Genomic DNA, 113,201 nt, shown 5'->3' with positions numbered 1-113,201 from the left:
CCTTTCGGGAATTTACGCGAACCTTCTTCAGGTAAAAAACGGGCCGATATGATAATTGTCACAAAATGTCCGGAGGATTTGTCTGAACTTGCACAGCAGAAAATCAGAGAAAAGTTGAAGGTAAAACAGCAGGTTTTCTTTACCACAATTCAATACGATGATTTTATTTTTGGAAACGACAGTCAATTGTTAGTTTCTGAAATTCAATCCGAAAGTAAAGTTTTGGTAGCCGGAATTGCAAAACCTAAATTGTTTTTTGATTTTCTAAAAAATGAGAAAGATGAAACATTTGTGTTTCCAGATCATCATCATTTTTCAAAACAAGATTGTGAGCAAATTTTAGCTCAAGCTAATGGAAGGGAAATAGTTACAACCGAAAAAGATTTTGTTCGTTTAAATGGATTATTGCCTAAATCGCAGTTGTTTTATTTGCCAATAAAGTCTAAATTTTTGAATAGTAAAAACATTGATAAAACGATAATAGATTATGTGGGAAAAAGTGCAAGAAACCGTTAATTACATTAAAAATAAAACCAATTTTACTGCAGAATACGGTGTGATTTTGGGTTCAGGTTTAGGCGGATTTACAGAAGATATTGCCATAGAACATACATTACATTATACAGAAATTCCGAATTTCCCAGTTTCTACCGTTCAAGGACATAAAGGAGCTTTAGTTTTTGGAACAATTGGAACTAAAAAGGTGGTGGCAATGCAAGGACGTTTTCATTTTTACGAAGGTTACGATATGAAACAAGTAACGTTTCCTGTGCGTGTAATGAAATACTTAGGGGTAGAAAAATTAATAGTATCCAATGCTTCGGGAGGAGTTAATCCTTCTTATAAAGTAGGAGATGTTGCAGTAATTACAGATCATATTAATATGATGCCTGAACACCCATTACGAGGAGATAATGATGAACGTTTTGGGTCAAGATTTGTAAATATGAGCGAACCATATTCAAATGCCATGAATCAAAAAGCTTTTGAATTAGCAAAATCTTTGAACATCGATTTGAAGCAAGGAATTTATTTAGCATTACAAGGGCCAACTTTTGAAACATTGGCAGAATATAAAATGGTAAAAGCTGTAGGTGCTGATTGCGTAGGAATGTCAACTGTACCAGAAGTTATTGTTGCACGCCATATGAATATGGAATGTTTTGGAATTTCAGTGATTACAGATTTGGGAGATGAAGACAATATTGAAGAAGTAAATCACGAAGAAGTATTGCAAGCTGCACAAAAAGCGGAACCTCACGTCAGAAATCTAATCAAAAATTTGATTATTCAGTATTAGATAAATATTTGGTTACAACAGTATATAAATGCTCCGGTTCAAAAGGTTTAGTGATTACTTCATTCATGCCATAAGACAGGAGCATTTCTCTATTTTCGTTCAGAGATATCGCTGTTAATGCTATAATAGGAACAGTATTGTTGAATTTTCTAATCTCAGTTGTTGCTTCTGTACCATTAATTCCAGGTAAGTGTACATCCATTAAAATTAAGTCGTAATTATTAGTTTTAACATTTTCTATAGCTTCTTCTCCATTGTCTATAATTACACATGAAATGCCTTTTCTTTCAAGCATTTTTTGAGTAATCATTTGATTTATTTTGTTGTCTTCAACTAATAAAATATTTTTTTCATTTGAAAATTCAATATTTTGATTGATTTCAATGGTAACTGGATCTATTATACCTTTTTCAAATTCAAGGTCAAAACTGAACGTACTTCCTTTTTCAGCTTCACTTATTAGGTAGATTTCACTACCCATTACTTCTAATATCTTTTTGACAATTGATAAGCCTAAGCCCGTTCCGCCATAAGTTCTGTTAATTTCAACCGAACCTTGACTAAAACTATCAAATATTGCTTCTTGTTTTTCTTCAGGGATTCCTATACCGTTATCTCTTATTTCAAAATGTAAAGTAATATTGTTTTCAGTTTCTGATTTCTTACTAATGGTAAACCAAACATCTCCATCTTTACTAAACTTAATGGCGTTGTTTATTAGGTTGATTAAAATTTGCGAAATTTTAGTAGGATCGCCTTTTAAATTATAGTTGAGAGAATTATCAATATTAAGGTGGAAGTTTATATTGTTTTCGTTGATAAACTCTTTGAATGAATTGATAATGTTCTGACTTAACTTTGTGATATTGAGATTTATTTTTTCAATTGTTACTTTGTCAGATTCTAATCGGTTAATTTCTAAAATATCATTAATGAAATTTAATAAATAGTTGCCTGAAAACTCTAATGATTTTAAGTAATCTAATTGACTTTGTTTTGGATTTTCTTGCAATAAAAGATAGGTAATTCCATTGATTGCATTTAAGGGAGTTCTCAATTCATGACTCACTGTAGACAAGAAATCAGCTCTTGCTTTAGAAGCTCTTTCTGCTTTTTCCTTTTCAAGTGTTAATTCTTTATTTTTCTCTTTTAAAAGTTTATTAGTACTAGTTCTAATCTTATTGTTTTTATAAAGTGATAAACTCAATAATGATAAAATCGAGATAAGAGCAATACTTAAAATACTAATTAACTTAGAGAAACGTAATGTTTTTTGCTGACTCTTTCTTTCTTTGTCTAATTGCTCTATTGTTTTAAGTTGTTTATCAAATTGTATTTTATCAACAGTGTTTTCTGTTAAATTGCTATTGTTTAGTTTTCCAATAGAATCGATTAAGTTAACATACTTTTGTAAATAAAAATTGGAACTAGAAATGTTATTATTCTTTTCGTGAGTAGTGCCAAGTAGCTTATAAATTCGTTTGGCTAACTTAAAATCATTATTACTAGTTTCATTAGTGTATTTAGCTTGATTTAAATAATCAAGAGCTTGACTGTATTCTTTTTTGATGACTTCAATTTCACCAAGTTGAATGTAAGCTTCTGTTTTTGTACTTAATAAAGCATCATCACTTATGTTTTCAATTACTCCTTTAAGAATAGTAATTGCCTCTTCGTATTTTCTTTTTTCTTTTTTTATAATGGCTTTTTGAAGATTAATAACTTCAATAGCTTCAAGAAAATTTAATTTTTCATATACGATAGTTGCTTTTTCAAAGTAACTTTCTGCATAAGGAATATTGTTTTTTTTAAGGTAACATTTACCTAGACTATAATAGGCAAGTGCGATGTTTGATTTAGGTTCGCTTTTACTATATATGCTAATGGCTCTAATATAGTAATCAATAGCTAAGTCGTTTTTTTCTAGTTCAAAAAAAATGGTAGCCAATTGTAAATAACAATCAGCTAACTTGTTGCTTAATTTGTTTTTTTTAGCAAATTCAATAGCTTTTTCAGTATATAAAATAGCCTTAGAATAAGATTTTTTTTCTTCTTTGTTAAAAAGTCCAATCTCTAAATAATAATCTGTACTATCATTTATTTTTGTAGCATCTTTATATACAGATTGTGAGTAACAATAGGTAGTTGCTAAAAAAAATAATATTAAAATTTGCTTAGCCAAGTCAAGTTTGGGTTAAAATTAACTCTGCAATTTAAGTTTTTTAACGATAATAAAAAACTTTATTTTTTAGAAATGAATGTAATTAAGTCAATTAATCGCGAAGAATAGCCAATTTCATTGTCATACCAACCTACAATTTTAACCATTTTATCGATAACAGATGTTAATTGTGCATCAAATAAACAAGAGTTTTGATTGCCGATAATATCTACTGAAACAATTGGGTCTTCTGTATAATCAAGAATTCCTTTAAAATTAGTTTCAGCCGCTTTTTTAAACGCTTGATTAATTTCTTCAATAGAAACTTGACGTTTGACATTGAAAGTAATATCCGTCAACGAACCATCTGGAACAGGAACCCGAATACCGCAACCACCTATTTTTCCTTCTAATTCAGGAAATATTTTTGTTAATGCTTTTGCGGCTCCAGTTGTTGTAGGAACAATAGATTGTGCTGCACCACGCGCTCTGCGTAAATCTTTATGGGGTTGATCGTGTAAACTTTGATCAGTAGTGTAGGAGTGAACCGTGGTAATGTAAGCTTGTTCCACTTCACACAATTCCTGAATGATTTTAATCATCGGTGCTGCATTGTTAGTCGTGCAACTTGCATTGGAAATTATCGTTTCGCTTCCGTCTAAAATGTGTTCGTTTACGCCTAAAACTACTGTTTTTATTTCATCCACTTCAGATGGTGCGGAAAGAATTACTTTTTTCGCTCCAGCTAAAATGTGTTGGTTAATCTCTTCAAACGATTTGAATTTTCCAGTCGATTCAATAACAATATCAACATTTATTGATTTCCAATCTAAATTTTTGATTTCTCTTTCGTGAAAAAATAAATAGGATTTATCATCAATACTAATCGAATCCTCAGAAAACGAAACTTTCTGATTCAAGACACCGTGAATGCTATCGTATTTTACCAAATGCGCCATTGTTTTGTTATCTGCAATGTCGTTGATGGCAACTACTTCAATTGTAGGATGATTTAAAAGCAATCGGAACAAATTACGTCCAATTCTTCCAAAACCATTAATAGCAATTTTTATTTTTGTTTCAGGTTTCAATGTTTTTGTTTCAAGTTGAAAAGTTAGTTTTATAAAACGTAATTATTAGAATTCGGGATTTAAAAACTTCCATCACCCATCATCCAGCTTCCAGCTTAATGAATATGTTTCTCCGCATGATAAGAAGAACGTACTAAAGCGCCACTTTCCACATGTCTAAAACCTAATTCTTTTCCTATTTGCTCGTATTTTGCAAATTCTTCGGGTGTGATGTATTCTTTAACCGGTAAATGTTTTTTACTTGGTTGTAAGTATTGTCCAATCGTTACAATATCTACTTTTGCATCAGCTAAATCGTGTAAAACTTGAATCACTTCTTCCTCAGTTTCACCCAAACCTAACATGATTCCCGATTTTGTTCTTTTGATGCCTTGTTCTTTCAAATAGCGAAGTACTTCCAAACTTTTCTCATATTTCGCTTGAATACGAACTTCGCGAGTCAAACGTTTTACAGTTTCCATGTTGTGAGAAACTACTTCTGGAGCTACTTCAATAATTCGGTCTAAATTTCTCGTGTTGCCTTGGAAATCTGGAATTAAGGTTTCTAAAGTCGTATTAGGATTCATTCGGCGAATGGCTTTCACGGTTTCTGCCCAAATAATCGAACCCATATCTTTTAAATCATCACGGTCAACGCTAGTAATTACAGCATGTTTGATATTCATGATTTTGATAGAACGCGCTACTTTTTCAGGTTCGTCCCAATCCACCGTTTCTGGACGGCCGGTTTTTACACCACAAAAACCGCACGAACGCGTACAGATATTTCCTAAAATCATGAAAGTTGCTGTTCCTTCGCCCCAACATTCGCCCATATTAGGACAACTCCCCGAAGTACAAATCGTATTCAGTTTGTATTTGTCTACTAAACCTCTAAGTTCGGTGTAGTTTTTACCGGTTGGTAATTTTACGCGTAACCATTTTGGTTTGGGTTCTCTTGGTGGAAAAACATTGTCAATAGCCGTGTCCATAATCAAAATTTTGAAAGGCAAAGATACAATTAGAAATTTAGAATTTTGAAGTATGAATTTAGAAAATGAGAAAACTTTAGGAAAGTTTTAGGAAATGTAAAGTCGAATTACTTCCCCGAAATAATCTCCGCCAACAATTTCTTAGCTCGAAGCAATTTAATTTTGATGTTGTTGAGCGGTTCATCAATTTGTTCTGCCATTTCTTGGTAGGCCATTTCTTGAAAATAACGCATTTGAATAACTTCCTGATAAGCAGGTTTCAATTGTTTGATGTATTGAAGTAATTGTGCTAAATTTTGCTCGATAATCAATTCATCTTCAGCAGAATTAGAATCATCTGCTACGCTATAAGCTTGATGGTCTTCTTCGTCATTCATTTCAATAAATAAAGACGATTTCTTTTTGCGTAGCATGTCAATATGAACGTTTTTTGCAATCGCAATCAACCAAGTGTTAAAACCATACTCGGGATTGTAAGTCGAGATTTTATCAAATGCTTTTGCGAAAGTTTCAATCACGATGTCTTCGGTGTCGGTTTCGTTTTCGGTGCGTTTTAGCATAAATCCGTAGACTTCATTCCAGAAAAAATCCAATAAAAATGTGAAAGCAACTTGGTCTCCCTTTTTTGCTTTTTCAATGTTTTCTTGAATGATTACCGAATTTACTTCCAATGTACGGGTTTTGAGATGAGGTTTCTAAAAAATACGCTCAGTTGTGTAAAGATAAGTACAATTTCGATAATTGGATACCAATACATCACATCTTTTTCTTTTAGTTTTCCAGCGGCATAACCAAGAGAAATCCAAGTGAATAAATATCTAAAAACGATAATTCCAGTCACAATCATCCATTGGAATTGAAACGCTAATAAAACAATTGCTAAAACTAAAAACCAAAACTGACTAAAGAAAAATAATCCCAACTGAAATTTATCAAATCCTTTATAGAAATTAGACGTGGTAGCGTGTCTTCTTTTTTGGTATATCCAAGATGAAAAAGTAGTTTTTGGTTCCGAAAAAGTAAAACTTTCTGGCGTATATAAAATAGCTGTATTCTTTTTTGTAGCTGCTTGATTAATAAACAAATCATCATCACCAGAACGAATTTTCATATGATCCATAAAACCGCGCGCATTGAAAAACTCTTCTTTTTTGTAGGCTAAATTTCGTCCAACACCCATGTAAGGCTTGCCAATTTTTGCCCAAGAAAAATATTGTGTAGCGGTTAACATGGTTTCAAAACGTATGATTTTGTTTAAGAAGGAATTCTTTACTTTTTCATATGCACCATAACCTAAAACAATGGTTTTTTCTTTGGTAAACTGACTTGAAATCTGCAACAACCAATCTTTTGAAGCGGGATAACAGTCCGCATCAGTAAATACTAAATACTCGTTTTTTGCGGCTTTAATTCCTAAGGTTAAAGCAAATTTTTTATTACCCCAAAAAGCTTCGACATTTTGAACTTTAACTAGTTTTACATTTGCATATTGCTTTTCATACGTTTCAAAAAGCTCTAAAGTTTCATCGCTCGATGCATCGTCAATTAAGACAATTTCGTAGTCAGGATAATTTTGAGTGACTAAAGTTTGAAAATATTTTTTGATATTTTCTTCTTCGTTTTTTGCACAAACAATAACGGAAATTGGCAAACGTTTCGGAGTTCCTTCTGTTTTTTTACCAAATGAGAATTTTCCGAATATAAAAAGGTAATAAATAAATTGAATAAACACGATAACCGCAAAAGCGATTAAGAGTATTGTTAGTATCATAAATGGTTAAAATTATGCGTGCGATTCTTCGTTGCAGTCTTTCATTTGTTCTGGAGTTTTTCCGCAATAGCTGCAGTTTTCTCCATCTTTATTCAAAAACGGACTTTGGCTAGCGCAAGTTCCAGCGAATTTTCCGTCCTTTTTCGCCCAAATTTTTATCGCGATACCTGCAAATGCAAGTCCTAAAAGTCCAATGGTTACTATTACAAGTTTCATCTTTTTCTATTTTTAACTGCAAATTTACAAAAGAAAATTCAAATCAAGTTCAGAATTTAAACTCAAATTTCGCAAAGTTTTTTCGCAATCCCGAACCTTCAGGACGCAAATGATTTTTTAAAGCTTTCTTTTTATAATTCAGATTTTATTCTCATACAAGTGGAACGTCTCTGTGTATCTCAAATCAACACAATCAAAATCAAAAAAAACTCAGTGAATCTCTGTGAAATAATAAAGTAAGTTTTGCACGCAGATAGAACAGATTTGCTAATGCAAAACGCAGATTTAAGCGGATTTCTTATGTTGTCTATGAAAAGTGAAACGCCTAAAATCAACACAAAGCAAATCTAATGTGTCTATGTGTTTAAAAAAGAACACGAAGATTTTAAACCCCCAACTTCCTTCTCCCAACTCCCAACTAAATAATATTTACTTCTGCTTCTATAGCAATTCCAAATTTTTCTAAAATGGTTTGTTGAATGTTTCTCGAAAGGGCTACAATTTCGGCTCCAGTTGCGATTCCGTAATTGACTAAAACCAAGGCTTGATTTTTGTGCACACCCGCATCACCAAAACGTTTTCCTTTAAAGCCTGCTTGCTCAATTAACCAACCTGCAGGAACTTTTACTTCGGTTTCCGAAACTACATAATGTGGTATTTCAGGATGAAGTGCTTTTGCTTGTTCATAGGCTCCTTTTTGAATAATCGGATTTTTAAAGAAACTTCCGCTATTGCCTAATTCTTTTGGGTCAGGTAGTTTACTTTGACGAATGGCAATTACAGCGTTGCTAACATCTTTTAAGGTTGGGTTTTGTATGTTTTGATGCTGTAATTCGGTTTCAATAGCACCATAAGTGGTAGAAACTTTATGATTTTTCTTAGTCAATTTGAAACAAACCGAAGTAATTATGTATTGATTTTTCAATTCGTTTTTGAAAACACTTTCACGGTATTCAAACTTACATTGTGAGTTTGTAAACGTTTCGATTTCTAATGTTTTCAAATTCAAAGCCTCGCAAGAAAACATTGTATCTTTAATTTCCACTCCATAAGCACCAATGTTTTGAATTGGAGTTGTGCCTACATTCCCTGGAATTAATGATAAATTCTCAATTCCTCCAAAATTTTGGTCAATACACCAAAGTACAAATTCGTGCCAGTTCTCACCAGCTTGAGCTTTTACAATGGCAAAATCATCGTTTTCTTCAACAATTTCTCTTCCCTTTAAATTTACGTGAACGACTAATTTTTGAATGTCCTGCGTTAAAAGCATATTGCTTCCGCCGCCTAAAATAAAAACTTCGTCGTTTTCTCTTAACACTTCTTTTAATTCTGCAAGCGAATTTACCGAAATAAATTGTTTGGCTTTTGCTTCAATTCCGAAAGTGTTATAATTTTTTAAAGAGAAATTAGTTTGAATATTCATAGTGGAATAATTTTTTCAAATGTAATGTTTATGTGGTAATTTTCAAATTCAAGAATTGCTTTGTGCAAATTTAAACGCAAAGTTCGCAAAGAAAAATCCCTTAAAATCAGCGCTTCGTAGAATCCGTTTCATCTGCGTTCCGAAATTAAATCGGAAATATTTTATACGATTGATGGGTTTCTTTGATAATCATTTCCGTGCGTTCTGCATGAGTATCAGAGATAAAAATTTGTCCAAAAACGGCATCATTCACCATGGTGATGATTTTTTGCACACGTGTTTCGTCTAATTTATCGAAAATATCATCGAAAAGAAGAATCGGTAATTCGCCACTTTGTTTTTTCATGAATTCGAATTGCGCCAATTTCAAAGCAATCAAAAATGATTTCTGTTGGCCTTGCGAACCGAATTTCTTAATTGGGAAACCATCAATTTCAAAAATTAAATCGTCTTTATGAATTCCTGCGCTAGTATATTGAATAATACGGTCTTTTTGTAGCGATTCTTCTAGAAGCGAAAGTAACTCTTTTTCAAATAATTGACTTTCGTATTTTAAAGCGACTTTCTCATTTCCACCTGAAATATTGATGTGATGTTTTTGAAAAATCGGAATAAAATCATTAAGAAATTGATTTCTTTTTTTGAAAATTAATTGTCCTGTTTCGCTCAGTTGTTCGTTATAAATGGCTAAATTATCTGCATCAAATGTTTGATTTAAAGCAAAATATTTCAATAAAGCATTTCGTTGCGCAAGTGTTTTTTGATATTGAATTAACAATTGAAGGTATTGGTTATCTAGAGTAGCAATTACACTATCGATAAATTTTCTACGTGTTTCGCTTCCATCAATAATCAAATCAGCATCAGAAGGCGAAATAATAACCAATGGAATTAATCCTAGATGTTCGGAAAGCTTTTCATAAACTTTGCCGTTTCGCTTAATGGTTTTTTTTTGCCCCTTTTTTAAACTACAAACTATTTTTTCTTCTTTACTGTTTTTTTTAAGTAAAGCATCAATTACAAAAAATTCTTCGCCATGTCTAATGTTTTGAACAGCTAACGGATTAAAATAACTTTTGCCATAAGCTAAATGGTAAATTGCATCTAAAATATTGGTTTTTCCAACACCATTTTTTCCCACAAAACAATTTATCTTAGCGTCAAAATCAAATTCGATTTGGGCTAAATTTTTGTAATTAAGAAGCGATAATTGTTTTAAAAACACAATAAAAATACTTTGATTTGCGACTAAAAATAGGACTTTATGCAAAAGTAAATCGAATTTATTAAAAATATATACTAAAATGGTTTTTAATTTTAATAAAAATTATATTTTTGCACTTCATTAAATTTAAAATAAATGGCAACATATAACAAAAGAGGATACAAAGCTCCAAAACCAGAAGAAGCTAAAGTTGAAAACGAATTTGACGAAGTAGAAACTATTAATGTTAAAGACAGTACTACGGCTGAAGTTTTTGATACATTAGACAAAAGCGCTTCTAGAACTGAAGAGTGGGTAGCTAATAATCAAAAAGTACTTTTAGGTGTTGTAGGTGCAATTGCGATAGGAACTCTAGGATATTTATTATTCAATAGATTTGTTGTTGAGCCAAAAGAAGAAAAAGCAGCTAATGAAATTTTTCAAGCACAACAATATTTTCAACAAGCAGTTGACGCTACAGAAAAAAATGATTCATTATACAATTTAGCACTTAAAGGTGGTGAAGGTAAATTAGGATTTATTGGAGTTGCAGAACAATATGAAGGAACTGCAGCTGGAAATATTGCTAATTACCACGCAGGAATGGCTTACTTAAACTTAGGTGATTTTAAAAAGGCTATTACTTATTTAGAGAAATTTAAATCGGATGATGCTATTTTAAAACCATTAGCTTTAGGAGCTATTGGAGATGCTTTAGCAGAAACGAATAAAGTAGATGATGCTATTGCTTATTACAAAAAAGCAGCTGAGGCTTCAGAAAATGATTTCACTACGCCAAGATTTTTATTAAAAGCGGCTCAATTACATTTAGCAGCTGGTAAAAAAGCAGAAGCGCACCAATTATTTGTTGAGATTAAGGAGAAATATGAAAATTCTAAAGAAGGAATGAATGTTGATGCTTTTATTGCAATGACTGAATAAGAATGGCAACAGAAAATAAAAATTTATCCAATTACGATAAAAACACAATCCCAAATGCGAAAGATTTTCGGTTTGGGATTGTTGTTTCAGAATGGAACGAGCAAGTAACCGAAGGTTTATATAATGGAGCTTTTGCAGCATTAACGGATTGTGGTGCTTTACCAGAAAATATAATCCGTTGGAATGTACCAGGAAGTTTTGAATTGATTTTCGGAGCACGACAAATGCATGAAAAATTAGAGCTCGATGCTGTAATTGTAATTGGTTGTGTGATTAAAGGCGAAACCATGCATTTCGAGTTTGTTTGCGAAGGCGTTACACAAGGAATGAAAGACTTAAATCTTTTATATGATGTGCCAACCATTTTTTGCGTACTTACCGATAACAATATGCAACAATCGTTAGATAGAAGTGGAGGAAAACACGGAAATAAAGGTGTTGAAGCAGCAATTGCAGCTATTAAAATGGTAGATTTGAATAGAAAATAAAAGGATTTCCTTTAAAATCAATATACTAATCCCGATTTTAATCGGGATTTTTTGTTAACAAAAATTTGGAGATTAAACGCATAAAAATCCTTAAATTTGAAAAAAATAATGCGACATGATTAAGTTTGGAAAAGGTAGAATGCCAAAAAACAAAAGATTTAATTACACGCCTCGTCATTACGAAGGTAAAACAGTAGACAATCCATTTGATTTTGATTCTGCAATAAGACGCGATAGAGAAACAGCAAGTTATAATGATATGAGAGCATTATGGAGTGATGCTAGAGATGCCAGTAGAAATAGAAAAAATCGTTCTTTTAATATGCGTGTTATTATCATTGCCTTAATTTTGGTTTTGATATTTTTCTTTATCATTGATTTTGATTTTTCCATTTTTAGAAGAAAATAATGGCAGCCAGTATTATTAAACTTTTACCCGATCATGTTGCCAATCAAATTGCTGCTGGAGAAGTGGTTCAACGACCTGCTTCTGTAGTTAAAGAATTGTTGGAAAATGCCGTTGATGCAAAAGCTTCTGACATTAAATTAATTGTAAAAGAAGCGGGTAAAACATTGGTTCAGGTTATCGATAATGGTTTAGGTATGAATACTACCGATGCGCGTTTGTGTTTCGAGCGCCATGCTACTTCTAAAATTCGCCAAGCAGAAGATTTATTTGATTTGCATACTAAAGGTTTTCGTGGGGAAGCATTGGCTTCTATTGCTGCAATTGCTCATGTAGAAATGAAAACTAAACAAGACCAAGAAGAGTTGGGTAATCATATTGTAATAGAAGGTAGTAAATTAGTAACTCAAGATGTTGCTGTTTTGCCAAAAGGAACTTCATTTGCGGTTAAAAACTTATTTTTTAATATTCCTGCTAGAAGGAATTTTTTGAAATCGGAAACAGTGGAATTTCGTCACGTTATGGATGAATTCCAACGGGTAGCTATGGCACATCCGTCGATTTCATTTACGTTGATTCATAATGGAAGTGAATTGTATAATTTGCCAAGTTCGAATTATCGTCAACGCATTGTTAATATTTTTGGAGGAAAAACCAATGAAAAATTAGTGCCTGTTTCGGAGGAAACGGAACTAATTAATATTACTGGATTTGTAGGTAAACCTGAATTTGCAAAAAAGAGTAGAGGAGAGCAGTTTTTCTTTGTGAACGATAGGTATATCAAAAGTGCGTATTTGCATCATGCAATCATGAATGCATACGAGGGTTTGTTAAAGGAAGGCAATCAACCGAGTTATTTCTTGTATTTACAAGTGCCACCGCATACTATTGACATCAATATTCATCCCACCAAAACGGAAATCAAATTTGATGACGAACATTCATTATATGCTATTTTGCGTTCAGCGGTAAAACATAGTTTAGGACAATTTAATGTGGCGCCAGTTTTAGATTTTGAGCGCGATTCCAATTTAGATACGCCGTATCAATATAAAGATAAAGAGGCCGATTTCCCAACTATTCAAGTAGATTCTAGTTTTAATCCATTTGCGACTGATAAACCTGCAACTAAATCGCTTTCTTCTTTTGGAAGCTATAAAAGAGAAACAGCATCAGCAAGTTGGGAAAGTTTATATGTAGGATTAAAGCAGGAAACACAAGAATTAGATCAATTCTCGTTTGAAAGTGAAGAAGTAACTGGAAAACTATTTGATGATGAAGTGGAAGAAACAAAAACGTCTTCAACTTACCAAATTCATAAAAAATATATTGTAAGTGCTATAAAATCAGGTATGTTAGTAATTGATCAAGGTAGAGCGCACCAACGTGTGTTGTATGAACAATTTTTAACGAATATTACCGTTCAAAAAGCATCGAGTCAGCAATTGTTGTTTCCTTTGGAGTTGTATTTTTCTTCAGATGAAATGATATTGCTAAAAGAATTACAGTCAACATTAGAAAATACGGGTTTTGTTTTTGATGCGTTTAATACGGATTCTGTTCAGATTTCTGGATTGCCTATTTTGATGGCAGAAAGTGAAGTTTCTATTGTGTTGGAAGAATTAATTAATAATTTACACAATGAAATTCCGGAAAGTAGTTTTTCACAAAGTGATAGCGTTGCCAAATCTATGGCAAAAAGCATGGCAGTAAAAACAGGGACCTTCTTATCAATAAAAGAACAAGAAAATTTAGTAAATTCGTTATTTGCTTGTAAAGACCCTAATTTTTCACCTTTTCAAAAACCCACATTTATTACCTTAACGGTAGAAGATTTAGATAAAAGATTTGCTCTATGATGAATAATATGACCGATACCGTAAAACAGCTTTTAATTATAAATGTTTTATTTTTTATAGGAAGTTATTTTGTGCCACAAGCTAATGAATTATTGTCGTTACATTATTTTGAAAACGATGGTTTTAAGTTTTGGCAACCTATTACGCACATGTTTATGCATGGAAGTTTGATGCATATTTTCTTTAATATGTTTGCGTTAATTTCTTTTGGAAGTGCTTTGGAGCATTTTTGGGGAGCAAAGAAGTTTTTGTTTTTCTATTTTTCTTGTGGAATTGGAGCGGCTTTGGTTCATTCGGGAGTAAATTATTATTATTTCCATGATGCACAAAATATGCTTTTACAGAATGGTGTTTCAATGGCTGATATTCAAACTCTTATAAAAGGGGAGAGTATAAATATTAATGCTCCAGATACTGTTTTGCTTCAGCAATATGTAAATCAAATGGGTGATGCATTTAATACTCAGGCGGTAGGAGCTTCAGGAGCAATTTACGGTTTATTAGTAGCCTTCGCTTTTATGTTTCCAAATGCAGAATTAGGCTTTATGTTTATTCCAGTTCCTGTTAAAGCAAAATATTTTGTTCCTGTAATTGTATTGTTAGATTTGTTTTCAGGTGTAACAGGTTATAGTATTTTTGGCGGAAATATTGCCCATTTTGCCCATGTAGGTGGGGCTTTAATTGGTTTTATTATGATGTGGTATTGGAAGAAAAATCAGTTTAGTAATAACCGTTGGGATAGATAGTTTTTAAAGCAAAGAATCAAGAGTAAAGAAAATAGAGAATGAACATTTTAGACGATTTAAAGCTACAATACAAAACAGGAGGCATGGTTCAAAAGTTAATCTTTTGGAACATTGGTTTCTTCTTGTTTTCGTTAGTGTTTTTTTATAGTTTTTCTGTTGAGCAATTTCAAATTCCAACATGGATTGCTTTGTCATCTGATTTAGGGGTTTTTGTTCGTACGCCATGGACATTAATCACGTTTAATTTTTTTCATAGCGGATTTTTGCATTTGTTTTTTAATTTGATGGTGCTTCATTTCTCAGGAAGATTATTTAATACATATTTCACAGATAAACAGTTACTTGGGGTTTATGTGTTAGGTGGAGTTTTTTCTGGAATTACATTTGTTCTATCTTATCTTTTTATTGGAAAAGCTGGTTTGTTGGTTGGGGCAAGTGGAGCTATTATGGCTATTTTAATTGCAACCGCTACTTATGCGCCTTTTATGTTGTTGCGTATTCCATTAATTGGTATTGTGAAATTGTGGCATGTGGCTTTTGTTATTTTATTGGTCGATTTAATTCAAATGCCTTTAGATAATACAGGAGGTCATTTAGCTCATTTAGGCGGTGCTTTGTTTGGATTTATTTATATAAAATTATTGCAAACAGGAAAAGATATTACCAAACCATTTTCAGCTTTATTAGATACTTTCGCAAATTTATTTAAGCCTAAAAAGAAAACCCCTTTTAAGAAAGTACATCGCAATGCAACAAAAAATGTTGTAAATTCGTCAGTATCCAATAAGGATTTTGCTCAAAAACAAATTGATGATATTTTAGATAAAATCAGTAAATCAGGTTATGATAGTTTAACTAAAGAAGAAAAAGAATTCCTTTTTAAAGCAGGAAAATAAGCCTATGCAGAAACAATCATGGTTGAGTAAAATAATGTTTTTTTTTAATATAGTTCTTGCTGTATTAACTTTTCTTGCGTATTTATTACCGTTTTTAGCGCCAAAAGCTTTTCCTTTTTTAAGCGTCTTGACACTTATAATGCCGCTGTTTTTAATTTTAAACTTTTTCTTTTTTGTGTATTGGGTTTTGCAATTAAAACGCCAAATGTTGCTGTCAGGAATTTTATTGTTGATAGGGATAACTTTTATTAACCGTTTTTATAAATTTTCAGAAACGAATTTACCTAAAGAAACATCAGATTTTAAAGTAATGTCGTACAATGTACGATTGTTTAATATTTATGAATGGTTGCCAAAGAATGATGTGCCTGAGCAAATTTCAAAATTGATAAGAACGGAGTCTCCGGATATATTATGCTTACAAGATTTTACCGATAATGAAAGCGCTGATTTTAATCAATTTCCCTATTCGTATGTTAATTTGAATGGTGAAAAGTTGAAATACGGGCAAGCCATTTATTCCAATTATAAAATCATAAACAAGGGTGAAATTGAATTTCCAGGTTCTTTTAACAATGCAATATTTGCGGATGTATTAAAAGGGAAAGATACAATTAGAGTGTATAGTATTCATTTGCAGTCGGTTAAAATTAGTGCGGATATTAATGAGAAAATCGATGAGGCTAAATCGAAGTTTATTTTGAAAAGATTAAGTTTGGCTTTTGGAAAACAGCAACAACAATCGGAAATTATTAGAGAACATTTTGAAAATTGCCCTTATCCAAAAATCATTTGTAGCGATTTAAACAATAGTGCATTTTCTTATGTTTATAGAACAATCAAAGGTGAAATGAAAGATGCATTTGAAGAAGGGGGAACAGGTTTTGGAAAATCGTATAATTTCAAGTATTATCCAGCCAGAATTGATTTTATCTTAGTTGACAATGTTATTGAAGTAAAACAATTTACAGCAATAGATACCTTTTTTCAAAGTGATCATTTCCCTCAGATTGCTCGCTTAAATTTTTAATCAAAATTTTATATATTTTGATTTTTTAAATAATCTACCGCGTATCTTCCTTCGTTAAAAAGTAAATCTAGAATACTTAAGTTGTTTATAAACCCATGTTTTTCATTAAAAACTTGAGTATATTCCTCTATTTTGGTAGTGTCTTTTTTACCATTAATTAAATGTCTAAAATCATTGAAGTTTGGAACTTCATGAAAAAATTCAATTGTTTTTTCAGCTTTAATATTGATTCCTAAAGAATCATTCACTAATTCAAAAATTTCCAAGTTTAAATCCATTAGGAATTCGTGTTTTTTTTCAAATAATGGCCGAAAATCATCCTCAAAATATTCGAAAAAAGGGGATGTTCTATAGGCAGCTTCTAAAGATTTAAAGTGATTCTTTTGCCAACCAAAATCATTTTCGATTCGAACATCTTTGAATTTTTGATGTTTTTCTGCACTATGCTTTACCGGTACATTTAATAATTGAATGCCGTTTGGACTATAAATGTACATCCTATTCCTATTGGTCTGTTTTTGGAAATTGTCTTCCATTTCAAAAGTTACCGTGTCAGCTTGAGTCAATGCGATATAGTGACTAATTGATGGAAAATAACTCGGATGTATAAGGATGTTCATAAAAATAACAGGAATAGTTTAGTAACGCAAATTCACTAATTACCACAAATTAATTCGTGAATAATAGTGAATTTGAGTTGAGTTTTTTAAACAGAATTATTCTTTGTTTTCTTTCTTTTTCTTTTTGTTTCTGAAATAATCAAAAGCGAAATAAGCCGCTAATGCAAACAAGAAATATTTAAAGTAGGATTGAGGTTGGCCTTCACCGCTAACAGTAGTAAATAATCTATCCCAACGGATGCTCCAGTTTTTAATACCATCATTGATACCATCGATACTCATCCAAATAAATATTGGTTTTCCAACAATATGATCAGCTGGAACAAATCCCCAATAGCGAGAATCTAATGAATTATGACGGTTGTCTCCCATCATCCAATAGTAATTTTGTTTAAAAGTATAAGAAGTTGCAATTTGTCCATTGATACGAATTTCATCACCGTTTACTTTTAAATCGTTTCCTTCGTATTCGCCAATTACTTTTTTATATAATGGTAATGTTTCTTTGTTTAATTCTACTGATTTACCAGCTTCAGGTATATAGATTGGGCCTAAATTGTCTACGTTCCAATTTTTTGTTCCAGGGAAAATAGTTTTATCAGTTTCTTTATGAATGATACGTTCTACTTTAGTAAGTCCAGGAATATTTTTCAATCTTTCTGCATAAGCTTGTGGCAATGCACTAAAAATTAAAGTGTCTTTTGCAATTTGACCAAAAGCATCAGTTATGCTAAATTCTTTCTTAATATAATCTAAATCAACTGGTGTTTTGCCATCCCAAGCTACTTTGTATGAGTATTGCGGTTTTGCTCTTTCAGGAAGAATTGATTCTTTTCCGTTTATAAAAATAATACCATCTTTAATTTCAATTTTATCTCCAGGAATAGCAGTACATCGTTTTACGTAGTTAGTTTTCTTGTCGATAGGTTTATCATATCTCTTGTCAGCTGCTTTGTACATGTGAAACAATGTATCAGCAGGCCAGTTGAAAACTACAATATCATTACGCTCAATTTTTTGCAATGCAGGAAAACGGAAATAAGGTAATGAAGGTTTAGTAGTATATGATTTTACTTTTACTAAAGGTAAAGTATCATGAACCATAGGCGCAGCAATAGGCGTCATAGGTGTTCTTGCTCCATAATGAAATTTACTCACAAATAGAAAATCGCCAACTAACAAAGATTTTTCTAACGATGAAGTTGGAATCGTGTAAGGTTGAATAAAATACGTGTGAACTAAAGTAGCTACAACAATTGCAAAAGAAAGCGAACCCAAGGTGTCCATTGTTTTATTTGGAGCTTTTAAATCGCGATTAGCATGATAAGTAGTTTCTTGTGTGTAATTTACATAAGCGATGTAAAATCCTAATGTAACTACACCTAAAACCATATCAACGGTTGATTTTTTACCAAATGTTCTTAACGTTTCAATCCATATAATTGGAAATAAAAACAAATTGATAACGGGTATAAAAAGGAGTAAAATCCACCATTTTGGACGATTTATGAGTTGCATTAATACAATTCCGTTATACACTGGAATAAATGCTTCCCAAGATTTTCTTCCTGCTTTTACATATAATTTCCAAGTTCCAATTCCATGAATTACTTGAATTAATAAGATAAAAATTAACCAACCTGATATTTCCATAATTTTATTTGCTGTAAGCTTTAAGCAAAATGCTTTTAGCTTTGTTATAATTTATAATTTATTATTTATTGTCTAAAGCCTATAGCTTAGAACCATTAAAAAGTACATCTTTCATAGTAAAAACACCTTTTTTATCAACTAACCATTCTGCTGCGACAACAGCTCCTAATGCAAAACCTTCTCTGCTGTGTGCTGTGTGTTTGATTTCGATTTGGTCAACTTCACTATCGTAAAAAATACTATGCGTTCCTGGAACATTTTCAATGCGTTTTGCTTCTATATGTATTTCGTTACTATTTGGAGTTTCTAATGTCCAATTAGAATAATCAGTATTTTTGATAACTCCTTCTGCTAATGTTATGGCTGTTCCGCTTGGTGCATCTAACTTTTGTATGTGATGAATTTCTTCCATTGAAACGTTGTATTGTTTCAAGTTGGCCATCATTTTGGCTAAATATTCGTTTAATTCAAAAAACACATTTACACCTAAACTAAAATTAGAACCATAGATAAAACTTCCGTTTTTATCTTCACACAAAGCCACCATTTTTGGATAATCGGATAACCAACCTGTTGTTCCAGAAATTACTGGGATTCCATTATTTAAACATTCTGAAATATTGATAACAGCGCTATCGGGTACACTAAAGTCGATGGCAACATCAGCATTTAATAATCCTTCAAAAGTGTTGTCTTGATCTTTTTTTAATACGATTTCATGCCCTCTCTCTAAAGCTATTCTTTCAATAACTTTACCCATTTTTCCGTAACCTAAAAGTGCAATTTTCATACTCATTAGTAGTTATAAAGAATGATTTGTTACCTAAATATTTGTTAAAAATTAAACGTAAGTGTCATTCCGTAATTGAATTTGTAATCGATTTGATTTTGATTCATATCTGGTTTAATAGATAAATTATCATTGACATTAAATTGCATTAAATGCCCATCAATATTAGCATCAACAATATTTAAAATATAAATAACAGCTGTAATTAAAGCAGATAAATCTCTATTTCTTTGGTGAAATTTTTGCGCACGAACTAAACGGTCATTGTCTAAATCTCCATAAATAGGGTGGTTTGGATCATAGGTACCGTCTAATCTTCTTTTATATTCATCTCTAAATTCATGGTATTTTTTTTGATTCCATGTATAGTAATATATTCCAGCACCTAATCCAGCATATACTAATGGAATTTTCCAATACTTTTTATTGTAAGCTTGTCCTAATCCAGGAACTAAAGCTGAATAAAATGCTGCTTTTGCAGGTGTGTTTGGATTAATAATGGCTTTTGTTGTATCGGCTGATTTTAAAGATATTTCTTCTTGTGCTTTTACTTGAAAACTCAAAAAAAGACAAATTGAAAGCGCTATGTATTGCAATACTTTCACTACGCGTTTATAAGTTTTAAGATACGATTAAAGTCTTCTTCAGAATGAAATGGAATTGTTATTTTCCCTTTTCCACCAGCTACTTTTACATCAACTTTAGTTCCGAAATAATTTGCAAATGCTTTTTTCTCTTCTTCTTTGATGTCAAATGAGTTGCTTTTTGCAGGTTTAGTTGTTTTTGGTTTTAAGCTATCTTGGTAATTTTTAACCAAAGCCTCTGTTTCTCTTACAGAAAGATTTTGTGTTACCACTTTGTGATAAATATCGCTTTGAACATCTTGATTTTCAATGTTAATCAACGCTCTTCCATGTCCCATTGAAATAAAACCATCGCGCATTCCTGTTTGAATGATAGGGTCTAATTTCAATAAACGTAAATAATTGGTAATGGTAGAACGCTTTTTGCCTACGCGCTCACTCAATTCTTCTTGTGTTAAATTGATTTCTTCGATTAAACGTTGGTACGAAATAGCTACCTCAATTGGGTCTAAATCATGACGTTGGATGTTTTCCACCAATGCCATAACCAATGATTCATTATCATTTGCCAATCGAATATAAGCCGGAATTGTTTTCAATCCGATTAATTTTGAAGCACGCAAACGACGCTCTCCAGAAATTAATTGGTACTTGTTGAAATCTAATTTTCTAACGGTTATCGGTTGAATTACACCTAATTCTTTAATCGATTTGGCTAATTCTTGTATGGTTTCTTCGTTGAAATTCGTTCTCGGTTGAAACGGATTAATTTCAATCGATTCAAGATCTAATTCAATAATATTTCCTACTACTTTATCAGCATTTTTATCCTCAACTGATTTAATATCATTTTCAGGATCTTTTAATAAAGCCGATAAACCTCTTCCTAAGGCTTGTTTCTTTACCGCTTTTGTCATCTTCTCTATTATTGATTTTTCTTAATAATTTCTTCAGCCAAGTTTAAATAATTTGTTGCGCCTTTACTAGTAGCGTCATAATTAATAATGCTTTCGCCAAAACTTGGAGCTTCACTCAACTTGATATTTCTTTGAATAATTGTTTCAAATACCATATCATTGAAGTGTTTTTGTACTTCTTCAACCACTTGGTTGGATAAGCGCAAACGGGAATCGTACATGGTTAATAACAATCCTTCAATATCTAAACTCGGATTGTGGATTTTTTGAACACTTTTAATGGTGTTTAATAATTTTCCTAACCCTTCTAATGCAAAATATTCGCATTGAATCGGAATTACTACACTATCCGCCGCTGTTAAAGCGTTCAATGTTAATAATCCTAAAGAAGGTGCACAGTCAATTAATATGTAATCGTATTTATCTTTTACACTTTCCAATGCTGTTTTTAGCATGTACTCGCGATTTTCTTTGTCTACTAATTCAATTTCGATAGCCACCAAGTCAATATGAGCTGGAATCACCGAAACATTTGGTGCCGAACACGAAACGGTTGCTTCTTCTGGTGTTGCGCTGTGTTCAAGAACTTGATAGGAACCAATTTCTACACTTTCTACATCAATTCCTAAACCCGAACTAGCATTAGCTTGTGGGTCGGCATCTATTAAAAGCACTTTTTTTTCTAAAACACCAAGAGATGCTGCTAAATTAACAGAAGTAGTTGTTTTTCCTACACCACCTTTTTGATTGGCAATTGCAATGATTTTACCCATTTGATTATTAAAAATTTTAAGTGGTAAAAATACAATTATTTATGGTTTTTTCAAGGCAATTTTGTTAACAATGGGTTAAAGTCTTGTCTAATTGATTTAGAATAAGAAAAATAACCTTATAAAAATAATTTTAAGCTCAATACTTGATATATTTTTAGTCTTTTATTTGCGCCGATTACTTTGAATAAATTAAAAATTGTAGTAAATAAAAAAACACGAATTATATTCGTATTTGTAGTGACTTTTAATCACGTTTTGGTAAATTTTTCTTATTGCGTTTATCTTCTTTCTTCTCTTTTGCCGTTTTTAAAGGTTCCTTTTTTGCTGTTTTCTTCGCATCTTGACTTTTTGCCATAATTTCTATGTTTTAGTAAATGTAGTGATAATAAATTTAACAACATGCACTCATAAAATTGAAGCATTATCGAATTAAACTAAAATGTGATTTAAAGGTTTTGGTAATATTGTTTTCAGTATAGGTTATTGTAAACCAATAATCAGAAGCAGGTAAAGTTTCATTATTATAAATCCCATCCCAAAAAGGATAAATTGTGTTTAATCTATCAAGTAATTTACCGTATCGGTCAAAAATAGAAATACTCCAATTATCTAAATTATTTATTCCCTTTATTTGCCATACATCATTGTGGCCGTCATTATTTGGTGTAAAATAGTTTGGATAATCAATTACCGTAATTTCCTCACTTATTGGTGCCGAACAGCCATTTTTGTCATATACTGTTATGATATGATTTCCAGGACTTACATTTTCAAAGACTGAATTCGCTTGTGGAGTTTCATTGTCTAATTGGTATAAGTAATCTCCATTTGAAAAAGCAGTAATTGTAATAGTTTGCTGTTCTGAAAACGCTTCATGTATAGTGTAGTCTATTGCAGTTAAGGTTGGCTGAAAAACAGTTACTGCAATGGTTTGTGGTACCGCACAAGAATTTGATGTTGGAGTAAAAGTATAGCTTCCAGAAACTAAATTATCAATTACAGAAGGTGTCCATATGCCAGAAATTCCGTTAGGTGATGTAGCAGTAAGTGTAGGTGGCAATTCACCCGCACATAAATTCAAATTGTCTGTAAAATCTGGGTAAAAATTATCTCTAACGGTAATAGTTAGCGAATAAGGGCTAATAATAGTACATGAAATTGGTTGTGCTGTAAAGGTGTAAGTGGTTGTTCCTAATGTTGCTGTGTTAATTGTTGAAGGATTCCAAGTCCCCGTCAATGGTGTACTATTGGTTGAAAAAGTAGGAAGCGGAGGTGCTATTTCATTTAAACAATACAAGTTTTGAATTCCTGAAAAAGTTGGTGTAATACTACTTTGTGGATTTACAGTTACAGTTATTAATTGAGGTGTCCCTATACAACCGTTAAGTATTGTGTTTATAGTATACACAACCGTTCCGCTTGTATTTCCTGAATTCAATAAAGTTTGAGAAATAGAATTGCCTGAACCATTTGAAATACCTATTACATTAGTTGTGCTAGCCGTCCATACAATTGTTGCATTTGGGTCTGAAGCAATTAAATTTAAAGAAGTTGTTTTGTTTGAACATATTGTTGTAGCTCCAGTAAAAGTGATGGTAGCAGTATTTATTCCTATGGTTACATTAATTGTTTGTGAACTCGCACATTGATTTGGGTTGGGCGTAAAAAGATAACTTCCCGAGTTCATGTTGTCAATTGTTGTGGGTGTCCATGTTCCGCTAATTCCGTTTGGTGAGGTTGAATTTAATGTTGGCGGCGTTGTTCCAGAACAAACAAAAATAGCGCTATCAAAATCGGGTGTAATGTTGTTTGCAATTGTAATATCTATAGTAAAAGGCGCATATATTACACAAGGATTAGCTTGAGGCGTAAATGTATAAGTAGTAGTTCCTACAATAGAAGTGTTAATAGTTGAAGGACTCCATATTCCGGTTATAGGTGTGCTATTTGATGATGAAGTAGGCAGTAAAGAAGGGATTGCATTTAAACAATATGAAGTAGTAATAGTAGGAAAAGTGATAGTACTATTGGTTTGTGGATTTACCGTTACCGTTATTGTTTGTGGTGTACCAGCACAACCATTAATCACTGGAGTTACGTTATAAATTACTGTTCCGGTAGCATTTCCAGTATAAGTTAATGTTTGAGAAATTGTAGTGCCAGAACCATTAGAAAATCCAGTTACATCTGTAGAACTTGCTGTCCAATTAAGGGTAGCCGACGTATCGGATGCGTTTAAATTCAATAGGATAGTTTCTGATGAACAGATGTTAGTTACACCAGAAAATGATGTTGATACTACAGGTAAAAGAGTCACAGCAGTTCTTGTATTACTTTTGCAATTTGTAGTTTGATTGAATGATTCCGCATAATAAGTTCCCGGAATTGTTGGTGAAAATGATAAAGAATTTGAAAGTAATAAATTGCCATTTGTAGCACTATCATACCAATTAACGCTTTCGTTTGCAGAAACACTTACGCTCAAACTAGTTGCTTGATTGGAGCAAATTGTTTGATTTCCATTTGAAACAGGCGAATTAGGTGATGGATTAAAATTAACAGTATAAATATCAGAAAATGAGGAACAAAAAGGATTGTTTAAATTTGAAATATCCTGTGCAACTTTAACTCTGTAATAGGTTGTGGCGCTTAAATTAGGAATAGAGTAATTGGATGAATTCGCGCCAACAATATCTGTGTAATTTACATTGTTATTACTTTGTTGCCATTGATATACATGTGCAATACTTCCTGTGGTAGTAACCACTAAATTGGGATTAGTAATAGCGGCATTTTCGCATATGTTCATGCTGTTTCCACTTGTAGTTGAATTTATGATAGCGCTATATTCTCCACACGTTCTAAACATAATATCATCAATAGCTAAGTCGTTTCCACAACCACCACTACCATTATTACGCATTTTAAGTATTACAGAAGTTTGTGTTGCAGGCATGGTAAAAACTAATCCAAATTGGTTCCAGTTTGGAAATGATGTTCCAGATATATTTCCAGTATTTCCTGATTGTAGTAGAACCGTATCTGTTGCATCCCAAATTTCAAAAGTTACATTAATTGGAATACCGCTTCCAGAACAGCCATTTGATGCAGCATTGTAGATATTTAATAGCCATGCAGAAAATTCAAATCGAGTATTGCTACAAAGTCCAGTAACTGTTCTTCTATAAAATTGCCCAGGTGTGTTGCTTGCGTTTACAATTAAGCATTTTCCATTGAAGCCATTAGGAGCATTGTCTGGTGTATGATCTAAAGAATAAAGCCAATTTGATGAATTTGGAATTAAATTTGTTCTATAATATAAAGTATATTGACCATCTTGAGGGAAACCACTGTTTACATAGGCATAGTTTGTAATACCAGCTGGTAATGCGGGGCCATATGTTGTGCCACTTCCGAAGTCTTCAAAAAATATAGGAGCTCCGCTACTTCCTGTGCAAAAACTTAACTGACCTAAAAATAAACTAGGTTTAAGTAAGAATAAAAATAAAAGCAGAAAGATGGACTTGTTTTTATACGAAATCATTGTTTTATAGTTCAATCTTATAAAAGTAATGTTTTCAATCGGTAATAAATTAAAACTCATTTTACAAAAACTATACAAAAACAAAAAGCACCAACGCATTTGTATTGTATTGGTTTATATTAAATTTCTAGAATTTTATTATTTTGTGTATAGGTATTGTAAAGTTGTTTTTATAAATTAAATATAATTGTCAACTATTTTAATAAGAAAAAAGATAGCAATTACTTTGTATTTTAATTACGCTTAAATACTGCATAATTTTTCAGCTGCTGCAATCAAAGTTTCATCCGTTTTAGCAAAACAAAAACGAAGCATGTGTCTGTCTGTAGCATCATTATAAAATACTGAAATCGGAATGGAAGCCACACCATGATTCACAATCAATTCTTTAGCAAAATCCACATCGTTTTTGGATGAAATTTGGTTGTAATTCACCACCTGAAAATACGTTCCATCACAAGGCATCAACTCAAAACGACTGTCTTTTATTAGGTTTTGAAACAAATCGCGTTTGCGTTGGTACATTTTCGAAACTTCAGTAAAATCAACCATTTCCAAATATTCCGAAATCGTATGTTGCGAAAAACTATTCACACTAAACACCAAAAATTGATGTACTTTCTTCATTTCGAACATTAGATGTTCAGGAGCAATTAAATAGCCGACTTTCCAACCCGTAACATGTAATGATTTTCCAAAAGAAGAAGCGATAATCGTTCTTTCCACTAATTTTGGGCGTGTATTAAACGAAATATGAGGTTGCGAAAAAGTAATGTATTCATACACTTCGTCACCCAAAATAAGAATTTGGGGATGTTTTTCTAAAATGGTTTCTAAAGCTTCAAAATCTTGTTCGGTCCAAATTCTTCCCGTAGGATTGTGTGGATTATTGATGACAATCATTTTGGTTTTAGTAGAAATGGCACTTTCAATTCGGTTGAAATTAGGAGTATAATCATCATTTAATGAAACACGAACTGGTTTACCACCCGCTACCAAAACTGAAGGCTCGTAACTGTCATAACTTGGATCTAAAATCAACACTTCGTCACCATGATTTACAAACGTGTTAATCGTTGTAAAAACGCCTTGTGTAGCGCCAGCGGTAATTAATATTTCAGTTGTGGTATTGATTTTTCTACCGTATTGTTTTAATGTTTGATTCGCGATTTTTTCCAATAACGAAGGCAAACCTGCCATTGGTGTATATTGATGAATGTTTTCTCGAATAATACGCTCCGAAATTTGCAACAAACGTTCGTCTTCAGGGAAATTTGGAAATCCTTGCGATAAATTAATAGCTCCATGTTCGTTCGCTAATTGCGACATTACAGAGAAAATACTGGTGGTGATGTTAGGTAGTTTTGACATATGATGATTTAGTGGAAACGAAAATGCAATTTAAATTTAGTTTTAGTTAGCTCGATTTTTTTTCAGTTTTGAAACGATAATTTTACGATTTTCATCTGTCAGAGCAACCATTTTTTTTAATGTTGCGCCAATTTTTCTATCTGCAATTATTGTGATTGCTTGCTTGTTTTTCATACTTAAATACAAATATAGTTTTTAGAAATACCTTACGTCTAATTCTCTTTTAGATGAAAATTGAACCATATAGAAACATAGATAAAAAGATAGTTATAGTCAATTCATTGTTACACATAGCTATGTTTTCTATTGCAAAGTGAAACGACTTTTAGAGTCTAAGACCATCTATGTTTCTATGTGGTTTAAATCTTAAACAGTAAATTCAATTTTTTTATTCTTCAAAAATATAAAAAATATACACGCTCTAATTTCTTCAAATTACTTTATTTTGTAGTTTAATTCTAAGATTTTGAAAGTAATTATCCTAACCCCAATGGAAATTGAGCGAGAAAAAGTTCTAAACGCTTTAGCTCGAATTCCCAATTTGAATCATTCGTACGAAGTAATCGTTTCTGGAATTGGTCGTGAAAGTACGGCTAAAGCGATGATGCAAATGCCACCACACGATATTTGTGTGTTAATGGGTTTTGCTGCTGTAGTTGGAAAAGAAGTCCATTTGCCTGATTATTTGCATTTAGGAAAGCCTATCGAAATTACCAATGCTTCGCTATACGGTTACGAAGGCGGCTTGTTTGAAAACGGAAGACCCATTATCACCGAAAAGCCAAAGCTAAATTTACCTTGTTTGTCATCCTTAACTTCTGATAAGTTTGTACGAACAACCGATTTAGCCGAAAAAACGGTTGTCAATATGGAAGATTACACGTTTAAATATTTGAAGAAACCACAAGATTTTATCGTGCGCATCATCTCTGATTTTTTACCTCATGAAACCGAAATCGACTTTTTTGAAGAAGTGAAAAGTATTGATTTTTTGGAGAGCGTAATGGCTGTGGATAGGGTTTAAACAAAAAAACACCAATATTAATACTGGTGTTTTTGTTATTATATACAATTTAAATTATTCTTCCAATAAAACCTCCAAAATACTAATAGCTGCTTCGCTAATTTTAGTCCCAGGACCAAAAACCGCTACAGCTCCGGCGTCGAATAAGAATTGGTAGTCTTGTGCAGGAATTACACCGCCCACAATTACCATAATATCTTCTCTTCCGTATTTTTTTAGTTCTTCGATAACTTGTGGTACTAAGGTTTTGTGTCCCGCTGCTAACGAAGAAACGCCTAAAATGTGCACGTCGTTTTCAACTGCTTGTTTTGCAGCTTCTTGTGGCGTTTGGAATAACGGACCAATGTCTACGTCAAAACCTACGTCGGCATAACCTGTTGCTACTACTTTGGCGCCACGGTCGTGACCATCTTGTCCCATTTTCGCAATCATAATACGAGGACGACGACCTTCTTTCTTAGCGAAAGCATCGGCTAATTGTTTTGCTTTTTCAAAACTTTCGTCGTTTTTAATTTCTTTACTATACACGCCGCTAAAACTTCTAATTTGTGCTTTATATCTTCCAAATACTACTTCTAAAGCATCACTAATTTCGCCTAGTGTAGCTCTGTTTCGTGCTGATTCTACTGCTAAAGATAGTAAATTTTCACCACCATTTTTAGCGCTTTCGGTTAATTTTGCTAAACATTCGGCAACTTTAGCGCTATCGCGAGTGGCTTTTATTTGTTCTAAACGTTCAATTTGTTGTTTGCGCACCATTTGGTTATCCACATCCAAAATATGTAACGGATCTTCTTTTTCCAAGCGGTATTTGTTCACCCCAACAATAATATCTTGACTGCTGTCGATACGAGCTTGTTTACGCGCAGCAGCTTCTTCTATTCTTAGTTTAGGAATTCCAGCTTCAATGGCTTTTGTCATGCCGCCTAATTCTTCAACTTCTTCAATTAAAGCCCAAGCTTTTTCAGCAATTTCAGCCGTTAAACTTTCTACATAATAACTTCCTGCCCAAGGGTCAACCGTTTTGCAAATTTTGGTTTCTTCTTGTAAAAAGATTTGCGTATTACGAGCAATTCGTGCTGAGAAATCGGTTGGTAAAGCAATCGCTTCGTCTAAAGCATTTGTGTGTAAAGATTGTGTTCCTCCAAAGGCTGCTGCTGCTGCTTCAATTGCAGTTCGAGCCACGTTATTAAAAGGATCTTGCTCCGTTAAACTCCAACCCGAAGTTTGGCAATGCGTTCTTAAAGCCAATGATTTTTCGTCTTTTGGATTGAATTGTTTCAGTAGTTTTGCCCAAAGCATACGACCTGCACGCATTTTAGCAATTTCCATAAAGTGATTCATTCCAATCGCCCAGAAAAAAGAAAGGCGAGGAGCGAACGTATCAATATCCATTCCAGCGGCTAAACCTGTGCGAATGTATTCTAAACCGTCTGCTAAAGTGTACGCTAATTCAATATCAGCAGTAGCTCCCGCTTCTTGCATGTGGTAACCCGAAATTGAAATCGAGTTGAATTTTGGCATGTTTTTACTTGTATATTCAAAAATATCCGCAATAATTTTCATCGAAGGTGTTGGAGGATAAATGTAAGTATTTCGCACCATGAATTCCTTCAAAATATCATTCTGAATCGTTCCCGATAATAGGTTAGGAGTAACGCCTTGTTCTTCCGCTGCCACGATATAAAATGCCATGATAGGTAAAACCGCACCATTCATCGTCATCGAAACCGACATTTCTCCTAGTGGAATTTGGTCGAAAAGTACTTTCATATCTTCCACCGAGTCAATCGCAACTCCAGCTTTTCCAACGTCACCTACCACTCTTTCATGGTCTGAATCGTAACCTCTATGTGTGGCTAAATCGAAGGCAACTGATAAACCTTTTTGTCCAGCCGCTAAGTTTCTTCTGTAAAAGGCATTGCTTTCTTCCGCAGTTGAAAATCCCGCATATTGACGAATCGTCCAAGGTCGGCGAACGTACATGGTTGCGTATGGTCCGCGTAAATTTGGTGCAAAACCAGCTCCAAAACCAAGATGCTCTAAATTAGAAATATCTTCTTTAGTATAAGTTGGTTTTAATTCGATGTTTTCGGCTGTGGTGAAGTGTTGTTTTTCGGAAACTTCTAACTTCTGACTTCTAATTTCTAACTTTAAATGTTGTATATCTTTTCTCATAGTTATAAAACTATTTTGGGTATTTTTTTGTGCTTCTCGATGTGTGAAAGCAACTTAATATTTTTATTTCTTTATTGTATTCGTCAATTTCATAAATCAATGTAAAAGGAAAAACTTTTAATGGAATTGATCTGTAAGATTTATATTTAATTTGGAAATGAGGATTTGTACTTAAAACTTTGTATGCTTCTTCAAGTTCATCTAAAAATCTAACAACAATTTCAATAGTTATAGCTTCATAAAAGTCAGTGATTTTTTCAATATCATTAATTGCTAATGGAGAAACAATAACCTTATATTCCATACTTTTTCTTCAATCTATTTATTGATTCTTCTGCTGAAATAAAATCTTCTTTCGGTTGATTGGCTCTAAAATCTAATAACTTTTTATCTTCGTCAGATAACGTATTATCATCAAATTCAATTCCAATTGAAGGATTCTTTAAATAGTTTTCGGTTCGTTCTCTAACTTCGTCAATTTGCAATTGAGGAATTTGATATTCCTTGGAAGTTGGAAGAATAATCACTTCTACTTCTTCTGCATTGAAATCTTCAGGTAAAGTAATGTTTACTTGATGATTTTTTACTTTTACAAATCTTCTAATTGCTTCCATGGTCTTCTTTTTCTGAAAGTTAATTAACTTTAATGATTAACGTGATTTCTTTATTATTATAATCGACTAACTAAAATATAAAAAAGAACAAAAATAAATGGGCTCAATGCTGTAATTATACCAATTATTACATAAAATTTAGCTTTTTTTTGTGTTGCGTCTTTGTTTAGTAGTGATATTCCATAACCAGCTACTAAAAGCCCAATTATAAATAATAATGTTGAAAATCCTATCATCTTATTCCGAAGCTAAACGTTCTTGTTCTAATTTTTCAGCCAAACGTTTTTCGATAATCGGTGTGATTAGCGTTTTTCTGGCGTTTTGTTTTACGAAAGGATACAATTCCAAGTCGTTTTTCATTTGGTCGTTTTTGTTTGGATACTTATTGGTTCCCAATAAAACTTCTTTCCCTGAATCGAAAAGGTCTTGTTCTTTTAGTGCGCTTTCGTTGATTTTTCTTTGGATAGTTCCATCGATTAATTGCGAAATCAAACCACCATTTTTCTCGATATCTTTGAATAATTCCAACGCTTTTTCAGCTAATTGTTCTGTTAATGTTTCAATGTAATACGCGCCATCAGAAGGATTGTTCACTTTGTCGAAATAACTTTCGTGTTTTAAAACCAACAATTGGTTTCTCGAAATTCTATCGCCAAACTCGTTGTCTTTGTGATAAATCGCATCGTAAGCTAAATTAGCAACTGCATCGGCTCCACCTAAAATGGCCGACATACATTCCGTAGTCGTACGCAACATATTTACGTTATAATCGTATAATGTTTTATTACGTTTTGTTGGTGTTGCTATGATATGGCAATCAAAATTGTGATTGTATTCTGATGCTAATGTATTGAATAAAAGACGTAATGCTCTTAGTTTCGCAATTTCAAAAAAGTAATTTGTTCCAACAGCAACTTCAATCGTAATTGGTTGGTTGATGGTTGGAATTCTATTGAAATATTCGTTTGCTTGTGCTAAAGTGTAAGCTAATTGTTGTACTATATTAGCACCAGCGTTTTGGTAAATTCCGCTTGAAATAGTTAAAAATGAAGCCACCCCGCCCGTTGGGCACCCCTCCAAAGGATGGGAATTTTTAGCGATGATATTTAGCTTTTCAAAATCTTTTTCAAGGTTTTCAAACCAATTACCATCTTTTGCTAATTGTCCGATTGGGTCATTTTGGATAAAAATATTAGCTTTGTTTTTTGAAGCGAAATCATTGATTTTATTCGTGAATTCAACAGAAAGAAAAGGTAAATTGAAATAATAATTCACGTTTTCTAACGGAAGATTTTGCATCAATTCTTCAATCGAAATGGCATCATTTTCTAAAGTAAAACGAACACTTTCAGCACCTCTTTGTAATGTTTCTAGTGCACGAGCGTTTGATTTTTGAACATCATGAACAAAAATATTTTGAACAATTGCAAAAGGTTTTGTGGGAATAATAGCATCAAGATTTACTGTTTCCGAAGCTTCGGAATCATCAGCGTGATAAAATGGTTTTACTTTAATGCCTTCTGGACTTTCCCAAACTAAAGTTTCGTTGTAATCAGCACCTTTCAGTTCGTATTGAATTTGTTGCTTCCATTGTTTAGAAGAAACGGCTTCAAAATCGGAAAATAAATTATGGTTAGCCACGAATTATATATTTAATTGTTACTATTTGTTTTTTTCGGTTGCAGCTTTCTTTTCGTCTTTAAATTCGATGATATAAATATCCTCATTTTCGCGTTTCATGTAGTATTTTTCGCGGGCGTATTTTTCTACACGATCATCGTTTTTTAGGTATTTTATATTTACGCTGTCTTTTTTGATTTCGGATTTGTAATATTGAATATTATCCTCAATTCCTTCAATTTCTTTATCTAAAACACGGTGTTCTAAATAAGAATAATTATCGAAAAATAACATCCAAATAATAAAGGGAATTAACACCAATACATAACGATTCGCTAAAAATTTTAGGAAAGGATAATTGGCAATTAAATTCTTTATTTTTTTCATTTTAAGCGATTCTTTGATTAATTACAGCACGAACTACATCAATAGCAACCGTATTGTATTTATCATTTGGAATAATAATATCTGCAAAAGCTTTTGTTGGTTCAATGAATTGCTCGTGCATTGGTTTTAAAGTAGTTTGATAGCGATTTAAAACTTCTTCCATATCTCTGCCTCGTTCTGCAATGTCACGCTTTAATCTACGGATTAGTCGTTCGTCTGAATCGGCATGAACGTAAACTTTAATATCAAACATATCTCTTAATTCTGGATTGGTTAGAATTAAGATACCTTCTACAATCATTACTTTTCTTGGATGTGTGATGATTTTGTCGTCAGTTCTATCGTGAGTAACAAAAGAATAAACAGGTTGTTCAATTGTTTTTCCAGCCTTTAAATCTTTTAAATGAGCAACTAAAAGTTCAAAATCAATCGCTCTTGGATGATCAAAATTTATTTTGGTACGCTCTTCATAGCTTAAGTGATGCGTTTCTTTATAGTACGAATCCTGAGAAATGATTCCCACTTCTGAAGAAGGTAACTCATTCATAATTTGATGTACTACAGTTGTTTTTCCACTTCCGGTACCGCCGGCAATTCCAATAATAAGCATAAAGATTCTTTGGTTGATTATTTAGCAAAAATAGAAATAATATTCTATGTGTTTTTTGTTTTGATGAGAAAGTTTTGTGAATAAGTGCTAAAAAAATATAGGTTGAAGGTGTGAATTATTTTATTTTAAAAAAAGGGTTGATTTATTTGCTACAATAGAAATTAGTTATATATTTGCACTCACAAATTCGGGGTGTAGCGTAGCCCGGTTATCGCGCCTGCTTTGGGAGCAGGAGGCCGCAGGTTCGAATCCTGCCACCCCGACGAAACCTTCTTGTTTACTCAAGGAGGTTTTTTTTATTGTCAAAAATTATACATTCATAATTAAAACTAATTCAATTTTAAGAAATAATTTTAATTAAAAACTTACATTTGCTATTCTTAAAAGAATAAAGTTATGTCAGATACAATCGAAAAAGTAAAATGTTTAATTATAGGTTCTGGTCCAGCAGGTTATACTGCAGCTATTTATGCAGCTAGAGCGAATATGAATCCAGTTTTATATCAAGGACAACAACCAGGTGGTCAATTAACCACAACCAATGAAGTGGAAAACTTTCCAGGCTATCCTGAAGGAGTAACCGGACCTGAAATGATGGTTCAGTTGCAAGAGCAAGCAAAACGTTTTGGTTCAGATATCCGAGATGGATGGGCAACAAAAGTAGATTTTTCAGGAGATATTCATAAAGTTTGGATTAATGATACCATAGAAATTCATGCAGAAACAGTAATTATTTCTACAGGAGCTTCTGCTAAATATTTAGGATTAGAATCAGAACAACACTATTTAAAATTAGGTGGTGGTGTTTCAGCTTGTGCGGTTTGCGACGGATTTTTCTATAGAAATCAGGAAGTAGTAATCGTTGGAGCAGGAGATAGCGCTTGTGAAGAAGCTCATTACTTATCTAAATTATGTAAAAAAGTAACGATATTGGTTCGTAGTGATAAATTTAGAGCATCTAAAATTATGGCAGAACGTGTTCAAAAAACAGAAAATATCGAAATTTTAATGCACACTGAAACGGAAGAAGTTTTGGGTGACGGACAAGTTGTGACTGGTGTTAAAGCAAAAAATAGAGCTACTGGTGAAATTACTGAAATTCCAGCAACTGGATTTTTCGTAGCGATTGGTCACAAACCAAATACTGATATTTTTGCTGATTTCATTACATTAGATGAAACAGGTTACATTGTAAATATACCAGGAAGTTCTAAAACAAATGTAGCAGGTGTATTTGTAGCAGGTGATGCGGCTGACCATGTCTATCGTCAAGCGATTACGGCTGCGGGAACAGGATGTATGGCGGCATTAGATGCAGAACGTTATATTGCTTCTAAAGAGTAAATCGGATATTTTTAAATATAAAAAAGCTCCTATTGAAAAATAGGAGCTTTTGGTTTTTTATGGCCATCTACTAATAGTAGCTGTATCTTCTTACTTTAGCAATGTATTTCGCTAAACGAACTACTTGGTGGCTATAACCATATTCGTTATCGTACCATACATACATTACAATGTTTTTTCCGTCTCCAGAAACAATCGTAGCGTTACTATCAAAAATAGCAGGAGCAGATGTTCCTACGATATCGGATGATACTAACTCGTTGTTTAAAGAGTATTTAATTTGCTCTACAAGATCACCTTCTAAAGCGTATTTTTTCATGATGTTATTTACTTCTTCAATAGAAGTTTCTTTTCCAACTTCTAAATTCAATACTACTAATGAACCATTTGGTACAGGAACACGAATCGCATTTGAAGTAAGTTTACCAGCTAATGCAGGCAATGCTTTTGCAACGGCACTTCCAGCACCAGTTTCAGTAATAACCATGTTTAAAGCAGCTGCACGACCTCTACGGTACTTTTTGTGCATGTTGTCTACTAAATTTTGGTCATTCGTATAAGCGTGAATGGTTTCTAAGTGGCCTTTAACAACGCCTAAAGTATCTTCAACAGCTTTTAAAACTGGAGTAATTGCGTTTGTTGTACAAGAAGCTGCAGAAAAAATATTCACTTCATCTGGGTTGTAATCTTCATGATTTACTCCGTAAACGATATTAGGAACTCCTTTTCCAGGTGCAGTTAATAAAACTTTATCTGCTCCTTTTGAAGTTAAATGACGTTTTAAAGCTTCTTCTGTAGTGAAAGCTCCTGTATTATCAATAATTAATGCGTCTTCAATGCCATATGCTGTATAATCAATTTCTTCTGGAGAATTTGCGGTAATAATATGAACTGTTGTGCCATTTATTAATAATGCATTATTCTCAGGGTCTGCAATAACAGAGCCAGGGAAATCGCCATGAACAGAATCATAACGTAATAGAGAAGCTCTTTTTTCTAATAAAACAGCATCATTTTTATCTCTAGTTACAATGGCTCTTAAACGTAATTGTTGTCCTTTTCCAATTTTAGACATTATTTCACGTGCTAATAAACGACCAATTCTACCAAAACCATAAAGTACTACATCTTTAGGTGTAATTTCTTGGAAGTTTTTAGCATTTCTCAATTTATCAATTACAAATGCTTTTGCATCATTGTATTTGTTGTCTTCTAAATGATATTCGTAAGTTAATTTACCAATATCAATTCTTGAAGGTGGTAAATCTAAATCAACAATAGCGCTTGCGATTTCAACAGAATCAAAAACGTTAATTGGTTTTTCAACAAAAGCCCCAGCATACTCGTGTAAGTTGATGATTTCGCTTACATTTTTGTCAATTAGCTGATTACGGAATAAAACCAATTCAATTGATTTGTCATACCATAAATCACTGATAATTTTAATAAATTCTACACCAGCTTTTCTTCTGTCTGCCTGAAAAGCTAATTCTTTTTCGTATAAAGAGATATTGCTCATGAAATAATTATGTGTTGTTTTGTGGTGCAAAAGTATATATTTCAAACGTTTTCGTAAAATTTATTTTCATTTTTTTTAGTGAATTGAATCAAATTTTAAATGTGTCTTTTGTTTTGTTTATTTTTCTATTTTTGAAAAAAAAATGAAATGAAATTAAAATTCATCTATATCTTTTGTCTTTTGTTTTTTGTTAATGGATATTCTCAAGATTCAATTCCAAAATATAAATGGTTGCGAACAGGCTTTATAGTTGGTTATGCTTCCCAAAATACATTTATAAGACAAGAGGCTGATTATACTTATGAAAGCAAAATAGTTAAATTTTCCAATCATTTTAATTTCTACAGAAAAAATAAAAATCACTTTGAAATTTTAATTGAACCAAGTTATTACAAATCAAAACATCAAATGATAAATTATTGGTTTATACCGCATACGGTTGAAAATGGAGATGAATTGAGAGAAAAATACATGAAATTAAAATCAATTAATGAATATGTTTTAAATATTGGGATTGTTTACAGACGTATATTAAGCAAAAATTCATCCGTTTTTGCAGTTTTAAATACTGGACCAATGTATATTGATACCGATACTGAACGATTGAAAAAAGGTTTTGCTTTTAGTGATGTTTTTGCCATAGGTTATAATTATAAGTATAAAAAAATATCATTCGATGTAAAATCTATGTTTAGACATGCTTCAAATGCGAACATTAAAATGCCTAATTTTGGTTTAAATTCGGTTGGGTTTGAATTTGGGACCTATTTGGAACTTAAATAAAAAATCGCAATACTTTAAAATATTGCGATTCTACATTCATTTTACGCTATAAAAAGCTTTACATAATTATGCTATACATCTGACCATTTTTAGAGATGATTTGGTATCTAGCTTTTTGATTTTCTTTTTTAGCCAAATAGCTTGAAACGGTCTCCATGTCTTTGACTTGTTTTCCATCAATACTTAAAACAATTGCGCCATCTAAAATGTCACTATATTCAGCGTATTCAGGATTGCTTACTTTTTTGATTTTGATGCCGTCTTTAACGTTGAATTGTTTTTTATCTGCTGCATCAATATCTTCGAATTCAATTCCGTTAAATTCATAATTTAAGATTTCTTTTTTGGTCAACTTTACTGGAAGTGTTTTTTGTTTTCCATCTCGTAAAACACTTACTTGAACTACATCATTTGGTCTTTTGGTATTTATGTAAGCTGATAATTCAGAGAAACTATTAATTTTTTTATCATCTAATTGTATAATGATATCGCCTTTGGTTAATCCTGCTTTTTCTGCGCCAGAATTTTTTGTTACCTTATTAATATAAAATCCTTGTGTTTCTTTAATTCCTAATTCTTTGGCATAGTTAGAATTCAATTCGCCACCTTCAATACCTAAAACACCTCGTTGTACATTTCCAAATTGCATCAAGTCTTCTATGATTTTTCGAGTAAGATTAGAAGGAACTGCAAATGAATAGCCTGTGTAACTTCCTGTAGGAGAAGATATCATGGTGTTGATTCCAACTAACTCACCACGCGTGTTTACCAAAGCACCACCACTGTTCCCAGGATTAACAGCAGCATCGGTTTGAATAAACGACTGAATTCCATTGTTTGATAAATTTCTGGCTTTTGCTGAAACAATTCCAGCAGTAACAGTTGAGTTTAAGTTGTATGGGTTTCCAACCGCTAAAACCCATTCGCCCACTTTAATGGCGTCAGAATCTCCGAAAACTACATAAGGTAATTTTTCATCGGCATCCACTTTTAAAAGTGCAACATCCATTTTGGAATCGGTTCCAACTAATTTAGCTTTGTAGGATTTGTTGTTGTTTAGGGTTACTTCTAATTCTGTAGCATCTTGGATAACGTGATTGTTAGTTACAATATAACCATCTTCTGTAATAATTACTCCAGAACCTGTTCCTATCTGAGTTTGTTCTCTTAATCCTTGATGTCCATAAATAAAATCGTAAATATTACCAGGTACTTTTGAAACACTTACGTTTTTAACGTGAACCACAGCGTGTATTGTGTTTTCTGCAGCTGTCGTAAAATCAATGTTTTCTGCTCCAAAATTTACATTTTTGACATAATTAGGTGAGGCAAGAGTTAATTTTCCGGCCTTATTTGGTTCTAAAAAGAATTTGTAAGCACCTAATGTTAAGGCTCCACTTAAGAGCGATACGAATACTAAACTTCCAAATTTTTTCATAAGTATTAATTTTTGTACACTCAAAATTATAAAAAAAAATATTCCAAAAAATCACTTTAACGCTCGATTAACAATGTTTAACATCTTATTAATATTTGTACTTTTGTCTAAATTAATTTCATGATGGAACTTACATTTTATAAATATCAAGGAACTGGCAACGATTTTGTTATGATTGACAATCGTTCTCAATTTTTCCCTAAAGAGAATAAGCAACTTATTGAAAAATTGTGTGATAGACGTTTTGGGATTGGTGCAGACGGACTTATCTTGCTTGAGAATCATGCCGATTTTGATTTTAAAATGGTCTATTATAATTCGGATGGAAACGAAAGTTCTATGTGTGGTAATGGCGGAAGATGTTTAGTTGCTTTTGCCAAACAAATGGGTGTGGTTAAAAATAAAGCCAAATTTGAAGCATTTGATGGATATCACTTTGCAACTATCGATGATGAAGGAATCGTAGCACTTCAAATGAAAGATGTAGATGCAATAAAAAACGAATCTAATTATACCTTTTTAAATACTGGTTCTCCACATCATGTGCAACTGGTAAATGATTTAAAAAATTTAGATGTAAAAGTGGAAGGGGCTAAAATTCGTTATTCTGATTTGTATGGGAATGCAGGAAGTAATATTAATTTTGTGAACCAATTAGCAAATGATATTTTTGCAGTTCGTACCTATGAACGTGGAGTTGAAGATGAAACTTTGTCTTGTGGAACGGGTGTGACAGCAGTTGCAATCGCTATGCATCAGCTTGGAAAAACAAAGAATAATATTATCGATTTAAATGTTGAAGGGGGAAAACTAAAAGTGCAATTTGATGAAGATAATGGGAGTTATACAAATGTTTTCTTAATTGGCCCTGCGACTTTTGTTTTTGAAGGAAAGATTGAAATATAAATTGGAACACAGATAACACAGATTGCACGGATTTTACAGATTTTTTTGTTGTCTATGATTTCTATATAAAAGTGTAACGCCTAAAATCAACGCAAACTAAATCTATTGTGTCTATTGTTTTAAAATTTTAAATTAGAAATGATTACATTAAAAGGAAATACCATTTATCTAAGAGCACTCGAACCCGAAGATTTAGAGTTTATCTATTCAATAGAGAATAATGAATCGATTTGGAATGTAAGTAATACGCAAACCCCATACAGTCGTTTTTTAATTCGTCAGTATTTAGAAAATGCGCACCAAGATATTTATGAAGCAAAGCAGTTGCGTTTGGCAATTTGTATGAATGATACTTTTGAAGCAGTTGGTTTAATTGATTTATTTGATCTTGATCCAAATAATAACCGAGCAGGTGTAGGGATTGTAATTTCCAACGAAGCCATGCGAAATAGCGGTATTGGTTCAGAAGCTATACAGTTGATAATCAATTATGCATTCAATCAATTGCAATTGCATCAATTATATGCAAATATTGGAAGCAAAAATGAAATTAGTATTTCCCTTTTTACTAAATTTGGCTTTCAAAAAATCGGAATAAAAAAAGATTGGAATAAAATTCAAAATTTATACGAAGACGAAATTTTATACCAACTAATCAATCACACTTAAAACAGCATCTCTTGAACGTAAAAAAACTAATTTCAATAATCGCAGTTGCAGGAATTTTTGTAGCAACAGCTTATGGTGTATATGTATATTTCAAAGCTTTTACACCTAATACCCAATTTTCTCAAAATGAAGTTTATGTTTATATTCCTTCAAATTCAAACTATGAGCAAGTAACAGAAATTGTTAAACCACTTATAAAAGATTTTGAAAAGTTTGATTTTGTAGCAACTTCAAGAAATTATAGTACGAATGTAAAAGCAGGTAAATTTCTTATAAAGAAAGATATGACTAGTTTTGATATCGTGAGAAGTTTGCGTTTGAATGTGCCTGTTCAAGTAGCGTTCAATAACCAAGAAACATTGGATAAACTTTTTCAACGATTGGCAACTCAATTAGAGCCTGATACTTTAGCTTTAAATGAAGCCTTTACAAATGAAGCTTTTTTTCAAGAAAATGGACTAACAAAAGAAACGGCTTTAACGCTTTTTATTCCTAATACCTATGAATTTTATTGGAATACTTCGGCGACTAAAATAGCTGCAAAGATGGCAAAAGAGCATAAAAAGTTTTGGACAAATGAACGTTTGGAAAAGGCAAAAGCATTGAATATGACACCGGCGCAAGTATATACTTTGGCATCTATTGTGCATAAAGAAACTATTAAAGCAGATGAACGCCCAAGAGTAGCGGGTGCCTATTTGAATCGTATTAATCAAGACATGCCTTTGCAAGCTGACCCAACCGTTATTTATGCAATAAAAGAAAAATCTGGTGATTTTGATCAAGTGATTAAAAGAGTTGGAGGAAGTAATTTATTTGTAAGTTCTCCTTATAATACATACATTAATAAAGGATTGCCTCCTGGACCAATAGCAATGCCTGATATCTCAGCAATTGATGCGGTTTTAAATGCAGAAAAACACAATTATATTTATTTCTGTGCGGATCCAAGTAGACCAGGATATCATTCTTTTGAAACAACTTATGAAGCGCATCTAGTAAATGCTAAAAAATATGCCGATTGGGTAAATAAACTTGGTATAAAGTTGTAATTTTTTAATGTATGACTTGGATTAGAGGGCTGTTTTTTGCATTAGTATTTTCTAATTTAGGTCAAGCACAGTCTAATATTAATAACTTTTTAAAACCATCAGATAGCATTAATGTTTTAAGAAAAAAAACAGTTTATGTAGGTGAATCTGTTGTTTTTGGAGCTGCTTTAATAGGTTTAAACCAACTTTGGTACAAAGATTATCCAAAATCCAATTTTCATTTTATCAATGATAACAATCAATGGTTGCAAATGGATAAGGTGGGACATTTTTATTCTACGTATCATTTAGGTAGAGTTGGGGTTGAAATGTTAGCTTGGAGTGGTGCTTCTAAAAAAGAACAACTAATTTATGGTTCTACTCTAGGATTTGGATTTCTTACGATAATTGAGGTTTTTGATGGATTTTCTCAAGAATGGGGAGCATCATCAGGAGATGTTATTGCCAATGCCACAGGAACTGCTTTGTACGTGTCGCAAGAATTACTTTGGAAAGAACAACGAATTACAACCAAATTTTCATTTCATCAAACTCAATTTGCTTCGCAACGACCAGAAACGCTGGGTTCTTCTTTAAATGAGCAAATTTTGAAAGATTATAATGGACAAACATATTGGCTGTCTTTTAATATACAATCATTTACCAAAGATAATTTTGTTCCAAAATGGTTAAACCTTGCAATAGGCTATGGTGGCGAAGGAATGTTTTATGGAAAAAAGGAAGAAGCAATAGCAAATGGAGTAATTCAAAATCCTTATCGTCAATTTTATCTAAGTTTTGATGTTGATTTAACGAAAATTAGTACAAAATCTCATTTTTTAAAGACACTTTTTTCAGTTATTAATACAATTAAAATTCCTGCACCAACTTTGCAATATGATGATTTTAACGGAGTTAAAGCGCACTTTATCTACTTTTAGAAAAGATTAACATGCTGTAAATCAATATTCTAATTTTTTTTGTATATTTGCATCGGTAATTTCAGATGAGTGACAGACGCTGAGAAATAACAATTCATGATAAAAAAAAGGTCTTATTTTTTAGGATTGACACTCCTAGTATTAGTCGTTTCTTCAGGTTTTATAACCTTTAAAGAAGAAAAATTAGAAGGATTTCATTTGTCGAACTACGATGGTATTAAATATCACGTTCCAAATGAATATGAAACTGATGAAATTTTACCAATTAAAGTTCCCCACGTTGGTAAATCATTTACTGGTTTTGCTCAAAAAATGGCTTATAAAGAGTCAAGAGGTATGTTACATTTAGTAAATTCATACGGTTATATGGGTAAATATCAGTTTGGTAGAAGTACGCTTCGTACAGTAGGTATTTATGATTTTCAAGAATTTTTACGTAATGCTGAATGGCAAGATAAAGCTTTTGAAGCCTTGATTGCTCGTAATAAATGGGAATTACGTAAAGAGATTCACAAGTATTCAGGTAGAATTATTAATGGTGTAGAAATTACAGAATCTGGCTTAGTAGCAGCGGCACATTTAGGAGGTGCTGGTTCGGTAAAAAAATATTTGCGAAGTAACGGAAGAAATGGTTTTAAAGACGGTTTCGGAACTTCATTGTCAAGTTATATTAGAAAGTTTTCAAATTATGATATTTCTAACATAGCAGCAGATGCAAATGCAAAAGCAAGTTTAGAATAGTTTTTTTACATTTTGTGAATAATAAAAATACAAGGTCGATTATGTAAATCGGCCTTTTCTTTTTTCCATTGGTTCACCGTTTTAGTTTTGATGTATTCTGTAGGTAAAGTAATATCGCAAGCCACACATAAATAGGTGTTTGCTTGTAATATTTGCAGTAAATCTTCCATTAATTTATTGTTTCGGTAAGGCGTTTCAATAAATAATTGCGATTGATTTTTTTCTTGCGATAAGCGTTCAAAACTTTTTAAGGCTTGTTTTTTATCGTTTTTATCAATAGGTAAATAGCCATTAAAAGCAAAAGTTTGTCCGTTCATTCCACTTGCCATTAAAGCTAATAAAATGGAGCTTGGACCAACTAATGGAACCACTTGAATTCCCTTTTCATGAGCTAATTTCACTATAACAGCTCCAGGATCTGCAACGCCAGGACAGCCTGATTCACTCATTAATCCAATGTTTTCACCTCTTAATAAGGGTTGAATAAAATCATTATGTTCTGCAATTTCGGTATGTTTGTTTAATACAGAAATCTTCAAATCGGGTTGTTTTTTTTCGGGATGGATGCTTTTAATGAATTTTCTTGCTGTTTTCTCGTTTTCAACAATGTAATAATCAAGAAAATCAATCGTTCTTTTTATGGTTTGAGGCAAAACATCTTCGGGAACTACAGTGGTTTCTCCAGGATTGGAAAGTGTAATAGGAATTAAATAGAGTTTGCCTAAAGAATTTGATTTCATAAGTAAATTATTTGACACAAAAGTAATAAAAAAAGTCCCACCGAAGCAGGACTAAAGATTTTCATCTACGGCATATAGCCTTATTGTGATAAGATTAAAGATTTGAAAGTTTAATCAGTTACAAATATAACAAAAACTTTTTTATTGGCTTTACGGATTTCTTCATTTATGTTATTTTTCTTTTTCATATATTTATGAATTGATTTTTTAAGCGATACAAAATGGCAAAAATATTAGGTCTAGATTTAGGAACAAATTCGATTGGATGGGCATTAATAGATGATACCCATAATAAAATTTTAGGAGTAGGAAGTAGAATATTTCCAATGGGAGTTGAAAATTTAGGAGATGGTGATGGTGAGATTTCTAAAAATGCAAGTCGCACTGGAGCAAGAGGTGTGAGAAGACAATTTTTTAGAAGAAGATTAAGAAAGAAAATTTTATTGAAAGCTCTTTCAGAGAATAAAATGTGTCCTATGGTTGCCAATGATTTTGAAGATTGGAAAAAGACAAAAGAATTTCCTTCTGAAAAATTAGCGAATTGGTTTGCTTTAAATCCATATGAATTACGTCAGAAGGCATTAAAGGAAAAATTATCCTTAGAAGAAATAGGTAGAATTTTTTATCATTTAATTCAAAGACGTGGTTTTTTGAGTAATAGTAGAAAAGGAGGAAGTGATGATGGTGCAATTTTTAAAGGAAATCCAAAAGAAGGAAAAATTGGAATTACAGAAACACAAGAAAGTATTCAAGATAAAACGTTAGGGTCGTATCTTTTTGAAATTTATCCAAAAGAAAACCAGCCGTTTCAAGATGGTTTGGAACGAATTCGTAATCGATATACAACCAGAAAAATGTATGTTGATGAGTTTGAATTGATTTGGAATAAACAAGCTCAGTTTCATTCTAATTTAAATGAAGATTTAAAAACATTATTAGGTGGTAGAAAATTAGATGGTTATAAAGAAGATGGAATATTATTTCATCAACGACCATTGCGTTCACAAAAGCATTTAGTTGGTAATTGTTCTTTTGAACCTACTAAAACTAAATGTCCAATTAGTGCAATTCCTTTTGAACAGTTTAGGGTTTGGCAATGGGTAAATACAGTAGAATATAACGGAAAGAAAATTTCTCAAGAAGAGAAACAAAAAATAGTTGAATTTTTATATGCTAATGAAAAACCTGAATTTAAAAAAATTAGAAAAGTTATTGGTAAAGAAAGTGCTGAATTCAAATTCAACTACAAAGATGATGATAAAATAGTAGGAACACATACAATTTCTAATTTATCCAATAAGAAGTACTTTGGTAAGAAATGGTTTGAATTTTCAGATAAAGAACAGGAAGATATTTGGCATGTATTATATTTCTTTGATAGTAAATCTAATTTAAAAGAGTATGCTGTTAAAAATTGGAGTTTTACAGATGAACAAGCGGTATCTATTGCAAAATTTAATGTGAAAGACGGTTATTCTAGCTTAAGTAGAAAAGCGATTTCTAATATTTTACCGTTTTTAAAATCTGGATTTACATATGACGTTGCCGTTGTATTAGCTGGTATTAAAAATGTTTTTGGTTCAGAATGGGAAAAATTATCTAATGAGAAAAGAAATTTCTTTTATGATAATGTGTATGAAATTGTTCGTTCAAAAAATAAAGGTGGATTTATTGAAATTATCAAAGATATTCTAAGAAATGATTACAATATTTCAGATAATCAATTACGAAAGTTATATCATCATTCTGCTACGATTGATGCTGCTGACTTATTAGATAAATTACCAGTTGGAAAAGATGCAGATAAAGAAATTCAAGCTATTCGAAATCCAATTGTAATTACTGCTTTGTTTGAACTACGAAAATTAGTTAATGAGTTAATTGATGAGCACTACAAGATTGACGAAATCAAAGTGGAAATGGCACGTGATTTAAAAATCTCAAAATCACAACGTAATAAAATTCGTAGAGAACAAAAACGATTAGAAAGAGAGAATGATAGAGTAAAAGCAAGATTATTAGAAGAAGGACAAAGAATTACCCATGATAACATTTTACTTTATAAATTATGGGAAGAATGTAAACGTACTTGTCCGTATACAGGAAAACCTATTTCAGTAACGCAATTATTTTCTGGTGAAGTGCAGATTGAGCATATTCATCCTTGGAGTCGTTCTTTGAATGATAGTTTTTCAAATAAAACGCTTTGCTATGCAGATGAAAACCGTAAAAAAGGTGATAAAACCCCTTTTGAGTTCTATGGAAATGATGAAGCTAATTGGTCTTCCATAAAAGAAAGAGCGTTAAAATTATTTTCTGACACTAAAGAATATCCGAGTGCGTATCAAAAATTTAAGCGTTTTGTTCAGATTAAGTTCGATGATGATTTTTCGTCTCGACAATTAAATGATACAAGATATATAAGTAAGGAAGCCAAAAACTATTTATCGAGAATTTGTAAAAACGTTATAGTTTCTCCAGGTCAAGCTACATCAAACTTGCGTCAGAAATGGGGAATGAATAATATTTTGAATGATGAAAACGAGAAAACAAGAGATGATCATCGCCATCACGCTGTGGATGCTTTGGTAATGGCATGTACTAAAATTTCTTATGTGCAAGAATTATCAAAATGGAACCGCTATAACAGAAATTCAGAATTAAAAAATTTCCCATTGCCTTGGGAATCATTTCGATACGATGCGGAAAAAGCAGTTGAAAAAATATTGATTTCTCATAAAAAAGTGTCGAATGATATTACTGTCCAATTTAAAACAGTTGAAAAAAACGGAAAAAAATATATCAACAAAGGAGTTGCAGCTCGTGGGCAATTGCATAAAGAAACCGTTTATGGTAAACGAAATTTCAACGGAGAAGAAGCATTTCATGTGAGAAAAGCAATTGATTCTTTAACCACAGAAAAGCAATTGGATAAAGTAGTAGACGAATCGATTAAATTATTAATCAGAAAAAAAATCCAAGAATTAGGCGGATTTGTTAAAGGTAATATTCCTGCTAATACTTTTTTTATAGTAGATGAAAACGGAATTAAGCAACCACAAATTTTCTTGCCTAATAAAAATGGCGCACCCGTTCCAATTTTAAAAGTAAGAATAAAAGAAAACATTGGTGGTGCTGAAAAATTAAAAGATAAAGTAAACCAATGGGTAAACCCAAGAAATAACCATCATGTACTAATTTACAAAGATGAAAAGGGAAATCTAAAAGAAGAAGTAGTTACATTCTGGACAGTGGTTGAACGTAAACGTACAGGACAATCTGCTTATCAATTACCAATAGATGGAAAAGAAATGGTGACTACATTACATATCAACGATATGTTTTTACTAGGTTTAAATGAAGACGAAATCAATTTGGAAAACCCTGATTATGATGTTTTGAAAGATCATTTGTATAGGGTTCAGAAATTAACATCTGGGGATTATTTCTTTAGAAAACATAAATCATCTACTGTTACGGATGATGATTATAGACAGATTAGGGGTTTTGGTGAAGGGAAAACTGGATGGTTTACTTTTAATCCAATAAAAGTAAAAATATCAGTTTCCGGAAAAATTCAAAAGTTGTAAAATAATTTTATTTGGTGTATATTTACACCACTAAATAATGAAATCATGGCACGACAAAGTATCACATTAGCCAATCAAAACGATGAATGGTTAAAAGAACAAGTAGCTAAGGAAGAATTTACTAGCAAAAGTGAAGCGGTAAATTATTTGATTAAACAAGCTCGTGAACGCGATGCTTATCATGAGTATGTGCAGATGAAAATTGATAGAGGTTTAAAAAGTGGATTTGCACCAAGACAAACCAAAGAAGAAATGTTAGCCGAGTTCAAAAAGCGATTGAATGTTCTATAGTTATTTTCTAACTCGAGAAGCAAAAGAAGATTTGTGGAGAATTTATGAGTTTGGAGTTCATAGATTTGGAGATACCCAAGCAGATAAATATTTTATAATGTTGCATGATTGTTTTGACAAGATTGCTTCCAATCCTTATATGTTTCCAGTTGTTTCAAATTATAAAGATGTAGAACGATTCTGTGTTTGTGGTGTTGACACGATTTATTATAATATTAGAGGTAATCAAATTGAAATCGTCACCATCATTGGAAGACAAGATTTTTAATAGTTCATTGACATAAATTTTCAAACTCTTAAACAACTCAAACCACAACGGAGTTTCGGCGATAGCCCACTACGTTGTGGTTTGATTAAAGATTTGAAAACACGATATTTAAAGGAATTCAAGGAGGGACTTCGAGTGGGTTGTGGTTTGATTAAAGATTTGAAAACACGATATTTTCCTTCAAATGTAACAGCGAAGTAATCGGGTTGTGGTTTGATTAAAGATTTGAAAACACGATATTTCGTTACTTTATGACCTTCAATTAATTTTTGTTGTGGTTTGATTAAAGATTTGAAAACACGATATTCCGATGGAAGAAGAGAAAATCCAACTTACGGTTGTGGTTTGATTAAAGATTTGAAAACACGATATTTTGTAAAACTGTGTTATCTTGTTGAATTGCGTTGTGGTTTGATTAAAGATTTGAAAACACGATATTCAACGTCGGGCGACTTTGTCAAAATAAGCGGTTGTGGTTTGATTAAAGATTTGAAAACACGATATTATTGAACTTAATAGCAATATTCCATTTAGGTTGTGGTTTGATTAAAGATTTGAAAACACGATATTCCATTTTTTGCATAAAGGCACGCAAGTAAGGTTGTGGTTTGATTAAAGATTTGAAAACACGATATTAAATACAAAATACTTTGATTATTCTGAACAGTTGTGGTTTGATTAAAGATTTGAAAACACGATATTTGCTTCTGCTGGAACATAAATAGCACCATCGTTGTGGTTTGATTAAAGATTTGAAAACACGATATTTTATACACCAGAGACTACAATAGACATTACGTTGTGGTTTGATTAAAGATTTGAAAACACGATATTCCGTCAATCCGGTTTTTTCTTTTCCAATCGTTGTGGTTTGATTAAAGATTTGAAAACACGATATTACTATTGAATTTATACAGAATGTTGACAACGTTGTGGTTTGATTAAAGATTTGAAAACACGATATTGTTTGTAGTTCCTGAACCCATTGTATTGTCGTTGTGGTTTGATTAAAGATTTGAAAACACGATATTTTCAAACTTGTGAACCAATCCTTTTGCAACGTTGTGGTTTGATTAAAGATTTGAAAACACGATATTAGTTGGGGTGTTACCTTCTAATAATCAATAAAATAGAGTAAAATATCGTATAAAAAAATGCTTCTTTTTTGCAGTGATAAGGCAAGATTGAAGCATTTTTTTATTTCAAAACAGCTCTAATTGAGTAGGTTGCGGTGCTTTGGGTACTTCAGCTTTCCCCCAAAAATTTAAAATATTACCAAATTGTTTATCGGTTATTCGTAAAACACTCACTTTTCCTAATGGCGGCAATAAATTATGAATTCGTTTTTCGTGTACATCAGCACTTTCGCTACTGGCACAATGTCGCACATAAACAGAATATTGCATCATACTAAAGCCATCTTTTAATAGATTGTTTCTAAATCCCGAAGCGTTTCTTCGGTCTTTTTTCGTTTCGGTTGGTAAATCAAAAAATACAAATAGCCACATAATACGGTATCCATTTAGTTCCATAATTTGGGATAATTAATTTTCTTTCTTTCGCCTGTATAACATTGTTGTAAAGAACTAGCCGTTTTTTGTAAGGCAACCATCAAAGGGCTTTTCTCGTCTTTAAAATAAACTGTTCGTGTAAGCACTTGAAGTAATTCAGATTTAATCTGTGTATTTAATTCTTGCTCATCATAATTCCCCATAATTTCGGCAACTTTTTCATCAATAATTGGTCGAAATGGCTCCATAATGTCATCTGCTAAAGCATAGGCATTGTATTTACTTTTATGATGAATTCCTAAAGTATTCAATAAGCCACTTCCCGACAATGCTCTTGCAGTTGCAGCTCTTAATATAGCATAGCCATAATTCAAAAAATTATTTGGATATTCGCCAAACCGTTCTCGTTTAAATTTTTGTTCAAAAAATACTTTCCAATAAAAGCTAGCAGCAACTCCTTCCATATTAGAACTATCACCACTTAAAACTTTTGAAGCTAGAAAATCAAAATTGTTATTTTTAGAAGTGATTTTTTGTAATAATATTCCTTGATTGGTTATTTTCTCTACAATCGTTTGTTGCCAAAGCTGCTTCTTTAAAGGAGCACTTGCATTTATTTGGTTTTTAAATATTTCTTGTTGAATATGATGACTGTTGAGGTTTAACAATAAGCCATTGGGTAAATGATTTTTATTGCAAATAATAACTGCAGTATTGTTTTCAATCAGTAAATTCATTGCTGGAATGCTTAAATAAATTTCAGGATGATCAATAACAATATAGCCTATGTCTTCAATTGGAATAGTACTTTCTCTTATTTTACTTTTGATTACTAATTGAAGATTTTTAGTAGAAATGGAAGCTTTGTTTTCAAGAAGAATTGATTTTTTTAGCATAATTTTAGATTTTAAAATTATACTAATATATTAAAAATCAGTAATTTAAAAATGAGTAAATCCGTAAAGTTTATCTTTTAAGTTTTCCAGCAATTACATCGCAAGCTTCGTTTAGCATATTAAAAACGTTTTCAAATCCGTCTTGTCCTCCATAATATGGGTCGGGAACATCAACATTTTCATTTGGAAAAAGTTCGTTTAAAATGAGCTTAACTTTTGATTTTACTTCTTCATTGGGTGCCAATGCCATTACATCTTTATAATTGGAATTGTCCATTACATAGATATAATCAAAGGTATTAAAATCACTTATTTTAAATTGTCGCGCTCTTTGGCTAGTAATATCCAAACCTCTATTTTTTGCAGTTGAAATAGAACGCTTGTCGGGTAATTCTCCCGCGTGCCAACCACCAGTTCCAGCGGAATCTACAATAAAATCTTTAGAAAGTTTAGCCCGCATAATACCTTCTGCCAAAGGAGAACGGCAAATATTTCCTAAGCAGACCATTAAGATTTTAGAAGACATGAATTATAGCGATAATTTCTTGTTGATGTCGTCAACAAATTTTCTAAATTGTTTGTCGGTAGTTACTAAATTGTCAACTGTTTTGCAAGCATGAAGTACAGTTGCGTGGTCACGGTCTCCAATTTGTGAGCCAATATTTGCTAAGGAAGCTTTGGTAAATTTTTTAGCAAAAAACATAGCTAATTGTCTAGCTTGAACCACATGACGTTTCCTTGTTTTGGATTGTAAAGTTTCAACATCCAATTGGAAATAATCAGAAACAATTTTTTGGATATAATCAATTGAAATTTCACGTTTTACATTCTTAACAAATTTCTCAACCACTTGTTTTGCTAATTCAAGATTCACCTCGCGTTTGTTAAAAGAAGATTGCGCAATTAAAGAAATAATAGCACCTTCTAATTCACGAACGTTTGATTTAATGTTTTTAGCAACGTATTCTACAATTTCATCAGGAATTTCAACACCATCTCTAAACAAAATGTTTTTCAAGATTGAAATACGTGTTTCATAATCAGGTTGGTGTAATTCAGCTGATAATCCCCATTTGAAACGAGATAGTAAGCGTTGCTCAATATCTTGCATGTCCACAGGGGCTTTGTCAGAAGTAAGAATTACTTGTTTTCCGTTTTGGTGTAAATGGTTGAAGATGTGGAAAAATACATCTTGTGTTCCTGATTTACCTGACAAGAATTGCACATCATCAATAATTAAAACATCAATTAATTGATAGAAATGAATAAAGTCGTTACGGGTATTCTTTTTAACAGAATCAATATATTGTTGTGTGAATATTTCTGCTGAAATGTACAACACAGTTTTTTCTGGATATTTGTCTTTAATTTCAACACCAATAGCATGTGCTAAGTGTGTTTTACCTAAACCAACTCCCCCAAAAATTAATAGCGGGTTAAAAGATGTTCCGCCAGGTTTGTTAGCAACAGCCATACCTGCACTTCTAGCTAAACGGTTTGAATCTCCTTCAAGGAAATTATCAAAACTGTAATTAGCATTAAGTTGTGATTCGATTTTTAAATTACGAATACCTGGAATGACAAATGGATTTTTTAACTCTGGATTTTTGTTTACAATAGGCACATCTACTTCTTGAGGTTTCACTGCGGTTCTATTGTAACTTGGAATTTGCTCAGTAAATGGAAGTTTATTGCCATAAGTGTTTTCCATCTTAATTTTATACAATAACTTTGCACCTGTACCTAACTCTTTTGTTAAGGCTACTTTTAATAATTTTACATAGTGTTCTTCTAGCCATTCGTAAAAGAATTTACTAGGCACTTGAATAGACAACGCGTTATCGTTTAGCTCAACTGATTGTATAGGTTCAAACCAAGTTCTGTATGCTTGATCATGAACATTGTCTTTAATGAAAGACAGACAGTTATTCCATACCGATTGCGCAGTTTTTGACATGAATTTAATTAATTATTATTATATTTTTGTAGGATAACAAAAGTAAACAAAAGGAATATTTTGTTTATATGTTTTGGGATAGCAAATATGTGAACAAAATTTTTTAAAAAAAATTTTTTTGCTATTGATTTTTAAAAAAAAAAATTGTAAACAAAAAACTTTTTTTAATATTAACTTAATATTGGTTTAATATGAAAGAATATAAATTTCAAGTTCGTGTGCGATATGCGGAAACTGACCAAATGGGGGTCGTTTATCACGGAAATTATGCGCAATATTTTGAGATGGGACGTGTGGAATGGTTGAGAAATATGGGAGTTTCGTACAAATGGATGGAAGAGAATGGCGTTATGTTGCCCGTAGTTACTTTGACCATGAATTATAAAAAACCAGCTCGATATGATGACTTACTAACGGTTAAAACAATATTTAAAAGTCAGACCTCTGTGAAGATAGAATTTGACTATGAAATATATAATGAAAAGAATGAGTTATTAACAACGGGATACTCCATGTTAGTGTTTGTAGATATGAAAACCGGACGTCCAATTTTACCGCCAGATTATGTTTCTGAAAAAATAAATGAGTTATAAAATTTTATACTTCGGTAAGTTTTATTTCATATAAATTTTCAAAAGTGTCCAATAAGTTTTGAACATTTTTTTTTCGAATTGAAATTTGAATTTCACAATCCATTTCCATTTTTTGAGATACGATTTGGAGATTTTTTTCTTTAATAATTCGCATCACTTTATTCAAATGTACATATTCAAAAGAAATAGTAAAAAACTTGTTGATGGTTTGCTCTACAATTTCCGAATTTTCTAATGTCATTTGGGCTGCCGTTTTGTATGCCGAAATTAATCCGCCAACGCCCAATTTTACGCCACCAAAATAACGAACTACTACAACCATTACATTTGTAACTTCAAATGACTGAATTTGTCCATAGATGGGCATTCCGGCGCTATTATTTGGTTCGCCATCGTCATTTGCACGGTATTGAATTTTCTCTGTACCTATTTGATACGCATAACACCAATGACGCGCAGAAAAATGCTCTTTTCGCAATCGATCTAAATGTTCTTTTATCTCTTCTTCGTTAGAAACTGGAAATGCATAGCCAAAGAATTTACTATTTTTTTCTTTGTATAACACTTCTTCTGAAGCACTGGAAATAGTTTTATATGTGTCGTTTTCTGAGAATTCCATTTTAATAAGTAACTAAAAATAGGGCAAATAAAGCTAATCCAATTCCTAAAGCATTTCGCATTGAAATTCGTTCTTTAAAGAAAAGAATGCCTACAAAAGTAGAAACTAATACAATAGCAATGTTATGTATAGTAAATAAAGTAGCGCTTTCAAAAGCTTTTGCTTCTAACATTTTTACTAAATAGTACAATGAAAAGAAATTGGGTAAGCCTAAAGCTATTCCTCCTAAAATATTTCTTCCAGCAAATTTGATTTTCCCTTTAAGACTTAAAAATACCAATATGAGGATTCCAACGCTAAATGCACAGAAAAAAGTAACAGAGGAAAATAAACCAATTTGATTGGATGGTACGTGAAATGTTTGTAAATATTTTAAACTCGAATCGATGGTTCCGGCTCCAATGAAAACTAAAATGGGAAAGACAAGATTACTTGCTTGTTGTATTTCGCCTGTTTCTTTTTTAGAAGTAAAATAAACAGCAATTAAGGCTATGATGATGCCTAAAATTTTTACACTTCCTAATGTTTCGTCATATAAAAAAACACCTAAAATTATGGGGATGATTACAGACATTTTAGAGGCAACTGACGCCACTGAAAGTCCATTTCGTTGTGATGTAATTGTTGTGACATAAAATGTAGAAATGAATATAAAGCCTAATAAAATACTTCCTTTAAACCATTCTTGAGAGATTATTATTTGAGGAGAAAAGAAGGTGTCTAAAAAAAATAGCCCCACTCCAAAAGCAACAAAATAGTTTACGACTAAGGCTTGTAACGCATCAATATTGAATTTTGCAAAAAGTTTAATAATTATAAAAAGAACTGCATTGAATAAAATGCTTAGAAGTAAATAAATCACGTTGGTTAAATTATTTTTTTATCAAAAAGATCAACAACATCATCCACGCCAGGTACTAGATTCCAAACATGTAATCCTAATTTTTTGGCTATATCGGTATTTTCTTGTTTATCGTCTACAAATAGTGTTTTTTTTGGATTCAAATTATGGTTGTTAATTACGTATTTAAAGGCATTTTCATCTGGTTTTCGAAATCCAATTTCATAGGAAAAATATACTTTTTCAAAACAACTGTAAAAATCACGTGCAAAAGTTAGCCCTTCTTTGTGTTCAAATTTTTCAATGTGGGTATAATCTGTATTACTTAAAAGAAATAATTTGTATTTAGAGGCAATCATTTGCAAAAACTCTAATCGGTACAAAGGAAAATCGCCTAAAATAGAATTCCAAGCGGTTCTAATTTCAATTAGACTGGCATTCGGAAGATGTTTTTGAAAACCTTCCATAAATTCCAATTCGTCAATTTTGCCTATTTCGTACTTTTTATTCAAAGTATCTAAATCATCATGCCAAGCGTTTAAGCCTAATTTTCTAAATTCGGTATCAATAGCTAGTTTGTTCAAATTAATAAAAACATCGCCAAAATCAAAAATAATTGCTTCAATCATAATTCTTGAAAATTTTAAGTTCATCATTCATTATATCAAAACTAGCAACCGGATTTCCGGAGATGGTAGGGGCTAATGTGCCGTTTTGAAATGTTGTTTGACCTATAAAAACCCTAGCTTCATCCCATAAATTTGCATTTAAGAATGATTGAAGTGTTAGGCTTCCTCCTTCAATAATAACGGATTGTATTTCGTTTTTATACAAAATGTTACAAATTGAAGAAATTAGGTGCATATCAAAGATAACATTTTCAATGATACAATTTTCATTTGAAATGTGATTTTCGTTTTCAGTAATAAAAATTGTTTTCTGTAAATTGTTTTTTACGTGATAATTCTCGGAAATTTTACCCGATTTATCTAATACAATTCGTACCGGATTATTTCCAGAAAAATCACGTGCATCTAATTTCGGATTATCTTCTAAAACGGTATTGGTTCCTACTAAAATGGCTTGTTCTTCGGTGCGCCATTTATGAACTAATTGTCTGGAATATGGATTTGTAATCCAAATAGGTTTCAATTTGTCATGCTGAACTGGTTTCAGTATCTCAGGAGCAATAAAACCATCAGCAGTTTGGGCCCATTTTAAAATAATATAAGGTCTTTTCTTTTGATGAAAGGTAAAAAAACGTTTGTTGAGTTCGTTGCATTCGTCTTCTAAAATACCGATGGTTACATTTTTACCGCTTTCAATGAGTTTTTTAATGCCGTTTCCAGCCACTTTTGCAAAGGGATCAATAGTTCCAATAACTACATTCGGAATTTTATTTGCTATGATTAAATCGCAACAAGGAGGTGTTTTTCCAAAATGACTACACGGTTCTAAACTCACGTAAATCGTAGCTTCTTTCAACATCGATTTGTCTTTTACTGAATTCACCGCATTGACTTCCGCATGAGGCTCTCCAGCTTTTTTGTGCCAACCTTCGCCAATAATCTTACCTTCATGAACAATCACACTTCCCACTAACGGATTTGGATATGTAGTTCCCAAACCATTTTTGGCGAGTTCAATACAGCGTTTCATGTAAAATTCGTGCGTCGTCATAATACAAAAGTAGTATTTTTAAGGGTAAAAAAATAAACATATAAGTCATATAAGTTTAAAAATGATTAAGAAGTTAATTAACAAGTTTATATAAATTTTTAATCTTCTTTTATGTGCTTTTTAAATCTTTCTAAAATGTAAAAAAAACTAAAATGACTTATCTGTTTAAAACAATCTCAAGTTAATTTATGTAATTTTACCCAGCAATAAAAATGCTATGCTAATTAGAGAAATACAACAAAAAGATAATGAGTCGATTGCCAAGGTAATTCGCGCTATTTTTCATGAATTAGATGCGCCAAAAGCAGGAACGGCTTATGCTGACCCAATTTTAGATACCTTATACGAAGTATATCAACAATCACGTTCTATATATTATGTGGTGGAAAAAGATGGAAAAGTAGTGGGTGGTTGTGGTGTAGCTCCTTTAGAAAATGGAGATACTTCTATATGTGAATTACAAAAAATGTATTTTGCTCCTGAAATCAGAGGAACAGGTTATGCGGAGAAAATCATTGAAAAATGCTTGGAATTTGCTAAAAAACAAGATTTTGAAATTTGTTATTTGGAAACTTTATCGTTTATGAAAACCGCACAAAAGCTATACAAAAGAATAGGTTTTGAAAATATTGATGGTCCGATGGGAAACACAGGTCATAATAGTTGTGAAGTTTGGATGACGAAGCAGTTGTAGTAGTAAGATTTGAGTAGTAAGAAGTAAGATAAATTTTATGTTATTAAAAGATTATAAAATACACTTTTTCAATTCGTTAAAAAACATTCAAGAGGAACAAGAAATCGAAAGTTTCTTTTTCATCCTTACTGAATATTTACATAACTTAAAACGAGTAGATGTAGCTTTAAATCCGAATTTTGGACTTTCAGATGCTGAAGTGGATAAGTGGAATACTATTTTAGCACAATTACAACAAGAAAAACCCATTCAGTACATCACAGGTGAAGCTTGGTTTTATGGATTGCGTTTTGAAGTCAATGAAAACACTTTAATTCCAAGACCAGAAACAGAAGAACTTGTCGAATGGATTTTGAATTCACCCATCACCCAACATCCATCACCCATCAATATTTTGGATATTGGAACGGGAACAGGTTGTGTCCCAATTTCGTTAAAAGCTAATTTATCACAAGCAAATGTTTCAGCTATTGATGTTTCAGAAAAAGCATTAGAAGTAGCTAAAAGAAATGCAGAGTTAAATAAGGTTGAAATCAATTTTATTCAAACCAATATCTTAGAAGTTGAAGATTTATCTCAACTTCCATCACCCATCATCCATCATCCATCATCCTACAATATCATTGTTTCAAATCCTCCCTACGTTCGAAATTTGGAAAAACAAGAAATCAAGAAAAATGTCTTGGACTACGAACCGCATTTAGCTTTGTTTGTAGAAGATACGGATGCTTTACTTTTTTACAGAAAAATTGCGCAATTGGCATTGAAAAACTTGTCACCAAACGGATTGTTATTCTTCGAAATCAATCAATATTTAGGAAAAGAAACGGTAGAATTATTAGAAAGTCTAGGTTTCAAAAATATCGAATTAAAAAAAGATATTTACGGAAATAATCGAATGATAAAATGTTCAATTTAGGTTTGTAGCACAAAGTTCCACGAAGATTTAATTTAAAAACCTTGTGAACCTTGTGCCTTCTTTGTGTTCCTTGTGGTTAAATTCTTATTCGTAACGCAACGCTTCCACAGGGTCTAATTTCGAAGCTTTTATAGCAGGATATAAACCAGAAACAATCGTTACAATAAATGTGGTAATAAATGCAGCAATAATCGCCATCCAAGGGATAACAAAGGCGAATCCAAAACTAAGCGCAATAACTGAACCAAGTAGAATTCCTAATATTATACCTAAAAGTCCACCCATTTGACTAATTATGAAAGTCTCTGTGAAAAATTGCCAAGCAATTGTACTTCTTTTGGCTCCAAGTGATTTTCGTACACCTATTTCACGAGTTCGCTCTGTAACTGAAACTAGCATAATATTCATTAGAGCTACAGTTGAACCAAAAACGGTAATGGCGCCAATAATTACGGCAATCCAATTAATTACAGCAATATTAGAACCTAAAGTTTGGATTAAATCATCACTTCGTTCAATTCCGAAATTTTCTTTTTCAACGGGACTTAACTTTCGTACTCTTCGCATAGTAATAATGGCATCGTCAACAGCCTCATCTAAAAGAGCTTCGTTGTTGGCCATAACGTCTAAATCGTAGTTAATATTTGGAGCAGAAAATAATGAACGTGCAATTTGTGTTGGAATCAAAATGCGTAAATCTTGACTATTTCCGAAGGTGGAACCTTTCTCTTTTAAAATCCCAATGACTTTGAATTTTGCACCACGAATGGAAATAATTTTATCCAACGGATTCATATTAGCAAACAACCCTTTTTCAAAATCAGATCCTAAAATACAAACGTAATTGTTGTTAGAAACGTCAAATGAGTTTACGTTTCTTCCTTTTACTATTTCTAAACCTTTATTTGGACAAAAATTTTCGTCAATTCCAACTACTGTAATTTCTGGATCGGTTTTTTTATCCTGATATTTCACTTCAATAGCAGATCCGGCTGTAAACGATAGGGAAGTGGTGGTAAACGGAAAATTATATTTGTCTTGAAATGCTTTTGCTTCTGGATAACTAATGATAGGATTTACCCGTTGTTCTGCATCATTTTGATTGATTTCGGAAGAAAAATCGTATTGACTAATTGAAAAAGTATTCGCTCCCATTGAAGCAAAATTTCCAAATAGATTATTTTCTAAAGCTTTAGTTAGTGTCAATATTCCAACTAAAAAAGTAATACCTAAAGTAATAATCATCACTGTAAGTGCCGTACGCAAAGCTTGACTTTTAATCGAATCAAGCGCAATTTTTGTATTTTCTTTAAATAATCCTACCATGACTATAAGACTAAAGTTAGAGTAAAATGTTACAGTATCATGGAGTTTTTTTTAAACACATAGACACATTAGATTTGGATTTTGCATAGTTTTAGGTGTTTCACTTTACATAGTTCACAAAGGCTATGTGTTTTGATGTAAAATGAAATACCTTTTTAGTTTAAATTTAAACTATGTGTCTATGTGTTTAAAACCCCAAAATAGATTTTTTATACTGCCGAATATATCCGATATTTGCACAAGAAAAATTAAAATTGTCTCATTGACACATTTTCAAATTGACACATTAGAAAAATGGCACAAAAACCAAGCATACCCAAAGGAACACGAGATTTTTCACCAGCAGAAGTGGCGAAACGCAATTATATTTTCAGTATGATAAAAACCAATTTTGAGAAATTTGGCTTTCAACCGATTGAAACGCCTTCGTTTGAAAACTCGGAGACCTTAATGGGGAAATATGGCGAAGAAGGTGATCGTTTGATTTTTAAGATTCTGAATTCGGGAGATTATTTTTCTACTTTCAATAGAGCTTTAGGAGTGTATTTTAATGTTGTTTTTTCTCGAATAATTAAGGAAATATATAAGAAATCGGATTTAAATAGTGTTGAAAGATTTAAAGAAATTCTAACGTCTAAAGATTTTATTGACTTTGTCGTTGAGGAAGTTAATAAGACAAAGAATGAAGAATATAAAATTCAAGATTTTTATAATGATTCATTAAAAAAATTATTAGTAGAACAGATTGATTTCTTAAATAATTCAAACTTGTTAAATCAGTTATTTGAGGAAAAAAGGAATGTGATTGATGATGATCATTTCAATAATAATAAAAAGATACAAAGTCTTATTGATAACTTAGTTGAGATTACTTTGGGTAAATGGTTGAAAAATATTGATAGTAAAGATTTAACAAAACAAATCTCCGAAAAAGCCCTTCGTTACGATTTAACGGTTCCATTTGCGCGTTATGTGGTGCAACACCAAAACGAAATTGAGTTTCCGTTCAAGCGTTACCAAATTCAACCGGTTTGGCGTGCGGATCGACCTCAAAAAGGACGTTTTAGAGAGTTTTATCAGTGTGATGCTGATGTAGTAGGTTCGAATTCGCTTTGGCAAGAAGTAGAGTTGGTGCAATTGTATGACTCGGTTTTTAGTCAGTTAGGTTTAGGGGGCGTTACGATTAAAATTAACAATCGTAAGATATTATCTGGAATTGCTGAGGTAATTGGTGCTTCAGATAAATTGATTGATTTTACAGTAGCTTTAGATAAATTAGATAAAATAGGTGCCGACGGCGTGAAAAATGAAATGTTGGAAAAAGGCATTTCAGAATCAGCTATCGAAAAAGTACAACCGTTGTTTAATTTCACTGGAACTATCAACGAAAAAATAGAAAAATTAGCCAATTTATTAGCGAATTCAGAAGAAGGAATGAAAGGGGTTAATGAGTTGCAATTTATTTGTGATAACGTTTCAACTTTAGGTTTACAAACCGCTTTCTTGGATTTAGATGTTACATTAGCACGTGGTTTAAATTATTATACAGGCGCCATTTTTGAAGTCGCTGCACCAAAAGGTGTCGCAATGGGTTCCATTGGTGGTGGTGGTCGTTATGATGACTTGACAGGTATTTTCGGATTAAAAAACATGTCGGGTGTAGGAATTTCATTTGGTTTAGACCGAATTGCTTTGGTAATGGAAGAAGTTGGTTTATTCCCAGCAACCGTTTTAACGACATCAAAAGCATTGTTCTTAAACTTTGGAGACAAAGAAGCTTTATATTCAATGAAAGCCATAGGGAAATTACGTCAAAAAGGAATCAAAGTCGAATTATATCCAGATAAATCTAAAATCGATAAACAATTCAAACACGCCGATAGAAGAGGTATTCCGTTTGCAGTAATTGTTGGTGAATCGGAAATAGAGCGTGAAGAATTTGGCTTCAAAAACTTGGCTACTGGCGAGCAACAAAAAGTAGACTTTGAAACTTTAGTAGCATTGCTGAAGTAATAATTACACAGAGATTCTCCTAGTTTTTTTTGATATTGATTGAGTAGAGTAGAGATACACAGAGCGTTTCACTTATGTGAGTTTGAATTTGATTTTTGAATTTGTAATTGATTTTTGAAATGAATTTAGACGACGAAGGTAAAAAAGTAATTTGGTCACTTCAGCACAATAAACGTACTGAAGTAGAACGAAACGTGTTTCAACCAACAGGTAAAAAACCAATGAATAAAAACGTGGTTTATATTTTATCCGCTTTGGGAATTACGTTTTTGATGAGTTTTGCGTTGTCGCAATTTTCTAAAGAAACTACTCATTTTTGTTTTTTGATTGAAAGTTACTGTTTCAATTCAACTGAAAATCCAGTAGCGTATACGTTTTATATTTTCATGAATCTTTGGATTTTAATTTTAGGAATTGGAGTCGCTTATTTAATTGGGAGAAAGATAGGTGTTCGATTCAAAATTTAGTTTTACACAGAGCTTCACAGAGCTTTTTTTTGATTTTGATTATGTTTAAAAGAGATACACAGAGCGTTTCACTCATTTTTGCTTGCACTTGAGCTTGTTTTGAGTTTGAATTGGATTTTTTCCCTTGGATTTATTCTTGATCACCCATTTTTAAAAATTTCTTTCACAGCACTTTCGTAATTCTTACTATTTCCTGCTTTTTTAATTTTTTTATAGGTTTTTTGAGGATTTGAAAACGATTCTGAAAAATATTCCCAAAAGCCTAACATTTTCATACGAATGGGTGTTGGACCTTGTAAATACGCATCATATTCCTGATAAATGGTATCGTGAAAAGCTTCAAAAATTTCCAATTTATTTTTAGGATATTCTGTGGTGTTATTTTTAATCATTGAAGGTAAAAAAGGATTTGCAATTAAGCCTCTTCCAATCATCCAATGGTCAATAGAAGGGAAGCGTTCTTGCATCGTTCTGAATTTTTCTACAGATGTAATATCTCCATTGTAATAAATTTTTTGTTTGGAAGTATCTAAACATTTTTGAAACGAATCTAAATCAACACCGCCTTTATATAATTGTTTACCTATTCGAGCATGAATAGCAATATTTTTAATGGGGTATTGTTCTAAAATAGGGAAGACGTCTAAAATTTCAGTTGGATTTTCATAACCCATACGCATTTTCATCGAAACAATAATGTCAGTTTCGTTATGGACGCGTTTTAAAATATGTTCGATTTGTGATGTGTTGCTAATTAATCCTGAGCCCATGCCGCATTTCGCTACCATAGGGTACGGACAACCTAAATTCCAATTTAACTCTTTATACCCAAACTGCTGAACGTATTTAGCAACAAATAGAAATTCTTCAGCATCGTTAGTGATAATCTGAGGAATTACATTTAGTGTACTATTGTTTTCAGGAAGAATGTCTCTTTCGAAAGAACCTTTAATAACTAATTTTCCGTTCAGTTTTATATAAGGAGAATAGAAGGTGTCAATTCCACCAAAATATTTGTGAAAGGCATTTCTAAATCTAAAGTCAGTAAATCCTTGTAGTGGAGACGAAAGTAACGTTGGCATCATGCCACAAAGATAATAGATATTTTTAAAGCATGTGATTTTTAGGGCTATTTTACTAGCTCGATTGTATCTATTCTCAATTCAAACGATTCATTCTTTTTATTACCAATAAGGAAAACAATTTCTTCTATAAAATCACCTTTAAAATTTGGTAAGTTTAAGGTTTGCCCTCTAAACGAAGGATATAAATCTTTTAAATTGATAGTAATCGTTTCCCAATTTCCTGAAGTTTTGAAACTAGTGATGTAAGCGTAATACGAACTAACGTTATCTTTGATTCTAAATTGATAGGTTTTACCGTCGCCTTTTAATCGAATATTGATTTTAGAAAAAGCACTTATATTTCGTTGGTTTAATTGATGACGTACCGACGAAAACCCGCCATTATTTTCGGTAGAAACAGCTCCAAAAAACAATCCATTTCCTTCTGTATCCATTTGGAATTGACCATTAGATCTGCCACCCATTACTACATCGTCAATGATTCGCCATTCTTTTGGATTTGTATTTTTATTAAAATCGAAAAGTAGGTTTTCATTCATGAGAAATGGGATTAATAGGAATAAGATTAACAGTTTCATATCATTTTTTTATTAAAAGTATTCAAAAGGATTGAATAGTATGAAAATTTAACCTTCAGTTTAGAAGTGTTTAACTTAATATTTTTGTTGTAAAATTCGTTTGAATTATTCTCTTTTTTGTTCAAATAGCCAATTGTATAATGCATCTTCATGAAAAAGACGTTCAACATTACCGTGATTTCCACCTTTTATAATGGAAAAAATTAGATTCGCTTTTTCGTTACATTTTCTAATAGCATTTACTACTTTTTGAGATTCAGACATTGGAACAATATAATCTTTATCACCATGTTGAATCCAAAGAGGAATTGTGCTCAATTTACAACCATCGCTTACGTTTCCGCCTCCACAAATAGCTACAGCAGCAGTAATTTTATCCGCGTGCTTACCTGCAAAGTGCAATGTTCCATAACCGCCTAAACTCATTCCGCAAACATAAATTCTAGTTGTATCTACGTTGTAGTTTTTCTTTACATATGTTAAAACTTCAAGGACTTTATCAGGATTCCAACTGCCTTTTGCCAATTGTGGTGCTACAACTATGGCTGGAATTTTCCTTCCTTTGTCCATTGCACGTAATACTCCGTAACGTCTCACACGATTTAAATCGGTTCCTGATAGACTTTTTCCGTGTAGAAAAATTAAAACTGGTTGTTTTTCTGTGCTTTCTGATTTTGGAACATTAATCCAAAAAGGATAAGATGTTTGGTTTGTGATTGTTTTCAATTGAGAAAATCCAATAGAACTAATAAGCATCAAAAGTGCGGTAAAAAAATACTTTAATTTCATTATCAGTTAATTAGGTTTTAAAAACAAAACCCGAAATCTACAATAAAGTAAAATTTCGGGTTTTCGTAGCGAAGACGGGAGTTGAACCCGTGACCTCAGGGTTATGAATCTTACGAACACAAAAACCCAATGTGTGTAATTACAGTAAAATCAACACTTCACGAAGCATTGACGGCAACCAAATTTGGTTAATATTTATCTTTTGTTGTCATTTTACATTGTCGGCAATGTATTTGCTTAAATGCTTGTTATTTCAATGCTTTCAGGTGTTCTGAATACTTTATTTTCTGTTCCAAAAATCCAATTTATATTAACGTTATATTTTTTAGAAATAACTTCAATATGCGAAACTCTAAATCGAGATTCTCCCTTTTTAATTTTTGATAAATTAGGCAAAAGAAGACCAACCTCTGAACAGAAGTCTTTTTGGTTTTTAATCTTTTTTTCAAAAATCAAAAGATCAATTAACTTCAATATCCTTTTATCTGCTTCTTGCATTATTAGTTCACTCTTGAGTATTCGATAATAGTGAAGGAATTGTCAGGATTTACTTTTTTCAATTTTAAATCATTTGAAGTGTTTTCAACTATAATTAAATTTTCAATCTCATTAGCTGTAATAGTTATTGTATTTCCAGAGTGAGTATAATTATATGTTCTAACTGGGTTTCTCACACAATTAAAAGCGTCAAAATCATAAGAATCCTTAATAAATTGACCATTAGTTTTGAATTCATAAGTAGTCATGTGATAACACTCTTCTTGAGAATAATTATAAGTTTGATATAAAGTCCCTGTTGAAGTGTAGTCTTTTTCAAACTCAATAGTCCATTTACCAATAAACGATGCATTAGTTTCGTTTGAGTCAGAATCGCTTGAACACGATAATATAAATGCTAATGACAATAATAAAATTAATTTTTTCATGGTTACATAGTTGTTTTAGTTATTACTCCTTTAATTATAAATATTTTTTTTATCAATGATAAATGATATTCTCTTGATTCATATTTTGGGTTTTCGGAATCCAAAACCCAGTGTTCGTTGTCTTTACCTTTTCTTATATATTTTAAAAACACTTGACCGTCATTAAATATTACAACATAGGCATATCCATAATTTATGTATTGAGGTTCAACTTCTTTTATACCTATTATTTCTCCATTACAAAATTTTGGATACATGCTATCTCCATAAACATTTATAAATGCTATTCCTCGTTCCCAATTAGGAATATTAATAGGAATTCTGTTTAGTTCATCATTTTGCATTTCGGTTTCTAAACCAGCGCTTGCATTTACATCTGGATAATAATAGTTAGTTGTTGGTTCTTCTACTGTTTCTATGTTTTTATCTTCTTTTTTATTATATGTATTTATTTTTAATTTTTTACATACTTCATTAAGATAGTTTTCATCAACACTATCTCTAACAAAAGAAACTCTTAATGCTTCACCAGATATAGGTAAATTTTCAGCTAATGTATTCCAGCTTACTCGTTGCATTTTTTTTTCCTTATATATTTTTTCTGTTAAATCTTTCATTTTGTTTTGTTTGAAATGTTTGCGATTACTCTGAACATTTATTTACAATAATTATAAAAAGAAAGAATAGGATTAAAAGAATTACTCCATTAAATCCATCTTTATTATTTCTACCGCCTTTTTTTCTTCCGTAACCATCTGGAGATACGTAAGTTCCGTTTTTTCTGTAATAACCGCCAACCCTATTAGACATACTATTAAATAATTTAGAACGAATATAAATTACAACAAAAACAACTTTTTTTTATTCTGTTTGTTTGTTTTGTTTGAAATGTTTGTATATTTGCTCTGTACAATTGTAATGTACAAATGTAACAAAGTTCTTTGACATACTGAATAAAAAAAATACAAATAAAAAAAAGGCGGTGGGTTTACGATAACCTTTCTGAAAAAGCCTGAAAGATAAAAACAAGCCGTTGCAGTTTAGCTGTAGGTTCAAACCAACAACGGCACAAATTAACAACAACTAAATTTTAACAAAATGGGAACAGCTTATAATTATTCAGAAAAACAGAAACAAGAGTTTCAAAACGCAGAATATAGAATCGTTAGACACTTGCCAACAATGGCATTTGTAAGATTTATGATGAATAACAAAAATATAATTTGCTTGTAATGAGAATGGTTCAAATAGAAAAAAACATTCCTATTCCAGCGCCAAAAAAAAAGGAATGCAAATATCCATTTCATAAAATGGAAGTTGGGGATAGTTTCTTTTATCCATTAAAAGATGAATGTAGTACTGCATTATTACAAATGAAAATAAGTAATGCTTCGTGTACATACAATAGAAAAGATAAAACGGGTAAAAAATTTAAAACTACGCAGTTAAGTAACGGAGTAAGAGTTTGGAGAATACAATAAAAAGAAAGTAAAATGAAAGCAAAATGGTAGTAGAAAAAACCAAAAAAATTTTAAAGCAAGAAGTTTATCATTTAATAAGAAATGATGTAAGACTTCGTGAATTGATTGCTGAACCTTTAGGTATTGCAGAAAGTTCAGTTTACACTTATGCGGTCAGAAGATCTCCTACACTTCAAAAACCAGCGGTTTTGAATGTGATTAAAAAATACACCAATAAGAAAGAAAGTGAACTTTTTGAGACTTAAATCATGGTAATCACTAAAGAAACTATTGTAAAAATAGAATTGAAAGACCAAGATTTAGAAACTTTCAAATCTCTATTAAGAGGTGTTCTTGCTGCGGATAAGGCGGTTAATGCTGGTATAGGATTTCTTAATACCGACGAAAAGAAATATGTGGAAACTATTTTAAAATCTATTTCCAATGAACAAGCGAGATAAAATATCATTCTACAAAAAGCAAGTTGAATCATCACAACAGATGAAAGCAGTTGCCATGCAGAATTACAATTTAGCTACACAACTCGAAAGTGAAGCAAAAAGGGCTTTGGATATGTTGGGGAATAATCCAGAGCCCACCCGAAAGGGCACGCAATTAAGCGATACGCTTAAAACTAAACTATTAGGAAATCTAACCAAACCTTAAAACATTATGAGTATGAAAGTTCTCTTACTACAACGCTTAGAAAATACTTCTTTAAGCGATGCGAAATCCCTTGAACTATTAGGAAGAATAATTAGAAAAGAATTCGATGCAACAGAAAATGAAGAAAAAGCATTCGAATTGCTTCAACTGGCTTACAAGTATCAAATACCACAACTTGGTGAAATGCTTGATGATTATTCTTTGTCTGACTTTAAATGGTTTATGTAATGGAAGGAATGACTATAAAACTAGAAGACGGAAAATGGTTCTTAAATAACAAACCATTTGAGAAATTATCACCAAACGAGCAACAATGCTTAGATAACTTTTTTGCCAATATAAAACACGGATTGGAGAAAGCAAACGCAAGGTTAAAAAATTTAAAATCTAACAACTATAAATTCAAAAACAATGAAAACAATTAAATTAATCTCAATCGCTTTGACAAACTTTAAAGGTTTGAAAAGTACAACTATTAACTTCGAAGATAACACGCAAATCTACGGAGCTAACGGAACAGGTAAAACAACCATCGCAGATGCTTTTACATGGTTGCTTTTTGGTAAAGACACCACCGATAGAAAAGACTTTGAAATCAAAACTTTAGATCACAACGGAAAAGTAATTCCGCAAATTGACCACGAAGTTTCTGCAACCCTTTTAATTGATAACGACCCTTTAACCCTTAGACGAGTTCTAAAAGAGAATTGGGTTAAGAAAAGAGGTAATGAGGAAAGAGAATTTTCTGGAAATGTAACGGAGCTATATTGGAATGATGTTCCAATGTCTGTAACGGAATTTACTAAAAAAGTAAGTGAAATATTACCAGAGCAAGTTTTCAAAATGATTACTTCTCCAGTTTACTTTAATTCAATTAAATGGCAAGACAGAAGAAACCTTTTGATTGATATTTTCGGGGAAGTTTCAAACGAAGAAGTTGCAAAAGGAAACACCGCTTTTGAAAAGCTATTGGAGAAACTTACACAAGGTAAAACCCTTGAAGATTATAAAGCGCAGATTTCCGCTTCAATCAAAAAAGCAAAAGAAGATTTGAAAGCTATTCCTGCTCGAATTGATGAGGTTTTTAGAGGTAAACCCGAAGCACAAGATTTTAGAGTTTTAGAAATTGAAATTGAGGGGTATAGTAAAAAACTTGAAAAAGTAGATTCAGAACTTGCAGATGCAAATAAAGCCTATAACTCAAAATTAGATGCACAGCGAAGCGATAAGTTAAAAGCTAATAACATCAAAAGCGATATTGAGATAATCGAGCAGAACGCAAAAAAAGAAGCTCAGGCAAGATTGAAACCTGATACTTCGGTTTTAGATACATTGGTAAAAGAAAAAAACGCCAAAAATCAAGAATTAGAATCTTTTGAAAATGCTTTGAAAACTCTTGAAACTAAAAAAGATGGCATTACCAATCAAAGCAAGTCAATTGAAAAACAAATCGCTGACAAACGCCAACAATGGCACGATGAAAACGACAAAGTTTTAGAGTTCAAAGAAGATGATTGCAATTGCCCTACTTGTAAGCAAGCATTACCAAGCGGTGATATTGAAAACAAAAAAGCAGAAGCAATGCAGAACTTCAAAACTTCAAAACTTCAAAAGCTAAAACAAATCGAAAACGAAGGGCAAAATTTAGCTACTCAAAAATCAAATTTAGAAGCCGAATTTAAAACGATTGTTGACAGAATCGAAACAGGAAATACTGCTTTTAAGAATTGTAAAGAAGAACTTAAATCTATTATCGATAAAATCGAAATCGAAAACAATAACACTTCAAAATCCGGTTTAGAAAGTAAAACAGAAGAGGAAATCTTCAAATCACTTTTAGATGCAAATCAAAAGTATCAAGAATTGTTAATCGAACTTGAAGCGATTGAAAGTTCAATTGTAGAAGTTCCTGCAGTAGATAATTCAGAATTAGTTGAGAAACGAAAAGCATTAGTTTCTGAAATCGATTTAATCAAAGCGAAGCTTCAAAGCAAATCACAAATCGAAATTGCAGACAAACGAATGTTAGAACTACAAACCGAAGAAAAGAATCTTTCTCAACAAATTGCCAACGTAGAAAAAGAACAGTTTGTAATTGAAAACTTCATTAAAGCGAAAGTTGATGCTTTGGAAAATGTAGTGAATAGCAAGTTCAACTACGTTAAGTTTAAAATGTTTGAAGAACAAATCAACGGAGGTCTTCGTGAAACTTGTGAGGCAATGGTTAATGGCGTTCCTTACTCGGATGTTAACACCGCTTCCAAAATTAATGCTGGTCTTGACATTATCAACGTACTTTCTGAATTCTACGGAATTAACGCACCAATCTTTGTTGACAACGCTGAAAGCGTTCACACCTTAATCGATACAGAAAGCCAAATGATTAAGCTAATTGTATCGGAGCAACACAAGGTATTAACAGCTACTGAAATTGTACAACACGAATTATTTGCATCGTGAATCACAAAGTAAAAAGAAACTCCGACGGCTGGGTAATAGAAGATTGCCCAGTCAATGTTGGAGTAAAAATTGGAAGTTTTGATTGTACGGCAAACTGCCAACACAACCGAAATACACCACAAGAAATCCAAAAGCACGGCTTCGATATTCCAGAAATAAAATGCAATCAAGCCGATATGTTACCAAGTCAAAATAATCAGTTAACAATTGAAATTTAAAAAATAGCGGTTGCCGATTATCGTAAGAAATCGGATGAAGATACAGACACTTTTAAAGTGGTCAACTCGAAACCTGGGCACAACCGCTATTTCTTTTAAAAAAAATTTAATTTAATATTTATAAAAATGAGTGCAGAAAACACCACCGCAGTAGCAGTCAAAAAAGACATTTCTACTCAAGTACTAGCAAAAATTGAAACTTTCCAAAAATCAGGAGAGTTGACATTGCCAAGAGATTACAATCCAGAGAACGCTTTGAAATCGGCTTACATTCTTCTTTCAGACCCAAAGAATAATATTTTAGCAAAATGCAGTAAAGAATCGGTTGCAGAAGCATTGCTTAAAATGGTTGTTTACGGAGTTTCTCCTATCAAAAAGCAATGTTACTTTATTCCTTATGGCGATAAATTAGAATGCTCAATTTCTTACGCTGGTAACATTGTAACAGCTAAACGTTACGGAAAATTAAAATCAATCAAAGCCAATGCAATTTTTGAAGGCGATGAGTTTGAATTTGAAGTTGATGCTGTAACGGGAAGAAGAAAAGTAGTTAAGCACAAACAAACGCTTGAAAGTGTAGGTGGTTTGAAATTAAAAGGCGCTTATGCAGTTTATGAACTTACTGACGGAACATTTGACGTTGAGGTTATGAACATGGCACAAATTCAAGCCGCATGGGGTCAAGGTGGAGCAGGCGGAAACTCACCAGCACATAAGAAATTTCCAGACCAAATGGCGTGCAAAACAGTAATCAACAGAGCATGTAAATTATTGATTAGTTCTTCTGACGATTCAGTTCTTTATGATCCATTGGAAGAAGATAAGGTAATTGATGTTACAGACGCTAATGTTCAACACGAAATCAAAACAGAAGCCAACAAAGAACCTTTAACTTTTGATACTTCAAAAATTGAAGAAGCGGAAGTTGTAGACGATGAAATTGTAAAGCCATTTCCAAATCAGGAGTTGCAATTTGAAGAAAAAGAAAATCCAGTAAAGCCTAATTTCTAATGAAACTTAGAATCATTGGTACAGGTTCAAAAGGTAATGCCTACATTCTCGGAAACGAGAATGAGGCTCTTTTGATTGAAGCAGGAGTAAACATCAAAGAAATTAAGCAAGCCTTAGACTTTGATTATTCAAAAGTAGTTGGATGTGTCGTAACGCATGAACATTTAGACCATTGTAAATCAGCTAACGATTTAATGAGATTAGGAATAGATGTCTATACAGGCGCAAAAACGCATCAAAAAATTAACGGAGACGTAATTCATAGAGCAATGCCTATTGCTTCGAGAGAAACTATAAAGCTAGGAAACTTTAAAATAATGGCTTTTGATGTTAAGCATGATGCTGTTGAACCTTTAGGTTTCTTAATCGAACACAAAGACTGCGGAAAAGTTTTATTCCTAACCGACACTTACTATTGCAAGTACACCTTTCCTGGACTAAACAACATTATCATTGAAGCCAACTATTCAAAGGAAATCATTGATAAGAAGTACGGACCCGATAGCGACAAGGAATTTTTGAGAGACAGAATTTTACAATCACATTTCTCATTAGCCAATTGCAAAGACATGTTAAAAGCAAATGATTTACGCCAAGTAAACAACATTGTGCTTATCCACTTATCGGATAGTAATTCCGATGAAAAGCAATTCCATAAAGAAGTTTCAGAGCTAACAAATAAAAACGTGCATGTGGCTTCAAACGGAATGGTAATCGACTTTAAAAAAACACCTTTTTAATTATGGAATGTATAAAATCAGAATGGGAATATAAAGTAAAGTATGGTAAATCAAGACCACGAATTACCGTTCAAATTCCTATTGAAAAAAATAGAACAAAAGAAATTTTAGTAGGAACAATATCAGATGATGATTGTCCTTCTCCTTCTTGTTGCTGTAAGGAAGAACATGCTATTGCAAAACTCATAGCTGCTGCTCCTGATTTATTGGAGGCTTTAAATGATATGATTGAAATGTACGAACAAGTTCAACCTGTTGGAGGTTGGCAAGGAGTATATGATTCAGCAATATATTCAATCAAAAAAGCAACCGAATAATGGAAGTTATAGTATTAATATTCTTCTTCGCAATGGTTTTTGCATTGATTGAAGATTCTATAAAAACGGAAATAGTTATGCCAAAAGCAAAATTTGAACAAAAACAAGAAGTAAAGCAATTCATTGATGAAAATATCAAAGTTGAACAAGAGGTTCATTTAGATACCGATGATTTAGAAGGTTGGATGGTTATTTCACATAACTGTGAACAAATTTCAATGAGCATTGATAATTGGAAATCATTAGTTGATTTAGCTAACAATGTTTTAAATGAGGCTTATCCTAATTCAGAACTAAAAGAAAATTGGGAAGATGATTTACAATCCTAATAATGAATTGGATTGCAAAAAAGCAATTGAAAAGCTAAAATATTTCATTGCTAAAGGGCAAAAATTCGAATTGAAAGCTAAGTTTCCAAAACGAAGTATTTCCCAAAACAGCTATTTACATTTAATTATTGATGGCTTTGCAATCGAAACAGGTTACACCCATGAAGAAGTAAAGCAAGACATTTTTAAGAAGATTGTAAATCCTGATATTTTCTATGTTGGTGAAGCTTCAGGACCTATTCAAGAAGTGGTTATTGAACGTTGGAAAAGTACAGCATCGCTAACTACTCAAGAAATGACTTTAGCAATTGACCGATTTAGAAACTTTGCTTCAATAGAACTCGGAATCTACCTACCAGAGCCCAAAGATTTAGCAATATTAGAACAGCTTGAAGAGGAAGTCAAAAAACACAAAAACCAAGAATTTATTTAACCGATAAATACATTCAGAATGAACCCACAAAACCAAATAGCAATAGATTTTACACAATTGCATCACACCGAAAATAAGATATGCAATCAAGAACATTTCGAACGAAACAAAGAGAGATTTTCTAATCAATGTAAAATCGTTTATGAGGCTCTTTTACGAGGTGAAAGGCTGACAACTACCAAAGCATTATTAAACTACGGAATTGGCGACCTAAGACGTAGAATTAAAGACCTCAAAGATATTTGGAACGTTCCAGTTCAAGATGAATATGTTGAAGGAAAATTTAAAGAGTATTTTTTAACTAATTAATTATAAAACCAAATGGCAAAACAGACATTTACCATCAATGCAGAGGACATTGACAAATTGAACGACAGAATGACATCGCCAGATAAGGATGTCGAAATTAAAGGTGCTGCTATCAAAGACGCTCTTTGTGATTATACCTACGAGCTTTTAAAAGGACCTACAAAAGGCGATGTTTTATCGCATAAAGGAGTACATATAATTCATGATGATTTGCAAAGTAAATTTGAATTTTTAAACGTTTTCTTCGCTGATTTAGATGATGCTTACACAGGTCACAAAAACACTTCTACTATTGAAGATTTAGAACAAGAAATTGAAACAGAAAACTATTCAGTAACTGGTTTTAAACTTTCAGGAGTTGAGGAAAATAAATCAGTTATTCTTATTGGTTTCAAACAAGTAAGAAGTGGAAGCATCAAGTTCGAAACGCCAAAAGTAAAACTTGATGGAAATTACAACTACTTACACCAATTAAAAACAAGGCTTTATGATTTGATTGATGAGGTGGAAAAATACCGAAACGGTAAAACCGCTCCTCAAGATGATCCAAATCAAACTCACATGGATTTTGCAAGTGAGGATGATGATTTTGAAAAAGGTAAAATTTAATAAATGGCTTTTCAACTAAGACCATACCAATCAGAATCAATACAAAGAAGTGTTGATTTTCTGAAATCAGAAACCGAAAAAAGAAGTGCTTTAGTGATACTTCCCACCGGTTCAGGTAAGTCTGTTGTAATAGCTAAAATATTGGAACCATTGGAGGGCAAAACAGTTGTCCTCCAACCTTCCAAAGAAATATTAGAACAGAATTACGAAAAGTTTTCTAACTATGGTAAAGCTTCAATTTATAGCGCATCAGCTGGAGAAAAACGAATTGATAAAGTTACCTTTTGCACCATTGGTTCAGTGATCAATAAAAAGCATTTATTCAAAGGATTGAAAAATATTATTATTGATGAATGCCATTTAGTAAATTCTGATGCTGGAATGTATCAGGAATTTATAAAAGCATTTCCCGAATCCAAAACATTAGGATTGACCGCCACCCCATACCGATTAGAACAAACATCCGAAGGACCACAATTAACATTCTTAACCCGAAGCAATCCTCGAATTTTTGATGATGTTTTATACTACGTTCAAAACGATTTACTTTTTAATTCTGGATTCTTAGCAGAATTAGAGTATTACAATTTTGATGTTATTGACCGAACAAAATTAGAAGTGAATAATTCAGGTACTGACTTTACCCAAAATTCATTAAGAAGATATTACAAGTCGATTGATATGCCTTCAAGAATTGCAAAAACCGCTTTTACAATTTTAAACAAAAGAGCTAATGTTTTGATTTTTTGCTCCCTAATTGAAGAGGCTTTTTCAGTACAAAAAAAGATACCTGGTTCTGCAGTTCTAACAGGCGATACAAAGAAGCAAGAACGTGAACGTATTTTGAGCCAATTTAAGAACGGAAAAATCAAATGTTTAATCAATGTTGGAGTACTTACTACTGGGTTTGATTATCCCGCCCTAGAAGCGGTATTAATCGCCCGTTCCACTATGTCTTTATCCTTGTTCTATCAAATAGTTGGTAGAGTAATGCGAATTTTTACTTATCCAAACGGAACAAAGAAAAAAGGGTGGGTTGTAGACATGGGTGGAAACTTGAATTTCTTCGGAAAAATTGAAACCATGAAAATTATTGAAAACCAAAACGGCTTTTCAATTTGGAACAATGGTCGCCAATTAACAAACGTCCCATTTCAAAAATAGATAAATGAAAGATATTAGAGATATTCTTAATACTACTGAAATTGTTTTCATTATAGCAATTTCGGTATCATTTCAAAATCCTGACCTGATGTTTATATTCAGAAACAATGGTGAAGAAGTTGAAATTGACACTAAAAACGGGTTTGTAACTCATCAATTAACTTTTAGTGAAATGAGGTTTATCGATGATAACTACCCATTTATTAAGATTTCAAGATTTAAAATCAAAAAGAAAATATATGTCTAATACAAATAAACTTCTTTCTATTGTAAATGTCAATCTAAGATTTAATGATAGGTACAAACTTCAATATATTGATGCTGATTCTTATAATAAAATACTGGATTTACTTTCGGTAATGAGAAAATCCAAAGAGATAACTTCAGAAGATTATCATTTGACAAAAGGTATTTATAAACACTTTAATTCTAATTTTTATAAAATAAAGAATTTAGAATTTGAAGAACCAAGAAGAGTTGCTCAAAAGTTTATAGGTAGAAAAAAAATTAGAAATTTTATTTTCAATAGAGATAAAAATAAGTGTTTGAAGTGCGGTTGTAATAAAAGACTACAAATCGATCATATAATTCCAATTTACAAAGGAGGAGAGAATAAAATATCTAATCTACAGACTTTATGTGGTCGATGTAATAGTATTAAACGAGATAATTATGCAGATTATCGTAAATAAAAATTATAACAATGGCAGAAGAAAAAAAATCGGTTATAGTTTACGCTGAATGGATAGAACTATTCGAAAGCTTACAAGACGATGAAGCAGGTAAATTGATAAAGCATTTTTTTAGATATGTTAATGATTTAGATCCAGTCTTCCCTGACAGAATAACTGAATTGTCATTTATTCCTATAAAACAGACCTTGAAACGAGATTTAAAAAAATGGTCTCAAAGCAAAGAAGAGAAAAGTATAAACGGAAGAAAGGGAAATCTAAAGCGCTACTATTTAGATCTTTATAAAATGTTTGAACAAGGAAAAATAACATTAGAACAAGCAGAAGATATTGCAAAAACTCGCAAAAACTCGCTACCCGATAGTGATGCGACAAAAAACGTCGCAAAACTCGCTGTTAATGTAAATGATAATGTTAATGTAAATGCTAATGTAAATGTATTATCTAAAGATAATATAATAATACCCGAAATTGAAAATTTCGGTTCTGTTGCTATTGAAGATTTTAATTTTTCACATTCAAAAATTTTAAAATTTGAAAGTCCTTCATGGCTCGAATCAGTCGCGATGCAACAAAAAATTAAAATTGAAGAAATTCAAAATAAAATTGATGAATTTGTTTTGTTTTTGACTACGACTGAAACACAACATAAATCAAAAAAAGCATTTTTAGAGCATTTCATTAATTGGCTAACCAAAAAAAATAATTCAGAGAAAAATGGAAAACAACAAATCGCTGGTTCCAACGGAACAAAAACAGCATACAAGTTTGATGCAGCTCGAATCATCGAAACCAATGTTGGCAAAACTTAATGAAGATTACCAAAAATTTAGAAACGTTGTAGTGGAATCCGAAATTGAAGACTTAATGAATTTCATGATAAGAATTCTAAATATAAAAACATCAAGTAAAGAAGAACAGGATGAATTAGATTTTCAGATGCCAATAATTTTAGATTTTATAAAAACAAAATTTGGTCACCTTACAATTCCAGAAATAAAAGAAGCTTTTAAAATGTACGTGGCAAGAGAGTTTTCACATATAAAAGTTTTTAGAATTTTAGATTGTCCTTCAATTGGTGAAGTACTTCAAGCTTACACAGATTTTAGAGCCGAAGCATTGCGAAAATATTCTCAACAAAAATCAAATTTACTTCAAGCGCCTCCTGGTCCAACCGATGAACAAAAAAGAAAGATAAGAGAGGATTTACTTAAAATAATAAAAGAAGATTTAGAAGCAAACGGCCATAGTAATGATGCTCATTTTCTTTATGATGAACTATACAATGAAGGAAAAATAAAAGTTAGTGATTTAGAAAAGAAGATTTTGTACAAAAAAGAACTTCAAAAATATAATTCCGAGCAAAGAAACGATATCGAAAGAAGCGGTTTAGCATCAAGAACTAAATTACTTGAAGAATTAAAAGCGAAAATTGAATCTAAAACAAAAATTCTAACTGTTCAAAATCGGTGTAAATCAATTTTAGCTTCTGAATATCTTTTTAGGAATTTAGAAGAGTTTGAAACAATAAAAACACAAAATGGAAAAAATTAAAATATTCGCCACTTCATTTACGCAAGTAATGCTCGTATCTGTAAATACAATTTTACTCACAAAAGGATATGTTTTAGGAATCTTTATGGTTGCCTTTACTATTTCTTTTATTTGGTGCTATAACGTTTCTAAAATCGCATTATCTGACATTAGAAGAAAGTTAATTTATTCTTTTGGTGCTGGATTAGGCTCGGTAACAGGATATTTAGTAATGAAAATTTTAGCATAATGAAAGATAAATTTTTAATTGGTATTGATCCCGATGTAGATAAGTCGGGAGTGGCCATAATAGACGGTAACAATGTAACTATTGACAATCTTACCTTTTTTCAATTATTTGATTACTTGAAATTTTACAAGGAAAAGGAAAGAAAACCTACGGTTTACGTTGAATGCGGATTTTTAAACAAATCAAATTGGCATAAAAGCGCTGGCAAAAGTGCTGCTTTCAATGCAAAAATTGGAGAATACACCGGTGCAAACTTTGAAACTGCAAAGAAAATTTGCGAAATGTGTGAGTACTTAAATATTCCACATGTAAAAGTAAAACCAACCGCTTCTAAAAAAGATAGCGAATTCTTCAAAAAACTTACAGGCATTACCACTCGAACCAATCAGGAACAGAGGGATGCTTTTCTTCTTATCTATGGCAGATAAGTAAAAAATCCCTTTCACAGTATTATTAATCAACCCAATATTGCTTCAACTAACAAGCGATAAGGTCGCCTATTAATTTAATTTTTATGTTTCATTCTGAATTTTACCCAACACCAAAAGAGGTGTTATACATGATGCAATTAGATTGCAAAGACAAAGTAATACTTGAACCACACGCAGGAAAAGGAAATATTGTTGATTTCTGCAAAGAAAATGGAGCTAAAGAGGTCTTGACAATGGAAATAAACAAAGACCTTCAGGAAATTATAAAAAGAAAATCCACTTTGATCGGTGATGATTTTTTCCAATGTAAACCAGAACAGGTTAGCCACATCAACGCTATTTACATGAATCCTCCATTTTCCAATGCTGATAAACACATTCTTCATGCTTGGGAAGTTGCTCCAGAAGGTTGCGAGATAGTATCACTTTGTAATTACTCAACGATTGATGCTAAATATGGAAGGCTTCATGTATTGATAAGAGATTATGGAATTACTGAAAATTTAGGTGATTGCTTTACAGAAGCCGAAAGAAAAACAGGTGTTGAGGTTGGAATGGTTAGACTTTTTAAACCACTTGCAAGTAAAGAATTCGAGTTTGAAGGTTTCTTTATGGATGAAGAAGAAGAGGAAGATCAAGGAAACGGAATACTTCAATACAATGAAGTTAGAGCTTTAGTAAACCGATACGTTGGAACCATGAAAGCATTTGATAAAATGAAATATGAGTTAGATGCTTTGAATCATTTAATTTCTGGTATTGGTATGAGTTCGGTTACTTTAGAAATAAGTTCCGAAAGAATGGTTACTACAAAAGAGCAATTTTCAAAGATTATTCAAAAACGCTCTTGGAAGCATATTTTCAATAAACTAAATATGGAAAAGTATGTTACTTCTGGAGTAATGAAGGACATTAACAAGTTTGTTGAAACACAAGAAAAAGTTCCTTTTACAATGAAGAACATTTATAGAATGCTCAACATAATTGTAGGAACGCGAGAACAGACTTTCAATAGAGCATTAGAAGAAGCTGTTGATAATTTCACAAAACACACCCACGAAAACAGATTTGGAGTTGAAGGTTGGAAAACGAATTCAGGTTATATGCTTAACAAGAAATTCATTTGCGAAGGAATTGTTGAAACATCGTGGGGAGGTGGAAGTTTACAAGTGCGTTATAATTCTTATAGCGGTAATAAAATAGATGATTTAGTAAAAGTCTTATGTAATATCACTGCTAAGAATTACAATGATATAGGAACTCTTTACAGATTTAATTTCGATAAAGTAAAACATGAAAAAAGCTTCGAAATTAAGCCTAATGAGTGGTATGAGTTTGGATTTTTTAACGTGAAGTTTTTCAAAAAAGGAACGATGCACGTAAAATTCAAAAACATGGATGATTGGTATAGACTAAACTATGCCTACGGACAATTAAAAGGGTTTTCACTTCCAGAAACTTATAAGAAATGAGTAATCATAAAAAATACACAGAACTATGGAACAAGAAAGAAGAATTTTCAGAAGATGATTTAAATTTCTTGAGGTCTTACATTAAAAATAAATCATTTAGAGTTAGTTATGGTTTTTATAATAAAGTCAGTTCTAAAAAAATGCAAATCGCTTTAATTTTTGACTTAATACCATTTCAAAATCGAAGAACAGGAGTTGAAAACAACTGGGAAATAATTTCTACAAGAGAAATCACCAACAAAGAAATTGACGAATTCATAAATCAATACTTCAAAAAATCATTCAAAAGGTTTTTAGTTTTCTATTACAAAGACCTTGAAAGACTACTGATAGATGATAGGAAATTGGGAGCAGAAACTCCTTATGAATTCATTAAAAAGTGTGAAGAAAAAGGATATAACGGAAAATACCAAACAAAAATTGAATTTCAAAACAACTAAAACTTAATAAAATGAGCGTATCAACAGCATTTAAAGCACAAATCGAAAACCACCTTAAAGAATTAGCAACTAAGGACGAGTTATTCGCAACTACCTTGAAAAAGGAAAACAAAAACATCGATGATTGTATAACCTACATTCTTAATGAAGTTCAGAAATCAGGCAAAATGGGATTTGCAGACGAGGAAATTTACGGAATGGCAGTTCACTACTACGATGAAGACGATATTCAAATCGGTAAAAAAGTAAGCGCTAAAGTAGTGGTTAATCACAGCATCGATGCTCCAAAACCTAAAAAAGAAGCAAAACAAAATCCGGTGCAAGACCAACCAAAAGAGGTTAAGAAACCAGCAAAGCCAAAAGTAGAAAAACAACAAGCTTCTTTATCGTTTGAATTCCCAGAATAGCAGCCTATGAAACCGAGAAATAAACTTCATCATCGAATTGTTGACTTAGCGAATAGTTTATTTACAATTTCTAATCAACAAAAGCAGTGGGCTTACAGAGAATGTTTAGAACATCGAGGTTATGCCACCAAAAATAGAGTGTTGTGTTTAGATTGCGGTGATACCTTTTCACCGCAATTAGTAAGCCGAAAGAAAGCAGTTTGTCCGCATTGTGGCACAAAGCTTCAAATTAAAGAATCGCGTTGCACTACGGACACACAAACCAATTATTTTGCCATTACTGAAATAGTTGAGGAATTCCAAGTAGTTAGAAATTTCGAATTGATTGCCCGATATAAAAAAGGAGAGAAAGTAAGATATCATCTTCACGAAATTTTGCAGTACTGGATTGATCCAAATAAGAAAGTTACCATGTTTGGATTAAAACATTACAACAGTGGTCATTGTGATTCTTGGGGTGGCGATATGGAAATTAGAGAAGAGGGAAGATATTATGGTTATGGTGGTAGAAAATACGATGTTTATGCTCGAAAGTATCACCCTGATTCAGTATTTAAACCTGATTATAAAAAGTTTGGAATTAATCACAATCTGAAAGGCTTGACTTTTATAGAAGCTATTCGATTAATTCCTTTCAATCCAAAACTTGAAACATTACTGAAAGCGAAGCAATATGCTTTACTTGAAATGGGTGATAGTTACCGAATAAGTAATTACTGGCCATCAATTAAAATCTGCCTACGAAATAAGTACAAAGTAAAAGACCATAGAATTTACATTGATTATTTAGATCTTCTTAAATACTTTAAAAAAGACTTGCGAAATGCAAAATATGTGTGCCCTAAAAACTTAATGAAAGAGCACGATATTTTAATGAAAAAGAAACGTGAAATTTTAAGGCTTGAAGAGCAAGAAAGAAACAGATTAGCGATTTTAAAACGTCAGGAAAACTTAGAGAAAGCAAGAATCGAATTTATAGAGAGAATGAATAAATTCTTTGATTTAGAATTTAAGAAAGGTTTGATTAAAATAGTTCCTCTTAAAAGCATTGATGAATTTAAAAAAGAAGGGGATATATTAAATCACTGCGTATTCACAAACGAATATTATTCTAAAAAGGAATCCTTAATTCTTTCTGCAAGAATCCAAAACAAGCCAATCGAAACAATCGAAATTTCACTTGATAAACTTCAAGTAGAGCAAGCTCGAGGTTTAAATAATAAGGCTACAAAATACCACGATCAGATTTTAGAAATCATCAATAAAAACATGCCTTTGATTGGTGCTATTGCCAGACCCAAAAAAAGAAAAAAATCCAAACAATTAGTAGAATCAAATTAAATAAATAACCATGAGAATTTTTGTATCATCAGCCAAGTTATTAAAAAACTTGCAAGTTTTAAGCGGAGTAATTAACACTTCAAACACAATGCCTATTTTAGATAACTTCCTTTTCGATTTTGAAGGGAATTTATTAAAAGTAACGGCTTCCGATTTAGAAACTACCATGAAGGTAAACATCGAAATCGAATCACAAGAAAAAGGATTGGCATGTGTTCCTGCTCGACTTTTAATCGACATTCTAAAAACACTACCAGAGCAACCTTTGGTATTGGAATTTTTAGAAAACAACGTTTTAAAAATCAAAACCGATTCAGGAATTTATGAAATTGCTTACGTTTCTGGCCTTGAATTTCCGAAAGCAATCGAAATGGAAGAAACTTCAAGAACTATTATTCCAAGTAAAGTGCTTTCGACTGCAATCAGCAAAACAATTTTTGCTACAAGTAACGATGATTTAAGACCAGCTTTTACGGGTGTGTATTTCCAATTAACTACCACTGGTTTAATCTTTGCTGCAACCGATGCGCATAAATTAGTGAAGTATTCGAGAAAAGATATTCAAGCCACTGAAGAAGCTTCATTCATTATGCCGAAAAAAGCTTTGAATGTTTTGAAAGGAATTTTACAAACACTTGAGGTGGATGTGGTAACCGAGTACAACCAATCAAATTCAAAATACGTGTTTGATCAGTTCGAATTGATTTGTCGATTAATCGATGCTAAGTATCCAAACTACGAAGCGGTTATCCCAAAAGAAAACCCAAACAAACTAACCATTGACAGAAACTTACTTGCAACCTCTGTAAATCGCGTTTCTATTCTTTCGAGTAAAGAAACCCACCAAATGCGATTAGGGTTCAAAGGTAATGAGTTGACTATTTCCGCAGAAGACAAGGAAACGAGCAAAAACGGAAACGAAGTTTTAACCTGCAGCTATACTGGTAATGATTTTGCAATTGATTTTAACTCAAAATTCTTGTTGGAAATGTTGAAAAATACAACTTCTGAACAAGTAACGCTTGAAATGTCAGAACCAAACCGAGCAGGAATCCTGATGCCATTAGACGGACAAGAAGACGGAGAGGAATTACTGATGTTAGTAATGCCTGTAATGTTGAAATAATGGATAGTCCTATTCCTCATGTAGAAGATGTTTATTTCTACTCGAGAGAAAATAACATCTTAATAGCAAATAAGACCAACGGCGAAAAAGTGCCGTTGGTTAAATTTAAACAGAAATTTATTGATTTCGCAGTTCTAAGCGACACAGCTTTTCGATACTTGAAAGACTATATGCAATACTATCCCGAACTATGGGAAAAAGTAGAACCCGAAAAAACCGACACAAACCAACAATTAAGCTTATTTTAAAAATGAAAAAATCATATTACTACGAACCAGTAGTGACACCAGTTGCAAAAAATGGTTCATCAAAATTTGGATTTATTGCCAAAACAGTTGCTTTCAATGATTATTTAAACACTCGCTTTGAAGTAGAAATTACAGGAAAAACAATTGAGGAACTAAAGCAAAAAACAGACGACTTTTTCAGAGATTCAATCCAATTGAAATGCGCATACTATTTGTGCAGCAAATCAGTAGTAGAAAAATTTAAGCCGTTTGAAGTGTCAAAGCCATTCAAAAGCGGTTATGCTGATGATAATGATGATTACTTTGTCGCATGGCTAAACTTTGATGAGGTGGACCGATACTACCAAGCCAATGAAGAAAAGATATTGAATTCTGACGAAGAATTTTATTGTAGAGAATGTGTTCCAGGAACAATGGATGTTTCAAAAATGAAAATCAAAGACATTAAAAAAAATGGTTTGTTTTTTGAAATATGGATGGAATTTGATTTAAGTCAAATAAAAAATAAAGCAATGGTTATCCACAACCTATCCGAGCGAGAAAAATGTACACCAGTCGAATTTATTAACAAAATTGTTTAGGTATGAGCAGAATTCAAAATAAAATAGATAAAAACAAGGTTAAAATAGTTGAGCTGCTTAATCAAAACATTGACTTAAAGTATGAATTGAAGTTAAAGCGATTTACTAGATTTTCAGAAGAAATTAAGCAATTAGGAACAAAAAAAGAACCGAAAGAAGTTAAAATAAAAATTGGTCATTGGAATGAGTTTTTTTATGATGAAGATTTTCCAAAAGATAAAAAGCACGCTGTAAAAATTGAACGAAAAGAAATATGCGAAGTTGATGGAGAAAGAAGTAATCATTGGAAAAAAATTACTTATTACACTATTGAAGACATTTAATCCTAAAAACAAATTTAAAAGAAGATGAAAGCACTATCAATAAAACAACCGTGGGCGAGCCTAATTGCTCACGGTATAAAAGACATCGAGAACCGAAGTTGGAAAACCAACTTTCGAGGTAGAATTTATATTCATGCTTCAGGAAAACAAGCAGGTAGTTACGATGAATTACTAAATGATGAACAAAAAAAAGAGTTTAAAGAAAAACACGATAGAATTACTCTTGAAAAACAACATTATTTTTCAGCCATCATCGGAGAAGTTGACATCATCGATTGCGTTATCAATCATCCGAGTATTTGGGCTGAAAAGTCAGAATACGAACAAGTAGGACCTTATCTTACTTACAAAAATGACAAACCAATTTACAACTGGGTTCTAGCTAATCCTGTACTCTACGAAAAACCAATCCTAAACGTAAAAGGAAAACTCTCTTTTTGGGAACCTGACATTGATATAAACGAATGTATTGGCTGTTCAGGAAAATTTAATCTTACAGAAATGCTTGAGGACTCAGCTGGAGAACTTTATTGTAAAGAATGTGCTGATGTGCTATTTCCTATCATGCGCAAAGAATACGAGGAAATGTTAGAAAGAGGAGAAATTGAACAAGAAGATAATTAAAAACTTAAAAATAAATGCAAAAAATATTAATCTTAGACATCGAAACCACCGACTTTCTTCAAAGAGGTGGTAAAATAGTTGAAATCGGAATTGTGGAACTTGACCTATCAAACGGAAACAAGAAAATCATCTACGACAAAGTAACTCATGAAACGGGAATCACTCGTGAAGAAGTTGAGAAAGCATGGATTATTCAAAACTCCACCTTAACCGTAGAAGAAATCAGAACATCAACACCTTTGCATATTTTGAAACCCGAAATACAAAATTTGCTTTTCCAATACAAGCATGGAGCAACCGCATTCAACAACGCTTTTGACTTTGGGTTTATGGAAAATAGAGGTTTTGTGTTCCCTAAAAAGCTACCATGCCCGATGAAGCTCTCAACCAACATTTGTAAAATAGAAACTTCCAGAGGTTATAAGTGGCCGAAAGTAGAAGAAGCGCACAAACACTTCTTCGGTGATGTTGGTTATATAGAACAACACAGAGGAGCAGATGATGCCTTCCATGAAGCTGACATCGTTTATGAGTTATATAAAATAGGGATATTTAAAATTGATTAAAACATAAATAATGAAAAAAATAATTGAAAAAACAATCGACATTTTAGGAGCTATTTGTATAATAGTTTTCTTTTTATCTATAATCTTAAAAATATGGTCCGAAGATGATATACAATGGATATTAGATAGATTTTATAAAACCTCTTTAACAATATTCATTTTGATAATTGTGATTTATGGATTTTTTATTTACGAAAAAGATGAATAACTGCGGATAATTGTTGCAGTAGCGTTCTGACACACACTATCGTTTTCCTGACATCAGGAAGTTGGTAATAAAACGCAAAACATTAAATTAATCACTGCCGTAGCTATTGATACAAACAAATGTTAACAGTAGCTTTTAAAACACAATAAATGAAACAAGATATTTTTACTGAAGAATTTTTAAAAGAAATAGGTTTTACTTTAACTGAAAAGAAAGAAAGTCAGTTTAAGCCGTATTCAATTTATGGTAAAGCACAAGATAGAATTGGATTAACAATTTTACAATGGTGCGAGGAAGGACATTCGTGTACTTATTTTGGGGATAAATTAGAACCAAATACAAGTTTAGGAATATTAAAAGATGGAGGAACAAGAACTGTTTTCAATGGTTACGTTTATACACAAGATGATGTTAGAAAAATATTATCGTTAACATGGTAGGTAAAGTTACTGTTAACGTTCCCTTGATTGTGGAAGTTGGGAAAAGCCAGCGAAATATAACGATTAATCACAAATAAAACCAAATACAGACTATGAATACAGATAAAAAAATTATCCAATTGCCACAATCAAGTGTTAAGAGCAGGTTTTTTGCTCAATACTGGGGACAAAAAGTAATGAAGAAAAATATAGAGGGATTAGAAAATTTTTATTCTGAACCTGATGGATTTATTCGTTCAATGACAATAGATAGCCCTTTATTTTTGGAGTTAAAACCGCTTTCAAAAGCCACTCGTGAAGAAGTTTTTGACACTTATTGTAAAATGTGGGAATTTAATGAGAATTTAATTGAAACCGACACTAAAATAGCAATAGATTGGTTTCAGAATTACGGAAAACCACATTATGTAAAATTCAATCAAGAGCAGACTGATTTTTTACGTTCAAAAGGGTATGCAATTCCTTTTATGGAATATTCAGTTGATGATTTAGTTTCATTCGGTTGGGTGAAGTTGCTCTAAACTTGCTCTTAACAGCCTGATTGGCGATGGTTTTAATCTCGCCAATCATTTGTTAGATTTCCCTTGATACTTCCAAAATGTCAACCCAATATTGCTCTACAATTAACACACAAAAAAAGACAATATTATGGCAACACTTTTCTTTACACCTCGCACTACAATTGATGCAAACGTTTTTCAAGACCGTTTAGACAATTCACCTTATCACGGAGAATGGAATGTTAGAACCGGTGCATACGAATTCGAAATAGAAGAATGGGAAGCAGACGAACTTGAAGAAAATCTTTCTCAAGAATTAGCATACGATATCAACGGAAGATTTGAATTTGAAAACTAAAACCATGTTCAAATATTGCAAACGCTGTTTCTCCGTTCAGCTATTCAAAAACGGAATTTGTCAAACCTGTAAAAAATAACATCATGGCATCTTGCAAAAAATGTCAATCAGAAAACAGCGTAATGTATTTCGATTTATGCGAAAAGTGTCATGCTTTTTCTGTTTTTGACGAGAATCCACCCACAAATGAAGTACTTGAACGAATAAAAAACAAGAAATGTATTCCTTGTGGTAGTAATTTCTTTTATCCAGTTGATGCAAAGCCAACATGCGGTTATTGTCAACTCGTTAAAAAATATCATTCATTATACTTGAAAAGTAAAAGCTAAAATATTAAAAATCAAATAATTACATTTTAAGCCATCCATATAGGGTGGCTTTTTTTGTTTATAAAAATTATAAATAACTTATAATTTTTATTACTTTTGTTGTATAATGTAACCAAAATAAAAAATTAAATCCCAATGAGTCAACCTGTTATCAATTCACGCATTATCAAGTTAGAACCTATCAATTGGAAAGAACTTCAATTTATCCAGCAAGAGGACTTCAAAGAATGGCTTCCAAATGGAGATAAGAAGTTAATCGAATCCTTGCTTAAATATCAGTTTGCTGACCCGTTCAAGGTGTGGCACCATAACGGCATAAATTATTGTTTAGATGGTCGCCACCGATTTTTGGACTTGAAATCAGTTTCCGAAAATGGTCATGAAGTTCCTGATATGTTGCCAGCGACCTTTATCGATTGCAAGGATATGAAAGAAGCAGCTGAATTGGTTTTGGTATATTCATCGGCATACGCTAAAATTACACAACAAGGATTGCTTGACTTCGTTAAGAACTTTGATTTGGATTTTCCTGATATGCAAGCGATAATGAATATCCCTGAATTTGATGATATTGCCTTTCAAGGTTTACTAAATGAATCATCAGGAATTGAACCAGGAGAGAAAATCATTCCATCGTCGCTAAAGGATAGTTTTATATTTCCACCATTTTCAATATTAGACACTCGCTCTGGTACGTGGCAAGAACGCAAACGTAAATGGATAGAACTTGGTTTCAATTCGCAAGAAACTCGCGAGGATGTCGAGCTAATCGCTAAAAGCGGTCAATCATCAGGCATCTACGAACTGAAGAACAAGATGCGCGACATGTTACAACGTGAGCCTACTTGGGATGAAATCATTGATTACGCCAAAAAGAAAGGAATGCATATTTACGAGGGCGCGAGTATCTTCGACCCTGTGCTTTGTGAATTGTCTTATCGTTGGTTTTGTCCTCTTGGTGGTAAAATATTAGACCCTTTTGCGGGTGGTTCTGTTCGTGGAATTGTGGCAGGAGTGCTTGGTTATCCGTATGCTGGTATTGATTTAAGAAAGGAACAAGTAGAAGCAAATAGAAAGCAAGCATCAATACTAAGTCTTGAGAATGTAGATTGGTTTACTGGTGATAGTAATGAAGTATTAAATTCTGAATTCCCTACCGATGGCTTTGACTTCGTTTATTCTTGCCCTCCATACGCTGACCTTGAAAAGTACAGCGACGACCCGAAAGACTTGTCCAATATGGATTACGATCAGTTCAAAGAAGTTTACTTTTCAATTATAAAAAAGGCAGTCGCAAAATTGAAAGAAGACCGCTTTGCTTGTTTCGTTGTTGGTGATGTTCGCGATAAAAACGGCTTTTACTACAACTTTGTCAGCGATACGATACAAGCGTTCAAAGATGCTGGAATGGAACTATACAATGAAATCATTTTAGTTAACGTGGTTGGTTCATTAGCTATCCGAGTAAGAAGACAATTCAACGGAGGTCGTAAGGTTGGTAAGATGCACCAAAACGTGTTAGTTTTCTACAAAGGCGACCCAAAGAAAATAAAAGAAAACTATCCTGAATTAAACCTTGGAGAGCTCGAAGAAACTCTAGAAGTAATTTAGAACGAAACTAAAATAAGAATTGGTTATTTTTACGCCATTATAACCAATTCTTTTATCACAATGGCGCTTACTAACTATCAAATAATTATGGAAATTAGAGATAATATTATCGCATATCTTGAAAGTGAAAAAAGGATAAATGAACTTGCTTTGAAAGCTTACGAGGATTCCTCTATAACTGAAAATGATACAGAAATTCGTCGTATGCGTGAACGTGAGGCAATTAAACTTCGTCATAGTATAGCTGAAACTTCAAGACACATTGAAGTTATCAAACGCATGTACCCAAATCAATAGTCTATGGCAGGCGTTAGATCATCCAAAGAAGAAACCGAAAGACGTGTGTTCACCATTCAAGGGTGGATAATTAACGGCGTGCCTGATTATTTGATATTAAAAAACATTCAAAACCAATTCCAAAATAAAGACGGCAACTACCTTAGTCGACGTCAAGCAAAAGTATTACTACAAAAAGCCTATACAATATGGCAACAAGATCAAGAAGCTACTATTGACCAAAAAAGAGCTTTAAAAATCGCAAGGTTGCAGCAAGAAATTAGGTCGATGGATGAAAAGTATAAAAACACTCCTCAAGGCATGGCTGTTAAATTGTCGTATGAGAAGGAAATAAACAAATTAGAGGCTCTTTATCCAGTTAAAATATTACGTCTTCAAGGCGATAAAGAAAATCCTTTACTCGGTGGTGATACATTTGACGAATCCAAAGAACGAAGACTTCAAGAACTTCTGGAAAAGGCATCTAAACTTAATGTTTAGATTTTTTTTAAATAAATAGTTATAATTATTATAACTATATGATAATAATTATTATTTTTGACGTAACGAAATGGAAATAAAAATCTTGAAGTCATGAAAAGAATTTAATTAAAACAGCAATGGCCACTAGCTTCAGACAAATGGGAAGCTCCCTTCGTTAACTGTGAAACTGTTTCCTTTGGGTTAAAAGCGAAAGAATGATCCTGGGGAGGTGGCGGAATTGGTAGACGCTGACAGCAGGGGCTTAGCCCGTTAAAATTAAGAAGAGCTGTAAATCATTGGTAATAAGCACGGGTTGAGTACCAAGGGGTAACGATTAAGATACCATCAAAGGAACAACGTGCATACAGGTTCGAGTCCTGTTCTCTCCACAAATTTAAAGTTGTTGAATGTAAATCCTTAAGTGGAAATCCTCAATAGTGGCTACGGATTTTAAAATAGAGACCACTCGTTCTTACTCGGAATTGTTACGCTAAGGTTAGGGATGTTAACCAGAGTTGACAGCAAGGAAAGACTTGCAACACTGGAGTAATGGTAAATGTGGTTAAATCAGCAGACTGTAAATCTGTCGCCTTTCGGCTATTTGGGTTCGATTCCCTCTACTCCAACAAAACCAAAAGTAAGTAGATAATTGGTGAAGGTTTTTAACTCTGACAATTATGAAAGCTTAGTGTTTTTTAGGTTGTTAGTTCAAGCGAAAGCAAAGGTTAGAACGGCTTGAAAGTAAATAAGCACACAGATTAAGTCTTATTGAACCAAATGCGATATCGGTTCGAGTCCGATACAACCTCAAAATTTAGTTGTTAATTGAAATATTGAAAAGCAATCCAGCTCATACCCTAAAGTCGTCCATTCTTTAGCACAAATGAGCAAGTAGAACCTATCGGTTTGTTTAATCAGTCGTTAAATCATTCTACTGCGTTGAGGTTATAGGGTAATGTATTGGTTATTAATCTTCCCTTTGTTAAGAACCAAGAAACTAGAACAACGCAAAATCTGATCGTGTAACGTTAGCAGTGCGTGGCTTATAAAAAACAGATTGACGGATTGCTTTTGATATTTCATAATTTAAAATCAAATGTCGATAAACATTACAAACTTCGTGTCTGTTATTGAAAAAACAGAGCTATTCCAATCACTTCAAGGAACTGATAAATTCAAGCAAAAACTGCTAATCAAAAACTACAAAAACATTTACCACGATTACGAGCAAGCAAGAAGACTTGGACTCGATTACGTGGAGCAATATATGACCTCGATTACTGAATTTAAAATAATAAAAGAAATCATCGAGAATGATAACAATAGCAAATAATCAAGTTTTTGTTCAAGGCAAACGAACAACCGACCCAACGCTTATTGGTTTGGCTTTGTTGGATGCGATAGAATTAAAGCAATACATGGCTGTCGACCATTCAGACCGTAGAGAAAAGATAAACGCTTACGTGAAGCAAAAGCAATTAAGGAAGACTTTAGAGCGTAGACACTTAACGGATATTGTTTGTTCGATGATTGTTTTCAGTTCAGAAGAACTTATCGAGCGTGCCGAAAATCTAAATGTGTCAAGAGCTTCTGCATACAATTTTACCGTGCTATTAAAAGATGCTAATGTGATTTCTCAAAAGGAACATTTATTCATTTAAAAAATGCTTACAGATGCTGAAATGTTGGAACTTGAAAATCTTCTTAAACTAAAGGGGATTGACATTTCACGCAAAAAGTTAACGCAATTAGATGAAGACACCAACCCAAACTACGAACTACTTTACAAGGCAATAAACGAGCAAAAGTATGATGAAAACGGAAATCTTGTAAAAGGCTTTCGTGGTGCTGGTTTAGAAGGTTCTTCACGTTCAGGTAAGACATGGTCCGGTGTAGATATAATCATTTGGCTTTGCCTTTACTATGAAAAAAACGGCTGCACAATTAATATCTATCGTGAAACCTACAATGAGTTCAAAACTACTCTTTACGATGATTTCAAACGCAGGCTTGATGATTACGGACTGCCAAATAAGTTTCACAATAACGATGAGGTTAAGTCTTTCAAAATAGGCAAAAGCAAAATATTCTTTCTTGGTGATGGTAAGCATGGTGGAGGTTGTGATTATGCTTTTTTTAATGAAATGATGTTCATTCGTCAATCAGTATTTGACCAAGTAGAATTGCGTTGTCGTAAGTTTTGGTGGGCTGATTACAATCCAAGTGTAACTGATCACTGGTTCTTTGATAAGGTGCTTACTCGTCCTGATGTTGCCTTTCTTCGAACTACTTATCTTGACAACAAGCATATATCAATCGGTGAGAAAAACAAAATACTTTCTTGGGAACCTTGGAAGCCTGGTTCTTATATCGTAAAGAATAGTATTGTGATGTGTTACAATAAGGTAACCCAAAAAGTAGAGCCTGTAACATCAACTAATCAACCGCCACCGCACCCAACGAATATACAAAATGGAACGGCTGACGAGTTTAATTGGAAGGTTTACGGACTTGGTTTACGTGGAGCGATGAAAGGCGTTGTTTTTCCTTATGTTGAATGGATTGATAAGTTCCCAGAAGATAAAGCGCCCATTTATCCAAATGACTTTGGATTTACAACAGATCCAAATACTCTTGTTAAGTATGCCGAAGATGAATTCAATATATGGATTGAGCCATTGTGTTATGAACCAATTGAAACGCCTAAGGCTTTAGCTTCATTGCTTACCGAATTAGGTATTGACCCAGCTAAAGACATAATTCCTTGTGATTCTGCTGATAAATATACTGGAGAGAACAAAGGAACGGTTGAAATGGTTAAAGGATTGAAGCAAGAAGGCTTTGTCAATGCTTATAAAATCAGCAAAACCAAGTCGATAATGTTCTGGCTTACTTCTATGAAAACTAAAAAGATTCATATTGTTAAGAACCACCTTTACCAACAAGCACTTAAAGAGCAACAGAATTACCGAATGAAGGAAATAGCTGGTATTGCAATCAATCAGCCAAACGATAAATTTAACCACATGTGGGATGCAGCTCGTTATGGCCACATTGCGCATAATTCAAAAACACAAATATTCACAACAAGCGAAGAAGTTATTAAAACCATAAATTATTAATCATGGAAGAATTATTATTAAAATTGGCTACAGAGCCAGACAAAGTAATTGCAACCGTAAAGGAGCAATCAAAAGATAACGCTAAAATAGTCGAGTATCAAAAAGAATACAAGCAAAAGGATAGAACTATCCGAGAAACACAAGTTGGTACAGTTCAAAAAGACAAAGATGTTGGAACTGGAGAAAAAGCAAAACGTGTAAAAGCCGTTCGTATTCCGATAAATTTTGCAAAAAAAATAGTTACTACTGCAACGGCTTTTGAGGTTGGAAAACCTGTTTCTTTAGTGGCATCAGACGAAAATAATTTATCTAAAATATTAAATCAGATTTGGAAAACAAACAGAATTGATAGTAAAATAGCTGAATTAGTTCGTTTAAAAAAATCAGAAACACAAGGAGCTATTCAGTTTTATGTTGCTGATCTAAAACCAGAATCAATTTTGAATAAAATACTTGTGAAAATTGGATTGAAAGCACAAGCAAAAGAAATAAAGTCAAAGCTATTAAACAATAAAGATGGAATTATGACTCCTTACTTTGATAGTAAAGGTGATATGGTTTTATTTATGTGGGAATATAAAGCTAAAGATGCTGCAGGAAAAGAATTAAACCACGTTGAGGTTTGGGATGCTGAAAAATACCATTACCTAAACGATGCTTCAGGAAAAATAGCTTATTCTATAAACCCAATTCCTCATGGATTTGATAGAATTCCAATCGTTTACACATCTCAAGAAGAGCCTGAATGGTTTGATGTAAAAGAAATGATTGATAGAATTGAGGTTTCGCTTTCTAAACTTGGAGCATCAAACGATTATAGCGCATATCCTTTGTTGCAAATTTTTGGAGAAGTTGAATCATTCCCTGATAAAGATGATTCTGGCAAAGTATTGCAATTTCCAATGAAAAAAGACGATGAAGGAAAGTATGTTAATGGAAAAGCGGAATTCTTAACTGCTTCTAATGCGGTTGAATCTGCAAAGCTTGAACTTGAAATGCTAAAAGGTTTTATATATTCAATTTCTCATACACCGGACTTGTCTTTTGATAACGTGAAAGGACTTGGAAACGTTTCTGCAGTTGCTTTAAAATTACTTTTCCTTGATGCTGTTATTAAGGCAACCATGAACGAAGGAGAAAACAGAACAATGATTGAGAGAATTGTAAATGTGATTTTGTCTGGTATTGTTAGAACCACTAACACTGCATTATCATCAGAAGCACAATCCCTTTACTTTGAAATTATTTTCAATTCGATTATTCCTGATGATATTCAAGCGGCTACCGATATTATTAAAGGGCTTAAAGAAGCTGGATTGATGTCAACTCAAACAGCTATTAAATTGATTGATATGGTTGAGAACCCAGAGGAAGAATTGAATTTAATAAAAGAGGAATCACTTACAGAAATAACGCCACCACAAAATGCAAATTAATAACCAATACAATATTGAAGATATTGTTTATTTAAAACACGATATAGAGCAGTTACCTAAAATGGTAACTGCTATTATATGGGATGGTCACAAGGTAATGTATGAGGTCATTTGTGCAGAATGCGCTTCTCAACATTACGAATATGAAATTTCTAATATTAAAACCATTTACTAATGAAAAACCCAATTAAAGAGTTCTTTCGTAAAAGAGCTGAAAAGAAAGCAAGAATAAAATCAAAACTTGATAGCGTTATTAATGAATACAATTCGCTTATAAATGAGTACAGACTTATTCAAGAAAAGAAAAGTGAGTTACCATTTGCACAAAGGCAATTTGTTGTTGCCCGTGTGTTATATTTGATTAAAAAAGGACATATTCAAGTAAATTCTTAACAATGTTAGTATCAGGAAAAGTTAGAAGCGTTGGACCCGAACAACAAGTTAGCGCTTCATTCAAAAAAAGAGAATTGGTAGTAAGTACTGAAGAACAATATCCTCAACATATTTTAATTGAATTTGCACAGGATAAATGCGACTTACTTAACAACTTACAAGTAGGTCAGCAAGTAAACGTTTCAATCAATTTGCGAGGTCGTGAATGGGTAAATCCACAAGGAGAAACAAAGTACTTCAACTCTATTCAGGGTTGGAAAGTAGATTAATGTAAACAAAGTTTAAAAATGCGTATGTGTTAAAAGGTAATGTTTGATAATTCATTAATTCTTCGTGAAGAATAACCTCGCATCTTAAATGAGAATTAACACAACTCCTCTACATTATTAACCACTTCTTACGAGGTGGTTTTTTTATGCTAAAAATCTTTATTCTTATTTAGTCTAAATAAAAATAAAATTTCTTTATATTTGTTCCATAATATATTATTAACTAACATTTTAAGTTATGGCAGTAAAACCAGAAAAGATTAAGGAAAGACTTAGAGCATTGTTTCCAAAGGCTAACTTATCGCAAAAAAGGCTAGACGCTTATGCGGCTAAACTTGCACCAAAACCAGCAGACGAAGCGACAGACGCAGATGTAGATGCAATTATCAACGATTATAATGAAATAATCGATTTTGTTGCAGTAGCACAGGAAGACGACAGAGTTAGAACTCTTGAAGCAGCTAAAGCTAAAGCAGATGCGGATAAAGCAAAAGGAGCTGGTAAAAAAGAAGACGAAGAGGAAGAAGAAGTTGTTGAGGTTGACAAAGATGCGCCTGCATGGGCTAAAGCTTTATTGAAACAAAATGAAAAACTTAATTCTGACTTAGAGGCTCTAAAAACTGGTAAAGTAATTGAAACAAAGAAGAAAACTGCATCTGAACTATTTTCTAAATCAGAAGTGCTTAAAAACATTCCTGAAGGCATCCGCCAAAATTGGGTAAATAGAATTGATGTAAACTCTGAAACTCCATTTGAAGAACAAATTCAAGCATTGGAAACAGAGTATTCAACTTTGGTTCAAGTTAATGCTGATAACTATCATTATGCGCCACCAGCAGGTGGAGGATCGACTGAAATTAAAGCCGATGCTAACGTTGTTGATGCTGTGGTTAATATTTAAAAGAGAAAGTTTAATCTAAAAATTTAAAAGTTATGTCGGGAACTACCGCTAATTTAGGCAATGCTGGAGACGTTTTTGATACTGCAAATGACGGTATCGTAATCGTGTCGAACTTGGAAAATATTCCAGGAGGAAAGACATTGGACACTACAGGGTTTTCGCCTGCTGTTATTCCAGCTGGTCACCTTGTTATTGAAGAAACTGCAACAGGTGTTTTAAAACCTATGCCAGTTTCAGGAGCCGCTTATGGCGAATTACCTGCTAACCACACTTATAAAGGTGTTGTTGTATCGAGTGTTTTAACTACTAAACCATTTGTTGCCGTAATGGTACGTGGAACAGTAAACAAAAACGCCTCTAAGTATGCTATCGCGTCTGTTTTATCAGCAGTTAGAACAGCGTTACCATTAATCCGTTTTACACAAGACTAAGCCATGAATCAATCATTATTCGTACAGTTTCTTGCTTATTTTAAAGCAATTGCAAAATCCATTGAAGAAAAAGTAAATGGTAAAAAAACAGAGTTAACTTACTTGTATAAAGAAATGTTAACCGAAGAACTTAGTGTAGACTTACAATGGAAAAGTTTAACAGTAAACTCAAACATTGTAGCTGCCGATATCGTGGCTTTAGATTCTGCTTTGCCATTGAAAAAAAGAGATTCATTTGGAACGGCTTCTGGTGATATTCCGAAGTTAGGAATGAAGTTACAATTATCTGAAAAACAAATGTCAGACATCGATGTATTAAAAGCTCGTAATGTTGAAACATCAATTTTGGTAGATAAGATTTTCCAAGATCAGGTTAAAGCAACAATGGGTATTCACGAGAAGTTAGAATTTATCTTCTTACAAGGATTATCAACTGGTATTGGATTAGTAGAAAATGAAAATAATGTTGGAACAGGTATTCGTGTTGATTACGGATATTTATCTTCTAACAAGTTTGGTGCTTCACTTCCTTGGTCAAATACTAATGCAAAACCTATCGATGACATTAAACGTGTTGTCAAAGAAGCAAGAGCAAAAGGTGATAACATTAAAGTATTAATGATGTCAGATACAACTTTTGATAAACTTGCTGAAAACGCTCAAACTCGTGAGAATTTTGCATTTAGTCAAAACTTTGTAGGAACTAACATTCCAACTCCTGATTTAGAACAAGTAAATGGCTTAATGCAAAGAAAATTTGGTTTAACAATTGTTGTTGTTGATAGAACCGTAACTACTGAGCGTGATGGCGTTAGAACAGTTCATACTCCTTGGGCTACTGACAATGTAATCTTCTTAACTTCTCCAAAAGTAGGTAAACTTGCTTATGGTATTTTAGCAGAAGAAACACGTAAGTCTCCTAAAGTAATGTATGAAAAATCAGGTTCTTTCATCTTATTGAAAAAATGGTCAACAGAAGAGCCTTTTGCAGAATTCACTTCTTCTCAATGTTTAGCGTTACCAGTTATCAATAATGTTTCTTCTATTTACTTATTAAATTGTGAGAAAGCCGATAGTTCTACTCAAACAGAAGGTGATGCAAACTTTGCATACAAAGCGGTTAATTATACTAGAACTTCTGTGATTGCAGCTATCAACTTAGCAAAAGGCAAAACAGTTGCTAAATCCACAAATACAGATGCTATTTTATTGAAATATGTAAATGAGTTGTCTGCAGAAGAAATCTTAATATTTGAAGCTAACATTGTAGCAGCTTAATAAAAATATGTATTCAGAAGAAATCATACAATCTTTAACTGAAAGAATTGGGTTTGGTTCACCACAAGAGGATAGCTTCACTTTAACCATAAGTGAAGCCATCCAAATTGGTGCTTCTGGTCGTGTTTTCAAATCATTTCATTCATTAGTAACGTTAGAAAATATCATTGCTGCAGTTGAGAATATAAACCCAACGGCAGTTGAATTTATAGCGATATTGGATGAATTAAAAAAAGGTGCTGTTTTAGAGTCTTTAAGTTTAATCTTAGACTCACATGAAGACTATATAAACGATGATAGCTATGATGCTAGCATTACTCAAAATATAAGTCTTTTCGATAATGTAATTGGCTATAAAGTAGCGATTATGGTTATTGAAATGTTTATGACCACCAAAAGAAACAATATAGTTGAGCGAAATGCTAAACTTTCTGTATCAAATTTAAAATTGGAGTTAGAAGGATACAGAAATGAAACAGGTTTTTTGGTTGCAAAAGGATTGGTTCACAAGTTTGAAAACGCTATTAAAACCGCTCAAAAGAAAATATTTCCATTTAAAATAATTGTTCAAGACGGTAATGCTTGGTAATCATGGCAAATTATAACACATATACATCAATCGGAATTGATACTAAAATCAAGTTTATTCAAGATGCTTTACATGGCCATCTTGGATTTTCTAATGTTGATTTTTATGGACGTGTTCAAAAAAGTTTGAACAAAGATTCAAAGACATTTATTCCAGAAGTTCATGTTTCAAAATCAGAACGAAAAGAAGTGTATTATGATGATAAAAATGCGCCAGGAGGAAATGTTTTTTTCGTTGAAGAAGATGATAAACACACCACCAAAGACGGAGTTGTGTTTGTTGCAAAAGTTAAGATTGTCTTTATGTTGAATTTGGATAAACTTTATCCAAATGCTAACAATAGAGCTGATACAGAAGTTCAGGATCATTGCCTAAAATTGATTAGAAGATTAAAAATATTAGATATTACGGCTGTTGAAAAGGGCGTTTCAAACGTGCTTAAAGGCTTTAATATCGAAAATGTAAAGTTGAATGATATGCAACCTTACCACACCTTCTCAATTAATGGCGAGTTAAAATACATGTTTAATTGTAAAACTGAAAGCGGAATTACTAATAACAATGGAGTGGCGGGTAATTCTTTTGTTTGCGCTAATGGAAACAAATACATTCAAATCCAACACACTTTTAATAATCCTTTTACACCTAATTTACAGACAAAATTTAAAGATTTTACATCTTTAGAAATAACTGAAATGTGGTTAAATAATAACGATTATGCTTGTGGAATAGGAGGTTTGAATATTTTTATTTGTACCGATAGATTTGAAATAGGAAGCACGATAAGGTTTTCAAATAATTCAGAAATAATGCCGAACAATTCAATTTGGAACGGATATTATATAGCTAATCAAACTGGATATAGTGGAAATGGTTCTATTAATGGCGTTGACATTGAATATAGATTTAACCCAAATAGATCATGCCCTTATGGCGCGACTAACCCAATAACAAACCCTCCTTTGCCTTTAAATTTTTGGGCTGACACAGTAGAGCCAGTAATAATAAAAATAGAAGGCGGGGTAGTTACAGAAATCATTTCATTACCTATGAACGGTTTTGCATACGAAGGATAAAAAAATATTAATTGTAAAAACTAAAAAAGATGGTAAAAGCTATTATAGAGTGCGCTCAAGCAGACGCACAAACAATGAATACAGGAGCTAAAGAGCAATGTTTGACCGCACCGGTTGTACGACATGCCTTAGCCGTTACTTCTCAAGAATTCGCTACAGCTACAGCGGCTAAAACGTTAGCGACTTGGAGAACAGCAGAAGCCGACAAAGAAATCATTCCATTATTTGAGATTGAAACTTTGGCTGTAGCTGACACAGAGGACACTTACTACGAAGGTAGAAAGCGTTACAAAACTAAAAATGGTAAAAAAATCAGAACATTTGAGTGCCACTTAGGGGCTTGTTCTCATAGAGCGTTAGCTTCTTATCACAATAAGAAAATGCGTGTTTATGAGTTTACAGATGCTCAAGAAATCAAAGCATGTACTGTTGATGGAACAAAAGTTCGTGGTCAATTAGTTACTATCGAGGTTGGTAAAATGGTAGATGCTACGGACGAGAAACCACAATACACACCTGTAACTTTGACTTACGAAGATTACAAAGAGTTTGAGAATGGTCCAGTAGTTTTAAAACCAACTTGGTCACACATCGAGTTACAAGGTATTTTCGATATTGATTTAGAATTGGTTTCAGCTTCTGCTACTTCAATCAAATTTACTGCTTCTGCTGGATGTTCTGGCGACGATGTTGTTAAAGTATTTGAAAATGCGGACGTTGTTCTTTTAAATGCTTCTGGAGCTGCTCATACACATTCATTTGTTCCTGCAGATGAAAATGGAGTTTACGAATTGACTGGAACTGGCTTTGCAAATAACTTTACCGTTAACTTAAACGGAGTTATTGAAAAAACAGAAGCCACTTACGAAAGTACAGGTGCTTTAACTATTTCAGGAATCTAATAGTTTCTGATTATGCCAAAAGCAACACGTAACCAGTACAACGGAATTACGTTTGAAGAAAATTATAGTAGAACGTTTGACCAATTTAAAGCTGAATTCGAAAATACACACGTATTCAAGAAGATTGCTGAAAAAGAAAGGCTTGCTGAATTGAAAAAGGCGTTTAAAATCGCCACTCAAAAGCCTAAAGAAGAAGTTTAAATCAACTTATTGTAGAAGAGGACGTGTGATGTGGAAACATATTACAACGTCCTTTTTTTATTAATAATCATCATGGCCACACTAAAAGAACAATTACAAAGAGCAAATAAACTTACTCCCGAAAAAGTAAATCAGGAGCTATTTGATTTTATCCGAAGTATTGAATCGGAATTGACCGCTTTAAACAAAAAGCAGTTAAACGAAGAGTCAAAGGATATCTATGGCGATGCTATTGGGTTCTATTCCTATGCAACCGAAGTAATCACAAAAGGAGCTAAAAAGAAAGGAGAACCTTTTGATGCTAAAGACACGGGCAAGTTGTTGGGTGGTTTATATGCGAAAATTCAAAACAACATGGTTGTATTTGGTTCAACTGATCCAAAAGTGGATTTGATTATGGATTCAGACAATTGGCTTTCAAAAGACTTGTTTGGGCTTAGTGATGAGAATTTAAACATGGTTATTGAGCAAAAATTAAAGCCATTTGTATTACAACTTTACAGAAACACATTAGAGATATGATTTACGATTCATTAGAAACCATTCCATATAAGATTTTCATGCGTATTGTTGAAGATATTTCATTAATTCATTTGCTTTCTTCTAACAAAGAGGAAGACAAAGAAACACTTCAAACAATATGGGATAGCTTATTCGAGGAATATAACACACTTTCTCCCGAAAAAGAGGAAATGAAGCTTTTGCAATTAGAAAAAGAGATTGCCTTTATCGAATGTAAACATAAAGGGATTGCGGTTGCATTAACTGCGCTTGATTTCGAGTACAATCAGGAGCTTGTAGACATTCTTTTGTCTTATGGGTACAAACTATCAAAAGAAACGTATTACGAGGATTTAAAGCGAATTGAACGCGAATCGAGTGCTTTAGAAATGAAAGCTAAAAATATCAAAAAAAGGCTTCCAAAAAAGGACGCCAATTCTGTTTCAGTAAGAGTTACAACGGATAGAATATTTGCTTTCTATACTGCTGTTTTAGGAATTGATTTTGACTATAATAACGTATCGGTTACGAAAGTACTTGCCTTAAAAGAACAGGTTGACAATAAACTAAAAAGTATTGAAGACCAAATGAAAAAAAATAAATCCACCAATTCTAAAAAATAGAAACTATGTCTGGAGGAACAATAACACGTAAGGACCTAATCACCGATGAAGGTCTTGAATTCGGAAAAGAATATGCTAAAAATATTCGTTTGGCTATTGAAGCCAATGATGATTTAGTAGATTCCGCAAAAGCATTGGCACAAATCGCGAACTCATACCAAAAAGCTAATAATTCTCAAGCCTTTATTACGGCAAAAAATGAAGAGAAATTGGCTTTGCAAAAAGTTGAAAACGCAATTAAAGCAGAAGAACTTGCTTTGAAAAGTGCGGAAAAAATTAAGCAAGAAGCATTGAGAACTAGAAAATTAGAACTTGACGCTATCAATAAAGAAGAAACCGCTAAAAAGCGAAGCACTAAACTAACCATTGAGGAACGCGTTCAGAATGAAATTAACAACCGAGTATTAAAACAAGCTGCACTTGAAAAGTTAGGTTTGGTTTCGGCTTATGATAAATTGAATCGTTCCAGAACAGAAGCTAAAAATAAACTTCGTGATCTGATTGCTACGGAAACAGCGTCTACCGAATCTATTAAAAAAGCACAAGCGGAATTCGATAAGCTAGACGCTAAAGTAAAACGAGCTGACAAGGCAGTTGGAGACTTCACTAAAAACGTTGGTAATTATCCAAATCTTAACTCTTTCACTTCTGGATTGAGAGATTTAGTAGGTGCGTTTGGTTTAGTAGGTGTAATTACGGCATTTGCTTCAGTTGTAAAAGGCAGTATAACTACTATTCGAGAATTTGAACAATCGGTTGCAGATTTAAGAGCAATAACCGGTGCAAGTGGAGAAGATTTATATTTCTTAAAAAGCAATGCTATTGAAATGGGTAAGGGAGTTAAAGGCGGTGCTAAAGCAGTTGTTGAATCGTACAAACTTATTGCATCGGCAAAACCTGAATTACTTGAAAATGTAAAATCATTAAATCAAGTTACAAAAGCTGTTATTACGCTTTCCCAAGCATCTGGAATGGAATTACCAGAAGCAGCAACAGCCTTGACAGATGCCATGAACCAATTCGGAGCACCAGCAGAAGAAGCAGCTTTCTTTATTGATGCGTTGGCTAATGGTGCAAAATATGGTTCTGCTGAAATTCCACAGATTACAGAAGCATTATTAAAATTTGGTGCGGTTGCAAAATCATCAAATGTAAGTATTGGAGAGTCTACAGCTTTGATTGAATTATTGGCAGAAAAAGGATTAAAAGGCGCAGAAGCAGGAACGGCTTTAAGAAATGTTCTTTTGAAATTGTCAGCTCCTGATGCTTTACCGAAAGACGCCCAAAAAGTCATTCAAGGATTGGGTATTGATTTTGAATTTTTAAAGGACAAAACGGTAACTGTTCAACAAAAATTTGAGGCTTTAAAACCATTATTACAAGATGACGCTTATTTGGTTAAGGTTTTTGGTATTGAAAATGTTACTGCTGCTAAAAATGTTTTAGGGCACACCGATCGATTAGCTGAATTGACATCTAAAATGGATGAATTTGGAACAGCAAACGAACAGGCTGCGTTAAGAACTCAAACTTTAGAAGGAGACATTGTTAAGCTAGGTTCTTCATGGGATAGTTTTATATTGTCATTAAATAAAGGCGATAGTGTAATTTCTCGTTCATTATCTAATTTGATTGGTTTGTTAAACAAAGCAATTGAGGGTTATGCTTTCTTATTGGAATCAGATAAGCAACAAGCAGCAAGGTTACAAGACAAAACCTATAATGATAATTTACAAAATTCAACTAAAGCAATTTTTGAGAATTATAATCAGATTGAAAAAGAGATAAAAGGGATTAATGATTTGATTTTAAAACAACAAACTTTACTTAGAAGCAATCCTAATAATAAAAACGTAAAAGATGAATTACAAAATTTAAACGCTCAAAAAGAGGCTTTAAAAGAGTTATTAGATGTTGAAAAAGAATCTATTTCATTAGATGCTGTTTCTGCTTTGCCTGATTTAGAAAAAAGAGTTGAATCAATAAATTCAGAAATAAAAGCTTTAGAAAGTAAAAACATTTCTTTACAAAAAGTAGTTGATTCAGAAACATACGCAACATCAAAATACGCTGTAGCATCAAATGAGTTAAAGAAAAATGAAGAAAAAATAAATAAACTAACAATTACTTTGGGTTTTGCTAAAAGTGATATTGATGCCTATAGATCTGCTTATGAAAAATTGAATCCAGCCATAAATGAAAATACAGGAGAAATAGATAAAAACACTGAGTTATTAAAGAAAAATCAAGAAGCAAAAAAAGAAGCTGAAAAAAGAAGAAAAGAGGAACTTGCTAGATTAAAAAAAATTGATGACGACGCTTTTGCTTTATCTAAATTTAGAATGGAACAAGAGATTGAAATAAGCAATGAAATTGCCGATAATGAAACAGAATCTATAGAAACTAGAATTAGCGCTTATTTGAATGCACAACAAATTGAGGTTTCATTAGCTCAAGAAACCGCTTCACATAAATTGAGAGCCATTTCCCAATATAGTGATGAGGTTCGAGATTTAACGAATGCGGAAATTCAGACCCTTATTAATGGTGGCCAAATTAAAAAGCAATTATCAAAAGATGAGGTTTTAGTTCTGGAGCAGTTGAAAGCTCAAAAAGAAGACCTTGATAAAAAAGATTTGGCTAATCGTCAAAAAATCATCGATTCAATTGTAGCTATTGAGCAGAAAAAAACGGATAAGGTTTTACAAAATCAAGATACTGAATTAAACAAAAGGCTTGAAGCAGAAAATAAACTATATGCTAAAAATCTTGAATTATTAAAAGGTAATCAAGCCGAAATTGAAGCCTTGACATTAAAACACGAAGAAGAAGTTTTCAATATCAAAAAAGAGTATTCCAAAAAAGCTTTAACTGAACAAATTAATAACTTACAAAAGACTTTAGATGCAGAAGCCAAAAAGCCAGAAGCAGAAAGAATATCTGCCGATAAAATTGCCGATATTCAAAATAAAATTTCAAAGTATCGTGTTCAGTTATCAGAAGAAGATTTAAAAAACACTCAATTAGTTGCTAACAAAAGAGTAGAGCTTGAAAAAGAGGCTGCGAATTTAATTAAAGAACTTCAAAGTGAATTAACCTCTACTATGAAGGATTTGGTGTTTGCTTTATTTGATGCTAAAATACAAAGCATTGATGCTGAAATTCAAGCCAATGACGAATATTACGCACAGCAGTTAGAAATGGCTGAAGGTGATGCTACTCAAAAGGCATTAATCGAGCAAGAACGCGATAAAAAACGCAAAGCTTTAGAAAAAGAAAGACGTAAGGAAGAATTTAAAGCTGCACTTGCTCAACGTATTTTGGCAACTGCTCAAATTGGTATTGATTTAGCAAAAACATTGACCGCTATCAATTTAGCTGCTGCTCAATTAGATGCTATCACTTTCGGAACAGGTGGAAGTCCTTACCGAGCAATTCAAATTCCTTTAGCAATAGGCTTATCGGCTGCTCAAACTGCTTTAGTATTAGCCTCTCCACTTCCAAAATATGAAGAAGGAACAAAAGGAAAACCACATAAAGGAGGTAAAGCTTTAGTGGGTGAGGTTCGTCCAGAGGTAATATTAGAGCCTGGCAAAAATCCTTATGTAGTTAGTAAGCCAACGATTTTAGATTTAAAGCGAGGAACAGAAGTAATTCCTTCTATTGATGAATATCAACAAATCAAGCGAGCTTCTATTTTAGCTAGTTTGGATATGGAAGCAAACAAAGGAAAAAACTACCAAGGAAATGAATCTTTCAACGCTCGATATGATGCTGAATTACTTGAAGAGCTAAGAAGAAACACCGAAGCTACAAAGAAAAACAAATCAAATGTTACAATACAAAACAACATTGATTTAGGGCATGAGATTTGGAAATTGTCTAACATAAAATGGGGAGCATAATGAGTAATGTAAATCAAGCATATTTCGATAGAGTAAGATTCATATTGCAGAATGACAACCTAGGCTCTTTAATTATTGAAGAGCCAATAGGTTGGGATAATGACGAAAAAGAACTTACAAGACATAAAGATTATCACGGCATATTTCCTAAATTCTCAAATAACTTAAAGTTTCAAGGGCAAGCATACGACTACTTGAAAACAATTTATGATGTTTACGGAATTAATGCAGAAGTTCGTTTGGTAAAAGACGAGAAGCATCCAAAAACAGACCAATGGACTAGGTCATACTTTGGTTATTTAGATATGTCAACGCGACAAATTGAAGAAAACAAAATTTCTTTTAAATTCAATTCTGGTGGTTTAGAAATGGAAATTAAGGCCAGGGAATCAGAATCAGTTGAAATAACAAGAAATACTACTTTAGACGGGTTGCCATTATCGGATTTACCAATAAATGAAGTTGAATTAGATGGCAGAAGAATATTTTTAAAAACATTGTGGGAAGCAGACGAAGTAAATAATTCTATTTTCATGGGTGTTCGTTCAAGCGATGGTAACACAAGGGGTTTAACAGCTGGATATCCATTTAAGTTAATTACAAAATCACACGATGAAGCACATTCTGTAATTCCTGCTACTGAAGGTTCTGAAAATAACGGAAGTACAGGAATGATGATGCTTGCTATATTTGATAGAGAAAGAACAATAAGACTTACAGGAACCGAGACGTCTTTTCTTCCAATAATTATAGAAAGTGACTGGCAATGGGCACAATACAAAATTTCATTAGTTATTTATGAAAATGGAATAAATTATAATGTTAGAGAAAGAAGAACTCTATTTTTTGCAGATACAAATCCAAATGGAGAAGGAGTAACAACTTCATTATATAATTTTCAAAGACCACTATTCCCAAGTGGATCAATAAATACTGGAAATACTTTTAGTTTTGACTTTGATGAAACTATTAATGTACAATCTGGAGATTCTGTGGCAATTGAAATATTTATAAAATCAGATTTAAGAAATACTGCTGGTTCAGAACGTTATTATGTAACTACAACTGAAATGAAAGGTAAAATAGTTGCAGAAGAAGATTCTTTCTTTGAAAAATCAATTTCAAAATGTGTGTTGCCACATGAAGCTGCAGAAAGACTTATTGAAATTTATACAAATAAAAAGGTTTTAAAATCGGATGCTTTAGGCAGAACAGACATTGGATATCAAACTGACGGAAAAGCCTCTTTAGTTGGATTGTCTCATGGTTTTTGGATTAGAGGATTCGATAGTTTGCCTGTAGGAACAGAAGAAAATCCAAATCCTTTCAGACCACTTACGACTTCTTTAAAAGAATTTTTGGAGAGTTATTCAGCAACTCATAATTTAGGGCTAGGAATTGAAAATGACGGTTTCAAAGAGTTTGTTAGAATTGAAGAGTTGGGATATTTCTACAATAGAAATACAACTATTAAATTGCCTTATCAGGTAAAAAAAGTAAAACGTTCTGATGCTGTAGATTACTTTTATTCTTCTATTGAAATGGGTTACGAAAAGGGAGGTGATTATGAAGAAGCTTTTGGTTTGGCTGAGTACAATGGAACAACAAAGTTTTCAACTGTCATAAAAAGATTAACTAACAAATACACTAAGTTATCTAAATATAGAGCAGATAGTTATGGTGCTGAATTTGCTAGACGAAAACCAAATCTTACTCATGGAACAGAAGATACTCGTTACGATTCAGATGTTTTCCAATTCGATATGAAACGCGATACTTTAAGCAATGTTTTCAAGTTGAGAAAATGGCAAGATGATTTTGAGATTGCACCATCTGGAACATTTTCACCAGAAACGGCATATAATTTACGTTTATCGCCATTCAATTGTATGCTTAGGCATGGTTGGACTATCGCTTCGGGGTTGACAAAATATTTATCTGATTATGTTAGATATGCAAGCTCAACAGCGAATAGTTCGCTTTCTACAAAATTGATTGGTGGTAATGAGTATGCAGAAAATGGAAATATTATTAACTCAGAAATTGGAAGACCTCGATATGTTCCTGAATTCATAGAATTTGAGCACGAAGTAACTTTTGAAATTAATCAACTATTAATGGGTTCAAAAGTTGTGTTGGGTAAAAAAATACCAAACATTTATGGTTGTATAGAATTTACAAACGAAAATGGAGAACAAGAAAAAGGTTTTTTAATGAATTTAAAGCCTAATAAACAAGGGCAATGGAAATTACTTAAAGTAAATTAATTATGGCAAAAATTTTTAAAATAACATTCAACGAAGATTTAGTAGTTGGAAGTACTTTAACATTTGATATTAGAAACAATATATTCACACCTTCAATAGTCTTTTCTTTAGGACACCAATGGGTCACTTTAAGAAGTGCTGCATATAAGGTTACAACAGGTGTTCCTGAAATTTATAACCCAGGAGAAGCAACAGCAATTTTATATATGCAAGCTATACAATTGGATTATGGTGGAACTTTTTCTAATATATCAAGAGTTGGGAATTCAGTTTTTTTAACTGTTGATTATAATTATCTTGATTTTAAAGGTGGTGTTGCGATGATGAATCCTTCGCTTGCTGCTGATGTTGATTTTGAATTGGTAACCAATGTAACTACAATTGAAATAGATTCAACTTTATTTTCTCAAGCTTCGACACTTACTTGCCAAAATGTATCAGTGGAAATTGAAACCAATATTTTAGCGACAAAAATTATAAGTCCGGTGGCTGTAAATCCTAACACAAACAATCCTTTTACTTTTGAATGGTTAAGAGGTCAATCGATTAATATTGTTGTTGAGGATGCAAACGGGAACCAATACACACAACAATTAGTTACGCCAAGTTTATTAAGCCCCAATGATTTTAGTTTACAGATAAATGTAAGTCCTGGAGGAACAACAGCAATAGTAGAAAATTCAGTTGCAGTTGGTTTGGATTTTGAATATTCATTAGATAATTCAACTTGGCAAACTTCAAATGTATTTAGTGGCTTGATTGCTGGAAGCTATACTTTGTATGTTCGTGATCAATTAGGGTGTGCAATTTCCAAGACTTTCATGGTTGATGAATACGGAATTCAAACACCATATTTTTACATTTCAAAAGCAAATAGTATTCGTTTTGCAAATAGAATTGATTTTGGTGATGGAGGAAATTATAAAACAGATGAAAACACTTTGAGTTGTGAGGCAGATGTTTTACTTCCTTACCATGAGGTGCAGTTGTTTCAAACGGCTGATGTGATTACAACACAATTCAAATCGAATTATGAAACTAATACAGCAAAAGTTATTCGTGCCAATGGCGTTGAGGTTTTAGTTCCAGTTGTAAAAAAATCAAACTACATTGGGAATAAAGATTCTCGCGATGCTCGTAAGTATGACTTAGGAAGTGGTAAAACGGGTATTTATTTTACTTCTGGAAACATTTATAATTACGATACTGGTTTTCCAACAGGAGAAACACATTATCTAAATGGTGGGCTTCCTATTTGGGCGAAGTCAGGCGGTTATGTGAAAGTAGATGCTGAATGGTTTTTGATTGAAGATGTATTGTTTGATGAAAGCAAAAATGCTGAAATTATCGTTATTTCAAGTAGTTATTCTGGCGTTGAGGTTTCGGTAATTGCAGGAACTATTTACAATATTTTTGATTATGAAATTTACGAGTTCATTATCGATATGGTAGATTATATTGATGAGGTTATTCGTGTTTCAATCATTGCAGAAGACGACAATTTTACAACCATTACTTTGCTTTCGGAAGATATCAATATTCAGGTGATGCATGAGTTTACAAAAGAGATAAGCTATTGGAATAATGATAATAACGATGTGTTTTATGCAACAGGAATAAAGCACAAAATTAGACTTCCATATCATAAGCGTTCAGGTGATGTTGAGGAATCTTCAGAATTGCATAAAACGGATGTTAGTTCTGTTCTTTTGAGTTCTGAATTATATGAGGTTGACGAGTTTAAATTTGAGCCTGTAACTAAAGAAATTTGGAGAAAGCTAATGATCGCGTTGTCTTGCAAAAACGTTTTAATTGATGGCGTTGGTTACGTTAAAAACAATAGTTTCGACACAGAAGGACCATTGGAAGATACAAACCTTTACGTGTTATCTGCAAAGATGATTAAAACGGGTAATGTATTTACTTCTGAAATATCAGGAAGCGTTGATTTCAACTCTACAAATGTTGAGGTGCCAGGATTGATTGATATTGGTTCGGGTGGTTTCTTGAAATACTAAAAATAAAAAACGGATAACTTCAAGGCTATCCGTTTTTAGATTTGTTTTACTCAAATGAGAAATCAACTTAAAGCCTCTTTAATTAGAGGCTTTTTTTAATCTATTATTAAATTCATCAGCAGATATCCCTGAATCTTTAAAAGCTTCTGATGCTTTTTTTAAACGTTCTGTAAGTTCTTGCATTTCTTTAGTTTTTCCACTTCTTAAGTTTCCTTCTAAAACAAAATAATTACCATTTTTATCAGTAATCATTTCGGGTTTTTTGTCGCCTAATAGGTTGTTATTTTTCACTTGCAAATCCTTTAAGTCTATTGAATTCTTCTTGAGTCATTGGTATTTCTCCACTAAATGACCATTTTTTAACCATAAATCTTCCTATCACTCTAAGTTTATAGTCAAAATCTTCAATTTGAATATCGGTAAGATTAAAAGTGTCTTTAATTATATTTAAAAAAACATTTTGGTTAAAATCATTAGGAAGTTCATTTTTTGTAATTCCGAAATCAATATACCAATTAGCATTTAATGGTTTTTTTTCAATGTCTTTATTGATAATATTACAAAAATGCAAAGCAAGTTGTTCAGTTGTTAATTTTGTTGCCATAGTATCTAATTTTTACTAAAATTCTCTAATCCTTTTTTGTGGGTTTCCTCGTCAATCACTGTTAAGTTCTTGTGTTCGTGAATGTGAGTGTGGTAGTGGTGGTTTACTGATTTATCAATGTAGGTTGGTTTTTCCTCTCGGTCAGGAAACAAGAGCTCTCCGATGAACTTGCCTACAAGCCAGCCACCACCTACAAGAACGATAAATAATAGAACGAAAAACCACATAAGCAAATTTACAAAAAAAGCTTTTCAGAGAGTGTTAAACTCTTAATTATTACATTTTTACCTTTTATTTATATTTAGACTAAATAAAAATAATTACATTTGTGAAAGTAAAACGCAATCAAAATGAGTACAATATCTTATTTAGCATCTTTAGTAAATCAAGTCATTGGAAGGCAAAATGCAATAGAATCTAATGCTAAAAAAGTGGATGAATTACCACACCAAAACACATTAGAACCTACTTCAAAACTTCCAGTTTCAAGAGATGGAGTTTCAGAACACATAACAGTTCAGCAAATTATCAGCTCAATTCAAAATAGCAATTATAATAAACTTTTATCGGTTGGAGCTATTACCGTAGAAGGAACAGATATTATAGTTGAAAGAGGTGTAAGTGGTCAAATAAATGGTTTATTATATACCACATCAACAGATACTACTATTCCAATTACTTTATGTGCTTCAGGATTCAATAGAAAAGACATTTTAGTATTGACTACAAGTAACACTGTAATTGCAATATCGGGAGAAGAAACAGATGGTGCTATTGTACTCGCACCAACAACTCCAACAACAGGTGCTATTTACATAACTGAATTCGATGTTAGTGATTCCGCAATAGGAACACCAATTGACCCAATATTAGGAACTTCTTTCAAAAAGAAATCTGAAAATTTAGAATATAGTTATCCAATATTAAAAGGAACGAGAGCTGTAATTCAATTAAGACCTGAAGGACATAGTTATTATTCTCTCGAAAGTTCTTTATTAGTTTCGGTTGATGGATTTGGAACAAGTTTAATTACAGGAGTTTCTACGGCAGAAACGCCTTATCCAATGAAAGATTTATTTATTGAAAATAAAGGCACAACGCCTTTCACTTTGCTACATAATGGAACAGGTTCTGCTAATTCAAAGTTCTTTTTTTTAGATGAAACTGATTTGGTAGTGCCACCAGGTGGTAAAGTGTGGTTAAAATATGGTGGAACCTATTGTCAGCTATTTTTAACAAGTTGGAATAATGGAATACCAACTTTTCAACAAGTAACTCAATCAGGTAACACAACAGAAGAAGTAATTGAAGCTGCTGGTTATAGAAGTAGAGGTTCTGCCAACGTTTCTGGAATTTCATTTAATGATGGAGACCTTAACGATATTGCTAACTTACGATCAGAAGCAACTTCAGAAAATGTTATGACATATATTTTACCAAATGATAATGGAACAGTAGCTTTAAGAGAATGGGTATATAATATATTTGCGTCTAAAGAAAATTCACGCCAATATAATTATGCTTTTTCAGAAACAATTGATTCCATTAGATTAGATTTACCTGCTACAGAATCTTATCTTATAATTGATACCTTAATTCAATCAATTAATGGTTTTAATGTTTCATTCAGTGATCTATATGATGGCAAGGATTATTTCATTTACAACAATTCATCAGATGAAATAACATTAAAGCATAATGCTGATAATACTGCTTATGATTTTAATTTTAAAAAAGGAGTTAATATTAAAATCCCTAGAAGAGGTGTTCTTCATTTAAAATTTATTGGCGGGAAATTTATCGATGTAATTCCATCATGGATTGATTATAATGAATTACAGCCATATTTAGACACGAAACAAGATAAGGCTTTTTCTATTAAAGTAACAACTCCAAGTTCAATAGTTACAGGAAGTGTTTCTGAAGTGGAAGTTTTGAAAGTTACTATACCACCCAATTCTTTATCATTAAATGAAATTATAAATATGCCACTTCTTGTTCTAACAAAAACTGGTACAGCAGGAACTTGTGAAATAAGAGTAAAGATTAGCACAGCATCAACAATGCCATTTGGCAACACAGATGCTATTGCAAGATATTCAAGTGGAGCATCTAACTTGTTTGTAAAAATGCAAAGAGATTTTATAATTGACAATGGAACTATTAAAGTTTATCCGTTATCATCAAACGTTATTGATAATACAACATCTGCTTCAGTTATTCTAACAAAATCTTTTGACCCAACAGTTACAAATTATTTATATGTTAGTATACAACAATCAGCTACAGGTGATTCTAGTGTTTTACAAGGTTTTTATTTAACAAATCAATAATATGCTTAGAACAGTAATAAACAAGAATACAGGAAAAGAGCATCGCGCACAATTTGATGATTTCATTGCAGAAAATGAAATGCTAATTGAAACGCTTAGAACTGAAGTTATGGAAAATCCATATTGGGATTTTGAAAATGAAATCTTTTATGATAAAGTAGAATAATATATACTTCTAACTCCAAAAAGAACTATTAAAAAAACAATTTATGAAACATGTAATTTCACAATTTATAAATCATAAGGAATTCTATTTCTTATCTATTTCAGTAGGCACATTCCTATCTACTATTATATCTTTTTTATCTACAATGCACGAACGTCTTTTTTTAGGTGTAACAATTTCAATTTGGTTAATTACTTTTTTTGTTAATGTTATTGATATTCACACAGGAATTAAAGCAGATACAGCAAGCAAAAAAAAAATTGGAGAAAAATTCGTTTTTAAAAGTGGTAAAGCTTGGAGAGCCTTTGAAAAAATCATAATTTTTACTTTGCTTATCTGGTTTCTTTGGAGTTTAGAAACTGAAATCAACAGACTAAAAAGTTATAATTTTTTACTTTCAATCATTATTGCTATTAAGTTTACACTATTTATATACGTAATACTAATTGAATTACAGTCAATTGGAGAAAATGAAGAAACGCGTTTCGGTAAAAAATCAAAACCTTTCATTTTGCTAGATAAAATCATTGAAACTATAAACGAAGGAGTTATTAATCGTATTAAAAAAACAATGGAGTAACTATGGCAGTATTTGAAAAAGCGCCTTTCAAAAAATCAAATTACGAAGGCAGTAAAATTGAGAAACTTGCGCCAATTGTTGCAAAATGGGAAGGCGGTTATGTGAACGACCCAATTGATAAAGGTGGAGCAACAAATATGGGTGTTACCGTTGGAGCATGGAAGTTATTAGGCTACGACAAAAACGGTGATGGCATCATCAACAATGCTGATATGAAGTTGTTATCTAAAGATGATTTCAAGTTTGTACTTCGTAAGTATTGGGATAAATGGCAAGCCGACCAAATCAAAAATCAATCAATTGCTAATATTTTGGTGGATTGGTATTGGGGAAGTGGTAAATGGGGAATTGTTATTCCTCAAAGACTTTTGGGTTTTTCTAAAGAAGATTGCGACGGAATTGTTGGAGAACAAACTTTGAAAAGATTAAATGCAGAAATCGACAAAGATGCAGAAGCATTATTCGATAAGATTTTTGCTGCTCGTGTGAAGTTCCTTGATGATATTGTTAAAAATAACCCAAGTCAAAAGCGATTTATCAAAGGTTGGAAAAACAGATTGAACGACTTTAAATTTCAATTTTAGTTATGAAAAAAGTATTTCAAAGAATAGTTGATGAAGGTTATGGAGATTGTATGAAATGTGCTGTTGCTACTTTGTTGGGATTAGAATATGAAGATGTTCCACATTTTTTAGATTTTGAAAACCCAAATTCAACAATGGCTGATTTTATGATGGATAAAGGTTTTGAATACGAAGGTGTTTTATATAACTATCCTGGTTCTGAATATTCAACTATTCATCAACTAAAAGATTGTGATGGAATTAATGGTTTGTTTTATGCTTCTGTTTTTTCTCCTAAATATTACAATGAAGAAAATGGGATTCAATGGAATTAAAAATGTTTATATATTTTCTAAAAAATAAACCGTTTAAAAGTATTTAAAAAACCATTTAAAAAGTGTTTAAATTATGGAAGCACCACAAATCAATCTTCACAGAATCAATTGGCAGCGCATATTCCTAATTGGAATTATCATTGCTTTATTGTGTTTGAATTACGTTCAATGCGAAAATCAAAACATTGCAACTTCAACTATCGAAGCGCAAAATTCCGAAATATCAACTTATAAGTTGAAAAACGGTCAATTAGTGACAAGTCAAAAAGTGGCCACTCTTACCGAAAAGGAATTGAAAGAACAAATCGCTTCAAAGGATAAGGAACTGAAAGAAATTATAAATAAGTTTTCGGATGTAAAATACGTTACAAAATACGTTACAAAAACTAAATTTGATACCATTACA

General features: G+C 32.4%; 133 protein-coding genes, 1 tRNA gene, 1 pseudogene and 1 CRISPR repeat array (2 of these 136 cut by a window edge). Of the genes and pseudogenes, 91 read left to right on the top strand and 44 right to left on the bottom strand.

The genetic code is table 11. The features are described from left to right. Window positions 1-516, top strand: the 3' portion of a protein-coding gene (gene lpxK, locus RSE15_RS05385) for a tetraacyldisaccharide 4'-kinase (protein ID WP_324069940.1). It extends 501 nt beyond the left edge of the window; the window shows 516 of its 1,017 coding nt (coding positions 502-1,017); the start codon falls outside the window, past its left edge; it ends in the stop codon at window positions 514-516. After that, the gene (locus tag RSE15_RS05380; protein WP_324069939.1) at window positions 488-1,300 is read left to right on the top strand and encodes a purine-nucleoside phosphorylase; all 813 of its coding nucleotides are present in this window, start codon (window positions 488-490) and stop codon (window positions 1,298-1,300) included. Before lpxK ends, RSE15_RS05380 begins: the two co-directional genes overlap by 29 nt. On the opposite strand, the gene RSE15_RS05375 is transcribed toward RSE15_RS05380, so the two are convergent. From RSE15_RS05375 to recF, 8 genes are all read right to left on the bottom strand, one after another. After that, entirely contained in the window at window positions 1,287-3,482 is a 2,196-nt protein-coding gene (locus tag RSE15_RS05375; protein ID WP_324069938.1) for a tetratricopeptide repeat-containing hybrid sensor histidine kinase/response regulator, read from the bottom strand. The two genes, RSE15_RS05380 and RSE15_RS05375, sit on opposite strands and share 14 nt — an antisense overlap. Before the next feature lie 59 nt (window positions 3,483-3,541). After that, window positions 3,542-4,552, bottom strand: coding sequence for a type I glyceraldehyde-3-phosphate dehydrogenase (gene gap, locus RSE15_RS05370; RefSeq protein WP_324069937.1), 1,011 nt, complete (start codon window positions 4,550-4,552; stop codon window positions 3,542-3,544). Window positions 4,553-4,647: 95 nt separating this feature from the next. Next, complete coding sequence (gene lipA, locus RSE15_RS05365; RefSeq protein ID WP_324069936.1) at window positions 4,648-5,523, bottom strand: lipoyl synthase; 876 nt, start codon at window positions 5,521-5,523, stop codon at window positions 4,648-4,650. Between the two features lie 107 nt (window positions 5,524-5,630). After that, window positions 5,631-6,194, bottom strand: a complete 564-nt coding sequence (locus RSE15_RS05360; protein WP_324069935.1) for an RNA polymerase sigma factor — start codon at window positions 6,192-6,194, stop codon at window positions 5,631-5,633. Further along, window positions 6,185-7,294: a glycosyltransferase gene (locus tag RSE15_RS05355; RefSeq protein ID WP_324069934.1), complete on the bottom strand. Its 1,110-nt coding sequence runs from the start codon at window positions 7,292-7,294 to the stop codon at window positions 6,185-6,187. Before RSE15_RS05355 ends, RSE15_RS05360 begins: the two co-directional genes overlap by 10 nt. A 12-nt stretch (window positions 7,295-7,306) precedes the next feature. Then, on the bottom strand, window positions 7,307-7,510 hold the full coding sequence (locus RSE15_RS05350) for a membrane or secreted protein (protein ID WP_324069933.1): 204 nt from the start codon (window positions 7,508-7,510) through the stop codon (window positions 7,307-7,309). Between the two features lie 418 nt (window positions 7,511-7,928). Further along, window positions 7,929-8,936, bottom strand: coding sequence for a UDP-N-acetylmuramate dehydrogenase (gene murB / locus RSE15_RS05345; protein ID WP_324069932.1), 1,008 nt, complete (start codon window positions 8,934-8,936; stop codon window positions 7,929-7,931). Between the two features lie 145 nt (window positions 8,937-9,081). Beyond that, window positions 9,082-10,161 carry a DNA replication/repair protein RecF gene (gene recF / locus RSE15_RS05340; protein ID WP_324069931.1) on the bottom strand — a complete coding sequence of 360 codons (1,080 nt, stop codon included), beginning with the start codon at window positions 10,159-10,161 and terminating at the stop codon, window positions 9,082-9,084. Window positions 10,162-10,296: 135 nt separating this feature from the next. On the opposite strand from recF, the gene RSE15_RS05335 reads away from it, so the two are divergent. The 7 genes from RSE15_RS05335 to RSE15_RS05305 all read left to right on the top strand — a co-directional run bounded on the left by RSE15_RS05335 (window position 10,297) and on the right by RSE15_RS05305 (window position 16,507). Next, a complete protein-coding gene (locus RSE15_RS05335) occupies window positions 10,297-11,082 on the top strand; it encodes a tetratricopeptide repeat protein (RefSeq protein ID WP_324069930.1) in 786 nt (261 codons plus the stop codon). A 2-nt stretch (window positions 11,083-11,084) separates the two neighbouring features. Beyond that, window positions 11,085-11,570, top strand: a complete 486-nt coding sequence (gene ribH / locus RSE15_RS05330) for a 6,7-dimethyl-8-ribityllumazine synthase (RefSeq protein WP_026724848.1) — start codon at window positions 11,085-11,087, stop codon at window positions 11,568-11,570. Between the two features lie 115 nt (window positions 11,571-11,685). Continuing rightward, window positions 11,686-11,979, top strand: coding sequence for a hypothetical protein (locus RSE15_RS05325; RefSeq protein ID WP_324069929.1), 294 nt, complete (start codon window positions 11,686-11,688; stop codon window positions 11,977-11,979). Then, the gene (gene mutL, locus RSE15_RS05320) at window positions 11,979-13,835 is read left to right on the top strand and encodes a DNA mismatch repair endonuclease MutL (protein ID WP_324069928.1); all 1,857 of its coding nucleotides are present in this window, start codon (window positions 11,979-11,981) and stop codon (window positions 13,833-13,835) included. The genes RSE15_RS05325 and mutL overlap by 1 nt, the downstream gene beginning before the upstream one ends. Then, window positions 13,835-14,581, top strand: coding sequence for a rhomboid family intramembrane serine protease (locus RSE15_RS05315; RefSeq protein ID WP_324070410.1), 747 nt, complete (start codon window positions 13,835-13,837; stop codon window positions 14,579-14,581). Before mutL ends, RSE15_RS05315 begins: the two co-directional genes overlap by 1 nt. Window positions 14,582-14,619: 38 nt before the next feature. Continuing rightward, window positions 14,620-15,477 carry a rhomboid family intramembrane serine protease gene (locus RSE15_RS05310; RefSeq protein ID WP_324069927.1) on the top strand — a complete coding sequence of 286 codons (858 nt, stop codon included), beginning with the start codon at window positions 14,620-14,622 and terminating at the stop codon, window positions 15,475-15,477. Window positions 15,478-15,481: 4 nt separating this feature from the next. Further along, window positions 15,482-16,507, top strand: coding sequence for an endonuclease/exonuclease/phosphatase family protein (locus RSE15_RS05305; RefSeq protein ID WP_324069926.1), 1,026 nt, complete (start codon window positions 15,482-15,484; stop codon window positions 16,505-16,507). 8 nt (window positions 16,508-16,515) lie between these two features. Here RSE15_RS05305 and RSE15_RS05300 read toward each other — a convergent pair whose 3' ends face one another. The 9 genes from RSE15_RS05300 to RSE15_RS05260 all read right to left on the bottom strand — a co-directional run bounded on the left by RSE15_RS05300 (window position 16,516) and on the right by RSE15_RS05260 (window position 26,933). Beyond that, window positions 16,516-17,127 (bottom strand): WbqC family protein, encoded by a 612-nt coding sequence (locus RSE15_RS05300; protein WP_324069925.1) that lies wholly within the window; start codon window positions 17,125-17,127, stop codon window positions 16,516-16,518. 96 nt (window positions 17,128-17,223) lie between these two features. Then, entirely contained in the window at window positions 17,224-18,780 is a 1,557-nt protein-coding gene (lepB, locus tag RSE15_RS05295; protein ID WP_324069924.1) for a signal peptidase I, read from the bottom strand. A 79-nt stretch (window positions 18,781-18,859) separates the two neighbouring features. Further along, entirely contained in the window at window positions 18,860-19,570 is a 711-nt protein-coding gene (gene dapB / locus RSE15_RS05290; protein WP_324069923.1) for a 4-hydroxy-tetrahydrodipicolinate reductase, read from the bottom strand. Between the two features lie 44 nt (window positions 19,571-19,614). Beyond that, complete coding sequence (locus RSE15_RS05285; RefSeq protein ID WP_324069922.1) at window positions 19,615-20,133, bottom strand: DUF5683 domain-containing protein; 519 nt, start codon at window positions 20,131-20,133, stop codon at window positions 19,615-19,617. 41 nt (window positions 20,134-20,174) lie between these two features. Further along, the gene (locus tag RSE15_RS05280; RefSeq protein WP_324069921.1) at window positions 20,175-21,071 is read right to left on the bottom strand and encodes a ParB/RepB/Spo0J family partition protein; all 897 of its coding nucleotides are present in this window, start codon (window positions 21,069-21,071) and stop codon (window positions 20,175-20,177) included. 8 nt (window positions 21,072-21,079) lie between these two features. Beyond that, a complete protein-coding gene (locus RSE15_RS05275; protein ID WP_324069920.1) occupies window positions 21,080-21,844 on the bottom strand; it encodes a ParA family protein in 765 nt (254 codons plus the stop codon). Window positions 21,845-22,265: 421 nt separating this feature from the next. Next, window positions 22,266-25,448, bottom strand: coding sequence for a T9SS type B sorting domain-containing protein (locus RSE15_RS05270; protein WP_324069919.1), 3,183 nt, complete (start codon window positions 25,446-25,448; stop codon window positions 22,266-22,268). A 183-nt stretch (window positions 25,449-25,631) separates the two neighbouring features. Next, on the bottom strand, window positions 25,632-26,759 hold the full coding sequence (locus RSE15_RS05265) for a methionine aminotransferase (RefSeq protein ID WP_324069918.1): 1,128 nt from the start codon (window positions 26,757-26,759) through the stop codon (window positions 25,632-25,634). 42 nt (window positions 26,760-26,801) lie between these two features. Continuing rightward, window positions 26,802-26,933, bottom strand: a complete 132-nt coding sequence (locus RSE15_RS05260) for a hypothetical protein (protein ID WP_324069917.1) — start codon at window positions 26,931-26,933, stop codon at window positions 26,802-26,804. A 292-nt stretch (window positions 26,934-27,225) separates the two neighbouring features. Here RSE15_RS05260 and RSE15_RS05255 point away from each other — a divergent pair, with 292 nt between their 5' ends. Beyond that, the gene (locus tag RSE15_RS05255; protein ID WP_324069916.1) at window positions 27,226-27,783 is read left to right on the top strand and encodes a hypothetical protein; all 558 of its coding nucleotides are present in this window, start codon (window positions 27,226-27,228) and stop codon (window positions 27,781-27,783) included. Between the two features lie 54 nt (window positions 27,784-27,837). On the opposite strand, the gene scpA is transcribed toward RSE15_RS05255, so the two are convergent. The 6 genes from scpA to udk all read right to left on the bottom strand — a co-directional run bounded on the left by scpA (window position 27,838) and on the right by udk (window position 33,192). Beyond that, the gene (gene scpA, locus RSE15_RS05250; RefSeq protein ID WP_324069915.1) at window positions 27,838-29,961 is read right to left on the bottom strand and encodes a methylmalonyl-CoA mutase; all 2,124 of its coding nucleotides are present in this window, start codon (window positions 29,959-29,961) and stop codon (window positions 27,838-27,840) included. 10 nt (window positions 29,962-29,971) lie between these two features. Next, on the bottom strand, window positions 29,972-30,265 hold the full coding sequence (locus tag RSE15_RS05245) for a type II toxin-antitoxin system RelE/ParE family toxin (RefSeq protein WP_324069914.1): 294 nt from the start codon (window positions 30,263-30,265) through the stop codon (window positions 29,972-29,974). After that, a complete protein-coding gene (locus RSE15_RS05240) occupies window positions 30,255-30,575 on the bottom strand; it encodes a hypothetical protein (protein WP_324069913.1) in 321 nt (106 codons plus the stop codon). Before RSE15_RS05240 ends, RSE15_RS05245 begins: the two co-directional genes overlap by 11 nt. A gap of 237 nt (window positions 30,576-30,812) precedes the next feature. Further along, window positions 30,813-32,216 carry a methylmalonyl-CoA mutase subunit beta gene (locus RSE15_RS05235; protein ID WP_324069912.1) on the bottom strand — a complete coding sequence of 468 codons (1,404 nt, stop codon included), beginning with the start codon at window positions 32,214-32,216 and terminating at the stop codon, window positions 30,813-30,815. A 21-nt stretch (window positions 32,217-32,237) separates the two neighbouring features. Further along, on the bottom strand, window positions 32,238-32,582 hold the full coding sequence (locus RSE15_RS05230) for an FtsB family cell division protein (RefSeq protein ID WP_324069911.1): 345 nt from the start codon (window positions 32,580-32,582) through the stop codon (window positions 32,238-32,240). 1 nt (window position 32,583) lies between these two features. Continuing rightward, window positions 32,584-33,192 (bottom strand): uridine kinase, encoded by a 609-nt coding sequence (gene udk, locus RSE15_RS05225; protein ID WP_324069910.1) that lies wholly within the window; start codon window positions 33,190-33,192, stop codon window positions 32,584-32,586. Between the two features lie 188 nt (window positions 33,193-33,380). On the opposite strand from udk, the gene RSE15_RS05220 reads away from it, so the two are divergent. Both RSE15_RS05220 and trxB read left to right on the top strand, forming a co-directional pair. Then, window positions 33,381-33,455 (top strand) — tRNA-Pro (locus tag RSE15_RS05220). A 133-nt stretch (window positions 33,456-33,588) separates the two neighbouring features. Continuing rightward, window positions 33,589-34,536 carry a thioredoxin-disulfide reductase gene (gene trxB / locus RSE15_RS05215; RefSeq protein ID WP_324069909.1) on the top strand — a complete coding sequence of 316 codons (948 nt, stop codon included), beginning with the start codon at window positions 33,589-33,591 and terminating at the stop codon, window positions 34,534-34,536. A gap of 70 nt (window positions 34,537-34,606) precedes the next feature. On the opposite strand, the gene RSE15_RS05210 is transcribed toward trxB, so the two are convergent. Continuing rightward, window positions 34,607-36,055, bottom strand: a complete 1,449-nt coding sequence (locus RSE15_RS05210) for a glyceraldehyde-3-phosphate dehydrogenase (protein WP_324069908.1) — start codon at window positions 36,053-36,055, stop codon at window positions 34,607-34,609. 147 nt (window positions 36,056-36,202) lie between these two features. On the opposite strand from RSE15_RS05210, the gene RSE15_RS05205 reads away from it, so the two are divergent. After that, window positions 36,203-36,838 (top strand): acyloxyacyl hydrolase, encoded by a 636-nt coding sequence (locus RSE15_RS05205; protein ID WP_324069907.1) that lies wholly within the window; start codon window positions 36,203-36,205, stop codon window positions 36,836-36,838. A gap of 58 nt (window positions 36,839-36,896) precedes the next feature. On the opposite strand, the gene RSE15_RS05200 is transcribed toward RSE15_RS05205, so the two are convergent. Continuing rightward, a complete protein-coding gene (locus tag RSE15_RS05200; protein ID WP_324069906.1) occupies window positions 36,897-38,276 on the bottom strand; it encodes a Do family serine endopeptidase in 1,380 nt (459 codons plus the stop codon). Window positions 38,277-38,399: 123 nt separating this feature from the next. On the opposite strand from RSE15_RS05200, the gene dapF reads away from it, so the two are divergent. From dapF to RSE15_RS05175, 5 genes are all read left to right on the top strand, one after another. Beyond that, complete coding sequence (gene dapF / locus RSE15_RS05195) at window positions 38,400-39,182, top strand: diaminopimelate epimerase (RefSeq protein WP_324070408.1); 783 nt, start codon at window positions 38,400-38,402, stop codon at window positions 39,180-39,182. A gap of 138 nt (window positions 39,183-39,320) precedes the next feature. After that, window positions 39,321-39,851, top strand: a complete 531-nt coding sequence (locus RSE15_RS05190; protein ID WP_324069905.1) for a GNAT family N-acetyltransferase — start codon at window positions 39,321-39,323, stop codon at window positions 39,849-39,851. Window positions 39,852-39,862: 11 nt separating this feature from the next. Further along, complete coding sequence (gene mltG, locus RSE15_RS05185; protein ID WP_324069904.1) at window positions 39,863-40,903, top strand: endolytic transglycosylase MltG; 1,041 nt, start codon at window positions 39,863-39,865, stop codon at window positions 40,901-40,903. Window positions 40,904-40,914: 11 nt separating this feature from the next. Beyond that, complete coding sequence (locus tag RSE15_RS05180; protein ID WP_324069903.1) at window positions 40,915-41,823, top strand: DUF2279 domain-containing protein; 909 nt, start codon at window positions 40,915-40,917, stop codon at window positions 41,821-41,823. Between the two features lie 96 nt (window positions 41,824-41,919). Further along, window positions 41,920-42,564, top strand: coding sequence for a peptidoglycan-binding protein LysM (locus tag RSE15_RS05175; RefSeq protein ID WP_324069902.1), 645 nt, complete (start codon window positions 41,920-41,922; stop codon window positions 42,562-42,564). A gap of 5 nt (window positions 42,565-42,569) precedes the next feature. On the opposite strand, the gene RSE15_RS05170 is transcribed toward RSE15_RS05175, so the two are convergent. Further along, window positions 42,570-43,304, bottom strand: coding sequence for an SAM-dependent methyltransferase (locus RSE15_RS05170; RefSeq protein WP_324069901.1), 735 nt, complete (start codon window positions 43,302-43,304; stop codon window positions 42,570-42,572). 221 nt (window positions 43,305-43,525) lie between these two features. Between RSE15_RS05170 and cas9 the strand changes: the two genes are divergently transcribed. The 3 genes from cas9 to RSE15_RS05155 are packed head-to-tail and all read left to right on the top strand — an operon-like array spanning window position 43,526 to window position 47,453. Further along, complete coding sequence (gene cas9, locus RSE15_RS05165) at window positions 43,526-46,894, top strand: type II CRISPR RNA-guided endonuclease Cas9 (RefSeq protein WP_324069900.1); 3,369 nt, start codon at window positions 43,526-43,528, stop codon at window positions 46,892-46,894. Window positions 46,895-46,939: 45 nt separating this feature from the next. Further along, complete coding sequence (locus RSE15_RS05160) at window positions 46,940-47,185, top strand: ribbon-helix-helix domain-containing protein (RefSeq protein WP_324069899.1); 246 nt, start codon at window positions 46,940-46,942, stop codon at window positions 47,183-47,185. Further along, entirely contained in the window at window positions 47,175-47,453 is a 279-nt protein-coding gene (locus RSE15_RS05155) for a type II toxin-antitoxin system RelE/ParE family toxin (RefSeq protein ID WP_324069898.1), read from the top strand. The genes RSE15_RS05160 and RSE15_RS05155 overlap by 11 nt, the downstream gene beginning before the upstream one ends. 73 nt (window positions 47,454-47,526) lie before the next feature. Then, window positions 47,527-48,550: a CRISPR direct-repeat array (repeat unit 36 nt; unit sequence GTTGTGGTTTGATTAAAGATTTGAAAACACGATATT). 105 nt (window positions 48,551-48,655) lie between these two features. Here the strand turns inward: RSE15_RS05155 and cas2 are convergent. The 4 genes from cas2 to dnaA form a co-directional block, all read right to left on the bottom strand. Continuing rightward, window positions 48,656-48,985, bottom strand: a complete 330-nt coding sequence (gene cas2, locus RSE15_RS05150; protein WP_324069897.1) for a CRISPR-associated endonuclease Cas2 — start codon at window positions 48,983-48,985, stop codon at window positions 48,656-48,658. Next, window positions 48,976-49,860: a type II CRISPR-associated endonuclease Cas1 gene (gene cas1 / locus RSE15_RS05145; RefSeq protein WP_324069896.1), complete on the bottom strand. Its 885-nt coding sequence runs from the start codon at window positions 49,858-49,860 to the stop codon at window positions 48,976-48,978. The genes cas2 and cas1 overlap by 10 nt, the downstream gene beginning before the upstream one ends. 70 nt (window positions 49,861-49,930) lie before the next feature. Continuing rightward, window positions 49,931-50,386 carry a low molecular weight protein-tyrosine-phosphatase gene (locus RSE15_RS05140; protein WP_324069895.1) on the bottom strand — a complete coding sequence of 152 codons (456 nt, stop codon included), beginning with the start codon at window positions 50,384-50,386 and terminating at the stop codon, window positions 49,931-49,933. 3 nt (window positions 50,387-50,389) lie between these two features. After that, on the bottom strand, window positions 50,390-51,817 hold the full coding sequence (gene dnaA / locus RSE15_RS05135; RefSeq protein WP_324069894.1) for a chromosomal replication initiator protein DnaA: 1,428 nt from the start codon (window positions 51,815-51,817) through the stop codon (window positions 50,390-50,392). Window positions 51,818-52,008: 191 nt separating this feature from the next. Here dnaA and RSE15_RS05130 point away from each other — a divergent pair, with 191 nt between their 5' ends. Then, the gene (locus RSE15_RS05130; RefSeq protein WP_324069893.1) at window positions 52,009-52,410 is read left to right on the top strand and encodes an acyl-CoA thioesterase; all 402 of its coding nucleotides are present in this window, start codon (window positions 52,009-52,011) and stop codon (window positions 52,408-52,410) included. 4 nt (window positions 52,411-52,414) lie between these two features. Here the strand turns inward: RSE15_RS05130 and RSE15_RS05125 are convergent, their stop codons facing one another. Genes RSE15_RS05125 through ribD form a run of 4 tightly spaced genes read right to left on the bottom strand, consistent with a single transcriptional unit; the run spans window position 52,415 to window position 55,550 of the window. After that, window positions 52,415-53,029: an IMPACT family protein gene (locus RSE15_RS05125; protein WP_324069892.1), complete on the bottom strand. Its 615-nt coding sequence runs from the start codon at window positions 53,027-53,029 to the stop codon at window positions 52,415-52,417. 1 nt (window position 53,030) lies between these two features. Beyond that, window positions 53,031-53,891, bottom strand: a complete 861-nt coding sequence (locus tag RSE15_RS05120) for an EamA family transporter (RefSeq protein ID WP_324069891.1) — start codon at window positions 53,889-53,891, stop codon at window positions 53,031-53,033. Between the two features lie 5 nt (window positions 53,892-53,896). After that, window positions 53,897-54,499: an HAD family hydrolase gene (locus RSE15_RS05115; protein WP_324069890.1), complete on the bottom strand. Its 603-nt coding sequence runs from the start codon at window positions 54,497-54,499 to the stop codon at window positions 53,897-53,899. Then, the gene (gene ribD / locus RSE15_RS05110) at window positions 54,492-55,550 is read right to left on the bottom strand and encodes a bifunctional diaminohydroxyphosphoribosylaminopyrimidine deaminase/5-amino-6-(5-phosphoribosylamino)uracil reductase RibD (RefSeq protein ID WP_324069889.1); all 1,059 of its coding nucleotides are present in this window, start codon (window positions 55,548-55,550) and stop codon (window positions 54,492-54,494) included. Before ribD ends, RSE15_RS05115 begins: the two co-directional genes overlap by 8 nt. A gap of 217 nt (window positions 55,551-55,767) precedes the next feature. Between ribD and RSE15_RS05105 the strand changes: the two genes are divergently transcribed. Both RSE15_RS05105 and prmC read left to right on the top strand, forming a co-directional pair. Further along, entirely contained in the window at window positions 55,768-56,244 is a 477-nt protein-coding gene (locus RSE15_RS05105) for a GNAT family N-acetyltransferase (RefSeq protein ID WP_324069888.1), read from the top strand. A gap of 37 nt (window positions 56,245-56,281) precedes the next feature. Beyond that, window positions 56,282-57,163, top strand: a complete 882-nt coding sequence (prmC, locus tag RSE15_RS05100; protein WP_324069887.1) for a peptide chain release factor N(5)-glutamine methyltransferase — start codon at window positions 56,282-56,284, stop codon at window positions 57,161-57,163. Between the two features lie 84 nt (window positions 57,164-57,247). Here prmC and RSE15_RS05095 read toward each other — a convergent pair whose 3' ends face one another. Continuing rightward, the gene (locus RSE15_RS05095) at window positions 57,248-58,489 is read right to left on the bottom strand and encodes an ABC transporter permease (RefSeq protein WP_324069886.1); all 1,242 of its coding nucleotides are present in this window, start codon (window positions 58,487-58,489) and stop codon (window positions 57,248-57,250) included. Between the two features lie 294 nt (window positions 58,490-58,783). Between RSE15_RS05095 and hisS the strand changes: the two genes are divergently transcribed. Together hisS and RSE15_RS05085 are read left to right on the top strand one after the other, a co-directional pair. Continuing rightward, window positions 58,784-60,502: a histidine--tRNA ligase gene (hisS, locus tag RSE15_RS05090; protein ID WP_324069885.1), complete on the top strand. Its 1,719-nt coding sequence runs from the start codon at window positions 58,784-58,786 to the stop codon at window positions 60,500-60,502. A 119-nt stretch (window positions 60,503-60,621) separates the two neighbouring features. Beyond that, window positions 60,622-60,969, top strand: a complete 348-nt coding sequence (locus RSE15_RS05085) for a hypothetical protein (RefSeq protein ID WP_324069884.1) — start codon at window positions 60,622-60,624, stop codon at window positions 60,967-60,969. A 140-nt stretch (window positions 60,970-61,109) separates the two neighbouring features. Here RSE15_RS05085 and RSE15_RS05080 read toward each other — a convergent pair whose 3' ends face one another. The 7 genes from RSE15_RS05080 to RSE15_RS05050 all read right to left on the bottom strand — a co-directional run bounded on the left by RSE15_RS05080 (window position 61,110) and on the right by RSE15_RS05050 (window position 65,157). Beyond that, a complete protein-coding gene (locus RSE15_RS05080; protein WP_324069883.1) occupies window positions 61,110-62,054 on the bottom strand; it encodes a tRNA dihydrouridine synthase in 945 nt (314 codons plus the stop codon). A 44-nt stretch (window positions 62,055-62,098) separates the two neighbouring features. Beyond that, the gene (locus RSE15_RS05075) at window positions 62,099-62,632 is read right to left on the bottom strand and encodes a CIA30 family protein (protein WP_324069882.1); all 534 of its coding nucleotides are present in this window, start codon (window positions 62,630-62,632) and stop codon (window positions 62,099-62,101) included. 105 nt (window positions 62,633-62,737) lie between these two features. After that, complete coding sequence (locus RSE15_RS05070; protein WP_324069881.1) at window positions 62,738-63,421, bottom strand: carboxylesterase family protein; 684 nt, start codon at window positions 63,419-63,421, stop codon at window positions 62,738-62,740. Window positions 63,422-63,658: 237 nt separating this feature from the next. After that, window positions 63,659-63,919, bottom strand: a complete 261-nt coding sequence (locus RSE15_RS05065) for a helix-turn-helix transcriptional regulator (RefSeq protein ID WP_324069880.1) — start codon at window positions 63,917-63,919, stop codon at window positions 63,659-63,661. Between the two features lie 2 nt (window positions 63,920-63,921). Further along, the gene (locus RSE15_RS05060; RefSeq protein WP_324069879.1) at window positions 63,922-64,347 is read right to left on the bottom strand and encodes a lipocalin-like domain-containing protein; all 426 of its coding nucleotides are present in this window, start codon (window positions 64,345-64,347) and stop codon (window positions 63,922-63,924) included. A 2-nt stretch (window positions 64,348-64,349) separates the two neighbouring features. Continuing rightward, complete coding sequence (locus RSE15_RS05055; RefSeq protein ID WP_324069878.1) at window positions 64,350-64,964, bottom strand: S24 family peptidase; 615 nt, start codon at window positions 64,962-64,964, stop codon at window positions 64,350-64,352. Window positions 64,965-64,989: 25 nt separating this feature from the next. Further along, window positions 64,990-65,157: a hypothetical protein gene (locus tag RSE15_RS05050; RefSeq protein ID WP_324069877.1), complete on the bottom strand. Its 168-nt coding sequence runs from the start codon at window positions 65,155-65,157 to the stop codon at window positions 64,990-64,992. Window positions 65,158-65,579: 422 nt separating this feature from the next. Between RSE15_RS05050 and RSE15_RS05045 the strand changes: the two genes are divergently transcribed. The 59 genes and pseudogenes from RSE15_RS05045 (at window position 65,580) to RSE15_RS04755 (ending at window position 108,214) form a co-directional block, all read left to right on the top strand. Then, window positions 65,580-65,828, top strand: coding sequence for a DUF7303 family protein (locus RSE15_RS05045; RefSeq protein ID WP_324069876.1), 249 nt, complete (start codon window positions 65,580-65,582; stop codon window positions 65,826-65,828). Between the two features lie 23 nt (window positions 65,829-65,851). After that, the gene (locus tag RSE15_RS05040) at window positions 65,852-66,073 is read left to right on the top strand and encodes a hypothetical protein (protein ID WP_324069875.1); all 222 of its coding nucleotides are present in this window, start codon (window positions 65,852-65,854) and stop codon (window positions 66,071-66,073) included. Window positions 66,074-66,076: 3 nt separating this feature from the next. Beyond that, complete coding sequence (locus RSE15_RS05035; RefSeq protein WP_324069874.1) at window positions 66,077-66,268, top strand: hypothetical protein; 192 nt, start codon at window positions 66,077-66,079, stop codon at window positions 66,266-66,268. Beyond that, entirely contained in the window at window positions 66,252-66,473 is a 222-nt protein-coding gene (locus RSE15_RS05030; RefSeq protein ID WP_324069873.1) for a hypothetical protein, read from the top strand. The genes RSE15_RS05035 and RSE15_RS05030 overlap by 17 nt, the downstream gene beginning before the upstream one ends. Window positions 66,474-66,485: 12 nt before the next feature. After that, complete coding sequence (locus RSE15_RS05025; RefSeq protein WP_324069872.1) at window positions 66,486-66,701, top strand: hypothetical protein; 216 nt, start codon at window positions 66,486-66,488, stop codon at window positions 66,699-66,701. Next, complete coding sequence (locus RSE15_RS05020; RefSeq protein WP_324069871.1) at window positions 66,701-66,898, top strand: hypothetical protein; 198 nt, start codon at window positions 66,701-66,703, stop codon at window positions 66,896-66,898. Before RSE15_RS05025 ends, RSE15_RS05020 begins: the two co-directional genes overlap by 1 nt. Further along, window positions 66,885-68,933, top strand: a complete 2,049-nt coding sequence (locus RSE15_RS05015) for an AAA family ATPase (RefSeq protein ID WP_324069870.1) — start codon at window positions 66,885-66,887, stop codon at window positions 68,931-68,933. The genes RSE15_RS05020 and RSE15_RS05015 overlap by 14 nt, the downstream gene beginning before the upstream one ends. Then, window positions 68,930-69,151: a hypothetical protein gene (locus RSE15_RS05010; protein ID WP_324069869.1), complete on the top strand. Its 222-nt coding sequence runs from the start codon at window positions 68,930-68,932 to the stop codon at window positions 69,149-69,151. The genes RSE15_RS05015 and RSE15_RS05010 overlap by 4 nt, the downstream gene beginning before the upstream one ends. A 126-nt stretch (window positions 69,152-69,277) precedes the next feature. Next, on the top strand, window positions 69,278-70,162 hold the full coding sequence (locus RSE15_RS05005) for a phage-derived integrase/recombinase RecT (RefSeq protein WP_324069868.1): 885 nt from the start codon (window positions 69,278-69,280) through the stop codon (window positions 70,160-70,162). Next, window positions 70,162-70,902, top strand: coding sequence for an MBL fold metallo-hydrolase (locus tag RSE15_RS05000; protein WP_324069867.1), 741 nt, complete (start codon window positions 70,162-70,164; stop codon window positions 70,900-70,902). The genes RSE15_RS05005 and RSE15_RS05000 overlap by 1 nt, the downstream gene beginning before the upstream one ends. A 2-nt stretch (window positions 70,903-70,904) precedes the next feature. Then, on the top strand, window positions 70,905-71,219 hold the full coding sequence (locus tag RSE15_RS04995; RefSeq protein ID WP_324069866.1) for an XkdD/Y8K6 family phage-associated protein: 315 nt from the start codon (window positions 70,905-70,907) through the stop codon (window positions 71,217-71,219). Further along, window positions 71,219-71,548, top strand: coding sequence for a hypothetical protein (locus RSE15_RS04990; RefSeq protein ID WP_324069865.1), 330 nt, complete (start codon window positions 71,219-71,221; stop codon window positions 71,546-71,548). Before RSE15_RS04995 ends, RSE15_RS04990 begins: the two co-directional genes overlap by 1 nt. Further along, on the top strand, window positions 71,532-71,981 hold the full coding sequence (locus RSE15_RS04985) for a NinB/YbcN family protein (protein WP_324069864.1): 450 nt from the start codon (window positions 71,532-71,534) through the stop codon (window positions 71,979-71,981). The genes RSE15_RS04990 and RSE15_RS04985 overlap by 17 nt, the downstream gene beginning before the upstream one ends. An 18-nt stretch (window positions 71,982-71,999) precedes the next feature. After that, entirely contained in the window at window positions 72,000-72,290 is a 291-nt protein-coding gene (locus RSE15_RS04980; RefSeq protein WP_324069863.1) for a helix-turn-helix domain-containing protein, read from the top strand. Window positions 72,291-72,302: 12 nt separating this feature from the next. Beyond that, on the top strand, window positions 72,303-72,899 hold the full coding sequence (locus RSE15_RS04975; protein ID WP_324069862.1) for a hypothetical protein: 597 nt from the start codon (window positions 72,303-72,305) through the stop codon (window positions 72,897-72,899). Window positions 72,900-72,902: 3 nt separating this feature from the next. Beyond that, on the top strand, window positions 72,903-74,063 hold the full coding sequence (locus RSE15_RS04970; RefSeq protein ID WP_324069861.1) for a DEAD/DEAH box helicase: 1,161 nt from the start codon (window positions 72,903-72,905) through the stop codon (window positions 74,061-74,063). Between the two features lie 4 nt (window positions 74,064-74,067). Beyond that, on the top strand, window positions 74,068-74,310 hold the full coding sequence (locus RSE15_RS04965) for a hypothetical protein (protein WP_324069860.1): 243 nt from the start codon (window positions 74,068-74,070) through the stop codon (window positions 74,308-74,310). Next, window positions 74,303-74,755 (top strand): HNH endonuclease, encoded by a 453-nt coding sequence (locus RSE15_RS04960; RefSeq protein WP_324069859.1) that lies wholly within the window; start codon window positions 74,303-74,305, stop codon window positions 74,753-74,755. Before RSE15_RS04965 ends, RSE15_RS04960 begins: the two co-directional genes overlap by 8 nt. A gap of 11 nt (window positions 74,756-74,766) precedes the next feature. After that, complete coding sequence (locus RSE15_RS04955; RefSeq protein ID WP_324069858.1) at window positions 74,767-75,567, top strand: DUF6291 domain-containing protein; 801 nt, start codon at window positions 74,767-74,769, stop codon at window positions 75,565-75,567. Continuing rightward, the gene (locus tag RSE15_RS04950; RefSeq protein ID WP_324069857.1) at window positions 75,473-76,309 is read left to right on the top strand and encodes a hypothetical protein; all 837 of its coding nucleotides are present in this window, start codon (window positions 75,473-75,475) and stop codon (window positions 76,307-76,309) included. Before RSE15_RS04955 ends, RSE15_RS04950 begins: the two co-directional genes overlap by 95 nt. Next, window positions 76,296-76,538, top strand: coding sequence for a hypothetical protein (locus tag RSE15_RS04945; protein ID WP_324069856.1), 243 nt, complete (start codon window positions 76,296-76,298; stop codon window positions 76,536-76,538). The genes RSE15_RS04950 and RSE15_RS04945 overlap by 14 nt, the downstream gene beginning before the upstream one ends. Continuing rightward, window positions 76,538-76,966, top strand: a complete 429-nt coding sequence (locus RSE15_RS04940; RefSeq protein ID WP_324069855.1) for a hypothetical protein — start codon at window positions 76,538-76,540, stop codon at window positions 76,964-76,966. Before RSE15_RS04945 ends, RSE15_RS04940 begins: the two co-directional genes overlap by 1 nt. A gap of 86 nt (window positions 76,967-77,052) precedes the next feature. Continuing rightward, a complete protein-coding gene (locus RSE15_RS04935; protein ID WP_324069854.1) occupies window positions 77,053-78,441 on the top strand; it encodes a DUF4942 domain-containing protein in 1,389 nt (462 codons plus the stop codon). Further along, window positions 78,438-78,881, top strand: coding sequence for a hypothetical protein (locus RSE15_RS04930; RefSeq protein ID WP_324069852.1), 444 nt, complete (start codon window positions 78,438-78,440; stop codon window positions 78,879-78,881). The genes RSE15_RS04935 and RSE15_RS04930 overlap by 4 nt, the downstream gene beginning before the upstream one ends. Before the next feature lie 11 nt (window positions 78,882-78,892). Beyond that, window positions 78,893-79,288: a PcfK-like family protein gene (locus tag RSE15_RS04925; RefSeq protein ID WP_324069851.1), complete on the top strand. Its 396-nt coding sequence runs from the start codon at window positions 78,893-78,895 to the stop codon at window positions 79,286-79,288. A gap of 6 nt (window positions 79,289-79,294) precedes the next feature. Further along, the gene (locus tag RSE15_RS04920; protein ID WP_324069850.1) at window positions 79,295-80,629 is read left to right on the top strand and encodes a PcfJ domain-containing protein; all 1,335 of its coding nucleotides are present in this window, start codon (window positions 79,295-79,297) and stop codon (window positions 80,627-80,629) included. A 10-nt stretch (window positions 80,630-80,639) separates the two neighbouring features. Beyond that, the gene (gene dnaN, locus RSE15_RS04915; RefSeq protein ID WP_324069849.1) at window positions 80,640-81,755 is read left to right on the top strand and encodes a DNA polymerase III subunit beta; all 1,116 of its coding nucleotides are present in this window, start codon (window positions 80,640-80,642) and stop codon (window positions 81,753-81,755) included. Next, entirely contained in the window at window positions 81,755-82,003 is a 249-nt protein-coding gene (locus RSE15_RS04910) for a hypothetical protein (protein ID WP_324069848.1), read from the top strand. The genes dnaN and RSE15_RS04910 overlap by 1 nt, the downstream gene beginning before the upstream one ends. Window positions 82,004-82,005: 2 nt before the next feature. Continuing rightward, complete coding sequence (locus tag RSE15_RS04905; protein ID WP_324069847.1) at window positions 82,006-82,584, top strand: hypothetical protein; 579 nt, start codon at window positions 82,006-82,008, stop codon at window positions 82,582-82,584. A 2-nt stretch (window positions 82,585-82,586) separates the two neighbouring features. Next, window positions 82,587-82,907, top strand: coding sequence for a hypothetical protein (locus tag RSE15_RS04900; protein ID WP_324069846.1), 321 nt, complete (start codon window positions 82,587-82,589; stop codon window positions 82,905-82,907). Window positions 82,908-82,931: 24 nt separating this feature from the next. Then, window positions 82,932-83,531, top strand: a complete 600-nt coding sequence (locus RSE15_RS04895) for an ASCH domain-containing protein (RefSeq protein ID WP_324069845.1) — start codon at window positions 82,932-82,934, stop codon at window positions 83,529-83,531. A gap of 14 nt (window positions 83,532-83,545) precedes the next feature. Next, window positions 83,546-84,097, top strand: coding sequence for a 3'-5' exonuclease family protein (locus RSE15_RS04890; RefSeq protein ID WP_324069844.1), 552 nt, complete (start codon window positions 83,546-83,548; stop codon window positions 84,095-84,097). Window positions 84,098-84,107: 10 nt separating this feature from the next. Beyond that, window positions 84,108-84,305, top strand: a complete 198-nt coding sequence (locus RSE15_RS04885) for a hypothetical protein (protein ID WP_324069843.1) — start codon at window positions 84,108-84,110, stop codon at window positions 84,303-84,305. A 149-nt stretch (window positions 84,306-84,454) separates the two neighbouring features. After that, the gene (locus RSE15_RS04880; RefSeq protein WP_324069842.1) at window positions 84,455-84,745 is read left to right on the top strand and encodes a hypothetical protein; all 291 of its coding nucleotides are present in this window, start codon (window positions 84,455-84,457) and stop codon (window positions 84,743-84,745) included. Between the two features lie 92 nt (window positions 84,746-84,837). Further along, on the top strand, window positions 84,838-85,266 hold the full coding sequence (locus tag RSE15_RS04875; protein ID WP_324069841.1) for a hypothetical protein: 429 nt from the start codon (window positions 84,838-84,840) through the stop codon (window positions 85,264-85,266). Window positions 85,267-85,393: 127 nt separating this feature from the next. Continuing rightward, window positions 85,394-85,603, top strand: coding sequence for a hypothetical protein (locus RSE15_RS04870; RefSeq protein ID WP_324069840.1), 210 nt, complete (start codon window positions 85,394-85,396; stop codon window positions 85,601-85,603). An 83-nt stretch (window positions 85,604-85,686) separates the two neighbouring features. After that, window positions 85,687-85,932: a hypothetical protein gene (locus tag RSE15_RS04865; protein ID WP_324069839.1), complete on the top strand. Its 246-nt coding sequence runs from the start codon at window positions 85,687-85,689 to the stop codon at window positions 85,930-85,932. Between the two features lie 135 nt (window positions 85,933-86,067). After that, window positions 86,068-87,543: a class I SAM-dependent methyltransferase gene (locus tag RSE15_RS04860; RefSeq protein WP_324069838.1), complete on the top strand. Its 1,476-nt coding sequence runs from the start codon at window positions 86,068-86,070 to the stop codon at window positions 87,541-87,543. 60 nt (window positions 87,544-87,603) lie between these two features. Then, window positions 87,604-87,840, top strand: coding sequence for a hypothetical protein (locus RSE15_RS04855; RefSeq protein WP_324069837.1), 237 nt, complete (start codon window positions 87,604-87,606; stop codon window positions 87,838-87,840). 3 nt (window positions 87,841-87,843) lie between these two features. Further along, window positions 87,844-88,320: a hypothetical protein gene (locus RSE15_RS04850; RefSeq protein WP_324069836.1), complete on the top strand. Its 477-nt coding sequence runs from the start codon at window positions 87,844-87,846 to the stop codon at window positions 88,318-88,320. A gap of 1,078 nt (window positions 88,321-89,398) precedes the next feature. Beyond that, window positions 89,399-89,635, top strand: a complete 237-nt coding sequence (locus RSE15_RS04845) for a hypothetical protein (RefSeq protein WP_324069835.1) — start codon at window positions 89,399-89,401, stop codon at window positions 89,633-89,635. Next, complete coding sequence (locus RSE15_RS04840; protein ID WP_324069834.1) at window positions 89,616-89,963, top strand: hypothetical protein; 348 nt, start codon at window positions 89,616-89,618, stop codon at window positions 89,961-89,963. Before RSE15_RS04845 ends, RSE15_RS04840 begins: the two co-directional genes overlap by 20 nt. A 3-nt stretch (window positions 89,964-89,966) precedes the next feature. After that, complete coding sequence (locus RSE15_RS04835; protein ID WP_324069833.1) at window positions 89,967-91,424, top strand: phage terminase large subunit; 1,458 nt, start codon at window positions 89,967-89,969, stop codon at window positions 91,422-91,424. A 2-nt stretch (window positions 91,425-91,426) separates the two neighbouring features. Further along, window positions 91,427-92,860, top strand: a complete 1,434-nt coding sequence (locus tag RSE15_RS04830) for a phage portal protein (protein ID WP_324069832.1) — start codon at window positions 91,427-91,429, stop codon at window positions 92,858-92,860. Next, on the top strand, window positions 92,850-93,035 hold the full coding sequence (locus RSE15_RS04825) for a hypothetical protein (RefSeq protein WP_324069831.1): 186 nt from the start codon (window positions 92,850-92,852) through the stop codon (window positions 93,033-93,035). The genes RSE15_RS04830 and RSE15_RS04825 overlap by 11 nt, the downstream gene beginning before the upstream one ends. Further along, complete coding sequence (locus RSE15_RS04820; RefSeq protein ID WP_324069830.1) at window positions 93,035-93,253, top strand: hypothetical protein; 219 nt, start codon at window positions 93,035-93,037, stop codon at window positions 93,251-93,253. Before RSE15_RS04825 ends, RSE15_RS04820 begins: the two co-directional genes overlap by 1 nt. Before the next feature lie 2 nt (window positions 93,254-93,255). Beyond that, window positions 93,256-93,519, top strand: a pseudogene (locus RSE15_RS04815) (DUF3127 domain-containing protein); the annotation flags it as partial. A gap of 241 nt (window positions 93,520-93,760) precedes the next feature. Continuing rightward, window positions 93,761-94,423: a hypothetical protein gene (locus RSE15_RS04810; RefSeq protein ID WP_324069829.1), complete on the top strand. Its 663-nt coding sequence runs from the start codon at window positions 93,761-93,763 to the stop codon at window positions 94,421-94,423. 32 nt (window positions 94,424-94,455) lie between these two features. Continuing rightward, a complete protein-coding gene (locus RSE15_RS04805) occupies window positions 94,456-94,854 on the top strand; it encodes a hypothetical protein (RefSeq protein ID WP_324069828.1) in 399 nt (132 codons plus the stop codon). A 3-nt stretch (window positions 94,855-94,857) separates the two neighbouring features. Further along, window positions 94,858-96,132, top strand: a complete 1,275-nt coding sequence (locus RSE15_RS04800; RefSeq protein WP_324069827.1) for a major capsid protein — start codon at window positions 94,858-94,860, stop codon at window positions 96,130-96,132. Window positions 96,133-96,139: 7 nt separating this feature from the next. Continuing rightward, complete coding sequence (locus tag RSE15_RS04795; protein WP_324069826.1) at window positions 96,140-96,721, top strand: hypothetical protein; 582 nt, start codon at window positions 96,140-96,142, stop codon at window positions 96,719-96,721. Between the two features lie 2 nt (window positions 96,722-96,723). Continuing rightward, window positions 96,724-97,797, top strand: coding sequence for a hypothetical protein (locus RSE15_RS04790; RefSeq protein ID WP_324069825.1), 1,074 nt, complete (start codon window positions 96,724-96,726; stop codon window positions 97,795-97,797). Window positions 97,798-97,826: 29 nt separating this feature from the next. After that, the gene (locus RSE15_RS04785) at window positions 97,827-98,699 is read left to right on the top strand and encodes a hypothetical protein (RefSeq protein WP_324069824.1); all 873 of its coding nucleotides are present in this window, start codon (window positions 97,827-97,829) and stop codon (window positions 98,697-98,699) included. Window positions 98,700-98,711: 12 nt separating this feature from the next. Then, complete coding sequence (locus RSE15_RS04780) at window positions 98,712-98,900, top strand: hypothetical protein (protein ID WP_324069823.1); 189 nt, start codon at window positions 98,712-98,714, stop codon at window positions 98,898-98,900. 72 nt (window positions 98,901-98,972) lie between these two features. Then, window positions 98,973-99,422, top strand: a complete 450-nt coding sequence (locus RSE15_RS04775) for a hypothetical protein (RefSeq protein WP_324069822.1) — start codon at window positions 98,973-98,975, stop codon at window positions 99,420-99,422. Continuing rightward, the gene (locus RSE15_RS04770; protein WP_324069821.1) at window positions 99,419-100,024 is read left to right on the top strand and encodes a hypothetical protein; all 606 of its coding nucleotides are present in this window, start codon (window positions 99,419-99,421) and stop codon (window positions 100,022-100,024) included. The genes RSE15_RS04775 and RSE15_RS04770 overlap by 4 nt, the downstream gene beginning before the upstream one ends. A gap of 5 nt (window positions 100,025-100,029) precedes the next feature. After that, complete coding sequence (locus tag RSE15_RS04765) at window positions 100,030-103,929, top strand: phage tail tape measure protein (RefSeq protein WP_324069820.1); 3,900 nt, start codon at window positions 100,030-100,032, stop codon at window positions 103,927-103,929. After that, a complete protein-coding gene (locus RSE15_RS04760) occupies window positions 103,929-106,196 on the top strand; it encodes a hypothetical protein (RefSeq protein ID WP_324069819.1) in 2,268 nt (755 codons plus the stop codon). Before RSE15_RS04765 ends, RSE15_RS04760 begins: the two co-directional genes overlap by 1 nt. A 2-nt stretch (window positions 106,197-106,198) precedes the next feature. Beyond that, on the top strand, window positions 106,199-108,214 hold the full coding sequence (locus RSE15_RS04755) for a hypothetical protein (RefSeq protein ID WP_324069818.1): 2,016 nt from the start codon (window positions 106,199-106,201) through the stop codon (window positions 108,212-108,214). A 78-nt stretch (window positions 108,215-108,292) separates the two neighbouring features. Here RSE15_RS04755 and RSE15_RS04750 read toward each other — a convergent pair whose 3' ends face one another. Then, the gene (locus RSE15_RS04750; protein WP_324069817.1) at window positions 108,293-108,505 is read right to left on the bottom strand and encodes a hypothetical protein; all 213 of its coding nucleotides are present in this window, start codon (window positions 108,503-108,505) and stop codon (window positions 108,293-108,295) included. Next, entirely contained in the window at window positions 108,495-108,818 is a 324-nt protein-coding gene (locus RSE15_RS04745) for a hypothetical protein (RefSeq protein ID WP_324069816.1), read from the bottom strand. The genes RSE15_RS04750 and RSE15_RS04745 overlap by 11 nt, the downstream gene beginning before the upstream one ends. 350 nt (window positions 108,819-109,168) lie before the next feature. On the opposite strand from RSE15_RS04745, the gene RSE15_RS04740 reads away from it, so the two are divergent. From RSE15_RS04740 to RSE15_RS04715, 6 genes are all read left to right on the top strand, one after another. After that, window positions 109,169-111,151, top strand: a complete 1,983-nt coding sequence (locus RSE15_RS04740; protein WP_324069815.1) for a hypothetical protein — start codon at window positions 109,169-109,171, stop codon at window positions 111,149-111,151. Window position 111,152: 1 nt separating this feature from the next. Next, window positions 111,153-111,317 carry a hypothetical protein gene (locus tag RSE15_RS04735; protein WP_324069097.1) on the top strand — a complete coding sequence of 55 codons (165 nt, stop codon included), beginning with the start codon at window positions 111,153-111,155 and terminating at the stop codon, window positions 111,315-111,317. 43 nt (window positions 111,318-111,360) lie between these two features. Next, window positions 111,361-111,897 (top strand): hypothetical protein, encoded by a 537-nt coding sequence (locus RSE15_RS04730; RefSeq protein ID WP_324069814.1) that lies wholly within the window; start codon window positions 111,361-111,363, stop codon window positions 111,895-111,897. 2 nt (window positions 111,898-111,899) lie between these two features. After that, window positions 111,900-112,481: a glycoside hydrolase family 108 protein gene (locus RSE15_RS04725; RefSeq protein WP_324069813.1), complete on the top strand. Its 582-nt coding sequence runs from the start codon at window positions 111,900-111,902 to the stop codon at window positions 112,479-112,481. 2 nt (window positions 112,482-112,483) lie between these two features. Then, window positions 112,484-112,795 carry a hypothetical protein gene (locus RSE15_RS04720; protein ID WP_324069812.1) on the top strand — a complete coding sequence of 104 codons (312 nt, stop codon included), beginning with the start codon at window positions 112,484-112,486 and terminating at the stop codon, window positions 112,793-112,795. Window positions 112,796-112,868: 73 nt separating this feature from the next. Continuing rightward, window positions 112,869-113,201, top strand: partial view of a DUF6549 family protein gene (locus RSE15_RS04715; RefSeq protein ID WP_324069810.1) — the 5' portion only. The gene runs 327 nt beyond the window's last position; 333 of the gene's 660 nt are visible here — the first part of the coding sequence; its start codon is at window positions 112,869-112,871; its stop codon lies off the right edge, out of view.

It is taken from the genome of Flavobacterium sp. (assembly GCF_035195345.1).
Lineage (GTDB): Bacteria > Bacteroidota > Bacteroidia > Flavobacteriales > Flavobacteriaceae > Flavobacterium.
Note: the sequence above shows the minus strand (reverse complement) of the source record. Positions and strands in the feature narration are given on the sequence as shown.

What these genes read in the sequence shown, in the direction of transcription:
- RSE15_RS05380 (WP_324069939.1), top strand. Translation starts at nt 488, where the DNA reads ATGTGGGAAAAAGTGCAAGAAACCGTTAATTACATTAAAAATAAAACC.
- lipA (WP_324069936.1), bottom strand. Translation starts at nt 5,523, where the DNA reads ATGGACACGGCTATTGACAATGTTTTTCCACCAAGAGAACCCAAACCA.
- RSE15_RS05355 (WP_324069934.1), bottom strand. Translation starts at nt 7,294, where the DNA reads ATGATACTAACAATACTCTTAATCGCTTTTGCGGTTATCGTGTTTATT.
- RSE15_RS05350 (WP_324069933.1), bottom strand. Translation starts at nt 7,510, where the DNA reads ATGAAACTTGTAATAGTAACCATTGGACTTTTAGGACTTGCATTTGCA.
- murB (WP_324069932.1), bottom strand. Translation starts at nt 8,936, where the DNA reads ATGAATATTCAAACTAATTTCTCTTTAAAAAATTATAACACTTTCGGA.
- RSE15_RS05335 (WP_324069930.1), top strand. Translation starts at nt 10,297, where the DNA reads ATGGCAACATATAACAAAAGAGGATACAAAGCTCCAAAACCAGAAGAA.
- ribH (WP_026724848.1), top strand. Translation starts at nt 11,085, where the DNA reads ATGGCAACAGAAAATAAAAATTTATCCAATTACGATAAAAACACAATC.
- RSE15_RS05325 (WP_324069929.1), top strand. Translation starts at nt 11,686, where the DNA reads ATGATTAAGTTTGGAAAAGGTAGAATGCCAAAAAACAAAAGATTTAAT.
- mutL (WP_324069928.1), top strand. Translation starts at nt 11,979, where the DNA reads ATGGCAGCCAGTATTATTAAACTTTTACCCGATCATGTTGCCAATCAA.
- RSE15_RS05315 (WP_324070410.1), top strand. Translation starts at nt 13,835, where the DNA reads ATGAATAATATGACCGATACCGTAAAACAGCTTTTAATTATAAATGTT.
- RSE15_RS05310 (WP_324069927.1), top strand. Translation starts at nt 14,620, where the DNA reads ATGAACATTTTAGACGATTTAAAGCTACAATACAAAACAGGAGGCATG.
- RSE15_RS05305 (WP_324069926.1), top strand. Translation starts at nt 15,482, where the DNA reads ATGCAGAAACAATCATGGTTGAGTAAAATAATGTTTTTTTTTAATATA.
- RSE15_RS05300 (WP_324069925.1), bottom strand. Translation starts at nt 17,127, where the DNA reads ATGAACATCCTTATACATCCGAGTTATTTTCCATCAATTAGTCACTAT.
- lepB (WP_324069924.1), bottom strand. Translation starts at nt 18,780, where the DNA reads ATGGAAATATCAGGTTGGTTAATTTTTATCTTATTAATTCAAGTAATT.
- dapB (WP_324069923.1), bottom strand. Translation starts at nt 19,570, where the DNA reads ATGAAAATTGCACTTTTAGGTTACGGAAAAATGGGTAAAGTTATTGAA.
- RSE15_RS05280 (WP_324069921.1), bottom strand. Translation starts at nt 21,071, where the DNA reads ATGACAAAAGCGGTAAAGAAACAAGCCTTAGGAAGAGGTTTATCGGCT.
- RSE15_RS05275 (WP_324069920.1), bottom strand. Translation starts at nt 21,844, where the DNA reads ATGGGTAAAATCATTGCAATTGCCAATCAAAAAGGTGGTGTAGGAAAA.
- RSE15_RS05270 (WP_324069919.1), bottom strand. Translation starts at nt 25,448, where the DNA reads ATGAGTTTTAATTTATTACCGATTGAAAACATTACTTTTATAAGATTG.
- RSE15_RS05265 (WP_324069918.1), bottom strand. Translation starts at nt 26,759, where the DNA reads ATGTCAAAACTACCTAACATCACCACCAGTATTTTCTCTGTAATGTCG.
- RSE15_RS05260 (WP_324069917.1), bottom strand. Translation starts at nt 26,933, where the DNA reads ATGAAAAACAAGCAAGCAATCACAATAATTGCAGATAGAAAAATTGGC.
- scpA (WP_324069915.1), bottom strand. Translation starts at nt 29,961, where the DNA reads ATGAGAAAAGATATACAACATTTAAAGTTAGAAATTAGAAGTCAGAAG.
- RSE15_RS05245 (WP_324069914.1), bottom strand. Translation starts at nt 30,265, where the DNA reads ATGGAATATAAGGTTATTGTTTCTCCATTAGCAATTAATGATATTGAA.
- RSE15_RS05240 (WP_324069913.1), bottom strand. Translation starts at nt 30,575, where the DNA reads ATGGAAGCAATTAGAAGATTTGTAAAAGTAAAAAATCATCAAGTAAAC.
- RSE15_RS05230 (WP_324069911.1), bottom strand. Translation starts at nt 32,582, where the DNA reads ATGAAAAAAATAAAGAATTTAATTGCCAATTATCCTTTCCTAAAATTT.
- udk (WP_324069910.1), bottom strand. Translation starts at nt 33,192, where the DNA reads ATGCTTATTATTGGAATTGCCGGCGGTACCGGAAGTGGAAAAACAACT.
- trxB (WP_324069909.1), top strand. Translation starts at nt 33,589, where the DNA reads ATGTCAGATACAATCGAAAAAGTAAAATGTTTAATTATAGGTTCTGGT.
- RSE15_RS05210 (WP_324069908.1), bottom strand. Translation starts at nt 36,055, where the DNA reads ATGAGCAATATCTCTTTATACGAAAAAGAATTAGCTTTTCAGGCAGAC.
- RSE15_RS05205 (WP_324069907.1), top strand. Translation starts at nt 36,203, where the DNA reads ATGAAATTAAAATTCATCTATATCTTTTGTCTTTTGTTTTTTGTTAAT.
- RSE15_RS05200 (WP_324069906.1), bottom strand. Translation starts at nt 38,276, where the DNA reads ATGAAAAAATTTGGAAGTTTAGTATTCGTATCGCTCTTAAGTGGAGCC.
- dapF (WP_324070408.1), top strand. Translation starts at nt 38,400, where the DNA reads ATGGAACTTACATTTTATAAATATCAAGGAACTGGCAACGATTTTGTT.
- RSE15_RS05190 (WP_324069905.1), top strand. Translation starts at nt 39,321, where the DNA reads ATGATTACATTAAAAGGAAATACCATTTATCTAAGAGCACTCGAACCC.
- RSE15_RS05180 (WP_324069903.1), top strand. Translation starts at nt 40,915, where the DNA reads ATGACTTGGATTAGAGGGCTGTTTTTTGCATTAGTATTTTCTAATTTA.
- RSE15_RS05175 (WP_324069902.1), top strand. Translation starts at nt 41,920, where the DNA reads ATGATAAAAAAAAGGTCTTATTTTTTAGGATTGACACTCCTAGTATTA.
- RSE15_RS05170 (WP_324069901.1), bottom strand. Translation starts at nt 43,304, where the DNA reads ATGAAATCAAATTCTTTAGGCAAACTCTATTTAATTCCTATTACACTT.
- cas9 (WP_324069900.1), top strand. Translation starts at nt 43,526, where the DNA reads ATGGCAAAAATATTAGGTCTAGATTTAGGAACAAATTCGATTGGATGG.
- RSE15_RS05160 (WP_324069899.1), top strand. Translation starts at nt 46,940, where the DNA reads ATGGCACGACAAAGTATCACATTAGCCAATCAAAACGATGAATGGTTA.
- RSE15_RS05155 (WP_324069898.1), top strand. Translation starts at nt 47,175, where the DNA reads ATGTTCTATAGTTATTTTCTAACTCGAGAAGCAAAAGAAGATTTGTGG.
- cas2 (WP_324069897.1), bottom strand. Translation starts at nt 48,985, where the DNA reads ATGGAACTAAATGGATACCGTATTATGTGGCTATTTGTATTTTTTGAT.
- cas1 (WP_324069896.1), bottom strand. Translation starts at nt 49,860, where the DNA reads ATGCTAAAAAAATCAATTCTTCTTGAAAACAAAGCTTCCATTTCTACT.
- RSE15_RS05140 (WP_324069895.1), bottom strand. Translation starts at nt 50,386, where the DNA reads ATGTCTTCTAAAATCTTAATGGTCTGCTTAGGAAATATTTGCCGTTCT.
- dnaA (WP_324069894.1), bottom strand. Translation starts at nt 51,817, where the DNA reads ATGTCAAAAACTGCGCAATCGGTATGGAATAACTGTCTGTCTTTCATT.
- RSE15_RS05130 (WP_324069893.1), top strand. Translation starts at nt 52,009, where the DNA reads ATGAAAGAATATAAATTTCAAGTTCGTGTGCGATATGCGGAAACTGAC.
- RSE15_RS05125 (WP_324069892.1), bottom strand. Translation starts at nt 53,029, where the DNA reads ATGGAATTCTCAGAAAACGACACATATAAAACTATTTCCAGTGCTTCA.
- RSE15_RS05115 (WP_324069890.1), bottom strand. Translation starts at nt 54,499, where the DNA reads ATGATTGAAGCAATTATTTTTGATTTTGGCGATGTTTTTATTAATTTG.
- ribD (WP_324069889.1), bottom strand. Translation starts at nt 55,550, where the DNA reads ATGACGACGCACGAATTTTACATGAAACGCTGTATTGAACTCGCCAAA.
- RSE15_RS05105 (WP_324069888.1), top strand. Translation starts at nt 55,768, where the DNA reads ATGCTAATTAGAGAAATACAACAAAAAGATAATGAGTCGATTGCCAAG.
- prmC (WP_324069887.1), top strand. Translation starts at nt 56,282, where the DNA reads ATGTTATTAAAAGATTATAAAATACACTTTTTCAATTCGTTAAAAAAC.
- RSE15_RS05095 (WP_324069886.1), bottom strand. Translation starts at nt 58,489, where the DNA reads ATGGTAGGATTATTTAAAGAAAATACAAAAATTGCGCTTGATTCGATT.
- hisS (WP_324069885.1), top strand. Translation starts at nt 58,784, where the DNA reads ATGGCACAAAAACCAAGCATACCCAAAGGAACACGAGATTTTTCACCA.
- RSE15_RS05085 (WP_324069884.1), top strand. Translation starts at nt 60,622, where the DNA reads ATGAATTTAGACGACGAAGGTAAAAAAGTAATTTGGTCACTTCAGCAC.
- RSE15_RS05080 (WP_324069883.1), bottom strand. Translation starts at nt 62,054, where the DNA reads ATGATGCCAACGTTACTTTCGTCTCCACTACAAGGATTTACTGACTTT.
- RSE15_RS05075 (WP_324069882.1), bottom strand. Translation starts at nt 62,632, where the DNA reads ATGAAACTGTTAATCTTATTCCTATTAATCCCATTTCTCATGAATGAA.
- RSE15_RS05070 (WP_324069881.1), bottom strand. Translation starts at nt 63,421, where the DNA reads ATGAAATTAAAGTATTTTTTTACCGCACTTTTGATGCTTATTAGTTCT.
- RSE15_RS05065 (WP_324069880.1), bottom strand. Translation starts at nt 63,919, where the DNA reads ATGCAAGAAGCAGATAAAAGGATATTGAAGTTAATTGATCTTTTGATT.
- RSE15_RS05060 (WP_324069879.1), bottom strand. Translation starts at nt 64,347, where the DNA reads ATGAAAAAATTAATTTTATTATTGTCATTAGCATTTATATTATCGTGT.
- RSE15_RS05055 (WP_324069878.1), bottom strand. Translation starts at nt 64,964, where the DNA reads ATGAAAGATTTAACAGAAAAAATATATAAGGAAAAAAAAATGCAACGA.
- RSE15_RS05050 (WP_324069877.1), bottom strand. Translation starts at nt 65,157, where the DNA reads ATGTCTAATAGGGTTGGCGGTTATTACAGAAAAAACGGAACTTACGTA.
- RSE15_RS05045 (WP_324069876.1), top strand. Translation starts at nt 65,580, where the DNA reads ATGAGAATGGTTCAAATAGAAAAAAACATTCCTATTCCAGCGCCAAAA.
- RSE15_RS05040 (WP_324069875.1), top strand. Translation starts at nt 65,852, where the DNA reads ATGGTAGTAGAAAAAACCAAAAAAATTTTAAAGCAAGAAGTTTATCAT.
- RSE15_RS05035 (WP_324069874.1), top strand. Translation starts at nt 66,077, where the DNA reads ATGGTAATCACTAAAGAAACTATTGTAAAAATAGAATTGAAAGACCAA.
- RSE15_RS05030 (WP_324069873.1), top strand. Translation starts at nt 66,252, where the DNA reads ATGAACAAGCGAGATAAAATATCATTCTACAAAAAGCAAGTTGAATCA.
- RSE15_RS05025 (WP_324069872.1), top strand. Translation starts at nt 66,486, where the DNA reads ATGAAAGTTCTCTTACTACAACGCTTAGAAAATACTTCTTTAAGCGAT.
- RSE15_RS05020 (WP_324069871.1), top strand. Translation starts at nt 66,701, where the DNA reads ATGGAAGGAATGACTATAAAACTAGAAGACGGAAAATGGTTCTTAAAT.
- RSE15_RS05015 (WP_324069870.1), top strand. Translation starts at nt 66,885, where the DNA reads ATGAAAACAATTAAATTAATCTCAATCGCTTTGACAAACTTTAAAGGT.
- RSE15_RS05005 (WP_324069868.1), top strand. Translation starts at nt 69,278, where the DNA reads ATGAGTGCAGAAAACACCACCGCAGTAGCAGTCAAAAAAGACATTTCT.
- RSE15_RS05000 (WP_324069867.1), top strand. Translation starts at nt 70,162, where the DNA reads ATGAAACTTAGAATCATTGGTACAGGTTCAAAAGGTAATGCCTACATT.
- RSE15_RS04995 (WP_324069866.1), top strand. Translation starts at nt 70,905, where the DNA reads ATGGAATGTATAAAATCAGAATGGGAATATAAAGTAAAGTATGGTAAA.
- RSE15_RS04990 (WP_324069865.1), top strand. Translation starts at nt 71,219, where the DNA reads ATGGAAGTTATAGTATTAATATTCTTCTTCGCAATGGTTTTTGCATTG.
- RSE15_RS04985 (WP_324069864.1), top strand. Translation starts at nt 71,532, where the DNA reads ATGATTTACAATCCTAATAATGAATTGGATTGCAAAAAAGCAATTGAA.
- RSE15_RS04980 (WP_324069863.1), top strand. Translation starts at nt 72,000, where the DNA reads ATGAACCCACAAAACCAAATAGCAATAGATTTTACACAATTGCATCAC.
- RSE15_RS04975 (WP_324069862.1), top strand. Translation starts at nt 72,303, where the DNA reads ATGGCAAAACAGACATTTACCATCAATGCAGAGGACATTGACAAATTG.
- RSE15_RS04970 (WP_324069861.1), top strand. Translation starts at nt 72,903, where the DNA reads ATGGCTTTTCAACTAAGACCATACCAATCAGAATCAATACAAAGAAGT.
- RSE15_RS04965 (WP_324069860.1), top strand. Translation starts at nt 74,068, where the DNA reads ATGAAAGATATTAGAGATATTCTTAATACTACTGAAATTGTTTTCATT.
- RSE15_RS04960 (WP_324069859.1), top strand. Translation starts at nt 74,303, where the DNA reads ATGTCTAATACAAATAAACTTCTTTCTATTGTAAATGTCAATCTAAGA.
- RSE15_RS04955 (WP_324069858.1), top strand. Translation starts at nt 74,767, where the DNA reads ATGGCAGAAGAAAAAAAATCGGTTATAGTTTACGCTGAATGGATAGAA.
- RSE15_RS04950 (WP_324069857.1), top strand. Translation starts at nt 75,473, where the DNA reads ATGGAAAACAACAAATCGCTGGTTCCAACGGAACAAAAACAGCATACA.
- RSE15_RS04945 (WP_324069856.1), top strand. Translation starts at nt 76,296, where the DNA reads ATGGAAAAAATTAAAATATTCGCCACTTCATTTACGCAAGTAATGCTC.
- RSE15_RS04940 (WP_324069855.1), top strand. Translation starts at nt 76,538, where the DNA reads ATGAAAGATAAATTTTTAATTGGTATTGATCCCGATGTAGATAAGTCG.
- RSE15_RS04935 (WP_324069854.1), top strand. Translation starts at nt 77,053, where the DNA reads ATGTTTCATTCTGAATTTTACCCAACACCAAAAGAGGTGTTATACATG.
- RSE15_RS04930 (WP_324069852.1), top strand. Translation starts at nt 78,438, where the DNA reads ATGAGTAATCATAAAAAATACACAGAACTATGGAACAAGAAAGAAGAA.
- RSE15_RS04925 (WP_324069851.1), top strand. Translation starts at nt 78,893, where the DNA reads ATGAGCGTATCAACAGCATTTAAAGCACAAATCGAAAACCACCTTAAA.
- RSE15_RS04920 (WP_324069850.1), top strand. Translation starts at nt 79,295, where the DNA reads ATGAAACCGAGAAATAAACTTCATCATCGAATTGTTGACTTAGCGAAT.
- dnaN (WP_324069849.1), top strand. Translation starts at nt 80,640, where the DNA reads ATGAGAATTTTTGTATCATCAGCCAAGTTATTAAAAAACTTGCAAGTT.
- RSE15_RS04910 (WP_324069848.1), top strand. Translation starts at nt 81,755, where the DNA reads ATGGATAGTCCTATTCCTCATGTAGAAGATGTTTATTTCTACTCGAGA.
- RSE15_RS04905 (WP_324069847.1), top strand. Translation starts at nt 82,006, where the DNA reads ATGAAAAAATCATATTACTACGAACCAGTAGTGACACCAGTTGCAAAA.
- RSE15_RS04900 (WP_324069846.1), top strand. Translation starts at nt 82,587, where the DNA reads ATGAGCAGAATTCAAAATAAAATAGATAAAAACAAGGTTAAAATAGTT.
- RSE15_RS04895 (WP_324069845.1), top strand. Translation starts at nt 82,932, where the DNA reads ATGAAAGCACTATCAATAAAACAACCGTGGGCGAGCCTAATTGCTCAC.
- RSE15_RS04890 (WP_324069844.1), top strand. Translation starts at nt 83,546, where the DNA reads ATGCAAAAAATATTAATCTTAGACATCGAAACCACCGACTTTCTTCAA.
- RSE15_RS04885 (WP_324069843.1), top strand. Translation starts at nt 84,108, where the DNA reads ATGAAAAAAATAATTGAAAAAACAATCGACATTTTAGGAGCTATTTGT.
- RSE15_RS04880 (WP_324069842.1), top strand. Translation starts at nt 84,455, where the DNA reads ATGAAACAAGATATTTTTACTGAAGAATTTTTAAAAGAAATAGGTTTT.
- RSE15_RS04875 (WP_324069841.1), top strand. Translation starts at nt 84,838, where the DNA reads ATGAATACAGATAAAAAAATTATCCAATTGCCACAATCAAGTGTTAAG.
- RSE15_RS04870 (WP_324069840.1), top strand. Translation starts at nt 85,394, where the DNA reads ATGGCAACACTTTTCTTTACACCTCGCACTACAATTGATGCAAACGTT.
- RSE15_RS04865 (WP_324069839.1), top strand. Translation starts at nt 85,687, where the DNA reads ATGGCATCTTGCAAAAAATGTCAATCAGAAAACAGCGTAATGTATTTC.
- RSE15_RS04860 (WP_324069838.1), top strand. Translation starts at nt 86,068, where the DNA reads ATGAGTCAACCTGTTATCAATTCACGCATTATCAAGTTAGAACCTATC.
- RSE15_RS04855 (WP_324069837.1), top strand. Translation starts at nt 87,604, where the DNA reads ATGGCGCTTACTAACTATCAAATAATTATGGAAATTAGAGATAATATT.
- RSE15_RS04850 (WP_324069836.1), top strand. Translation starts at nt 87,844, where the DNA reads ATGGCAGGCGTTAGATCATCCAAAGAAGAAACCGAAAGACGTGTGTTC.
- RSE15_RS04845 (WP_324069835.1), top strand. Translation starts at nt 89,399, where the DNA reads ATGTCGATAAACATTACAAACTTCGTGTCTGTTATTGAAAAAACAGAG.
- RSE15_RS04840 (WP_324069834.1), top strand. Translation starts at nt 89,616, where the DNA reads ATGATAACAATAGCAAATAATCAAGTTTTTGTTCAAGGCAAACGAACA.
- RSE15_RS04835 (WP_324069833.1), top strand. Translation starts at nt 89,967, where the DNA reads ATGCTTACAGATGCTGAAATGTTGGAACTTGAAAATCTTCTTAAACTA.
- RSE15_RS04830 (WP_324069832.1), top strand. Translation starts at nt 91,427, where the DNA reads ATGGAAGAATTATTATTAAAATTGGCTACAGAGCCAGACAAAGTAATT.
- RSE15_RS04825 (WP_324069831.1), top strand. Translation starts at nt 92,850, where the DNA reads ATGCAAATTAATAACCAATACAATATTGAAGATATTGTTTATTTAAAA.
- RSE15_RS04820 (WP_324069830.1), top strand. Translation starts at nt 93,035, where the DNA reads ATGAAAAACCCAATTAAAGAGTTCTTTCGTAAAAGAGCTGAAAAGAAA.
- RSE15_RS04810 (WP_324069829.1), top strand. Translation starts at nt 93,761, where the DNA reads ATGGCAGTAAAACCAGAAAAGATTAAGGAAAGACTTAGAGCATTGTTT.
- RSE15_RS04805 (WP_324069828.1), top strand. Translation starts at nt 94,456, where the DNA reads ATGTCGGGAACTACCGCTAATTTAGGCAATGCTGGAGACGTTTTTGAT.
- RSE15_RS04800 (WP_324069827.1), top strand. Translation starts at nt 94,858, where the DNA reads ATGAATCAATCATTATTCGTACAGTTTCTTGCTTATTTTAAAGCAATT.
- RSE15_RS04795 (WP_324069826.1), top strand. Translation starts at nt 96,140, where the DNA reads ATGTATTCAGAAGAAATCATACAATCTTTAACTGAAAGAATTGGGTTT.
- RSE15_RS04790 (WP_324069825.1), top strand. Translation starts at nt 96,724, where the DNA reads ATGGCAAATTATAACACATATACATCAATCGGAATTGATACTAAAATC.
- RSE15_RS04785 (WP_324069824.1), top strand. Translation starts at nt 97,827, where the DNA reads ATGGTAAAAGCTATTATAGAGTGCGCTCAAGCAGACGCACAAACAATG.
- RSE15_RS04780 (WP_324069823.1), top strand. Translation starts at nt 98,712, where the DNA reads ATGCCAAAAGCAACACGTAACCAGTACAACGGAATTACGTTTGAAGAA.
- RSE15_RS04775 (WP_324069822.1), top strand. Translation starts at nt 98,973, where the DNA reads ATGGCCACACTAAAAGAACAATTACAAAGAGCAAATAAACTTACTCCC.
- RSE15_RS04770 (WP_324069821.1), top strand. Translation starts at nt 99,419, where the DNA reads ATGATTTACGATTCATTAGAAACCATTCCATATAAGATTTTCATGCGT.
- RSE15_RS04765 (WP_324069820.1), top strand. Translation starts at nt 100,030, where the DNA reads ATGTCTGGAGGAACAATAACACGTAAGGACCTAATCACCGATGAAGGT.
- RSE15_RS04760 (WP_324069819.1), top strand. Translation starts at nt 103,929, where the DNA reads ATGAGTAATGTAAATCAAGCATATTTCGATAGAGTAAGATTCATATTG.
- RSE15_RS04755 (WP_324069818.1), top strand. Translation starts at nt 106,199, where the DNA reads ATGGCAAAAATTTTTAAAATAACATTCAACGAAGATTTAGTAGTTGGA.
- RSE15_RS04745 (WP_324069816.1), bottom strand. Translation starts at nt 108,818, where the DNA reads ATGGCAACAAAATTAACAACTGAACAACTTGCTTTGCATTTTTGTAAT.
- RSE15_RS04740 (WP_324069815.1), top strand. Translation starts at nt 109,169, where the DNA reads ATGAGTACAATATCTTATTTAGCATCTTTAGTAAATCAAGTCATTGGA.
- RSE15_RS04735 (WP_324069097.1), top strand. Translation starts at nt 111,153, where the DNA reads ATGCTTAGAACAGTAATAAACAAGAATACAGGAAAAGAGCATCGCGCA.
- RSE15_RS04730 (WP_324069814.1), top strand. Translation starts at nt 111,361, where the DNA reads ATGAAACATGTAATTTCACAATTTATAAATCATAAGGAATTCTATTTC.
- RSE15_RS04725 (WP_324069813.1), top strand. Translation starts at nt 111,900, where the DNA reads ATGGCAGTATTTGAAAAAGCGCCTTTCAAAAAATCAAATTACGAAGGC.
- RSE15_RS04720 (WP_324069812.1), top strand. Translation starts at nt 112,484, where the DNA reads ATGAAAAAAGTATTTCAAAGAATAGTTGATGAAGGTTATGGAGATTGT.